The sequence below is a fragment of the Pseudomonas sp. WS 5059 genome (genome assembly GCF_012985525.1).
Lineage (GTDB): Bacteria > Pseudomonadota > Gammaproteobacteria > Pseudomonadales > Pseudomonadaceae > Aquipseudomonas.
The window spans coordinates 917,680-1,031,371 of sequence record NZ_JAAQWO010000001.1; the positions used below are offsets into that span (position 1 = coordinate 917,680).

The following is a 113,692-nucleotide window of genomic DNA, read 5'->3' on the forward strand; positions in this document are numbered from 1 at the left end:
GTCTTCAGGCTGCTGGCATCGGACCCGGCCTGGGGCTCGGTGAGGGCAAACGCACCGAGCATCGCGCCGCTGGCCAGGGGCTTGAGGAATTGCTCTTTCTGCTGGTCATTGCCGAACTTGAGGATGGGCACGCAGCCCACCGAATTGTGCACGCTCATGATGGTCGAGCAGGCGCCATCACCGGCCGCTACTTCTTCCAGGGCCATGGCATAGGCCAGGTACCCAGTGTCGCAGCCGCCCCACTGTTCCGGCACGAGCATGCCGAAAAAGCCCAGCTCGGCCATCTCAGCGATAGCCTCCCTGGGGAAGCGATGCTCGCGGTCCCACTCGGCAGCGAAAGGTTTGAGCCGCTCCTGGGCGAATTGCCGGGCCGCGTCGCTGATTTGCAGTTGTTCGTCATTGGGCAACATATAGCTTCCTTAATCCAGGCACTCGACGGCCATGGCCGTGGCTTCACCGCCGCCGATGCAGATGGCGGCAACGCCGCGCTTGAGGCCCCGCTGGCGCAGCGCCGAAAGCAGGGTCACGAGGATCCGCGCACCGGATGCGCCAATCGGATGCCCCAGGGCGCACGCGCCACCGTGGACGTTGACCTTGTCGTGGGGGATTTCCAGCTTGCTCATGGTCACCAGGCTGACCACGGCAAAGGCCTCGTTGATCTCGAACAGGTCGACGTCACCCAGGCTCCAGCCGGTCTTGCTCATCAGCTTGCGAATCGCCCCCACCGGTGCCACCGGAAACAGCCCCGGTTCATCGGCAAAGGCCGCGTGGCCGTGGATCACTGCCAGGGGCTTGAGCCCGCGCTTTTGCGCTTCGGACTGGCGCATCAAAAGCAAAGCCGCCGCACCGTCGGAGATCGAGCTGGAGTTGGCCGCCGTCACCGTGCCGCCTTCGCGGAACGCCGGCTTCAAGGTGGCGATCTTGTCCAGGCGCGCCTTGGGCGGCTGCTCGTCGTCAGTGATGGTCTTTTGTTCCTTGCCCACGGTGACCTGCACCGGGACGATCTCGGCGCTGAAGCGCCCGGCACTGATCGCCTGCTGCGCGCGGGTCAGCGAGGCAATGGCAAAGGCATCCTGGGCTTCGCGAGTAAAGCCATTGGCTTCGGCACAATCCTCGGCAAAGGTGCCCATCAGGCGGCCCTTGTCATAGGCGTCTTCGAGGCCATCGAGGAACATATGGTCCAGGACCCGGCCATGGCCCATGCGGTAGCCGCTGCGCGCACGGTCCAGCAGGTAAGGCGCGTTGGACATGCTCTCCATGCCGCCTGCAATCACCACCTGCACGCTGCCGGCCAGCAGCGAGTCATGGGCGAGAATCGTCGCTTGCATGCCCGAACCGCACATCTTGTTGAGGGTGGTACAACGTGTCGATTTATCCAGGCCGGCCCCCAGCGCTGCCTGGCGTGCCGGCGCCTGGCCGAGACCTGCGGGCAGCACGCAACCGAACAGCACTTCATCCACGGCGTCGTGGGCGATACCGGCGCGCTCGACGGCGGCGCGAATCGCGGCGGCGCCCAGTTGCGGCGCGGTCAGGCCCTTGAGTTCGCCCTGGAAGCCGCCCATGGGCGTGCGTACGGCGCTGACAATAACAATCGGGTCGTGGAGCTGAATCATGACAAATCCTCCTTACTTGGCCGCCATGCGCAAGGCACCGTCAAGACGGATCACCTCGCCATTGAGCATGCTGTTTTCAATGATGTGCCGGACCAGCGCGGCGTACTCGGCCGGCTTGCCCAGGCGTGGCGGGAACGGCACACCGGCCGCCAGGGCATCGCGAACTTCCGGGGTCATGCCGGCCATCATCGGCGTTTCAAAGATGCCCGGGGCGATGGTCATCACGCGGATGCCGAAGCGCGCCAGTTCACGGGCGGCCGGCAGGGTCAGGCTGGCAATCGCGCCCTTGGACGCCGCATACGCAGCCTGGCCGATCTGCCCGTCGAAGGCCGCCACCGAAGCGGTGTTGATGATCACGCCGCGCTCACCGTCGGCGTCGGCCGGGGTTTCGGCAATCGCCGCTGCCGCCAGGCGCAGAAGGTTGAAACTGCCGACCAGGTTGACGTTGATCACCTGGGCAAAGCTGGCCAACCCATGCGGGCCGTTCTTGCCGAGGATTTTCTCGCCACGCACCACGCCTGCGCAGTTGATCAGCCCATGCAGGCCGCCAAACGCTGCAACCGTTGCTTGTACTGCCGCTTCGGCGGCGGCTTCCTGGCTGATATCCGCCACCACGCTGCGCGCCTGCGCGCCCAGCTTTGCAGCCTGGGCCGCCACGGCGTCGGCGTTCAGGTCCACCAGCATCACCTTGGCGCCCGCCGCCACCAGCATCTGGGCAGTGGCCGCGCCGAGGCCCGAAGCGCCACCGCTGACCATAAACACCTTGTTTTCAATCTGCATCATTGTTTCCTTGAAGAGGGATCAAGCCGTGGTCGCTGCCTGGACCTTGGCGATTTCCTGGTTACGCAAAATAAACCGTTGCAGCTTGCCGCTCGGGGTCTTGGGCAAGTCGCTGACAAATTCGATTTCCCGTGGGTAGGCGTGGGCCGCCAGGCGCTTGCGCACATGCTGGCGCAGTTCCTCGGCCAACTCGGCGTCGGCGCGGTACTGGCTGTTGATCACCACGAAGGCCTTGACCAGCTCGGTGCGCTCGGCGTCCGGCTTGCCGACCACCGCGGCTTCGATCACTGCCGGGTGCTCGACCAAGGCGCTTTCCACATCGAACGGCCCCACGCGGTAGCCGGAAGTGGTGATCACATCGTCACTGCGCCCGACAAAACTGATGCTGCCATCGGGGTTCAACTCCACGGTGTCGCCGCTCAAGTAGTACTTGCCGACGAAGGCCTTGGTCTTGACCCCGTCGTAGCCTTCGAACCAGCACATGGGTGACTGCTCGCGGTCGATGGCGAGGATGCCCGGCTGGCCGGCGGGCAATTCCTGGTGGTTGTCGTCCAGCACCACGATGCGGTGCCCCGGCGAGGCAAAGCCGGCCGAGCCGACATGCACCGGGTGTTCCAGGCCGTGGTGGTTGCACAGGACCATGCCCAGTTCGGTCTGGCCGTAGTGGTCGTGGATAGTCACACCCAGGTTATCGGCAAACCAGCGGATCACTTCCGGGTTCAACGGCTCGCCAGCGCTGCTGACAATGCGCAACCGGCCCTTGATCGAGCGCGCGAACTGCTCGCCACCGGCGATCAGCAGGCGGTAGGCCGTGGGCGAGCCGGTCAGGTTGGTGATCCCGTATTTGTTGATGACCCGGCAGGTGCTTTCCAGGGTGAACGGGCCATCGTAGAAGGTGATCGGATGCCCCATGGACAGCGGCCCGGTCACGCCGAAGTAGATGCCATAGGCCCAGCCCGGATCGGCGACGTTCCAGAACGCATCTTCGGGGCGCAGGTCCACCGCGTCACGGGTGTAGCTCTGGAACGCGACCAGGGCCTTGAGCGGCACGGCCAGGGCCTTCGACGGGCCGGTGGTGCCAGAGGTGAACATCAGCAGGAACGGATCGTCTGCGCCCAGTAACACCGGTTCGCACACATTCGAATAGTTGGGCAACTCGGCCCAGAAGCTGAAATCGCCGCGCACAATGCCTTCGCCCTTGGCGCCGGCCACGGTGACGATGGTCGGGCAGTCGGTGACTTCGGCCAGCTTGCTGCGGTTGACCGCGTCGGTCACCACCAGCGCCGCGCCGGAGCTGTTCAAGCGGTGTTCGATGGCCTTGGGGCCGAACGCGGTGAACAGCGGCTGGTAGACCGCGCCGACGCGCCAGGTGGCAAGCACCGTCACCAGCAATTCAGCAGTGCGCGGCAATAGGCCGGCCACCTTGTCGCCACGCTTGACGCCCTGGGCCAGGAGGAAGTTGGCCAAACGCGCGGCCTGATCCTGCAACTCGCTGAAGGTGACGGTGGCGCTGCGACCATCCTTGCCCTCCCAGAACAAGGCAATGCGCCCCGGCAGCACGTGCCGGTCACAGCATTCGACGCAGGCATTGAGCCCTTGCAGGTGGCCGGCCAGTGCGGCCTCGACGGTTTGCTGGTAGTTGAACTGGGTGGTCGCAGCCAAATAATCGCGCATCGTGGCAAATCCCTGTGTCTTTTGTTGTTTTGGGGGGCGTGCTTTTGCGGGGTGAAGCTGCGCAAATAGTGGCGCCAGAGCGGCGCATGGACAATGGTCAAAGCTTTCAATGTGGCTGACTGGTTTGGCCAATGGCGCCGTGGAGCAAACCGTTGCGTCATAGAGGCCAACAATCAGCCGGTCAACCCAAGCGATTGGACGCCCCGCCCACCAGCTTCTAATCTGAGGGCCTGCGCCACCGAAGAAGCCCCCTCGATGATTGTTCGCCCCAAACCCAACCTGTTCGGCATCCTGTTCTCCCTCAAGGGCTCGATTGCCAAGCGCATTGCCCTGCGCAGCCTGCTGGTCACGCTGCTGGCCTCGGTGATCGTGTTGGTGGAAACCCTGCACCCAGCCTATTTCTCCAAGGTCAACGCCACGCCGTTCACCCTGCTGGGGCTGTCGCTGTCGATCTTCATGAGTTTTCGCAACAACGCCTGCTACGACCGCTGGTGGGAAGGCCGCAAGCAATTGGGGCAGATGGTCATTGAAATCCGCTCGCTGATCCGTGAGAGCCAGGTTTTTACCCTGCCCGGCGAGCGCGAAGGCCTGTTGCGCGGCCTGTGCGGCTTTGCCCACGGCCTGGTGGCGCGCCTGCGCCTGGAAGACGAAGCCAGTGCCATCAAACCGTGGATCAACGTGGAACCCCGCCACCCGAACCCGCCCGACCGCATCCTGCAAACCCTCGGGGCCCACTGCTCGGACGCCGCGCAACAGGGGCGGATCAGCGACTGGCGCTACACCCAGCTGGAAACCCGCCTGGTCGGCCTGAGCCAGGTACAGGCTGCCTGCGAGCGGATCAAGAGCACGCCGCTGCCCTTTCCCTACACCTTGCTGCTGCACCGCACCATCTATCTGTTCTGCATCCTCCTGCCGTTTGCCATGGCCGAGCCCCTGGGCTGGCTAACGCCGATTTTCACCGCCATTGTCAGCTACACCTTCTTTGGCCTGGATGAGATCGGCGACGATCTCGAAGACCCTTTTGGCTTCGATGAAAACGACCTGCCGTGCAATGCCATCGTGCGTACCCTGGAGCGGGAGATCCTCGCGGCTCTCGGCGAAACCACCCTGCCGGCGCCCCTGGAGCCCGTGGACTACGTGCTGACGTGACACAGGTTTGACACTCGTCGGTGTCTGACCGAAGCTGACCACTTTGCACTAGCTGCCCAGCTTTCGGACGCCTGCATGTCAAAGTCACGCCGTTACGCGATCATCGGCCTGAGCGCCCTGTTGTTTGTCGTACTGATCTTTTCGTATTTCTCCCGCACCCCCAGCGTGTCCGTCCCGCCGGCTGTTGCCCACGGTTACTCCAAGGCCCTGAAACAGGCACATAACGGCGAGCCTGGCGCCGCGCGCGTGTTGTATCAGCAACTGGGCCGGCCGGACCTCTCCGACATCCGCCGCGCCGCCCTGCACGGCGAATTGCACAACTACCCAAGCCCCCAGGCCTTGAAGCTGGCGGACAAGGACCTGAGCCACGAATCCCCCCTGGTGCGCCAGGCGGCCATCGCCAGCATCGTCGGCCTGGTGCCCAGCGGCCAGCGCACCCTGTTGCTCGGCCCATTGCTCGATGATGACGAACAAAGCGTACGGTTTGCCGCCGCCAATGCCCTGCTGGGCCTGTCGCCCGACACCCTGGGCCTGTACTTCGGCCCCTTGCAGCTGGTGCTGGATGAATATGTGAAGTACCTCAAGACCCAGCCTGAAAGCCCCGAAGGCTGGATCCAGCTGGCACGCCTGTACATTCACAGCGCCCTGCTGCCCGAGGCGCAACATGCGCTGGAACAGGCATTGCGCCTGGATCCGCAGAACCTGCCGGCAGTGGTCGCGCGCATCGAGCTGCTGGACAGACAGGGCAAGGTCGATGACTCGCGCCAGGTGCTCGCCACCCAGTTGCAAGCCCACCCCGAGTCAGCCTACCTGCAACATGCCCTGGGCATGTGGCTGCTGCACCATGGCGAGCGCGAGTACGCGCTGCTGGGCCTGTCCAAGGCGGTGGAGCTGGAACCCGACAACCAGGATTACCGCTACGACCTGGCCACCACCCTGCACGACCAGGAGGAACTGGAAGCCGCCCAGCGCCAGTTGGAAGAAATCGTCCAGCGCCACCCGGCCAACCGCAAGGCGCGGGTGCTGTTGATCAACTATTGGAAAGAAAGCGGCCAGTTGCAGAACGTGCAGGTGCTGTTGGCCCAGCTGGAGCAGCAAAACCCGGACGATCCGGCCCTGCAACAAGGCCTGTGACGCGCGCCAGGCATTGAAATCTGTGGACTGCCTTGCACAAAAACAAGAAAACGTTGAACCGCCCCACAGCCCAACGGTCAAGTGAATATGGCGCGCCTTGACCGGCGCGCCCCTCAACTTATACGTGACCCGAGGGCACTTCTTGTCTACATCCAAAGAGCTGTTCACAGCAAAGGCGGCCACCGGCATCGAAGGTCTTGATGACATTCTTGCCGGGGGGCTATCGCGTAGCCATCTGTTCCTGCTCGAAGGTGAGCCCGGCACCGGCAAGACCACCGTGGCCCTGCAGTTTCTCCAGGCCGGCGCCAAGGCCGGGGAACGATCGCTGTATATCACCCTGTCGGAAACCGAGCGCGAGCTGCGCCAGGGCGCCAAGTCCCACGGCTGGGACCTGGATGAGCACATCCATATCTTTGAACTGACCCCACCTGAAAGCCTGCTCAATGCCGAGCATCAGCAAAGCCTGCTGTACTCCTCCGACCTCGAGCTGGGCGAGGCCACCCGGCAGATCTTCGAGGTGGTAGAACGGGTCAAGCCCACCCGCGTGGTGATCGACAGCCTCTCGGAAATCCGCCTGCTGGCCCAAAGCTCGTTGCGCTATCGAAGGCAGATCCTGGCGATCAAGCACTACTTCGTGCGTTACGAAGCGACCGTGCTGCTGCTGGACGACCTGACCACCGAATCCCTGGATAAAACCGTACACAGCGTGGCCCACGGGGTAATCCGCCTGGAAGAACTGACCCCCAACTACGGCGCGGAACGACGCCGGGTACGGGTGGTGAAGTACCGTGGCCAGAAGTACCGTGGGGGCTTTCACGACTTCACCATTATGGAAGATGGCGTGCATGTGTTCCCCCGCCTGGTGGCGGCCGAGCACCGCAGCGGTTACAGCCGCCAGACCCTGACCAGCGGCATTCGCGAGATGGATGCGCTGCTCGGCGGCGGGATCGAGACCGGCTCCAGCACCCTGATCCTCGGCCCTGCCGGTACCGGCAAATCCTTGATCTCGATGATCTTCGCCGCAGCAGCAGTGGCCCGTGGCGAAAAGGCCGCGCTGTTTATCTTCGATGAAGAGCTGGGCCTGCTGTTCGACCGCATGAAAAACATGGGCATTGACCTGGCCGCCCTGCAAGCCACCGGCAACCTGCTGATCGAGCAGGTGGATGCCGCCGAGCTGTCGCCCGGCGAGTTTTCCCACCGGGTGCGGCGTTGCGTGGATGAGCGCCAGATCAAGACCGTGGTCATCGACAGCATCAACGGTTACCAGGCAGCGATGCCTGAGGAAAACGCCCTGGTGCTGCACATGCACGAGCTGTTGCTGTACCTCAACCGCCGTGGCGCAGCGACCTTCATGACCGTGGCCCAGCACGGCCTGGTCGGCGACATGCAAGCGCCGGTGGATATCACCTACCTGGCAGACACGGTGATCCTATTGCGCTACTTCGAAGCACTGGGCAAGGTACGACGGGCAATTTCCATCATCAAGAAACGCACCGGCAGCCATGAATCGACCATCCGTGAATACCGCATCGCCAGCCGTGGCATGACCATCGGCGAACCCCTCGAAGCCTTCCAGGGCGTGCTGCGCGGAGTGCCCACCTACATGGGTGCCGGCAAGCCGCTGCTCAAGGATGAGAGCTTGTGAGTAGCCTGCCGGCCGTTTCCGAGCGCGCGATCATTCTCGCGCCCTTGGGACGGGACAGCTCGCTGGCGCTGATGATGCTCAACGAGGCAGGTTTCAGCGGTATCGCCGCCCCCAACCTGCCCATGCTCTGCGACGAACTGGAACAGGGCGCGGGCCTGCTGATCATCGCCGCCGAAGCCTTGCACGGGGTCGGGCTGGAACCGCTGCTGGACTATCTGCACCAGCAGCCAGCCTGGTCGGACCTGCCCATCGTCCTGATGACCCACCATGGCGGCACCGAACAGAACGCCTCATCCCACTTGAGCGCCAGCCTGGGCAACATCACCTTACTGGAGCGGCCATTTCACCCGGTGACGCTGATCAGCCTGGTGACCACCGCCCTGCGCGGGCGCCGACGGCAATACGAAGCCCGCGACCGCCTGATCGACCTGAGCCAGAGCGAACTGCGCCTGCAACGCACTCTCGAAACCCTCGAACAGCAAGTCGAAGAACGCACTGCGCAACTGCGCAGTAACGAAGAAGCCTTGCGCCAGTCACAAAAAATGGAAGCCGTGGGTCAGTTGACCGGCGGTATCGCCCACGACTTCAACAACATGCTTACCGGGATTATCGGCAGCCTCGAACTGCTGCGCCGGCGCCTGGCCCGGGGCCGCCTGGACGACCTCGACAGCCTGATCGACCTGGGCGTGACCTCGGCCAACCGCGCCGCCGGCCTGACCCACCGCCTGCTGGCGTTTTCCCGCCGCCAGTCGCTGGACTCCAAGCCGGTGGAGATCAACCAGTTGGTGACGTCCATGGGCGAATTGCTGCAACGCAGCCTCAACGAAAGCATCGTGCTGGAGATGCAATTGAGCGGGCAGCTGTGGACCGCCGAAGCCGACCCCAATCAGCTGGAAAGCGCCCTGCTCAACCTGGCGCTCAATGCCCGCGACGCCATGCCTGACGGCGGTCGACTGGTGGTCGAAACGCGCAATCGCCACCTCGATAACGTGTTCACCGCCGCCTACGGCACCCTGACCCCGGGCGACTACGTGGAGCTGAACGTCAGCGACACCGGCTGCGGCATGCCGGAAAACGTGATCAGCCGCGCCTTCGACCCGTTCTTCACCACCAAACCCATCGGCCAGGGCACCGGCCTGGGCCTGTCGATGATCTACGGGTTCGCCCGCCAGTCCCGTGGCCATGTGATCATCCACAGTGAGGTCGGCAAAGGCACCACGGTGAGCCTGTTCCTGCCCAGGTTTGTCGGTGAAGTCACTGCCGATTCCCCGCAGGACCCGGCATTGCTGCCGTTTGCCAACGCCGGCGAGTGTGTGCTGATTGTCGAGGATGACCCGGCGGTACGGGTGTTGGTGAGCCAGGTACTGAGTGAGCTGGGCTATGCCTTTGTCGAGGCGGGAGATGCCGACAGTGCGCTACCGATTATCGAATCCAGCCAGCGCATTGACCTGATCATCAGCGATGTGGGCTTGCCGGGCATGAACGGCCGCCAATTGGCGGAGATCGGCCGGCAGATCCGTCCGGACCTGAGGGTGTTGTTCATTACCGGCTATGCCGAGCACGCGGCGGTGCGCGGCGGGTTCCTGGACCCGGGCATGCAGTTGATCACCAAGCCCTTTACCTTCGACCTGTTGACGGCGAAGGTGCGGGAGATGATTCAGGCCTGACATGCGGGGGCATTTGCAAAAAACGCTCCCGCGTCGCTGCACGGTCAGGACCTGCCAGCACGCGCCTGAAGCTTCAGGCCAGCAGCCGCTGGATATGCTCATGCAGCGTATCCAGATCAAACGGCTTGGCCAGGATCGGCGCGTTACGGGTGATCGGGCTGTTGCAGTCGAGGATCTCCTGCGGGTAACCGCTGATAAAGATCACCTTCAATTCCGGCCGCAGCTTGATCGCAGGCTCAGCGATCTGCACCCCGGAAATCCCGCCAGGCAGTCGATAGTCAGTCACCATCAGGTCCAGGTGCGGCTTGGAAGCGAGGATTTCGAAAGCCTGCTCGCCGTCGATGGCCTTGAGAACCCGGTACCCAAGGCCCGCGAGGTACTCGCCCAGCACGAACATGATCGACTCGTCATCCTCGACGATCAGTACAACATCTTGCGCATCTTCACTCATGGGAAGCCTTTGTCCGGTCAATTGCTGCTGATACGACCATAGGGTCACGCAGAGGTTGCGTCGGGGTGACGATTGATTTCACGCCCCGGCCCCCAGGGGCAGGCACACACGGAACAATGCGCCCTCTCCTATCTGGCTCTCGACTTCAATCGTGCCGCCGTGGGCCGCAACGATCTGTTCGGAGATAAACAGCCCAAGGCCAAGCCCGGCCACCGCATGGTTGGCCGATACGCGCTCGAACTGCTGGAAAATCCGCTTCTGGTTGTCTTCGCTGATACCGATCCCGCGGTCCCGGACTTCCACCCTGGCCTCGCCATGTTCGGCATACACCCGTACCGCCACCGGGCTCTTGGCGCCGTAGCGCAGGGCGTTGGTCAACAGGTTGGACACCACCTGCTCGATGCGAAACTCATCCCACTTGCCCTCCACCGGCTGCGGCGCATCCAGTTGCACCGACGACTCGGCCGCCGCCACTTGCGGGGCAAAGTTCTCCAGCAGGTTACGCACCAACTGCGCCAGGTCGAACTGCCCCGGGCGGATCGACAGCTTGCCGGTGCGGATCCGCGACACATCGAGCATGTCTTCGATCAAGCGGATCAGGCTCTGGATCTGCCGTTCATCGCGATCGACCATGGCGTGCATCTTGTCCAGGGTAAAGGCAGCGGCGTTGTCCCGAGCCAGGTGCATCTTGCGCAACTGGGTCTCCAGGATCAGGCCGTTGAGGGGCGTACGCACCTCATGGGCGACGATGGACATGAAGTCATCGCGCATGCGCACCGCCTGCTCCAGCTCGGCCTGGGTCGCCTGCAGGCGGTTGAGCAACAACTCCTGCTCGCGCCGGCTTTGCTCCAGGGCTTCGACCTGCTGCTTCATGGCCTTGCTCTGGCGGTGCAGGTCGACGAATACATTGACCTTGCTCTTGACCGCGTGGATGTCCAGGGGCTTGTGCAGGAAATCCACCGCGCCACTCTCGTAGCCCTTGAAGGCGTAATTGAGCTCACGACCGGCGGCACTCACAAACACGATGGGAATGTTCTTGGTCTTTTCGGTACCACGCATCATCTCGGCCAGTTCGAAGCCGTTCATGCCGGGCATCTGCACGTCGAGAATAGCCATGGCGAACTCATGCTCGAGCAGCAGCGACAAGGCTTCGTCCGCGCTCAATGCCTTGTAGACCTGGCGGTCCTCGCGCTTGATCAGTGCCTCAAGGGCCAGCAGGTTTTCCGGCAGATCGTCGACGATCAGCAGTTTGGCCTGGATAGTACTTAACATGGGGAAGATTCCAGGGAAGCCAGCAAAGCGCCAATCCGGCTCAAGGTAAGAATTTGGTCAGGTGCATGCAGCGCCAACGCCGCCTTGGGCATCACCGCCACCCGGGCCTCGGCAGGGTCCTGGACCACGGTGGTGCCGCCACGCAGCTTGACGTGGGCCAGGCCACGCGCGCCGTCCTGGTTGGCGCCGGTCAAAAGGATCGCCAGCAGATGCGGGCCATAGGCATCGGCGGCCGACTCGAACAGATAGTCAATGGCCGGGCGTGAGTGATGCACGCGCTCTTCCTGGCTCAAGGACAGGCTGCGGTCCTGCTCCACCGACAGGTGGTAGCCGGGGCCGGCAAAATACAGGGTGCCGGGCTGGATCATCTCCTTGTCCCGCGCCTCCACCACATGCATTGCCACGCGCCGGTCAAACACCTCGGCCAACTGGCTGCGCCGCTCATCCGGCAGGTGCAGTACGGCAATGATCGGCAGGTCGAACCCAGGCGCCAAGGCCCCGAAAATACTCAGCAACGCCTCGACCCCACCGGCGGATGCGCCAACGACAATGGCTTGGACACCCGACACACGGGCCGGGCTGGCAGTTGCTTGGTTCATGATTTGCGGTAGATCCGTTCTTGCTTGACCAAGGGTTCGAATTGCTTGCTGTAGGCGGAGAAATCCAGGGTTTCCTTACTGCCCAGCACCAGGAAGCCGCGATGACACAGCGACTCATGAAACAACCCAAACGCCCGATCCTGCAATTTTTTATTGAAATAAATCAGCACGTTACGACATGAAATTAATTGAGTTTCCGAAAATACGCTATCGGTCGCCAGGCTGTGGTCGGCGAACGTTACGTTCTCGCGCAGGGTCTTGTCGAAGATCGCGTAATCGTAGGCTGCCGTGTAGTAGTCGGCAAACGAACGCTGCCCTCCGGCCTGCTGGTAGTTGTGGGTGTAGGCACGCACGTTTTCCAGGGAAAAGATCCCCTGCTTGGCCTTCTCCAGGGAATTGGGGTTGATATCGGTGGCGTAAATGATAGTGCGTTCCAGCAAGCCTTCCTCGCGCAGCAGGATGGCCATCGAGTACACCTCCTCCCCGGTGCTGCAGCCGGCGATCCAGATCTTGATCGACGGGTAGGTCCTGAGCAGCGGCACCACTTCCTGGCGAATCGCCAAAAAGTGCGACGGGTCGCGAAACATCTCGCTGACCGGGATGGTCAGGAACTGCAGCAACTGCATGAACGCAGTGGGGTCGTGTAGCACCCGCTCCTGCAAGGCCGAGATGGTCTTGCAGTCGAACTGGCGCAAGGCATGGGCCACACGGCGCTTGACCGAAGCCCCGGAATAGTCGCGAAAGTCATAGCTGTACTTGAGGTAGATCGCCTCGATCAGCAAGCGCAGTTCAATATCAGTACTTCGATCCACTTAGTGTATTTCCACTTAAATGCGTTCCATCTTGGGCAACCACACCCGGATCAGCGAAAACAGCCGGTCCAGGTCAATCGGCTTGGCCAGGTAGTCGTTGGAGCCCGCCGCGAGGCAGCGCTCCTGATCGTCCTTCATGGCCTTGGCCGTCACCGCGATGATCGGCAGCTTGCGCCAGCGCGGGTCCTGGCGGATCAAGGCGGTGGCCTCGTAGCCATCCATCTCCGGCATCATCACGTCCATCAATACCAGGTCGATGTCCTCGACCTCATTGAGCCTCTCGATCGCCTCACGGCCGTTGCGGCCAATGACCACAATCGCGCCCTTGTGCTCCAGGGCGCTGGTGAGGGCGAAGATATTGCGCACATCGTCGTCCACCAGCAGCACCTTGCGCCCCTCGAAGACCTTGTCGCGGCTGCGGGCGGTCTTGAGCATCTTCTGTCGTTCCTGGGACAGCTGGGATTCGACTTTGTGCAGAAAGAGTGTCACTTCATCCAGCAACCGTTCCGGCGAACGGGCGCCCTTGATGATGATCGAGCGTGAATACTTGCGCAGTTCTGCCTCTTCGTCGCGGGTCAGGTTGCGCCCGGTGTAGACAATCACCGGCGGGAACGAGCAGATATCCTCGGTGGCCATGCGCTTGAGCAACTCGTTGCCGAGCATGTCCGGCAGCTTGAGGTCGATGATCATGCAGTCGTACACCGTGCTGCGCAGCAGGTCCAAGGCCTCCTGGGCGAAGCCAACGGCGGTGATTTCGATGTCGTCATCACCGATCAGGCGCGCGATGCTGTCGCGCTGCAAATCATCGTCTTCCACCAGCAGGATGCGCTTGACCTTCTGCGTCAGCTTGGCCTCCAGGCGCGCAAATACGTCCTTGAGCTCTTCGCGGGTGGTGGGCTTGACCGCATAGCCGATGGCGCCCATGTGCATGGCGGCTTCCACGCGATCCTCCACGGAAATCACATGCACCGGGATATGCCGGGTCTCGGCGTGTTCCTTGAGGCGTTGCAGCACGGTAAGCCCGGAGTGGTCGGGCAGGCGCATGTCCAAGAGGATCGCGTCGGGCAGGTACTGTTCGGCGAGGCTATAGCCCTCGTCCGCACCATGGGCCACCAGGCAGTGGTAACCCAGCTCATGGGCCAGGTCGAAGAGGATGCGCGCAAAGTTCGGCTCATCTTCCACCACCAGGATGCAACGGGTAACGAACGGTGCCTGCTCGCGGTCGTCGGCAAAGCGCGGGATCAACGCTTCATCCGCCACCGGCAACGGTGAAACCCGTACCGGCGCCACAGGGGCCGGGGCGGCCACCATGGCCCGCGGCTGCTCGATAAGCGGCGCGTCTTCGTCGCGCTCCACGTACTGCTCTGGCAGCACCAGGGTAAAAATGCTGCCCTGGCCCGGCTCGCTGGTGACGTTGATGTAGCCGCCGAGCAAGGTCGCCAGGTCGCGGGAAATCGACAGCCCCAGGCCGGTGCCGCCATAGCGGCGGTTGGTGGTGCCGTCGGCCTGGCGGAAGGCTTCGAAGATGCTTTGCTGCTGGTCGGGCGCGATGCCAATGCCGGAATCGCGCACGGTAAAGGCAATGCCCTCCCCCGGCTGGCGGGAAATGGTCAGGCTGACCTGGCCCTTCTCGGTGAACTTGACCGCGTTGGACAGCAGGTTCTTGAGGATCTGTTCCAGGCGCTGGCGGTCGGTGAACAGCATCAGCGGCGCGCCGGCCTGCACTTCCACCTGGAAACCCAGCTTGCGGTCGCGGGCCAAAGGCTCGAACATCCCGCGCAGGCCCTCGACCAGGCGTGCCACGCTGGTGTTCTCGGGACGCATATCGAGCTTGCCGGCCTCGACCTTGGCAATGTCCAGGATGTCATTGATCAGGTTAAGCAGGTCGTTGCCCGCCGAGTAAATCGACTCGGCAAACTTGACCTGTTCGGCACTGAGGTTTTCCTCGGAGTTTTCCGCCAGCAGCTTGGCCAGGATCAGCGAACTGTTGAGCGGCGTGCGCAGCTCATGGGACATGTTGGCGAGGAACTCGGACTTGTACTTGCTGGAGCGCTGCAACTCGTCGGCGCGGTCCTCCAGCTCGACCTGCACGCGATTGAGCTCGACGTTCTTGCGGTCCATGGCGTCGCGCTGGTCGGCAAGGATCTGGGTCTGCTCGGCCAATTGCTCGTTGGTCTGCTCCAGCTCCGCCTGCTGGGTTTCCAGGTGCGCCTGGGATTCCTTGAGAATGCGCGACTGCTCTTCGAGTTCCTCGTTGGCGGTCTTGAGCTCTTCTTGCTGCACTTGCAACTCTTCGTTGAGCTGCTGGGTCTCGGCCAGCACTTCCTGCAAGCGCTGGCGATAGCGCGCCGCCTCGATGGAGGTGCCGATATTGCCCGCGATCAGCTCCAGCAGCTCCACATCGCGGTCGTCCAGGGGGCGCAAGAAGCCCAGTTCGATCACCCCATTGACCCGGTCATCATCGCTGGTCGGCACCACCAGCACGCTACGCGGCGCGCCATCACCCAGGCCCGAGCTGACCTTGAAGTAATCCACCGGCACATCGTCCAGGCGAATCAAACGGTGCTGCTGTGCCGCCTGGCCGACGATCCCCTCATCGCGGTGGATCGCCTGCTCCTGCTGCTCCTGCTCCCGGGAAAAGCCATACGCGGCCACGCGCTTGAGGCCGCCGTGTTCTTCGCGCACATACAGCGCAGCCACCACCGAGCCCATGTACTGGGCACAGAATTGCAAAATATTGCGCCCCAGCAGGTTCAGGGTCAGTTGGCCAAGCACCTGTTCGGCCAGCTCGGTCTGCCCGTTGCGCAGCCAGGCCTGCTGTTCCAGGCGCTTGGCGATCTTCATCTGCGAGGCCAAGTTGGCGCTGTAACTGTCGGAAAGCACCAGCAGATTCTTTCTGCCGACGTAGGCCAGGAAACCACTCAGGCCCAGCACAAACAGCAGGTAGAAGGTCACGCTCAGGACTGTGGTGCGAGTCACGTCCTCATTGCGGTCGATGCGAAACTGCTGCTCCATGGCAACCGCGGCGTCGTATTCCTTGCGAATTTCGTCGGTCAGGCGCTTACCCCTCCCGGCTTTCACCGCGCCACGGTAATCACCGTTCTGCCGTTGCAGGTCAATCATCGTCTGGGCGTAGTTGTTCCACTCCAGTTGCAGCGATTCCAGGCGCTTGAGTCGGTCCACTTGCTGGGGGTTATCCGCCACCAGCGCCTGCAAATTGCGCAGGTCGGAAATGATCCGTGGCTTGGCCACTTCGTAGGGGTCGAGAAAATGCTCATCCCCGGTAATCAGGAAACCGCGCATGCCGGTTTCCTGGTCGACGGTCAGTTTCGCGGTTTCATTGAGGTTATTGATCACCCGATCGGTGTGCTCCACCCACTGGATCACCGATAGCAGGTAGGTGATCAGGCACACGAAAAACACCGCGCTGAGCACACCCACGCCCAATGGCAAGGCCACGTTACGGCTCAGGAGTTTGCGGAAACTGTTTTCATCGACGGACGATGCGGGAGTCATGGGCGTGCCTTGGCCAAGAGCGGAAAAACCGGGAGTTTGCCCCAAAATCGTCGGTAAGGGCTACGTTTATGACGTATTTCAACGACACACTCAGGACATTGCGCCGGATTATCGGCACAATACCCACCCCGCTTGGGGAACTTGCCGGGATCGACGCAACTCACTAGAGGATGGTCTCGTTAACACCATCATCTGGGAACCCTCATTATGTACGCTGCCTCCACCATCCTTGTCGTCGAAGACGATGCCATCGTGCGCATGTTGATCGTCGATGTGCTCGAAGAACTGGAGTTCAAGGTGCTCGAGGCTGAACACGCCGAAGCCGCCCTGGTATTCATAGAAGACAACACCCGTGTGATCGACCTGATGATGACCGACTGGGGCCTGCCGGGCATGAATGGCAAGGAGCTGGCGCAGCGAACACGCACATTGCGCCCAAGCCTGCCCATCCTGCTTGCCAGTGGCTATGCCGAAAACATTGAGCTGCCCGCAGGTGTGCAGATGATTGCCAAGCCATTCTCCATCGATCAACTGCGCGATAAAGTCAAAAGCATGCTGGGTTGACTCACCCCCCCCTGTATCCCCGCAAACAAACCGTGATTGCCCCCACACAAAGTCATTAATTCGTTCGAGTGACTAGCGAGTCTGAATTTAACTGCTAGCTTCAAACGACATGTCCTACCAGGTTTTCGAATAAGGACTACCGGCAGCCCTACGAAAGCGCTATCGGGTCAGTGACCAAGGAACTGGGGAATCATCATGTTCACAGCACCGCGACTTCCAGCATGTATGTTGGCCGCTTTACTGTTGCCCGCGTGTTCTGCCCAGGCCGATAACGCCGAAACCGCCAACAAGAGCAACAACCCGCTCAACATGGCACCCGGCGCCAACTTGCAGGACTACTACACCCCCAGGCTGTACGACACCAATGCCCATACCAATGACGTGTTGCTGCGCGGCACCCTGCCCATTGCCCCCTCGGACTTTATCGGCGTGCCCCAACTGCTGCGCGCCACCCTGCCCCTGAGCACTCGCCCCGATCCCCATAGCGGCTACAGCACCGGCATCGGTGACCTGAACCTGTTCGATATCTTCCTGCTCAAGACCGAAGGTGTGCAGTTGGGCATCGGCCCGCAGCTCACCGCGCCGACTGCCGAGCACGATGAACTGGGCACCGGCAAATGGCAGGCCGGCCTGGCAGCCGTGGCCATCGACGCCTCGCCCCGTGGCCTGCTGGGCGCGCTGGTGCAGTACCAGAGCTCGTTCGCCGGCGACCGCGACCGGGCCCACGTGGAAAGCGCGACCTTCCAGCCCTTCATCATCCATAACCTGCCCAAGGGCTGGTACCTGCGCTCCACGGGCACCTGGACCTTCGACCTGAAGAACGACACCCACTACATCCCCATCGGCTTTGGTGCGGGCAAGGCCTGGAAAGCCGGCGGCAATATTCTCAACGCCTACGTCGAGCCGCAGTGGACGGTGGCGCGCAAGGGCGATGGCCTGCCGCAGTTCACCCTGTTCGCCGGGATCAACGTGACTTTCGGGAAATAAGGACGATTTATGCAGGCCCTGATGCGCAATGCCGGCTTCACCCTCCTGGCTCTGTCCGCCAGTTGTGGCGTGGGCGTGCATGCCCAGACCCTCGACACCCGCATCGGCCCGATCACCATGGAGGGCGAATTGCCCGCCCACAGTGAAATCGCCAAGCTGTACGGCGAGCTGGATTTCCAACAGGCCACCCAGAGTTTTCTCTGGGCTCTGCCGCTGGTGTCCTACGCCCAATGGCAGGACGAATTCAGTACCAAGCTCGGCGCGCGCAGTGGCGACCTGATGGTGCTCACCACCTACGAAGACAAGCTCGGGGTGATCACGGCCAATGCCACCACCCCGTATATCCTGGGGTTTGTCGACCTCAACGAGACCGGCCCGCTGGTGATCGAGTTGCCACCGGGGCCTACCGCCGGCGGCATTGGCGACTTCTGGCAGCGCGCAATCATCGATATGGGCCAGACCGGCCCGGACCAAGGCAAGGGCGGCAAGTACCTGGTGCTGCCACCGGGCCACGAACCGCCCGCCGATGCGGGCAAGTATTACCTGGCCAAGTCGCAAACGATGAACGTGCTGGTGGGCTTTCGCGTGCTCGACCCCGACCCGGCCAAGGGCAAGGCCCTGGTCGAGCAATTTCGCATGTACCCCTACGCCCAGCGCGCCAACCCTGGCAAAACGCGCTTGCTGTCACCCGCTGGCAAGCCGTGGTCCGGCACCCAGCCGCGCGGCATGGCGTACTGGGAGCGCCTGCACGGGATCATCCAGAAGGAGCCAGTCAACGAGCGCGACCGTTTCTACATGGCCATGCTCGCCAGCCTGGGCATTGAGAAAGACCGGCCGTTCAACCCCAACGAGCACCAGCGCCAGGCCCTGGAGCAAGGTGCGCAGATGGGCGAGTTGATCGCCAAGGCCAACGCCTTCGCCAAGCGCTTCCCCCAGGCCCAGTACTGGCCGGACCGCCAGTGGGATACGGTGCTGAACATCGCCGACCCCTCCCAGCGCGTGACCTTCTACGACCAATTATGGGAGCGCAGCGCCTGGTTCTATGAAGCGGTGACCAACACCAAGGGCATGGTCTCCAAGACTCCGGGCCTGGGCCAGACCTATCTCGGCGCCTACACCGACCAGAAGGGCCAATGGCTCGATGGCGCCAAGCACTACAAACTGCACGTGGGCGCCAACCCACCGGCCAAGCAGTTCTGGTCGATGACGGTGTACGACATCGACAGCCGCTGCCTGATCGACAACCCGCAACGCAAGGCCGACCTGTCTTCTCGCCAGGACCTGAAGAAAAATCCCGACGGTTCGGTGGATTTGTACTTTGGCCCCACCGCGCCAAAAGACTTCGAGAACAACTGGGTGCAAACTCTGCCGGGCAAACACTGGTTCAGCTACTTCCGCTTGTATGCCCCTACCGAGGCCTACTTCGACAAGCGCTGGAAGCTCGACGACATCACCCCTGTTCCCTGACGGTTTGAAGGAAGGACGCACCAACATGATTGGAAAACCGACGCGCCTGCTGCTGGCGAGCCTCTCGATACTGCTGAGTACCGGCGCCTGGGCGGACTTTACCGCCTCCCCCGGCGAAGCCCGGGCCATTGCCAAGGAAGCGTACCTGTATGGCTTCCCGGTAGTGGAAATGTACAAGACCCTCTACACCCAGGCGGTGGACAAGGGCGGCGCCAACTTCAAGGCGCCGTTCAACCACATCGGCAACACCGCCAAGGTTTTCACCCCCAAGGACACGGCCTTCGTCACCCCCAATTCGGACACCCCCTACTCCTTTGTCTGGCTGGACCTGCGCCGCGAGCCGATGGTGCTGACCCTGCCGAAAATCGAGGACAACCGCTATTACTCCGTGCAGTTGATCGACCTCTATACGCAGAACTTCGCCTACCTGGGCACCCGCAGCACCGGCAACAATGGCGGGCACTACATGGTCGCCGGGCCCGACTGGAAGGGCCAGCAACCGGTGGATGTGGACCGTGTGGTCTACAGCGAAAGCAATATCGCCTACGCCCTGTATCGCACCCAGTTGTTCGATGACAAGGACCTGGCCAAGGTCAAGCAGATCCAGGCCGGCTACAAGGTCCAGCCCCTGAGCGGCTACGTCAAACAGGCAGCGCCGGCCAAGGTGGCGAAGATCGAGTGGCCCAAGCCGGTCGCCGAGATGAGCGACAGCCCGCAATTGTTCCGCTACCTGAACTTCATGCTGGCCTTCGCCGCGCCCCAGGACAGTGAAAAAGAGCTGCTGGCGCGTTTTGCCAAGATCGGGATCGCCCCTGGCGCGCCGTTCAAGGTTGCCCAGTTGAGCGCCGAACAACGCAAGGCCCTGGAAGACGGGATCGCCGATGGCAAGGCCGAGTTCGCCACCTTCAAGAAAGACAAGGTCGACACCCATCAAGTGGCCAGCGGTGACCTGTTCGGCAGCCGCGACCACCTGCAAAACAATTACCTGTACCGCTACGCCGGTGCCGACATGGGGATTTTCGGCAACTCCACCGATGAGGCCGCCTACATGGGCTACTTCGTCGACAGCGAGGGCAAGCCGGCCAACGGCGCCAAGCACAGCTACACCCTGCACTTTGCCAAGGGTCAACTGCCGCCCGCCGACGCGTTCTGGTCACTGACCATGTACAACGGCAAAAACAAGCTGTTGGTGGCAAACCACAAGAAACGCTACCTGATCAACTCGCGGATGTTGCCCCAGCTCAAGCTCGATGCCGATGGCGGCCTGACGCTCAAGGTCCAGCATCACGAACCGCCCAAAGCCGAACAAAGCAACTGGCTGCCAGCACCACCCGGTCCGTTCTACGCCGTACTGCGCATTTACCTGCCCAAGCCTGAGGTGGGTAACGGCCAGTGGAAACTACCGGCGCTGACCCCGGTGAAATAACCGCCCCGACACCCCTGACATCAGGCCCAGACAAGGAGTAGCGCCATGGTTTCACACAGTCGACTGAGTGCATTCGCCGCCGCCACGCTGGCGCTGGTGCCAGGGATAAGTGTTGCGGACAACGCCAGGGATTGGCAGAACACCCCTACCGACCTGAATATGCTGTTCGGCTACTACAACCGGGTGGACACCAACACCCCCATCGACACCACGCTGCCCATCGATGGCCTGTCGCTCAACGCCGATGTGTATCTGTTGCGCTACGCGCGCTCGTTTGGCATCGACGGGCGTAACAGTGCCATCCAGTTTATCCAGCCCTATGCCGATGTTTCGGCGTCCTTCGATAACGCGCGCTTCTTCGATGGCACCAAGCACAACGGCGGCATGGGCGATGCCCAGGTGGTGTTCGCCCATAACATCTTCGGCGGCCCGGCCCTCACGGCGGCGGAGTTCGCCAGCTGGAAACCCGAGACCTTCCTGACCGGTGCCCTGTGGGTCACCGTGCCCACCGGTGACTATGACAAGGACCGCGTGATCAACATCGGCGCCAACCGCTGGGTGGTCAAGCCAGAACTGGGCTTCGGCACGCCGTTGGGCCCCACTTGGCTTGAGATCAATACCTGGGTCTCGCTGTTTGGCGACAACGACGAGTACCACGGCGACAGCAAGCTGGAGCAAAAGCCGCTGTACGCCATCGAGGGTCACTACAGCTACACCATCAATCGCGCGCTCTGGGCCTCGCTGGATGCCACCTACAGCCGGGGTGGTGAAAGCAAGATCGACGGCATCTGGCAGGACAACAAGCAGGAAAACGGCCTGTTGGGGGCAAGCCTGGGCTTTATGCTCACGCCGCAATTCGGCGGGTTGCTGGCCTATTCCGACACCATTGCCGAGCGACGCGGCTCGCCCGACGTGAACACCTGGACCTTGCGCATGCAGTACGTCTGGTAATCGCATTCGTGAGGTACGCCATGTCGCGCTTTCATCGTATGTTGCTGGGCCTGCTGCTCGTCAGCGGCGGTGCGGTGGCCGGCGAACTGGAGCCCAAGGCCCTGGCCGCCCTGGAGCAGATGGGCAGCTATCTGCGCAGCGTGCAGCAGCTACGGCTCGATACCGACAGCCGCACCGACCAGGTCCTGGAGGACGGCCAGGTCATCGAGTTCAATCACCAGACTCACCTGCAGGCCAGGCAGCCCGACAAGCTGCGGGTGCAGGTGGAACGCAATGGCGAGCGCCGCAGCCTGTTCTATAACGGCCAGCGCTTCACCCTCTACGACAGCCGCAGCGGCTACTTCACCGAGCAGGCCGCTCCCACGGATATCGCCAGCCTGCTCGCCCAATTGAGTGAACGGTACGGCATCGAACTGCCCCTGGCCGACCTGTTCCGTTGGGACGCCACTACCGCCAAGGCCGCCGGGCTGAGCGACGCACTATGGATCGACAGCCAGCCCCTCAATGGCCAGGTATGCGATCACTACGCCTACCGCCAACCGGACATCGACTGGCAACTGTGGGTGCGCCAGGGCCCGCAGCCGCTGCCGTGCCGCCTGGTGATCAGCCGCCGCGACAGCGCCGGGCAGCCGCGCCACAGCGTCGATTATCGCTGGCAGCTGGACGCCCCGAGCAACGACCGCGACTTTGAATTCACCCCGCCAGCCGGTGCCCGGGCAATCCCCCTGGCCCCCGCAGGAGCACAACCATGAAGCCCGTGGCGGGGGTGCTCACTGCCAGTTTGCTGCTGACCCTGTTCGACCCGCTGACCGCCCACGCCTGGCAGATGCGCGGCGGCGGTGGCGCACGGACCTTCGTCGTGCCCCATGGCGGTGGCGGTTTCCATCCACCGCCGCCGCACCCGATGCCGGCGCCCCGGCCCATGCCGCCTCATCCCGAGCCACACCCGCAGCCGGGGCCGCATCCGTATCCAGGGCCGCCGCCCGGCCCGCATCCGCCGCCGTATCCAGGGCCGGGACCAGGGCCTGGGCCGCATCCTTACCCGATGCCGCCACCACCGCCACCACCGCCGCCGGATGATTGGTATCACCCCTGGGCCACGGCCGCCGTGATCGGCGCCACCACCGCGACGATCCTGGCCATCGGCACGCGGGTCAACACGGTGCCGGTCGATTGCATGTCGGTCATCGCCAATGGCGTGGCCTACCAGCATTGCGGGCCGACCTGGTACCAACCGCAGTACGTCGGCAGTTCCGTGCAGTACATCGTGGTCGCCGCACCCTGGTGATCCAATGCTTCAAGGATGATTGTGATGACAGCGCTCAACGATCTTAACGCCCTGCAAGCCAGCATCGCCGAAAGCGTGCTGGGCCAGGACCAGGTTATCCGGCAGATCCTCCTGGGCCTGCTGGCCAACGGTCACCTGCTGCTGGAAAGCCTGCCGGGGCTGGCCAAGACCCGCACGGTCAAGGCCCTGGCCAGGCACCTCGACGCGCAGATGAGCCGGATCCAGTTCACCCCCGACCTGCTGCCTTCGGACATCACCGGCGCCGAGGTGCTGCACCAGGTGGACGGGCAGAACCAGATCCGTTTCCAGCCCGGCCCCTTGTTCGGCAACCTGATCCTGGCTGATGAAATCAACCGCGCCCCGGCCAAGGTCCAGGCCGCCCTGCTCGAAGCCATGGAAGAGCGGCAAATCACCGTGGCCGGCGCCAGCCACGCGCTGCCCGAACTGTTTATCGTGGTCGCCACCCAGAACCCCATCGAACAGGAAGGCACCTACCCACTGCCGGAAGCGCAGATGGACCGCTTCTTGCTGAAAATCCTCCTCGACTACCCCAGCGCCGACGATGAGAGCCAGGTGCTGCGCTTGCTGCGGGCCGAAGAACAGGCAGGCGACGCCCCTGTCACTCAGGGCTTCAACCTGGCACAAGAGGTGATCTTCGCCGCCCGCCGGGAAGTCAGCGCCGTGCAGGTCGCGCCGGCCATCGACCGCTACCTGATCGACCTGATCAACGCCACCCGCCATCCCGGCGACTACGACCCGGACCTGGCACGCTGGATCAGCCTCGGCGCCAGCCCCCGTGGCGGCATCGGCCTGGACCGCTGCGCACGCGCCGATGCCTGGTTGCAGGGCCAGGCATTCGTCACCCCGGCCAACGTGCAAGCGGTGGTGCATCCAGTACTGCGCCATCGCCTGCAACTGAGCTACGACGCGGTGGCCGATGGGGTCAGTGCCGATCAGGTGCTCGACCGCCTGCTGGCCAAAGTGGCGATCCCGGCATGAACGCCGACGGTCAGGTCTACGTGTCCCTCGGGCAGTTGATGGCCCTGCAGTTCCAGGCACGAGGCTTGAGTTTTGTGGCACGCCAGCCCCAGGGCAGCATCCTGGCGGGCAACCATGCGTCACGCCTGCGCGGGCGCGGCCTGAACTTCGATGAACTGCGGCGCTACCAGCCCGGTGACGACCTGCGCCACCTCGACTGGCGCGCCTCGCTGCGCACCGGCAAGCCGGTGGTGCGCGCCTTTACCGAAGAGCGCGACCGCCCGGCCTTGATCGTGGTCGACCAGCGCATGTCGATGTTCTTTGGCTCGGTGCGCAGCTTCAAATCAGCCGTCGCCGCCGAACTGGCGGCCCTCGCCGCGTGGATGGTATTCAACGCAGGCGACCGGGTCGGCGGCGTGGTGTTCAACGATGAGCGCATCGACGCCGTGGCCCCGTTGCGCAGCCGCAAGCGGGTCGAGGCCCTGTGCAGCCGTATCGTGCAGCACAACCAGGCGCTCAATGCGCGCAATCCGGACCATGAGGGCGACGGGCAACTGGACAAGGTCTTGCAGCATTGCCTGGCGTTGGCCGGGCATGACCATTTGATCTGCATCGTCAGCGACTTTGCCGGCGCCGGGCCGCGCACCCTGCAACTGCTGCGCCAGCTGTCGGCCCATAACGATGTGCTCGCCTTGCAGGTCTACGATCCCCTGGCCCTCAACGTGCCCAAAAGTGGCCAACTGCGCGTGACCCAGGGCCAGTTGCAGGTGGAGTTGGCCGTGCAAAAACAGCAGGTGCGCCAACCCCTGGGGGATTTTCTCGGCGGCCGCCTCAAGGATGTCGCCAACCTGTTGCGGCGCAGCCAGGTGCCCGTGCTGATGTTCAGCAGCGCCCTGCCCGCCGCCGAGCAATTGCGAGACGAACTGGGCAGGCGCCGTTGAACGCCCAGGTGCCGAGCATCGAACAGCTGCAAGAGCTGGGCTTACCCGCGCCCGTCAGCTACTGGCCGCAGACCTGGGGTTGGTGGCTGCTGCTCGGCCTGCTGATCCTCGGCCTGCTGGTGTGGGCGGCCAGGGCCTGGCTTGCGTGGCGCCGCAATGCCTATCGCCGTGAGGCCCTGGCCCGCCTGGATGCGCTGGAGGATCTACGGGAACTGCCGGTGTTACTCAAGCGCGTGGCGCTGTCGATGCCCCTGGCCCCCGAAGAGCTGCAACGCGTGCCGACCTTGAGTGGCGCCGACTGGCAAGCCTTCCTGCAACGCCATGGCGCTGGGCAGGTGCCGGCAGACCTCAGCCGGCAACTGGCCGAACTGGCTTACGCGCCGCCCGAGGCGCTGGGCGCCGAACAGCGTGCACGCCTGCTGGCCCAGTGCCGAACCTGGGTGGAGGGGCATCATGTGGCAGCTTGATTACCCCTGGTTGTTGCTCCTGCTGCCAGCGCCCTGGCTGGCCTGGCGTTACCTGCCCGCCTACCACGAGGCGCGCAGCGCGGTGCGGGTGCCGTTTTTCGCCGGGATGAGCCGCGCGGTGGGGCAAGCCCCGGCAGCCAGCGGCAGCCGCAGCAATCGCGGGCAACTGCTGCTCAACCTGCTGGTCTGGGCCCTTCTGGTGCTGGCCGTGGCGCGCCCGGTCTGGGTAGAAAAACCTATCGAACGCCAACAGCCGGTGCGCGACCTGATGCTGGCCATCGATATTTCCCAGTCCATGCAGACCCAGGACTTCACCGACGCCAGCGGCCAGAAGATTGACCGCCTGGCCGCAGTCAAACAGGTGGTGCAGGGGTTTATCCAGCGGCGCAAGGATGACCGCCTGGGCCTGATCCTGTTTGGCAGCGGCGCCTACCCCCAGGCACCGCTGACCCTGGACCATGCCAGCCTGGCGCTGCTGCTCGATGACAGCGGCATCGGCATGGCCGGGCCCAACACGGCCATTGGCGATGCCATCGGCCTGAGCCTGAAGCTGCTGGACGCGGCCCACGAGCAGGAGAAAGTGCTGATCCTGCTCACCGACGGCAACGACACCAGCAGCGCAATCACCCCGGACCACGCCGCCAGCATGGCTGCGGCCAAAGGCGTGGTAATCCATACCATCGGCATTGGCGACCCCGGCGCGTCGGGCGAGGCCAAGGTCAACCTGGGCGCCTTGCAACAGATTGCCGACGCCACCGGCGGGCGCTATTTCCGTGCAGAAAACCGCGACACCCTGGACCAGATCTACAGCACCCTCGACCAGCTCACCCCCCATCAGGTCCAGACCCTCAGCCACCAACCCAAGCGCGATCTGTTCTGGCTGCCCCTGGGCGCAGCCTTGAGTGTGTTCGCCGTATACCACCTGATCGCTGCAGCATGGCCGTACCGCACCAGACGGGAGGTGCCGGATGGCGTTCAACCTCAGTGACTTGCACTTCCTGCGCCCCGCCTGGCTGCTACTGGCCTTGATCGGCGTGCTGCTGCCCCTGCTCTGGCGGCGTAACCGCGACCTGCAACGCCGCCTGCGCGGCAATATCGCCCCGCACCTGTTGCCGCATCTGTTGCTCACGCCCAGCGATACCCATCGCCTGCGCCCGGTGCACCTGGCCAGTGCGTTGCTGGTGCTCGGCGCCCTCGCCGCTGCCGGGCCGACCTGGGAGCAGGACCGACCGGCTTTCCTGGAGAATCGCGCACCGTTGATCATTGCCCTCGACCTGTCCCCGTCCATGGACAACATCGACGTGCCGCCCACCCGCCTGGAAGCGGCCAAACACAAGGTGCATGACCTGGTTGCGCGGCGCAAAGGCGCAAGAACCGCACTGATCGTCTACGCCGGCAGCGCGCACCTGGTGTTGCCGCCCACCGATGACCCGGCGCTGCTGGACAGCTTTATCCAGGCCCTCGCCAGCGAACTGATCACACGGCCGGGCAAGGACGTGGCTGCGGTCATCGAGCAAGCCAGGCGCCTGCTCGACGCAGAAAAATCCCCCGGCACCCTGCTGCTGCTCAGCGACGGGGCCGACGTCGCCCAACTGCCGCGGCTCAAGCCCCTGTTGGCCGACAGCCCGCTGCAAGTGTTGGTCCTGGCGGTGGGCAGCAACCCCGGCAGTTTCGACGCCCCGGCCTTGAAGCAACTGGCCGCCGCCACCGATGCGCCGCTGGGCAGCTTGACCCTCAATGACGACGACCTGGACTGGGTGGAGCTGCACGCGCAGCAGCACTTCCAGGCGGCCGATGAACAACAGCGCGCCCTGCAATGGAAAGACGAAGGCTACTGGCTGTGTTGGCCGCTGTTGCTGGTGGCACTGTTCGGCGTGCGCCGGGGCTGGAGCCTGAATTGGGCCGCCGTGGTGATGCTGGGCCTGTTCCTGCAACCCGCGCCGGCCCAGGCCAACGGGCTGGCCGATGCTTTTCTGACAGCCGATCAACAAGGGCGCTGGGCCTTCGAGCACCACCACTACCCCGCCGCCGCCCGCCTGTTTGTCGACCCCTACTGGAAAGGCATCGCGGCCTATAACGCCGCCGACTACGATCTGGCCCAGGCCACCTTCGCCCAACTCGACAGCGCGCAGGCGGCGTTCTACCTGGGCAATATCCATGTGCGCCGCTTCAAGTTCGACCAGGCCATCAGCGCCTACCAGCAAGCCTTGCAGCGCCAGCCACAGTTCCCCGAGGCCAGTGCCAACCTGGCATTGGCCATGGCCCTGAAAAAAGACACCGAAAGCGCCGCCGACAACGCCCCCGAGGTCAAGCCCGACGCGATCAAGTTCGACAAGACGCCCGGCAAGGGCCAAACCAAGGCGGTGCAGACCGAACAAGCCAGCAGTGACGCCCTGTGGTTGCAGAACCTGACCACCTCGCCGGCCAACTTCCTGCGGCGCAAATTCAGCCTGCAAGACCAGGGCGGCGCCCATGAATAAGCCTGCCCTGCTCGGCCTGCTGTTCTGCACACAGCTCATGGCCGGCGAGCCGCAACTCAAGGTGCACGTGCAACTGCTGCCCGGCCCGGCAGTGATGGTGGGCGAGCAAGCGCAGTTGCAGGTGGACGTGCTGACCGACACCTGGTTCACCACTGCCGCCAGCCTGCCCGCCCTGCAATTGCCGGGCGCCCGGGTCGAGGCACCGGGGGGCGAGGCCGAGCACCTGACCCAGGTGATCGACGGCCAGAACTTCTATGGCATGCGCTATCGCTACCGCATCACTCCCAACGTGGCACAGCAGTTCAACGTGCCGTCCCTGGCCGTCAGCGCCCAACCCGGTCAGGCCAGCGCCCCTCTGACTGCGCACAGCGCGCCACTGGCGTTCAAGGCCACGCTGCCACCCGGATTCAACCCCGGCGAGAACCTGCTGGTGGCCGAAGGGGTGCGCCTGAGCCAACACCTCAGCACCTCGGCCACACCGCTGAAGGTGGGCGACAGCCTGACCCGCACCCTCACCCTGCAAGCCGACAACACCCCGGCGCTGTCCTTGCCGGCGCCGCCTCAAGCCTCGATCGAAGGCCTGCGCGCTTACCCGCAGGCGCCGTTGATCAGCAACCTGGACGACGGGCGCGGTACTGTCAGCGGCGGCCAACGCGTGGACCGTTGGGTATACCGGGTCGAACAGGGCGGCCATTACCAGTTACCGGCCATCAGCGTGAAATGGTGGGACAGCCGCAACCATCGCCTGCAAGTGGCGCAGTTGCCCGCCATCAGCGTCGAAGCCCTGGCTGGCAGCGACTACCGCCCGACCTTTTCGATCGCCCAGGACCTCAAGGACTTGGGCCAACACACGCGCTGGCAACTGTCGCGCCACGGCCTGGCCTGGAGCGCGGCGCTGGTGCTGCTGCTATTGGCCGGCTACCTCGGCCACTCGCTCTGGCCACGGCTGCCAGCACTGTGGCGCCGCGCCTGGGCGACATTGCGCCGGGTCTGCCGTCGACTACGCTTGCTACCACTGAACCCCCGTCGCGAAAAGGATTTCCCATGACGTCTCTGCGCCGCTCCCTGCCCCTGCTGCTGTGCCTGAGCTTTCCCGCATGGGCCAGCGACCCGCTGCCATCATGGAATGAAGGACCGAGCAAACAGCACATCATCGAATTCGTCCAGGCCGTGACCGCCGAAGGTTCGACGGACTACGTCAAGCCCGCCGAGCGCATCGCCGTGTTCGACAACGACGGTACCCTGTGGACCGAGCAGCCGGCGTACTTCCAGGTGCTGTTCGCGTTCGATGAAATCAAGCGCCTGGCGCCCCAGCACCCGGACTGGAAAACCACCCAACCGTTCAAGGCCGTGCTGGAAAACGACCACCAGGCCCTGGCCCAGAGCGGCATGGACGGCCTGCTGAAAATCATCGGTGCGACCCATACCGGGATCAGCACCGAGACCTTTATCGCCAATGCCAAGGCCTGGCTGACCCAGGCCCGCCATCCGAAAACCGGCAAGCCCTACACCGAGATGATCTACCAGCCGATGCTGGAAATGCTCGACTACCTGCGCAGCCAGCAATTTAAGACATACATCGTGTCCGGCGGCGACACCGCCTTCATGCGCGCCTTTGCCGACGTGGTCTATGGCGTACCGCCGGAACAGGTGATCGGCAGCAGCTTCGTCACGCAGTTCCAGATCAACGACGGCAAGCCGCAGATCCTGCGTACCGCCAAGCTGGCCCATAACGACGATGGCCCGGGTAAGCCGGAAAGCATCGATGCGGTGATTGGCCGGCGACCGATCCTCGCCTTCGGCAACTCCGACGGCGACTTGCAGATGCTGCAATGGACGGCGGCAGGCGCGGGGAAACGTTTCATGGGGCTGGTGCACCACACCGACGCTGCGCGGGAGTGGGCGTATGACCGCAACTCTTCGGTGGGGCGCCTGGACAAGGCCCTGGACGAGGCCAATACAAAGGGTTGGACCGTGGTCGATATGGCCGCCGACTGGCGGCGTATCTACCCGTTCGAACCGGTTGTGCAAAAGCAGGTGCAATAAGCAAAGACGTCGCGATGGACTGTAGTAAACGTTGGTCGCAGCAGTGCGACTCAAGCCGATAAAGGAGCAGGTCTCATGACTCGCATATGCAAGTGGCTACCGAAACTGGCCCTGGTGGCGGTTTCAGTGATGGGGGTCGGGGCGACAGCCCTGGCCGCCGAAAAGCCGAATATCCTGGTGATATTCGGCGATGACATCGGGCAAACCAATATCAGCGCCTATTCCATGGGCGTCGTGGGCTACAAGACCCCGAACATCGACCGTATCGCCAAGGAAGGCATGATGTTCACCGACTATTACGCGGAGAACAGTTGCACCGCCGGGCGCTCGTCCTTTATTACCGGCCAGACGCCGTTGCGCACTGGCTTGTCCAAGGTCGGCATTCCCGGTGCACCGGTGGGCCTGCAAAAGCGCGATATCACCATCGCCCAGGCGCTCAAGTCCCAGGGCTACGCCACCGGGCAATTCGGCAAGAACCACTTGGGCGACCGCGATGAGTACCTGCCCACCAACCATGGTTTCGATGAGTTCTTCGGCAACCTGTACCACCTCAATGCCGAAGAAGAGCCGGAACGCCCTTACTGGCCCAAGGACGACGCGGCCTTCGTCAAGGCCAACACTCCACGTGGGGTGATTCACAGCTTTGCCGACGGCAAGATCGAAGACACCGGCGCCTTGACCACCAAGCGCATGGAAACCATCGACGACGAAACCACCGCCGCCGCCCAGGCGTTCATCAAGAAACAGGCCGAGGCCGACAAGCCGTTCTTTGTCTGGATGAACACCACGCGCATGCACGTGTTCACCCACGTGCGCGACTCGATGAAGGGCCAGAGCGGCATGCCCGGCAACGAGTACGCCGATGGCATGCTGGAGCACGACGGTGACGTCGGCAAACTCCTGCAGACCCTCGACGACCTGAAAATCGCCGACAACACCATCGTGGTCTACACCACCGATAACGGGCCCAACCAGTTCTCCTGGCCGGACGCGGCAACCACGCCGTTTCGCAACGAGAAGAACTCCAACTGGGAAGGCGCCTACCGGGTGCCGGCGATCATTCGCTGGCCGGGCAAGATCAAGGGCGGCGAAGTCTCCAACGAAATGCTCTCGGGCATGGACTGGTTCCCGACCCTGCTCGCGGCGGCCGGCGATACCGAGGTCAAGGACAAGCTGCTCAAAGGCTGGGCCCCGGTCGCGGGCGGCGCCAACTTCAAAGTGCACCTGGACGGCTTCAACCAACTGCCGTACCTGACCGGCCAGCAACCTAAAGGCGCACGCAACGAGTTCTACTACTTCAACGACGACGGGGTGCTGGTATCGATGCGCTTCGACAACTGGAAAGTGGTGTTCTGCGAACAACGCCAGCCTGGCGGTTTCCGGGTCTGGAGCGAGCCGTTCGTGTGCCTGCGGGTGCCGAAGATCCTCAACTTGCGCATGGACCCGTACGAGCGGGCGGACGTGGTGTCTGACCAGTATTACGACTGGAGCACCAAGAACGTGTACCTGGCGGGCGTCGCGGTGACCAAATCGGCGGCCTTCCTCGAAACCTTCATCGAGTACCCACCCAGCCAGAAACCGGCGAGCTTCAGCATCGACCAGATTCGCGCGGCGGTGGATGCGAAAATCGCCGAGAAAATGAAGGCAGCGCCGGCGCAGTAAAAGGTCGGAGCGGGCTTGTGTGGGAGCGGGCTTGCCCGCGATAGCGGTGGATCAGTCACCTAATGCATTGATTGACACTGCACTATCGCGGGCAAGCCCGCTCCCACACTAAACCCGGTTTGCACCGGGCATCTTCGCCAGTTTTGAAATATTTGTTCCCTTTGAACAAGGCAATCTGCAATGTCTTCACGCACTGCCAGCCAACCCCTGGCCCGTCTCCAGACCTCCACCCTGCTGATCCCCGCCCTGCTGCTGTTCATCTCCGGCAGCGCCGCTCTGGTGTACCAGGTGCTCTGGATCAAGCAGCTGTCACTGGTGGTTGGGGTCGAGGTCTATGCCATCACCACCGGGATCAGTGCCTTCTTTGCCGGGCTGGCCCTGGGTAGCTGGCTGTTTGGCCGCTGGGCCGATCGGCTCGCACGGCCGCTGGTGCTTTACGCCGCTCTGGAAATTCTCGTCGCCGTGCTCGGAGTCAGCGCCACGCTGGCCCTGGGCATGGCCGCCAGCCCGTTTGCCTGGCTGGAACAGCGCATCGGCCTGTTGGCCTGGGTCCTGCCTTTCGCCCTGGTGGGCCTGCCTGCGCTGTTGATGGGCGGCACGCTGCCGGTGCTGGTGCGCGCCCTCAACGTCGATGCCAAGGACCTGGGCCAGGCCGGTGGCCGGCTGTATGCGGCCAACACCGCCGGGGCCATCGTTGGCACCTTGCTCACGGCCTTTGTGCTGATCGCCACCTTTGGCGTGCGCGGCAGTGCCCTGGTGGCCGCCTTGCTCAACCTGCTCGCCGCCGTCGGCGCCTTGTTGTACGTGCGCCATCGCGCAACGTCGGTCAATGCCCCGTCCAAGACCCAACCGGCGCGCCTGGCGCTGGTGCTGTATGCCATCGCCGGCGGCGTGGCCCTGGGTTATGAAGTGGTCTGGTCGCAGTCCATCGTGCAATTCATGAGTACCCGCACCTATGCCTTTGCCGTGGTGCTGGCCACCTACCTGGCCGGGCTGTTTATCGGCAGCCAACTGATGGCGCGCCGGGTCGCACGCATTCGCGATCCGTGGGGCGTCTTCGGTCTGCTGATTGCCGGTGCCGGGTTGGTGGCCCTGCTGGAAATCGCCCTGCTGGGCCGTTGGCTGGTGCTCCTGCAAACCCAGGCTGAAGCGCTGGTACTGAGCTTCGGTGGCAGCGAATTGCCAGGCATGAGCGCACGCTTTGCAATGGCCGCCTTGTGCATTGTGTTTGTGCCCACCTTGTTGCTCGGCGCGGCGTTTCCCCTGGCGCTGCGCCTGAGTGTGGGCGGCGCGCAGGTAGGCCGGGACGTGGGCGCGGTGGTGGCGTTCAACACCCTGGGCGGGATTGTCGGGGTGATGCTCTGCGGCTTTGTGCTGATCCCCTGGCTCGGCCTGGTGCGCACCCTGGGCCTGCTGGCGGTGATTGCCGGCGTGGTGGGCTACATCGCGGTGCGCCGTGGCCATGGGGTTAAAAAAGGTCGCCGCCAGGCCGTGGCGGCCATCGGCCTGCTGTCATTGGCCGTGGCCCTGCTGACCCCGGTGGACCGCCTGGCCAACCTGCTGCCCGGCGCACGCAATGCCAGCCTGGCGTTTTACCAGGAAGGCCGTGGCGCGACCGTCGCGGTGGTCACCCAGGGCAAGGGCACTCGGGCCTTTCAGCGCCTGTACATCCAGGGCGTGTCCAACACCGGCGACGCCATGCCGTCCCTGCGCTATATGCGCATCCAGGCCCTGCTGCCGTTACTGATCCATAACGCCGAGCCCCGTGCGGCGCTGGTGATCGGCTTTGGCACCGGCATCACTGCCGGCGCACTGTTGCGTTATCCGGGGCTGGAGCAACGGGTCGTCGCAGAACTGCTGCCTGCTGTGGTGCAAGCGGCGCCGCTGTTCAAGGGCAACTACAACGCTGCCAGCGATTCCGGCGTGCAGGTGCGCTTGCGCGACGGTCGCCAGGAACTGCTGCGCAGCCCCCAGGCCTATGACTTGATCACCCTGGAACCACCACCGCCCTCCGCCGCCGGCGTGGTCAACCTGTACTCGCGCGACTTCTACCAACTGGCCGCGCGGCGCCTGGAAAAACACGGCCTGCTGGCCCAGTGGCTACCGCTGCCGACGCAGAACATCGAAGACTCGCAATCATTGGTGCGCAGCTTCCTCGACGTGTTCCCCTACGCCACGCTGTGGACCAGCGAGTTCCACGAGATGCTGTTGGTGGGCTCCATGGAGCCAATCGAGCTGGACGCCGCGCGTATTCGCCAGCGCTTCGAGCAAGCCCCGGTGCGCAGCGCCCTGGCCGAGGTTGGCATTGATTCGGCCGCGACCCTGCTGGCGACCTGGGTTACCGATCGCAACGGGCTGGAGCGCTTTGCCGGGCAGGCCCTGGCCGTCACCGATGACCAGCCGCGTATCGAATATGCCCCGTGGGTGCGCAGCCAGGAGATCAAGCGGGTGTTGCCGGCCTTGCTCGACTTGCGAGTGCCTGCGCCCTTGCTGAATGCCGATGGGGCATTGCTGCGCACCCTGGATGCCGAACAACAACGCCTGATGCAGTTCTACCGCGCCAGCCTGCACGCCTATGACGGTGATCGTGCGGCCTGGGGCCGGGATATCCGCCAGGTGTTGCAGGAGGATGGGGCCAATCCGTATTACCGGTGGTTTGTCGGGGATTGATGGGTGGGGCTGGCTTGCCGCCCATGAGCATGAGTATCTACACAACTGTGTAGTGGTTCTTGGGCTTGTGCACATATCCATTGCTGCGATAACGGCCACTCATGGCCGTGTCGCGGCTACCCCGGTATCCATGCCGGGGCGCCCAAGATCAGGATCAAAAGCAGAGCTGGAGCGCGAAGCCCCATTCCCTGTAGGCGTTGGGTGGGTTACTTGGCCTTGAGCTTGAGGTAGGACTGGTGCAGATCCGCCGCCCAGCCATCCATCACCGCCTTCACATCCGCCGCTTTCATCACCTGGGTATCGTTGTCCAAAGGCTTGCCCGTGCCTTTGCGCACGACCTGGGCGATCACCCGGCCACTGTCGCCATCGAGAAACTGCGCCTCGGTGCCCAGGGTGGTTTCCTGGTCACGAATCCCGGTGCCGGTGCTCACCGCTGCTGCCACCAGGGCGACTGGAATGTACTCGTACGGCTTGAGGCTTTCGGTCTTGCGGCTGACCGCTGTGATCGCCGCCCGCACCACAATCACCCCAGGTCCCGGGGCGTTGGCCAATGGCAAGGACTTGACCAGCTCACGCTTGAGCGCCTGGTTGTAGTACTCGTTGATGCTGCGCAAGGTGTCTTCGGGGATTTGCGCGGTGGCCTGGGGCTTGGGGAAAAATTGAGTCGGCTCGATATACACCGAGGTGTAGCGGTTCAGATTGAGCTTGGGATCGACCCAGCGCATCACCTCTGCGCCCGACGGCGACTTGGCTTCGCGCAACTGGCTGTAGTCGGACAGAAATCCCGAATACTCATCCGGCTGCGGGACTTTACTTGCACACCCGGTCACCCCGAGTGAGGCAATACACAGCGTACTGATCATGAGCCCTAGCTTCATGGCGCAACTCCTTGGCGTTTATCGTCGAAACGTGAAGTAACAGGTATAGCCAACTCTGGAAAAATATCCTACTACTGGCACATAAGTGCGGCTTATTTCACACCCCTGATTTGACAGGGCCCTGACCTGCGTCAAAGCTGCACACAGCTTAAGCACGCCATAGAGCGTCAATGCATCGGACATCGGAAGTCGCATGCCCAAGGTCAACCACCGTGATTCATCCCGTCGTTATCTCTACCCACTGTTGATTGCCGTTTTGCTACTGGCGATGGCCGCGATCTGGCTGTTCCTCCAGGCCAGTACGCCCAAGCTGCCGCTGCCGGCGCCCACACCAGTGGCTGTTGTGGCTAAACCGCCGACGCCGCCTGCGCACATGGTGGACGAGCAGCAATGCCAGGGCTGCCATCAACCCCAGGCCAAGGACTGGCAAGGTTCTCACCATCAACTGGCAATGCAGCAGGCAACCCCCCAGACGGTACCGGCCGATTTCAACAATGCCTCGTTCCAGGGCGAAGGCGAAACCACTCGCTTCCTGCGCCGGGGCGATGAGTTCTGGGTCAACACCCCGGGGGTCGATGGCAAGCCTGCCGACTTCAAGGTCGCCTACACCTTCGGCATCGCCCCTTTGCAGCAGTACCTGATCGAGGTCGGCGACGGACGCTTGCAGGCCTTGGGCGTGGCCTGGGATACCGAAAAAAACCGCTGGTTCCACCTCTATCCCGGCCAGGGCGTGAACTTCAAGAACCCGTTGCACTGGAGCAAGCCGAGTCAAAACGCCAACTTCATGTGCGTGGAATGCCACACCACCGGCTACCAGCGCAATTTCGATGCGCCCAACAACCGCTTCGACAGCCAGTGGAACAGCCTCGGTGTCGGCTGCCAGGCCTGCCATGGCCCGGCCTCGAACCATGTGCAATGGGCAGCGAAGAAAGGCGACCTGTTGCATGCAGGCTTTGCCGTGGACTTGAAGGACAAGGACGCCACCGTCGAGCTTGAAACCTGCGCCCGCTGCCATGCACGCCGCGCCCCACTGGGTGACGGCTATACCGTGGGCAAGCGCCTGATGGATGATTACCTGCCCAGCGTGCTGACCCGCGAGTTGTATGCCCTGGACGGCAAGATCAAGGACGAAGTGTTTGAGCACGGCTCCTTCGCCCAGAGCAAGATGGCCGACAAGGGCGTGCGCTGCACCGACTGCCATAACCCCCATAGCAACCAGTTGAAGGCCCCCGGCAACGGTGTGTGCCTGCAATGTCACAACACGGCGGGCAAGACTGCGGTTGCCTCGGTAGATGGTCGCGGGTTACAGGCCAGGAATTACGAAGCGCCGGAACACACGCGCCATGTCGCCGGGCAGCCCGGCTCGTTTTGCGTCGATTGTCATATGCCCGGCAAGTTCTACATGGGCAACGACTTTCGCCATGACCACAGCTTCAGCATCCCCAACCCCGAGCGCGCCGCCAGGCTCGGCACCCCGGACGCCTGCCTGAGCTGCCACCAGGGCAAGGCCGGCGACAAGATCAGCGCACAATTCAAACTGTGGGACCACAGCCAGACACTCCAGGCCCCACGCTACGACGAAAGCCTGGCGCTGATTCGCGGCGGCCAGCCGGGTGCGGCACACGCGTTGTATGAGCAATTGGCGCGCAGCAACCTGCCGGCGATCCAACGCGCCACGCTGCTGGCCGAGTTGCCCAACTACCCCAGTGAGCAGGCGTTGAAGCTGGCGACCAAAGACCTGGGCCACCCTGCCCCACAGGTGCGCGAGAGTGCGCTTCGGGCGGCCGGCGCCTTGCTGCCGCCTGCCGAGCGCGTGGCGCTGTATCGCCCCTTGCTCAAGGACCCGGTGCGGGCGGTGCGCATTCTCGCCGCGCGGGATCTGCTCAGCGTCGCAGCTCAAGGCCTGGGCCCGGCCTGGGAACAGGCCATCGGTGAATACGAGAACGTGCAACGGAGCCTGCAAGAGCGCGCCGAAGCCAACCTCAACCTGGCCATGCTGTACCAGGCCAGCGGGCGCGCCGGCCTGGTCGAAGCCCAACTGCGCACGGCGCTGCTGCGCGACCCGGACTTCTACCCGGCGCTGGTGACCCTCGCACAGTGGCTGGAGGCCAATGGCCGGGGCGAAGAAGCCCGCCGCCTGGTTGCCGAAAACCTCAAGCAACATCCCGAGGCCGCGCTGCTGCAACATACCCAAGGGTTGATGCTGATTCGCCAGGGCCATACGCCGTCGGCGCTGACGCACTTGCGCGAAGCCGCCCGCCTGGAACCGGGCAACGGGCAGTACAGCTTTGTGCTGGCGGTGGCGTTGCACGACGGTGGTCAGGTCGACAAGGCCTGCCAGCAGTTGGAAGCACTGCTCCAGCGCCAACCGTATAACCGTAACGCGCGGCTGTCGCTGATCCAGTACTACCTGGAGAACAATCAGGAACCCAAGGCGCAAGTGGTGATGCAGGGCTGGAAAAAACTCAATCCTGGCGACCCGGCATTGAAGTAAGCACCTGCCGCCGCCGAAACAGCGGCCGCGGCTCAATCACCGAGCGGCCATAGCTCACGCTCATGCCCGCCAGGCCCTTGAGTGCGTCGACGGCCGACTTGTCCTCGCGCACGGCGAACCCGTCGAATCCACACTGGCGCATATGGCTCAGTTGGTCGCGCAGCACATCCCCCACCGCCCGCAACTCGCCCTGCCAGCCCATGCGCGTGCGCAGCAGATAGGCCTGGCTGTAGGCCCGGCCATCGCGAAAGCTGGGGAAGTCCAGGGCAATCAGCGGCAACACCTCCAACCACGGCTGCAGGTGTTCGACTTCATCGTCCGGGCCGAGCCACACCGCGTCCTGCGGCGGCTCTGGCGCAATACGCCGGCTCAGCCACAGAGCCAGCGGCAGGATCAACGGGCCATCGGGCAGCGGTTCGGCGGCGTCGCGCACCAGGGTCCAGGGGTCATCCTGCTTGATAAGGGCCACGCCCTGTTCCAGGCTCAACAGATTGTTCATACCGGTTGCACCACGCTGCCATACACCCGCTCCTTGAACGGCTCCAGGCCGATGCGTTGCACGGTGTCGATAAAGGGTTCGTCGCTCTCCCGGTAGCGGACGTAGGTGGCGATCAGGCGTGAGATCACATCCGGGATCTGTGCGGCGCTGAACGAAGGGCCAATCACCTTGCCCAGCGCACTGGCCTTGCCCTGGGCGCCGCCCAGGGTGATCTGGTACCACTCGCTGCCATTTTTATCGACGCCCAGGATGCCGATATTGCCGATGTGGTGATGCCCACAGGCATTGATGCAGCCGGAGATATTCAGGCTGATATCACCCAGGTCATGCAGGTAGTCGAGGTTGTCGAAACGCTGCTGGATCGCCTGGGCGATGGGGATCGACTTGGCGTTGGCCAGGGCACAGAAGTCGCCGCCGGGGCAGGCGATGATGTCGGTCAGCAAGCCGACATTGGCGCTGCCCAGGCCCTGCTCACAGGCCAGGGACCACAACGCATGCAGCCGCGCCTTGGGCACATCCGGCAGTACGATGTTCTGTTCATGGGCGATGCGGATTTCGCCAAAGCCGAACTGCTCGGCCCACTGCGCCACGGCGTCCATCTGCTCGGCCGTCACGTCGCCCGGCGGCGCGGCAATCCCCGGCTTGGTGGACAGCACCACACTGCTGTAGCCCGGCACTTTATGGGGCTGCACGTTACGTGTCACCCAGCGCGCGAACGCCGGGCTGTCGGCCATGTGTGTGCCAAAGTCCAGGTCGGTGTCGGGCAGCGCCTGATAATGCGGTGGTACAAAGGCCGAGGCCACGCGCTGGTACTCATCCTCGGTCAATTGCGCCGGGCCGTCGCGCAGGTGTTGCCACTCCTCCTCCACCTCCCGGGAAAACGCCTCGATGCCCAGGGCCTTGACCAGGATCTTGATTCGCGCCTTGTACTTGTTATCGCGCCGGCCATGGCGGTTGTACACGCGCAGCACCGCCTCGACGTACGACAGCAGGTGCTGCCAGGGCAAGCCGTCGCGAATCTGCAAGCCGAGGATCGGCGTGCGCCCAAGGCCGCCGCCTACCAGCACGCGCAACAGCATGTGGCCGCCGGCGTCCTGGTAAAGATAGAGGCCGATGTCATGCATCATGATCGCCGCCCGATCCTGGCGCGCCGAGCAGATGGCGATCTTGAACTTGCGCGGCAAGAACAGGAATTCGGGGTTGATGGTCGACCATTGCCGCAGGATTTCCGCGAGCGGGCGCGGGTCCAGCAACTCGTCGGCGGCCACCCCGGCAAAGGCTTCGGTGGTGATGTTGCGCACGCAGTTGCCGGAGGTCTGGATCGCATGCATGTCGACTTCGGCCAGGCGCTGGAGGATGTCAGGCACCTGCTGCAACTCGATCCAGTTGAACTGCATGTTCTGGCGCGTGGTGAAGTGGCCGTAGCCGCGATCGTAATCCCGGGCAATGCTCGCCAGGGTGCGCAACTGCTGCGCACCGAGGGTGCCGTAGGGGATCGCCACCCGCAGCATATAGGCATGTTTTTGCAGGTACAGGCCGTTTTGCAGGCGCAGCGGCAGGAATTCTTCTTCGCTCAGGTCGCCAGCGACAAACCGTTCGACCTGATCACGAAACTGCGCCACACGCTCGAAGACCAGGGCCCGGTCGTACTCATCGTACCGATACATCTCGCTACCTCATCATGGCTGACCGCGCTCGACGGCAGCGGTTTCTATGGGAGCGACTATGCACTTACAGCTCAATGCGTCACAGATTCAGCTAAAAACTAAAAAACCATATCAGCTGTGCAATACCCCATGTTTTAAGGGATAAATTCTGATCCGTATTAATGTAGTTTTTCTGAGCCTGTTTTGTTTTTCATGGATTTCCTACAGTGCCCGGGACTTGAAACCGTGGAAGACTGACCATGAGCACAGCATCAACCGGGCAGGCCTATAACTATAAGGTTGTCCGTCAATTCGTCATCGCCACCGTGGTATGGGGCGTTATCGGCATGGCCATGGGCGTATGGATCGCCTCCCAACTGGTGTGGCCGGACATGAACCTGGACCTGCCCTGGACCACCTTTGGCCGGTTGCGGCCACTGCACACCAGCCTGGTGATTTTCGGCTTTGCCGGCAGCGCGCAATTTGCCGCCAGCTACTACGCGGTGCAACGTACCTGCCAGGTGCGCCTGTATAGCGACTGGCTCGCCGCCTTTACGTTCTGGGGTTGGCAGTCGGTAATTGTGATCATGCTGATCACTCTGCCCCTGGGCTACACCACCACCAAGGAATACGCCGAGATCGAATTCTCCGGCGCGGTGTGGATGACCGTGGTGTGGGTGGCCTACGCCATTGTGTTCTTCACCACCGTGGTGCAGCGCAAGACCCAGCACATCTACGTCGGCAACTGGTTCTTCGGCGCGTTTATCGTGGTGATCGCCATGCTGCATGTGGTCAACCACCTGTCGATCCCGGTGGACTGGTTCAAGTCCTACCCGGTGTATTCCGGCGCCACCGACGCCATGGTGCAGTGGTGGTACGGGCACAACGCGGTGGGGTTCTTCCTGACCACCGGGTTCCTGGGAATGATGTATTACTTCGTGCCCAAGCAGGTCGGGCGGCCGGTGTATTCCTATCGCCTGTCCATCGTGCACTTCTGGGCGCTGATCACCCTGTATATCTGGGCGGGGCCCCACCACCTGCACTACACCGCGCTGCCGGACTGGGCGCAGTCGTTGGGCATGGCCATGTCGCTGATCCTGCTGGCACCCAGCTGGGGCGGGATGATCAACGGCATGATGACCCTGTCGGGCGCCTGGCATAAATTGCGCACCGACCCGATCCTGCGCTTTCTGGTGTTGTCGTTGGCGTTCTACGGCATGTCGACCTTTGAGGGGCCGATGATGGCGATCAAGACGGTCAACGCCCTGTCCCACTACACCGACTGGACCATCGGCCACGTCCACGCGGGTGCCCTGGGCTGGGTGGCGATGATCACCTTTGGCTCGCTGTACCACATGATCCCGAAAATCTTCGGTCGCGAGCAGATGTACAGCGTGCCGCTGATCAACCTGCACTTCTGGCTGGCAACCATCGGCACGGTGCTGTACATCGCCTCGATGTGGGTCAACGGCATCACCCAGGGCCTGATGTGGCGGGCGGTCAACGACGACGGCACCCTCACCTACTCGTTCGTAGAGGCCTTGCAGGCCAGCCACCCGGGGTTTGTGGTGCGGTTTGCCGGTGGGGTGTTCTTCCTTGGCGGCATGTTGCTGATGGCCTACAACACCTGGCGCACCGTACGGGTGGCCGACCTGAAGGTGGCGCACAATGATGCGCAGATCGCCTGATGTGGGAGGTCATTTTCAACCTGGCGGCGGTGATCTGCCTGTATGGCGCCGTGGAGTACTGCCTGCGCGGGCAATCGGGGGAAACCTTGGATGACGCGAGCTTGATTCCGTTTGCCGACGACCCGGAAGTGGCGCGGCGGGTGGAGCTGGCGACAGGCAAACAGGTCAAGGCGGTGGCACCTGAGGAGGCCAAGCCGGGCTGGGGTAATGTCGAGCTCTAAAGCTCGGTGTTGGGCTTTTTGTGGGAGCGGGCTTGTGTGGGAGCGGGCTTGCCCGCGATGGCCATAGGTGTCTACACAACTCGCTCTTTTTTTGTAGTTGGGTGTGAGTACATATCCGTTGCTGCGGTCATGGCCACTATGGGTTCCGCCCTTACGGCGGGTCACTTTTGGAAAAGAGCCCCAAAAGTAACCAAAAGGGCTCCTGCCCCACCACTCGGCACCTCGCCTAGGCTCGGTGTGCCCGTCATCCGACATTGATTTGGGGGGCCGCCGCGATGGGCCATCCATGGCCCAGCGCGGCTAACCCGGCGTCCTGCCGGGTTACCCCCCAAATCAATATCGGATGACGGCCAGCGTGGTTTAACGGGGCGCTGAGATCAAAATCACAAGCAACGCGAGGCGGCCTGACAGCCGACCTGATCGTCGAAGCGTGCGCGTACCCCTGTAGGAGCTGGCTTGCCTGCGATGGCGGTGTATCAGTCGATGAATCTGTTGGCAGACCTACCGTCATCGCAGGCAAGCCAGCTCCTACAGGGGAATGCAGCTTCGCGCTCTGGTTCTGCTGTTGCTGTTGCTCTGCTGTTGCTCTGCTGTTGCTCTGCTGTTGCTCTGCTTTTGATCTTAGGCGCCCCGTTAACCACGATGGCCGCAGGCAGGTATTGCGCAGTGGGCACCCCGGCAGGATGCCGGGGTAGCCGCGACACGGCCATGGATGGCCGATCGCGGCGGGCCCACGGAGCAATGCCTGACTGCGGGCATGCCGAGCCTAGGCGAGGTACCGAGTGGTGGGGCAAGAGCGTTTTGGTTACTTTTGCGCTCTTCAAAAGTGACCCGCCGTAAGGGCGGAACCAATAGCCGCCGTGACCGCAGCAACGGATATGTACACAAACCCAGAAAAGAGTGGTCTAAATACTCATGCTGCGATGGCGGTATATCAGGTTAGGAATACTTGCCTGACACACCGCTATCGCGGGCAAGCCCGCTCCCACACAAACCCACACAAGCCTGCCCCCACATTTGCCCGGGAATCAGCCGCGCTCGCGGGGGATCAGGCTCTGCAACTGCAAGGCCAGGAAGTTGGCATCGAAGGCAAAGGTGTCCGGGTCTTTCAGGCCATTGGTTTTCTTCCACAACCAATCATTGGACCCCGGCAGCAGCACGAGGGATATGCTGCCGTAACGGGCCGCGGTCAGCCCCATGACCGACAACGAAATCAACCCACCCGCCCCCATCACATCCGGCACAAATTCCACCGGTTTGCCCGCGATATGAATGGTCAGTTTCTCAGTCTTGAAGGTCGAAGTCTCCACCGGCACGCTTGGGCCAGACGCCACATAAGCCTCACGCTGCACCTCCAGCAAACCATCACTCTTGACCGGCGCCAACCACTGCTCGATCTCGCCGTACAGCTCAGTGATTTTCTGGGTCCAGCGGGCTGACTGCACCTCGAACTGCTGGCGCTTGTGCGCTTCGCTGTCGGCGTAATGACGAAGCATCTCGCCCAATTGCTGTACATCGTCCATTGCGGTGTTCCTCGGGGGCTGCAAACAACGATCATGGCAGATGCTGCACCGGCGCGTATGACTAACGCTCGCGTGTTGGGTAAGGTGTGGCTTTCGCCCAACAGCTTGAGGAGCTTTGCATGCGCACCATCGGCCTTATCGGCGGCATGAGCTGGGAGTCCAGCGCCGAGTATTACCGGATCATCAACCAGCAGGTACGCGACCGGTTGGGGCCGCTGCGCTCGGCACAAATCCTGCTGTACAGCGTCGACTTCGGCCCGGTGGAACAAGCCCAGCACGCCGGGCGCTGGGATGACGCGGCGCTGATCCTGCAAGACGCCGCACGCCGCCTGCAGGCCGGTGGCGCGGACTGCATCGTGCTGTGTACCAACACCATGCATCTGGTGGCGCCGCAGATCGAAGCTGGCGTGTCGGTGCCGTTCCTGCACATTGCCGATGCGGCGGGCGCGGCGGCGGTCAAGGCCCAGACCCTGACCGTTGGCCTGCTGGGCACGGCGTTTACCATGGAACAGGATTTTCTCAAGGCGCGCCTGGCAGCCCAGGGCTTGCACGTGCTGGTGCCCGACGCAGCAGAACGCCACGCCGTGCACCGGATCATTTATGAAGAGTTGTGCGTCGGAGTAATCAGCGAAGCCTCACGCCAGGTTTACCAGCAGGCCATCGCCAACCTCGCGGCCCGTGGCGCCCAGGCGATTATCCTGGGGTGTACCGAGATCGGCCTGCTGATCAAGCCCGAGCACAGCGAGCTGCCGCTGCTGGACACCACCTTGCTGCATGCGCAGGCTGCGGTGGCGTTTGCCCTGGGCGATCAGGCGGTCTGACGCAGGCGGGCCATGCTCAGGGCATCGACAAATACGCCGTCGCGCACGGCGTAATCGCGCAGCCGGCCTTCAGTCTCGAAACCGAACTTGCGGTACAACGCCTGGGCCGGCTCGTTGTCGACATACACCGTCAGTTCCACCCGGTGCAGGTTCATCCAGTTGTCGGCCACCTCCAGCGCCGCGCCCAGCAACTGGGTGCCCACCCCCTTGCCCTGCCAGGCCACCGCCACACCCATGCCGATGCTGCCGACATGGCTTTGCCGACTGCGCGCGTACTGCTCCAGGGTGCAACTGCCAAGCACCTCACCCGCCTGCACCGCCACCAGCCTGAGCAGTCGCTCATTGGTATCGGCCAGGCGCTTGCGCCACACCTCCAGCGACTGGAACGGCATCTGCAGCACCTGACGGCACACGGCCGGATCGTTGTAGAGCGCATGCATGCCTTGAAGATGGCTTTCGGCAAAGCGCTGGATCACGATATTGGTGTCAGGTGTAGGCATTGTGTTTCATCCTTTGAAAGACAAGTGGCCGATCAGTGTAGGCGGCGATAGCAAGCGCTGTCATCCGCCACTGCGCTGCGCGCCCAAGCGCCACACTCGCGCAATGTCCGCCGCCCGCTCACGCAGCAACCGCGGCGCTTCGCTGCAGGCCTGCTCCAGGCTCATCGGCCCGCCAGGCAAGGCAAACGCGGCGTCGACGCCATGGGCATACATCTGCTCGTAGCCCTCGCCCAGCGTGCCGGCGATAACGATCACCGCAACACCGTGCTGCTTGGCCACCCGCGCCACGCCAAACGGGGTTTTACCGCGCAGGGTCTGGGCGTCGAAGCGGCCTTCGCCGGTGATCACCAGGTCGGCGCCGCGCATGGCGTGTTCCAGGCCCACCAGGTCGGCGACCACCTCCACGCCCGCACGAAACCTAGCGCCGAGGAAGGCCTTGGCGGCAAAGCCCAGGCCACCGGCCGCGCCGCTGCCCGGCTCGTCGCGCACGTCCCGGGGCAAGACTTCGGCGCAGTGGTCGGCGAAGTGTCCGAGGGCCTGGTCCAGCTGCTCGACCTGGTGTGGGTTGGCGCCTTTTTGCGGGCCGAAAATCGCCGAGGCACCGTGGGGGCCGCACAGGGGGTTGTTGACGTCGGCGGCGATATCGAAACGCACCTGGGCCAGGCGCGGGTCCAGCTGCTCAAGATTGATCCGTGCCAGGTGCGCCAGGGCCAGGCCGCCACGCGCCAGGCTGTGGCCTTGGGCGTCGAGCAGTTGCACGCCAAGGGCCTGCATGGCACCGGCGCCGCCGTCATTGGTGGCACTGCCGCCAATCGCCAGGATGATCCGCCGGGCCCCGGCATCCAGGGCGGCGCGGATCAGCTCACCGGTGCCAAAGGTGCTGCTGGAACAGGCATCGCGCTGCTCCCGCGGGACCAGTTGCAGGCCGCTGGCTTCGGCCATTTCGATGATTGCCGTGGCACTTTCGGCCAACCAGCCCCAGCGCGCCTCAACGGCGCCGCCCAACGGGCCTTGCACGGTGCAACTGCGCAACTGGCCATGGCAGGCCGCGAGCACCGACTCCACCGTGCCTTCACCGCCGTCCGCCATCGGGCACTGGATCAATTCGGCCTGCGGCCAAACCTCAGCCAGGCCTTCGGCAATGGCCTGGGCCACGCCTTCGGCACTCAGGCTGTCCTTGAACGAGTCGGGGGCGATGATGACTTTCATGGGCTTTCTCCGGTTTTTATGACGCCCATGCTGCCAGTTGGCACCGGCAATGACGCCTGTCCGATGCACAAGCGCGGCTGGGGTTTGTTGTTCATTTCTACAAAAGCGCCTCCTAAGGGGTTTGGGGCAGCAGTTGCACGCCCAGGTACAGCGCGAGCATGCCATCTAAGGTCAACGGGTCGACACCGCTCAATTCGGCGATGCGCTCCATGCGGTAGCGCAGGCTGTTGCGGTGAATGCCCAATGCATCGGCACAGGCCTGGCTTTGCCCGTCGTGCTCACACCAACTGCGCAGCGTCGCCTGCAGTTGGCCGTTGGCGTCCTTGGCCAGGACCTTGCGCAATGGGTTAAGCAGTTCGTCGAGGGCATCGTCATTGCGATGGCGCCAGAGCATCACCGGCAACCGGTAGCGATTGAGGGTCAGCAGGCGCGACTGCGGCAGCACATCGCGGCCATAGGCGAGCAAGTCCGCCACCCGCCGATAACAGCGGCGCAAGCCTGCCAATCCGTCGGCCTGGCCACCGACGGCCACCCGCAGGATGTTCCAGCCCGAGGCCTCGAGTTTTTCCAGCAGGCGCGGGTTGTCCATCGGCACCGCCGCCGGGCGACACCACAGCAACGAAAACTGTGCGCTGCTGACGCACCAGCTGTCCGGATAACGCGAAGCCAGCCAGGCAGCCAGGGCTTCGGCGGTCTGGCCCGGGCCCAGCTCAAACAGATAGGGGGTTCGCGGCAACTGCGGCTTGAGCCCCAGTTGCTGGGCCTCGTCCACCAGGCGCGGCGACTCGCCGCTGTCGGCCAGCAGCAACGCCAGCAGATCATCACAGCGTTGGCGCCGCCACTGCTGCTCCGCCTGCTGATGGCGCTGGCTGACCAGCATCTCGGCAGTCATGCGCACCAGTTCGGCATAAGTGCGCAGCAACTGCGGTTCACCGCTGATGCCCAGCACCCCGATCAGGCGCTGGTCATGCAGCAGCGGCAGGTTGATCCCCGGCGCCACGCCCTTGAGGTGCTTGGCGGTCTGGCTGTCGATTTCCACCACGCGACCGTTGGCCAACACCAATTGCGCGCCTTCATGACGGGTATTGATGCGCTCCGGCTCGCCGCTGCCGAGGATCAGGCCCTGGCTGTCCATGACGTTAACGTTGTAGGGCAAAATGGCCATCGTGCGATTGACGATATCCTGCGCCAGGTCATGATCGAGTTCGAACATGGGGCTAAATTCCTTGAAAGCGCTGCAATAAGCGATTGTTCAAAGGCACAGCGCAATGGATGGATCGCTGTGCGGGGGCACAAAGACACGACACCGTCCCGTGACCGAGACTCTTGGGGCAATCAACGTTACCCTCGCATCGCGAAAAATCATAATAAAGAGAGAACGCCATGTCACAGAGCGCCGCCGCTACCCTGGCCAACGATGACGACAAAAACGCCGTCTACAAGCGCATCACCCTGCGCCTGATCCCCTTCATTTTCATCTGCTACCTGTTCAACTACCTGGACCGCGTCAACGTCGGCTTTGCCAAGCTGCAGATGCTCGACGCCTTGAAGTTCAGCGAGACCGTGTACGGCCTCGGCGCCGGGATTTTCTTTATCGGCTACGTGCTGTGTGGCGTGCCGAGCAACCTGGCGCTGACCAAGTTCGGTCCCAGGCGCTGGATTGCGCTGATGATGATCACCTGGGGCACCCTGTCTACCTGCCTGCTGTTTGTGACCACACCGACGCACTTCTACACCTTGCGCCTGTTTACCGGTGCCGCTGAAGCGGGCTTCTTCCCGGGCGTGGTGCTGTACCTCTCGCAGTGGTTCCCGACCTTCCGCCGTGGGCGGATCATGGCGCTGTTCATGTCCGCGATCCCGGTGTCGGGCCTGCTCGGCAGCCCGTTCTCCGGCTGGATCCTCAACCACTTCGCGGCGGGCCAGGGCGGTCTCGCGGGCTGGCAGTGGATGTTCCTGCTGCAAGGTGTGCCGACGGTGATCCTCGGTGCCCTCGCCTACTTCCTGCTCAGCGACAGCTTCGCCAACGCCAAGTGGCTGACCGCCCATGAGCGCGCAGTGCTCGAGGCCGACCAGGCCACCGACCTGGCCAACAAGCCCAAGACCACCACTGATTCGCTGCTGGAAGTATTCAAGAACCCGGCGATCTGGGCGTTCGGCCTGATCTACTTCTGCATCCAGAGCGGCGTGTACGCCATCAACTTCTGGCTGCCGTCGATCATCAAGAACATGGGCTTTAGCGATAACCTGGTGATCGGCTGGCTCAGTGCGATCCCCTATTTGCTGGCGGCGGTATTCATGCTGCTGGTGGGCCGCTCTGCCGACCTGCGCAAAGAGCGCCGCTGGCACCTGGTGGTGCCGATGCTGATGGGCGCTGTCGGCCTGATCATCGCGGTGAACTTCGCCACCACCCCGGCCATTGCCATCCTTGGCCTGACCATCGCCACCATGGGCGCCCTCACCGGCCTGCCGATGTTCTGGCCGGTGCCTACCGCCATGCTCAGCGCCGGCGCGGCCGCGGGCGGCCTGGCATTGATCAACTCCATGGGCCAGATGGCGGGCTTTTTAAGCCCGTATGTGGTGGGGTTTGTGAAGGATGCGACCGGCTCCACCGACCTGGCGCTGTACCTGCTGGCGGCGGTGATCGTCGCGGGTAGTGTGCTGGCGCTGCGCATGACCCGTACCCTGAAGGCCTGACACGGCACAAAAAATGTGGGAGCGGGCTTGCCCGCGATAGCGGTGGATCAGTCAGCCTATGTATTGACTGACACGCCGCCATCGCGGGCAAGCCCGCTCCCACATTGGGTTCGGTGTTTACAGCAATCCACCGCCGTCGATATCGATCACGCTGCCAGTGATAAAGCCATTCTCCATGGCCATCAAATAACCCGCCGCCACTTCCTCCGCCTGCCCCACCCGCCCTACCGGCAACGCCCCGCCCACCTTGGCGAACATGCCCTGACGCTGTTCCTCAGGCATCCCCGCGTATGCCGGCGTGTCGATCACCCCAGGGCTGACCACGTTGACCCGCCGTGGCGCCAGTTCCTTGGCCAACTGCTTGCCCAACGCTTCGGTCGCGGCATTGATGCCAACCTTGATAAATTGCCCCGGCACCAGCTTGCGCCCCAACTGCCCCGAGGTCAGGACGATGCTGCCGCGCTCGTCGAGAAAAGGCAGCGCCTGCTGGATTGCGCGCAAGGCGCCCCAGAGTTTCACATTGAAGTTGTCCTGGGCCAGTGGCAGGTCGGTGTCCTGCAGGTGTTTGGCCTGGACCGCAGGGCCCGAGGTGAACACCAGGTGGTCAAAACGCCCCACCGCTTCGAACAGACGTTGCAGGGAGGCGCTGTCGGTGACGTCCACCGGCTCGCTGCGCACGCCGTTGTCGACCGTCGACGCCAGGCGTCGCCCGGCCAGTACCACCTGCGCGCCACGGGATGCCGCCTGTTGGGCGACTTCGGCGCCAATGCCGCTGCTACCGCCAATCACCACCACGGTTTTGCCCTTGAGGGGAGATGTCATGGGAACTGCCTCGTGCGGAAAAAATGAGCGTTCATCTTCCCAGCTTGGCAATCGCGGAAAAATCCCGGTAAAACGACAGGATCTTTAAGGGATTTTTACAAATGAGCTCAATCCTCGACCTGGAAGTGTTTGTACGCACCGCCGACAGTGGCAGCCTCTCGGCGGCCGCCCGCAGCCTTAGCCTGACCCCGGCCGCCGCCAGCATTGCCCTCAAACGCCTGGAAACCCGCCTGGGCATGCGCCTGCTGGCCCGCTCCACACGCAGCATGCGCCTCACCGAAGAAGGCCGGCGCTACCTGGACAGCGTGCGGGTGGCCCTGGAAGCCCTGGCGGAAGGCGAACAGGCGATCAAGCAACACGGCCAGAGCCTCAGCGGCTTGCTGCAACTGTCCGCGCCCTCGGATTTCGGGCGCAATGTACTGCTCGGTTGGCTGGATCAGTTCAAGCGCGAGCACCCGAATATCCGCCTGCAATTGCTGCTTAACGACAGCAACGCCGACCTGTTCCGCGAAACCGTGGACATCGCCCTGCGCTTTGGCGTGCCAAGGGATTCAAGCCTGGTGGCGCTGCCGGTGGTCGCCGATCACCGCCGTATCGCCTGCGCCAGCCCCGCGTACCTGGCGCGCCACGGCACACCCCAGGTGCCGGCCGATCTGGCGCAGCACAGCACCCTGCGCTACATGCGCCAGGGCCGGGCCAACAGCACCTGGTATTTTCGCCAGGGCACGCTGCTTGAGGAGGTCGAAGTGGGCGGCGATTACCTCAGTGATGACGGGGAAATCGTGCGGCGCTGGGCCCTGGCCGGCCACGGTATTGCCTACAAGGCGAACCTGGACGTGGCCGGCGATATCAAGGCCGGGCGCCTGGTGCCGTTGTTCGGCGAATGGCAAGGCGAACCCACGCCCTTCAACCTGATGTGCCCCCATCGCCTGCAAGTGTCGGAGCGGGTCAAAGTCCTGCATCGCTTCTTGCAGGCGCGCGCTGGCGAATTGCTCGCCGAATCAGCGCAACACAGGGCAAAAACGCTCTAGCGCGGGCCCCTCGGCACTGTTCAAAATCCAACAGCAGTTCAACACAGGTGTGGTTTTTTGGCATAAGAGACCCGCTGATTAAAACCAAATACCCCGCAAAAACCCGCTTTGGCGCTTGGCATGCTTTCTGCTCTATCCCTGCCAGAGATTGACTATACGAATAGAAACTCGCCTCCACTCGTAGCCAATCACAGGGAATGCACAATTGAAGTTGATCTCAAGGCCTCTGCCGCCACTCGCCTCCAGTTCGTTTAAAACCGTCAGCGCCCTAACCTTGATCCTCGCCGCCCAATGGGCCCACGCCGAAGATTCGCGCCTGCAGACCGTAACGGTGCAGGCCAGCAAGGTCACCGCCAGCGAAGAAGCCCAGCTTAAGCTCGACGAGGTGGCCGGCGGCGTCAGCCTGGTCAAGGCCGCTGACGTCGAACGCGGCCGCTCGGCAACACTGGAAGACACCCTCGCCTATCAGCCCGGCGTGTATGCGCAGTCGGCGGGTGGCAACGATGCAATCAAGATTTCCATCCGCGGCTCCGGGGCCAATACCTCGCCGGGGTATTTTCGCGAAGGCACCAAGTTCCTGTTCGACGGCCTGGCCCTGACCGGCTCCGGCGGCACACCGTATGAGCTGCTGGAAACCCAGGGCCTGGACTACACCGAAGTGCTGCGCGGGGCCAATGCCTTCCAGTACGGCGCGCTGTCGTTGGGTGGCGCGATCAATATGGTGACCAACTCCGGCCTGACTGCGCCGGGCAATCACGCGCGCTTGGAGGCCGGCAGCTTTGGCTGGCGCAAGCAACAACTGAGCACCGGCGGCGTGGTGGACAACGGCGACTACTACGTCAGCCTGAGCAACTCCGAACGCGACGGTTACCAGGACTGGACCTTCACCAAGGCCAAGGGCGTGGTCACCAACTTCGGCTACCGCTTCAACCCCAAGTTGGAGACCCGCCTGTTCGTACGCTACCGCGAGGAGTATCACGAAAGCTCCGGCACCCTGACCAAGGCCCAGCTCAAGCACGACTCGTCGCAAACCAACCCGGTGGCCCTGGCCAGCCGCGATGATTCGACCAAGCGTGGCTCGACCTGGGTCGGCAGCAAGACCACCTATACCTTCGACGATGACGCCACCCTGGATTTTGGCCTGGTCTATCACAACTATCCCCAGGTGCTGTACCGCAAGAGCACGGTCAACCCCAACTACTGGGACTGGCGCGACCTGAACCTGTCGCTGACCTACAACCGCAGCGACCAGATCCAGGGGCACACCAGCAACACCTCCCTGAGCCTGACCAGCACCCAGCACCTGCAGGCCGGGGTCAAGACCTACAACGGCAACCCAGCCTCCAGCACCTACGGCGCCTTGCAGAAACAGGCACGCTACACCGGCTCGTTCGACCGCGTGTTTGCCGCCGGCAATGACCTGCAACTGACCGACCGCCTGTGGCTGTCCACCGGCCTGTCGTTGAGCCAGATCAAGCGCGATATCGAGGTGCGCTACTCGGACCGCGCCAATACCTCGCCCTACCCGGACCACTACGACTACGACAGCTGGAACGTCGCGCCGCGCCTGGGCCTGCGCTACGAGATCACGCCGGACTTCCAGGTGTTCGGCAACGTCAGCCGCTCCATCGACCCGCCCAGCAGTTGGTCGTCGTCGGGCTCCGGGGTGACCAGCAACTACGCCAAGACCCTCACCGAGCAGAAGGCCAATACCGTTGAGTTCGGCGTGCGCGGCAAAGCCGGGATTTTCGATGGCAGCCTGGCGGTGTACCGCTCGTGGATCAAGGATGAACTGCTCACCGTCGAAGTGATTCCGGCCACCCGTACCACGGCGGCGGTCAACTCCACGTCCAACGCCAGCCCGACCATCCACCAGGGCATCGAAGCCGGCCTGGATACCGCGCTGTGGCAAAGCGCGCGCGGCGAAACCGTCAGCCTGCGCCAGGCCTACACCCTCAACGATTTCTACTACCGCAACGACGCGCGCTTTGGCTCCAACGAGCTGCCGGGGCTGCCCAAGCACGTGTACCAGGCCGAGCTGCAATACCGCCATCCGGACGGGTTCTACGCCGGGGTCAATGTGCGCTCGGTATCGAGTACCGCCGTGGACTACGCCAACACCCTGTATGCGCCCTCCTACACGATTTTCGGCGCCAAGCTGGGGTATGAAGCCCCGAGCAAGAAATGGCAGGTGTACCTGGACGTGAAAAACCTCACCGACCAGAACTACGTCACCGCCATCCAGCCGATCTACGACGCCCAGGGCAAGGACGTTGCCGCGCTGTATCCGGGGGACGGCTTTGGCGCATTCACCGGCGTGGCGTTCAACTTCTAAGGTGGGAGCCTTGACGATGCCGATCAATCACTGGAGCAGGTACGCCCTGCTCCTGGGGTTGCTGCTGGTGGGCGCCTGCTCGCCGGACGCCCCACCGCCCAGCTCGGTGCAGCGGGTGGACGGCCACCTGGACGCCCAGGGCCTGCTCAGCTACGACCCCAGCGACTACCACGAAACCCGCCAGGGCACGCCGGGCGGCACCTTGCGCGTGTCGGCCGCGCTGGATACCGGCACCTTCGATGTGCATTCCAGCTACCACGGCAACGTGCAATGGCTGGCGCGCATCGTCTACGACTGCCTGTTGTACCAGGACGAAAACGGCAAGCTCTCGCCCTGGCTGGCCAAGTCCTGGGACGTCTCAGAGGATGGCAAGACCTACACCTTCCATTTGCGCGACGACGTGACCTTCAGCGACGGCGAAAAATTCAACGCCCAGGCGCTGCGGGCCAACCTGGAACATATGCGCGACCCGGCCACCAAATCACCGCTGGCGGCGGCGTACATCGCGCCCTACGTCGATGGCCGGATCATCGACGACTACACCTTTGAGGCGCACCTGCGCGAGCCTTACTCGCCGTTTTTGTATGTGCTGGCGCAGTCGTGGCTGAGCATGGTCTCGCCCAAACAGATCCGCGAAGCGCCCAAGAGCATCGCCGAACGCCCCATCGGATCCGGGCCGTTCGTACTGCAAAGCTATACCCGCGAACAAGGCGCGACCTTTATCAAGCGCGCCGATTACCACTGGGCACCGCCGGTGACCCGGCACATCGGCCCGGCCTACCTGGACCGTATCGAGCTGAGCATCGTCCCCGAGGCCATGACCCGCTACAGCACCCTGCAATCCAAACGCTCGGACTTCACCCTGGATGCACCGGCGCAAAATACCGCGGCGATGCGTGCTTCGCAGAACCTGGTGGTGCGCAACCGGATCCGCATGGCCAGCCCTTACCGCAGCCTCACGTTCAATACCCTGCGCTTTCCATTCGACGATGTACGGGTGCGCAAGGCCATCGCCCAGGCCATCGACCGTGACGGCCTGGCCTGGATTGCCGGGTTCGGTGAGTTCTTGCCCAAGAGCGATTACCTGGCGGTGAACACGCCGTTCTATGACCCGGCCTACCGCGACGTATTGAAATACGACGTCGACGCCGCCAACCGCCAACTGGACGAAGCCGGCTGGACCCAACGCGATGCCCAGGGCTATCGGGTCAAGGACGGCCGGCGCCTGTCGGCGCACTTGCTGGGTTTTGAAAGCCCGCCGTTCCCCAGCAGCGTCGCGGTGGCGGTGCAGGCGGATGCCAAGAAAGTCGGCATGCAGTTCATTATCGAAATGATGCCCCTGGCCCAGCTCACCGACCGCCGCACGGCGGGCAACTACGACGCCATCGGCGGCGGCTATTGGCACACCAACACCCCCGACGGCCTGTACATCCTGTACCACAGCGACTCGCGCGCCTCGCCAAGCAAAAGCGGCAACAACCTCAGCAACCTCAGCGACCCGCGCCTGGACCAGTTGCTCAGCGACGCCCGCCGCTCCCATGACCCGGTGCAACTGCAAGCCCTGTACAGCGCCGCGCAACAACGCCTGACCGAAGTGGTGCCGGCGGTGCCGGACTTCGAGAGCCAGGTGCTGATTGCCTATCGCACGGCGGTCAAGGGCTTGATTTTCGACACCGTGCACAACACCCCATTTTTTACCAGCGTCTGGCTGGACCAGGAGGCACCATGAAACGGCTTGCCGCTCGACTACTGGCCGGTGTGGGCGTGCTGTGGGGCGCGGCCACCCTGACCTTCGTTGCCATCCATTTCAGTGCCGGCGACCCGGTGCTGGCGATTCTCGGCGGACCGGACGCCATCCCCACCCCGCAGCAACTGGCCCAGGTCCGTGAGGAATACGGCTTTGACCAACCGTTGTGGGTGCAATACGGGCGCTATATGGGGCGGATCGCCCACGGTGATTTCGGCGAGTCGTACCGCTTGCGCATTCCCGTCACCGAGGCCATCGGCAAGCAGATTGGCGCGACGCTGCAACTGGCCCTGAGTGCCGCCCTGCTGGCTATCGGCCTGGCGCTGGCCAGCGCCGTGCTTACCGCCAAGCGCAACCCCTGGGTGCGTCGCGTGGCTTCGGCCAGCGAGCTGGTGCTGTCGTCATCGCCGTCATTCGTGCTGGGGATTTTGCTGTTGCTGGTGTTTTCGTTCCAGTGGCCGGTGTTGCCGCCAGCCGGCTCCAACGGCTGGCAAACCCTGATCCTGCCGACCCTGGCCCTGGCCCTGCCGATTGCCGGGATGCTTAGCCAGGTGCTGCGCCAGGAACTGGAAGACATCCTCGAACAACCCTTTATCGCCATGGCCCGTGCCCGCGGCCTGTCGCAGACCGCCGTGCGCCTGCGCCACGCATTGCGCCATGCGCTGGTGCCGCTGGTGACCTTGTCCGGGTTCATCTTCGCCAGCCTGCTGGGGGGTGCGGTGGTCACGGAAATGCTGTTCGCCCGCCAGGGTATCGGGCGAATGATGCTTGATGCAGCCGTGGCCAAGGATGCGCCGGTGGTGCTGGGGATCACCTTGTTGGCGGCACTGGTTTATGTGGTGGTGAACCTGTTGGTGGATGTACTCAACGGGTTGATTGATCCACGGGTTAAACCGCGATGACGGCTGATTCACACAGGCTGCTTTATGTGGGAGCGGGCTTGTGTAGGAGCGGGCTTGCCCGCGATGACGGTGTATCAGTCAACTATTTATCAACTGACCCTCCGCTATCGCGGGCAAGCCCGCTCCTACAGTGGATCACCGACAGCTTCAGATACTGTATTCAAGTAAGGAACCGAACATGAGCGACACCCCACTGCACGAACGCTTCGCCCCGGTTTTCCAGCGTATTGCCCAGGGCGCGGTGCAACGCGAGCAAGAACGCACCCTGGCCTTCGACGCCGTCGATTGGCTGAAAACCGCAGGTTTCGGTGCCCTGCGCGTGCCGCGCAGCCAGGGCGGCCTGGGCGCCAGCCTGCCGGAGCTGTTCGCCCTGCTGATCGAGTTGGGCAGCGCCGACTCGAACCTGCCACAAATCGTGCGCGCGCATTTTGGCTTCGTCGAGGGCCGGCTGGTGAGCCAGGACCCCGAGTCCCAGGCGTACTGGTTCCCCAAGGTGGTCGCCGGGCAATTGTGGGGCGCAGCCATGGCCGAGCGCAGTGACACCACCACCAACTCGGTGACGCTCAAACCCACCGCCGAAGGCTGGCAACTGGACGGCCAGAAGTACTACTGCACCGGCACCTTGTATGCCGACTGGATCGCCGTGGCCGCCGCCGACGGGCCCGACTTTATCAGCGTGGTGGTGCCCACCGATGCGCCCGGCGTGACCCGCGTGGATGACTGGGACGGTTTTGGCCAGCGCCTGAGCGGTAGCGGCACCACGCGCTTTGAGCAGGTGGCCGTGCCCGAGCATCAGGTACTGCGGCGCTTCAAGCCCGGCGAGCTGCGCGCCGAATCGTATATCTCGGCGTTTTACCAGCTGTTCCACCTCGCGACCCTGGCCGGGATCGCCCGCGCCGCGTTGCGCGACGCCGTCGATTTTGTCCAGGGCCGCACCCGCGCGTTTGGCATCCCCGGGCAATCCAGCCCGCGCCTGGACCCGCTGGTGCAGCGGGTGATCGGCAAGCTGTCGAGCCTGTCCTATGCCGCCGACAGCCTGGTACAGGCCACCGCGCAGGTGCTGCAAAGCACCCATGAGGCGGTGCTCGACGGCTCCATCAGCGAGGCGCAATACGTCGATGCGGATGTGCGCACCTACCAGGCACAGCAAGTGATCCTGCCGCTGGTGCAGGAGGCCACCAGCCTGCTGTTCGAAGTCGGCGGCGCCTCGGCCACCAGCCAGGTGCGCCGCCTTGACCGGCATTGGCGCAATGCCCGCACCCTGGCCTCGCACAACCCGGCGATCTACCGCGAGCGGGCCCTGGGTGACTTCTACCTCAACGATGTCAGCCCCGCTGCCGCCTGGCGCGCCGCCCAGGAACAGGCCGTGGCCGACCACCCCGAGCATGCCAGCGCCCGCGATGAAGCCAGCGCCGTCTAACCCCAGGAACCTGCATGAAAAAGCACATGAGCATTGGCATGAACATCCTCGGTTTCGGCGCCCACGCGGCGGCCTGGCGCGTCGGCGAAGTGCCGGCCGATGCCTACCTGGATGTGGAGTACTACCGCACTATCGCGCGCATCTCGGAACGTGGCTGCCTGGATGCGATCTTCCTCGCCGACGGCCCGGCCCTGGCGGGCGATGTGGCCACGCAACCGGTAGGCCGCCTGGAACCGACCCTCCTGCTGACCGCCGTGGCCCTGGCCACGCAGCACATCGGGGTGATCGCCACCGCCTCCAGCACCTACAACGACCCCTACAACCTGGCGCGGCGCTTCGCCTCCCTGGACCATATCAGCGGCGGCCGCGCAGCCTGGAACGTGGTGACCAACGCCACTGACGCCGCCGCGCAGAATTTCGGCCTGGCCAACCAGTTGCAACACGGGGAGCGCTACGCCCGCGCCGAAGAATTCATCGACATCGCGTGCAAGCTCTGGGACAGCTGGGAAGACGACGCGATCATCGGCGATGCCGGCAACGGCCGCTACGCACATCCCGACAAGATCCACAGCCAGGACTTTGTCGGCCGGCATTTTTCCATCAAGGGCCCGCTGAACCTGCCCCGCTCGCCCCAGGGCCGGCCGGTGCTGGTGCAGGCGGGCTCATCGGAGGGTGGCAAGGCCCTGGGTTCGCGGTATGCCGATGCGATTTTCACCACCCAGACCAGCCTGGAAGATGGCCAGTACTTCTACCGCGACATGAAGCAGCGCGCGCGCCAATGGGGGCGCAACCCCGAGCACCTGAAAATCATGCCGGGCCTGTCCACGGTGATCGGCAGCAGCGAGGCCGAAGCCCATGCGCGCTTTGATCAACTCAATGCCTACCACGGCGAACATGGCCTGATTCAGCAAGTGGCCGCGCGGATCGGCATCCCCGCCGAGGAACTGCAGTTGGATGCGCCGCTGCCGTGGGCGCGGATCGGTGAAGTGGGCACCTATGAGAAAGGCTCCCAGGGGTTTCTCGAAGCCCAACTCAACCTGGCCCGCCGCGAAGGCCTGACGGTGCGCGAACTGTCGCGGCGCATCCTGGTCGGCCATCGCCTGCTGGTGGGCACCCCGGAACAGGTGGCCGACACCCTCGAACACTGGTTCCTCGCGGGCGCCGCCGATGGCTTCAACATCATGCCGGACATGTTTCCCTCGGGGGTCGAGGTGTTTGTCGATGAAGTGGTGCCGCTGCTGCGCAAGCGCGGGGTGTTCCGCCATGAGTACAGTGGCAGCACGCTGCGTGAGCACTTGGGGTTGCCGTACCCACAGAGTCAGTATGCGAGGGGCCTGGCATGAGCACCTATACCCTGCCCTGGCGCTTGCCCTTGGCGCTGCCGAGCACCTTTCGCCCCGGCCTGTCACTGGCCTGGCTGTTTGTGATTGGCTTGTTGATCGCGGCGCTCGTGCCGCATTGGCTGACCGGCGTCGACCCCCTGGCCGCCGCCGCCCGCAACGCCTACCTGCCACCCAGCGCCAGCCACTGGCTGGGCACCGATGAAAACGGGCGCGATGTACTTGCCCGCTTGATCCACGGGGTGCGCCCTTCACTGTTGATGGGCCTGGTGTCCACGGCCATCGGCCTGGGCGCCGGGATCATCCTCGGCTTGGCGGCCGGCCTCGGCCCGCGCCTGGTGGATGGTGCGATCATGCGCCTGATCGACGTTTTGCTGGCCTTTCCCGACCTGCTGTTGGCCCTGGTGATCATCACGTTCTGGGGCCAGGGCCTGTGGATCACCCTGATTGCAGTGGGCGTGGCGAGCATCCCGCGCTTTGCGCGGATGGTGCGCGCGCAGACCCTGGTGGTGCGCGATGCACCCTACGTCGAAGCCGCCACCACCCTCGGCCGGCATCGCGCAGCCGTGGTGTTGCGGCATGTGCTACCCAATGCGATCAAGCCGATCCTGATCCTCGCCACCATTGGCATCGGCCACAACATCATCACCGGCGCGGCGCTGAGCTTCCTCGGCTTTGGCGCCTCGCCGCCCGCGCCGGAATGGGGTTCGATGCTCGCCATGGGCCGCAACTACCTGGCCAATGCCTGGTGGCTGGTGGCCTGGCCGAGTGTGGCGATCATCCTGACGGTGGTGTCGATCACCGCCCTTGGCCGGGACTGGCTGGCGCGCAGCGAGGGTAAATCCCGATGAGTACGTTAGTGGATGTACAAGACCTGCGGGTACAGTTTGGCCACACGCCGATTATCAAGGGCATATCGTTCAGCCTGGCCGCCGGTGAACGCCTGGCGCTGGTGGGCGAGTCCGGCTCGGGCAAGACTGTCACCTCGCGCACCCTCAGCGGCCTGAGCGGCGAAGGCTCACGGGTACAGGCCGCGCGCCTGGCGTTTGCCGGCACCGACCTGCGCCAGTTGGACGACCGCGCCTGGCAAACCCTGCGCGGTGCGCAGATCGGCTTTGTGATGCAGGACGCCCTCGGCTCCCTCGACCCGCTGCGCCCGGTAGGCAAGGAAATTGCCGAACCGCTGCGCCTGCACACGCCACTGGGTCGCGATGAGCGCCAGGCACGGGTCATCGAACTGCTGCGCGCGGTCGGCGTGCCGCAGCCCGAGTTGCGCGCCTTGCAGTACCCCCATCAACTGTCGGGCGGCCTGCGCCAACGGGCGCTGATCGCTTCGGCGATTGCCGCCGGCCCGCGCCTGTTGATTGCCGATGAACCGACCACGGCGCTGGACGCCACGGTGCAGGCCCAGGTCCTGGCGCTGTTGGAGTCCCTGCGTTCCCAGGCCATGGCGATGCTGGTGGTCAGCCACGACCTGGCGGTGGTGTCGCGCCTGGCGGACCGGGTGGCGGTGATGCATCACGGGGTGATTGTCGAGCAAGGCCCGGTGGAGGCGATCCTGCATGACCCGCAGCATCCCTACACCCAGTCGCTACTGCGGGCCGGGCGTGCGGTGCATTTCCAGCGCCCGGCCCTGGCGGCGCCGAAAGTGGCCAGCGCCGAGCGCTTCGACCTGCCGTTGATCGAGGCGCGCAACCTGCAAAAAACCTTTATCGGCCCCGACGGCCAGCCCCATGTTGCAGTGCACAACGCCAGCTTCAGCCTGCGCGCCGGGGAAACCCTGGGAATTGTCGGCGAGTCCGGCAGCGGCAAGACCACCCTCACCCGCATGCTGTTGGGCCTGGAGCGCCCGGACGCCGGCGATGTGTGGCTCAACGGCCGGCCCTGGAGCGCCCTGAACGATCAACAACGGCGCCAACTGCGCCAACGCATCCAGGTGGTGTTCCAGGACCCGCAAAGCTCGTTCGACCCGCGCTACACCGTGGCCCGCGTGCTTAACGAGGCGTTGCAGGTAGCCGGTCTGCCCCGCCGCGAATGGCCGGCGCGCACCCTGGAGCTGCTGCAACTGGTGCGCCTGGATGCCAGCGTGCTCGAGCGCCGCCCCCTGGAGCTTTCCGGCGGCCAGCGCCAACGTATCGCCATTGCCCGCGCCTTGGCGCCCAACCCCCAGGTGCTGGTATGCGACGAGCCGGTGTCGGCCCTGGATGTGTCGGTGCAGGCGCAGATCCTCGCGTTGCTGGCTGACCTCAAGTCACGCCTGAAACTGGCCTGCCTGTTCATCTCCCACGACCTGGGGGTGATCAACCAGGTCAGCGAACGGGTGCTGGTGATGAAGGACGGCGAGGTGGTCGAAAGCGGCCCTGTGCGCGATGTGTTTGACCACCCGCAGCATGCCTACACCCGCGCCCTGCTCGATGCCATCCCGCAGATCGACCGGCCCGCCCCGGTGCCCGAGCACCACTTCATTACCTACGCCATTGCCATATAAGGATTGTCATGAGCTTTTTGTCCGTGCCAGAGCTGTTGCAGCGTGCCGCTGTGTTATTGCCGCAGATCGCCGAGGGCGCCGCCGAACGCGAGCGCACCCGGCAACTGCCCCATGAGCAGATCCGCCAACTGGCCGCAGCGCGCCTGCTGACCCTGCGTATTCCCCAGCGCTACGGCGGCAGCGAGTCCAGCGTGCGCGAGGTGGTGCAGTTCGTCATCGACCTGGCGGCGGTGGACTCCAATATCGCCCAGTCCCTGCGCCCCAGCTTTGCCTTTATCGAAAGCCTGCTGGTGCAGCAGTCCGAAGCCGAGCGCCAGCTGTGGTTTGCCCACTACTTGCAGGGCGAGGTGTTCGGCAACGCCGGCTGGGAAATCGGTGGCGCCAACGGCCAGGTCAGCGCGCGGATTGTGCCCCAGGGCGAGCACTTTCGCGCCAATGGCAGCAAGTACTACAGCACGGGCGCGCTGTATGCCGACTGGGTCAGCGCGGTGGCGCTGGATGAAAACGAGGAGCCAGTGTCGTTCGTGGTGCCCCGCGACCGCGAAGGCCTGGAGCTGGTGGATGATTTCGACGCCATGGGCCAGCGCCTGACCGCCAGCGGCACCACGCGCCTGAACAACGTGCTGGTGCGCCGCGAGGAAATCCGCACGCGGGTGGTGGAGGAAGGCCAGCGTTCGATCATCACGCCGTTCCTGCAACTGTTCCTCGGCGCGGTGCAGGCCGGGATTGCGCGCAATGCCTTGAACGATGCGGTGGCCTTTGCAAGGGACCATGCGCGGCCGATCAAGCACAGCAGCGCCAGCCGCTCGGTGGATGACCCCTATGTGGAGTTTTCCGTGGGTGAGATCTCGGCCCGCGCGTTTGCCGCCGAAGCAGTGGTATTGCGCGCCGCCGACACCCTCGACGCGGCCTGGGCCGAGGAGTTGAGCCATGAGGCCGTGACCCGCGCAGCCATCGATGTGGCCCAGGCCCAATACATCGCCGCCGAGTCGGCACTCAAGGCTGGCGAGCTGCTGTTCGACGTCGGCGGCGCCTCCACCACCGGGCGCAGCCATAACCTCGACCGGCACTGGCGCAATGCGCGCACCGTGGCCAACCACAATCCCCGGCACTGGAAAGCCGCGGTGGTCGGCGCCTATCGGCTCAAGGGCACCGAGCCACCGACGTCGGGCTTGTTCTAGAGCCTTGCTCTCTGGTATTGCATAGCAACTGTCTGCGCTTTTGAGGAGTTCACCATGATTTACCGCACACTGGGCCAGTCCGGGCTCAAGGTCAGCGCACTGACCCTGGGCACCATGATGTTTGGCGAACAGACCAACACCGAAGACTCGCTGCGTATCATCGACAAGGCCTGGGACCAGGGCATCAACTTCATCGATACCGCCGACGTCTACACCGGCGGGCGCTCCGAGGAAATCGTCGGTGAAGCCATCAGCCGCCATCGCGCCGACTGGGTCGTCGCCTCCAAAGTCGGCTTTGGCCCGCCGGACGGCCTGCCCAACCGCAGCGGCCTGAACCGCAAGCGCATTTTCAACGCGCTGGAAGCCAGCCTCACCCGGCTCGACACCGATTACCTGGACATCTACTACCTGCACCGCGAAGACCACGACACCCCACTGGAAGTCACCATTTCGGCGATCGGCGACCTGATCCGCCAGGGCAAGATCCGTTACTGGGGGCTGTCCAACTATCGCGGCTGGCGCATCGCCGAAGTGGTGCGCGTGGCCGAGCGCCTGGGGGTCGACCGGCCGATCATCAGCCAGCCGCTGTACAACATCGTCAACCGCCAGGCCGAGGTGGAGCAGATCACCGCGGCGGCGGCCTACGGCCTAGGCGTGGTGCCCTACAGCCCACTGGCCCGTGGCGTGCTCAGTGGCAAGTACGCACCGGATATCAGCCCCGAAGCCGGCAGCCGCGCCGCACGCCAGGACAAACGCATCCTGGAAACCGAATGGCGCGTGGAGTCATTGCGCATTGCCCAACAGATCCAGCAATACACCCAGGGCCGTGGCGTGGGGATTGTCGAGTTTGCGATTGCCTGGGTCTTGAACAACCAGGCGGTCAGCTCGGCGATTGTCGGGCCGCGCACCGAGGCGCAGTGGGATGCCTATACCGGGGCGCTCGATGTGAAGATCAGTGCCGAGGATGAGGCGTTTATTGACTCACTGGTGACGCCGGGGCATGCGTCGACACCGGGGTTCAATGATGTAGGGCACTTTGTCTCGGGGCGCATTCACCGCCCCTGACCCCCTGTGGGAGCTGGCTTGCCTGCTCCCACATCAACCCAGCGGCACATCCAGGCTGACCTTGACCCGGTCCATCACCACGATGCTGCGAAACCATTTGATATTGCGGTTCTCGTAGAACAGCGTGCGGGCCAGGGTTTCGTAGGCCTTCATGGTTTCCACCACGATCACCAGCATGAAGTCGGCATCGCCGGTGACGTAATAGCACTGCTGCACCTCGGGGATCGACATCTGCACCTTGAGCACATCGAGGTCTTCGATATGGGTGCGCTCGGCGTGCACCTCCACCAGGATCGTGATCGGCTTGCCCACTGCATCCTGATTGATCACCGCCGTATTCGCGATGATCGCCCCACTCTGCTCCATGCGTTTGATGCGCCGCTGTACCGCTGCGGTCGACAGGTTGACCTGCTCGCCAATCACCCGCAGTGCGGTGGTGTTGTCGCGTTGCAGGTGCTTGAGAATCGCGCGGTCGAAATCATCCAGGGGCGGCTGGGGGCTGACGGGCATGCTGGCGAACCTTGGGCGTGAGAAAATTTCCCATAAGATGCCGCAAAACAGAGCAAACGTCTCACCTCAAAAGCAATATATTCCCACCTGAAATTCCCCCTCTTTTGTTTGAATCGGTTTGGCGAGGACTGCGTGTCTAAAGGCGTTGTTTTATCGGTAGCGGCCTCGGTGTTGTTTGCCGTGATGTATTACTTCACATCACTGCTCACGCCATTGAGTGGCCTGGAGATTTTCGGTTGGCGCATGTTGCTGACCGTGCCGTGCATGACCGTGTTCATGGTGGTCAGCGGTGAGTGGCGCCAAGTGTGGGAATTGCTGCGATTGCTCGCGGGCAAGCCACGACTGATCGGTGGGATTGTGCTGTCGTCGGTGCTACTGGGCGTGCAACTGTGGCTGTTTATGTGGGCGCCGCTTAACGGCCGCAGCCTGGATGTGTCCCTGGGCTACTTCCTGCTGCCGCTGACCATGGTCCTGACCGGGCGCCTGGTGTATGGCGAAAAGCTCTCGCGGCTGCAACTGATCGCGGTGGTGTTCGCGGCGATTGGCGTGCTCAACGAGCTGTACCAGGTGGGCGGCTTCTCCTGGGCCACGCTGCTGGTGATCATCGGTTACCCCATCTACTTCGTGCTGCGCAAACGCCTGGCGACCGACCACCTGGGCGGCCTGTGGCTGGACATGGCGCTGATGCTGCCGGTGGCGCTGTGGTTTGTCCAAAGTGGCGAACAGGGCTTCGCCGTGCTGGATGCACACAAAGGGCTATATGGGTTGATCCCGATGCTCGGGCTGATCAGTGCTTCGGCGTTGGTGTGCTACATCATCGCCAGCCGCTTGTTGGCGTTCAGCCTGTTTGGCCTGCTCAGCTATGTGGAGCCGGTGCTGTTGCTGGGGGTGGCGTTGCTGCTGGGGGAAAGCATCGGGCCGGGTGAATGGCTGACCTACATCCCGATCTGGCTGGCGGTGATGGTGCTGGTGTTCGAGGGTTTCAAGCACCTGATGCGCCAGCGTAGAGCCTGACCCGATAACTGCAGGAGCGAGCTTGCTCGCGAAGGACTCAAAGACACCGCGCCACCTCAGGCAGTACGCGTTATCGTTGACGTCCATCGCGAGCAAGCTCGCTCCTACAAAAAGCCATGTCAGTCGGTGGTCAACACACCACGACGGACCTGGTCACGCTCGATGGATTCGAACAGGGCCTTGAAGTTGCCTTCGCCGAAGCCGTCATCACCCTTGCGCTGGATGAACTCGAAGAACACCGGGCCCATCAGGGTTTCCGAGAAGATCTGCAGCAGCAGGCGCTTGTCGCCGGCCACGGACGAGCCGTCCAGCAAGATACCCCGCGACTGCAACTGCTCCACCGGTTCGCCGTGGTTTGGCAGGCGGCCTTCGAGCATTTCGTAGTAGGTGTCTGGCGGCGCAGTCATAAAGCGCATGCCGATCTTCTTCAACGCGTCCCAGGTCTTGATCAGGTCATCGGTGAGGAACGCCACGTGCTGGATGCCTTCGCCGTTGAACTGCATCAGGAACTCTTCGATCTGGCCTGCGCCCTTGGACGACTCCTCGTTCAACGGGATGCGGATCATGCCATCCGGGGCGCTCATGGCCTTGGAGGTCAGGCCGGTGTATTCGCCCTTGATGTCGAAGTAGCGCGCTTCACGGAAGTTGAACAGCTTCTCGTAGAAGTTGGCCCAGTAGACCATGCGCCCGCGATAGACGTTGTGGGTCAGGTGGTCGATGACCTTGAGGCCGGCGCCCACCGGGTTGCGGTCCACGCCTTCGATAAACACGAAGTCGATATCGTAGATCGAGTTGCCTTCACCGAAACGGTCGATCAGGTACAACGGCGAGCCGCCGATGCCCTTGATGGCCGGCAGGTTCAGTTCCATCGGGCCGGTTTCGATATGGATCGGCTGGGCACCCAGCTCCAGGGCGCGGGTGTAGGCCTGTTGCGAATCCTTGACGCGAAACGCCATGCCACACACCGACGGACCGTGCTCGGCGGCAAAGTACGAAGCGATGCTGTGGGGTTCGTTGTTGAGGATCAGGTTGATCGCGCCCTGGCGGTACAGGTGCACGTTTTTCGAGCGGTGGGTTGCCACCTTGGTGAAGCCCATGATCTCGAAGATCGGCTCCAGGGTGCCCGGGGTCGGCGATGCGAATTCGATAAATTCAAAGCCCATCAGGCCCATTGGGTTTTCGTATAGATCTGCCATGATTTGGCGCCTCATCATCTTTTTTAGAATTAAGTAAATTAATTGCCAGCAAGGATGAGGTGGGCAGGTGGCGCACAGGAAATGCCCCGCACGCTGCGGGCGAGGAAGTCACCGTAGATGAGTTGGAACCCGAGTAGCTTCATGGTTGAGTCATTCTCTTACGGGCGTCTCTGACGGACGAGGCCTGCATGGAAACAGGCGCTTATTCTTGTATGCGTAAACGGATTCTACACAGCGTAAACAGCTTTGTCCGTATTCCTTATCAAATCCTTATGCCCGTACGGACGCAAGGGGTTTATTGCACAGTGTGCGCTACATGAGTGCGGGTGTTGCCATGGTCGTCCAGGGTGGTGAAGTGCACCAGCGCCGCAACCGACGCCTGCCCTGGCGCGCCATGCAAGGTAACGATTGCACTGGATCGGGGGGCAAGCATCGGCGGGTCATCGTTGCGGTACTGGCGCCCCTCGCTCCCCAGCACAATGCTGGTCAAGCTCACATGGTAGGCACTGGCGTTGTGCACATGCAGGGTGCCCGCCTTGGGCAAGCGCCACTCCAGGCCTTCGGCGGCCTCCTCCGCTCGCCCTGGCAACAGTGGCGGGCGCAGGAACAGTTTGATGCGGCTGCGCAAGGCGAACTGCACGCTGTGGGCCGCATCCGTCTGCGGCGGGATACCCAGTACGTTGAGCCAATACACCTGCTCCACGCCCCCCTGCGCCGGCTCGCCATCATAGGCCACGCGCAACGCCTGGGCCTGGCCGGCGTCCATGCGCAGGATCGGCGGGGTCACGGTGAACGGTACGTCACTGTATTCAGGGCGCACCAGGGGGTCGCCTGCGTCAATCCAGACCTGTACCAGCCGTGGGTTATCCGCCTCATTGCTCAGGTTGAGCGTGACCTGGCCCACGGCTGCCGGGTAAATCAGGCGGGTGCGGTCAAGCACGATTTCCCCATGGGCACTCCAGGCCAGCAGCCAACCCAGTACGCCCGCTGCCAGACGTGCCCAGGCCCCGCTCATCGGTAGCTCAAGGTAAAGGTGGCCAGTCCCTTGGCCGTGCCGGGATGCACGGTAGGCTCGGTTTGCAGGTACCGCGCCGTCAGCGGTATGCGAACCGTGCCATTGCCCGTACTGCCGGCCGACCATTGGTTGGGGTTGCCAATACCACTGGCGTCCGGCCCGTAGCTGACGACGGCGTTGCCGTGCAGCAGTTGCAGGGCGAGGCCACGGGCGGTGGAATCTTGCGTCAGCGTCAGGCGCTCGCCACGGTTGGCCGGTTGAGTTTGGTCGGTGAGTGTCACCCACACATCCAGCCTGCCCCCTGTGCCGCCCGCGCACTGCAACTCAATCTCGCGGCTAGCACCACCGGCGACGCTGCCCACGCCGGTGAACGCGGTGGCTGCCACGCTGCCCAGATCGATCGGCACCGAGGGTGTGGATACCGAACAGGTAGGTTTCAACGGCGGCCCCACCACCACGGTGGCAAAGGTGAACAAATGGACCGCGTGAAAATCAGGATGGACCCTGAACTCTGCAAAGGGCTGCGCGAATACCACCCCACCCTGGATCGCACCGGTGACAAAAAACACCACGCGCACGCGCACGCCCCAGGAGGCCAGGCCGGGACGTAGCGGCCCGCGCAGGATCGACACGCCTTGATTGATGCTTTTCCATTCACCGCCATCGCGGTCCTGTGCCATCAAGCCATAGCCCACACCTTGCAGGCCGGTGGTAAAGATCGGCAGCGATAACCCGGAGTGGCCAAAATACTTGCCGGTAAAGCGCATGTTCCTTGCCACGCTGATATACGACCAATGATCCACGCTCACGCCCACGCCATAGGTGCAATCCTGCGCGTCTGGGGATTGCAGCGCATAGCCCTGGGGGTCGCCCAGCACTTGGCCCACCCGGGGGTTAGCCGGCACGCTGATGGAGGCAATCGAAAGCGCCACGGGAGGCGCGGGCGTGCAACTGGCATTGGCGTGCACCTCGGCGGCGGCCAGCAGCGCGAGCAGGCCAAGAAGGCATGCCTTGGCGCTCATCGTGCGGTCACCTCGCGCCCGGCCGCCACGCCTACGCATTGCCCTTGCAACAGGTCGGCGTGGGCTTGGCGCCGCGTTGCCTGGGGTTGCAGGCGATAGTGGATGTAGCAACGGTCAGCGGCGGTCTCGCTCCACTTCACAGTGAGCGTGCCCTGCTCGGCAATGCCCCTGACAAAGGCCTTGCTGGCCTGGCCAATCACCCCAACTTCGCTGCCGTGCTCATCAAACACCTGGGCGGCGAATGGCAACGGCTTGCCGTTCTCGCGCAGGGCCTTGACCACCACTGCCCGCCCGACCACCGTGGCAAAGCTCAAGCGGGCGATGGCCCCGGCGGTGGGCACGATGCGTTGGCTGGTCTCTTGCAGTTCCACGTCATAGGCGCTGCCCTCGGGGTCGATACCCACGGTATTGGCCTGGAACGCCCGCAGCGACGGCACCACGGCGTAGCCGTTGCGGTCGACCCGCAGGTGATTGCCATTGCTCAACCGTGCACCCTGGGCAGCGGGCACATGGACCAGGGCGGCCGCCTCGCCGAGGTAGTGCGAGAACGTCAGGCCGTCTGCATGGGCCACCAGGCCGCCGTCGGCGCTCAATGAAAGCTGGCTGCTGTCGCGGTTCTGCCCATACCCCAGCCGCAGGGCGGCCGTGCTGGCGTTGTACCCGGCATAGGCATTGAAACTGCCCTGGCTCGCCCCCTCGGCCGAGGCGCGGGTGCCGGCGATGCCGTAGTTGAGCGTGGCGTCATCATCGAGCATGCCGTTGATGCCCAGTTGTTGCTGGCTGCCGCGACTGCCTCCGGTACTGCGAATCAAGGTGCTGGTCAGGCTCGGTGCGCGCGGGCTGCTGCCCAGGGGCAGGGACACTGTCAGCATCACGCGATTATCGACGTGGCCGGCGTTATCCGAACGGGCCAGCAATACCGGCGCGTGTTCGTCTTGATGATTGCTCCGGTCTGGGGCTTGGACCCGCGAACGCTGGGCGCTGAGGTTCCAGTTGAGGCGGCGCCAACTGGCGCCATAACTCAGGTGATACGCGGTTTCGCGCCCCAGGCGCGGGCCCCAGTATTGGGTCGAACTGGCATAGAACCCCAGGGTGCCCGCCCCCGCCTGCTGGCTGATGGTCAGGTCCAGGCGCGTCTTTTGCCGGGCGTAGCTGCCAATATCCTGGCCCCGGCGCCCCAGCTCCCGCACATTGACTGCGTCGGTGAGGTTCAGGTAGCCCTCGGTGGAAAAACGATAGGCGCCCAATACCAGGTGCGTACCGGTTTGCGACAGTTGCCGGTCGAAGCCCAGGCCGACGTTCTGCCCCGACAGCACCCCCTGCCCAGGGACATGCGTGCGCGAATCGGTGGCGTCCAGCGAAAATGCACCCAGGGTGGTGTTCAGTGCCACACCCGCTTTGCCCTGGGCGTAACCTTCAGAAAAACTGCTGCCGCCATACAGCGTCAGGTCGTCCAGCAGACCATGCTGGAGTGTCCCTTCAAACGCCAGGGGGGCCCGGCCCTCGACGCCATTCTGGCGGACCTGGCCCAGGGTCATGCCGTACCGGCTGGCGCTGCGCCGCAGCAGGTGCGGTGCCACGGAAAACGGCACGCTGTAACTGTATTGGCGACCGTCGATTTCCTTGACGCTGACGCTCAGGTCGCCGCCACCTGTGGAGTACAGGTCGTTGATCACAAACGGACCGGGGGCCACGGTGGTTTCGTAGAGCGTATAGCCGTTCTGACTGACGGTGACGGTGGCGTTGCTGTCGGCCATTCCTCGCACCACTGGCGCATAACCCTGTTGCGAAGGCGCCAGCATTTGCTCGTCGGTGCCCAGGCTGAGGCCACGCATGCGGGTACTCTCCAGGATCTGCCCGCTGCTGAAGCTGTCGCCCAGGGTCAGGCGCGATTGCCAGGCCGCGAGGCTGCGTTGCACATAGATCGCGCTGCTCTGGTAGCGCTCGGCACCGCTTCGCGAGTCCCAGGCCTGCGCGCCCTGGTGGCGCAAACGCCAACTGCCGAGGTTGAGGCCGGTGTTGAGCCCCAGGTAGGCCCGGTCTTCGCCACTGCCGGCGGTCATGGTCGAGGCGCTGAAGTTGTAGCTGAGCAAGCCGGCATTGATGCCTTCGTCCCATTGGCGGGGGTCGATGGCATCACGGGCCGTCGGGGTCAGGTAGAGCTGGGGCACGCTAAGGGCCAGCTGCAGCGCACCGCTATCGACGCTGCTGGAGGCCATGGGGATCCATTGGCCAAGATCCCCGCACAATGGGCCTGGGGAGACGGGCTGGTTTGGCGCCACGCCCAGTCGGGTCAACAGCGGCCAGTCCAGGCACGGCACGACGTCGTCCTGCACCGCAATAAAGTCCAACGCATGGCGCCCGGCAGGCGCGCCGTTGAGCGTTACATCGACCCGGTACTTGCCGGGCGCCAGGGTGTCGTGGCGGCTGAAGCGGGAAATATCCACGCCCGCTGCAAGGCCACTGGAAAACGCCTCAAGGTCGAAGGTGACCGAAGCTGCCAGGACCTCGGGGCAGATCAAGGCCACCACCATTGCGGGAAAGTACAGGGCACACAGGGCAATACACCCCCGCGTCCACCGTTGCAGGTAAAAAAACATAAGTCAGGCTTCGCGTTACTAAAGAGGCGCCCAGCGCGGCACGGAGAAACCACCGAAATCGTCGATGTACTGGAATTGCACCCGGGCGTCGGCGGGCACCGTCTGCACCAGAGGAGGCAGGGCAAGGTCGAGGCTGGCATAGGGCGCGACCATGCCTTGCTGTTCGGTGGGCACCGCTTGGCCGCCCATCACCAGCGCGACCTCATGGAATGTCACATGGAAGGGCGACGGGTTGGTTACCCGCAGCACCGCCGGCTTGCCGGTATGCAAGGTCCAGGTCAGTTGCCCCGGCGCATCATGGGCGTTGCCCGCCAGGCCCCGGGGCCGGAAAAACACCTTGGTGCGAATGCGAAAGGCAAACCGCAGCTGGTTCTGGCGCTCCTCCTCGGCCTCGGTTTGCGCCGGTCGGGTCTGGGGCGGCACCTCCAGCACGTTGAGCCAGAACAGCGACTCCCTGTCCCCGGCCAGCGGCTCCCGGGTATAGGCCAGGCGTATGGACTGGCTCTTGCCCGGGTCCAGGCGAAACACCGGCGGGCTGATACTGAACGGTACCTCACTGTGTTCCGCCAACTGCCGTGCATCACCGTCGTCCATCCACACCTGCACCAGGCGTGCGGCCTGTTGATCATCGTTGCGCACCTGTACGGTGATTTCCCTGCGCACCTCGGCGTAGACCTGGCGTGTACCACTTAGGATCACCCCGGCCTGTGCCTGCGCGAAGGCCAGGCACAGGCACAGCGCAACCTTTAGGCGTGATAGGCAACCCATGCTGCGTACCCTCGGTTTTTTCAGGCGATCAGGGAAAGATCACCGAGTACTGCACCGCCGTAGTCACCAGCCCGACTCCCGCCGCGCCGCCGGTGGCGATGTAACGTGCCGCAAAGGGCATGGTCGCCAGCCCGCCGGTGACCGTGGCCGTGGTCGAGGCGTGGCCGCTGCGCAAATCCATGGGCCTTTGGGTTGCACCGTCGACAATTTGCACTTCCACTTTGGCCGCCGCAGTCTTGGGCGCGGTATTGCGCAAGTTGCCCGTGGCCGGGTTGATGGCCGGGCTGGTGCTCTCATACAGCACCGCCACTTTGGTCGCATCTGCGCAACTGGCGCCGCCGCCCACGTAGATAAAGAACGGTTTGGAGCTGGCGGTTGCCCCCGCCGTGGACAGGGCGCTGGCCTGGACCTTGTCGAGGACTACCGGGAAGTTCGCCCCGGAGCCTGGGGCACCGCCGGTTCCACCACTGATGGTGCAGGTGGTGCCGGTGATTTCGCCGGTCAGGGTGATGGTGCCGTCGGCAGCAGAGGCCGCAGGTATGACGAAACCACAAGCAAGCAGCAGGGCAATGGCCAGGACATTGTTTTTCATTACGCACGTGTTCCTATGTGTTAGATCGAGCCCCGCTCAAACGCCACGCAGGCATAAGCCCGCCCGCGCAATTTGGGCTTGATGACGCGAAAGAGTTGGTTTTTGAACGCAGCGTCTATATGGGGCGCTGTTTTTTTGACAAGCATTGATCCAGGCAATAACGCAATAGACCAATCAGCTTTTCCTCGTCAAAATATGTTGCAAAGTTTGGCAAGGTTGAAAAACACGCACAATTGGCCAAGTAGCTAGGTCAACGCGTTTAAAGTGCTTATTTCCATAGGGCAACTATCATTTCATTCGTGTATCTGACGCCTCGCCTGTAGCCGTTGCCAGGCCCCTTCCTCATTCTGCTACAGGCCGCGTAAATGCCACTCACCATCAAAGGCCCGCGCAAGCGCGCCGCCCGCTACTTGATCACGGTCCTGTGCGGCATGCTGCCGATTCTGCTAGGGGTGGTGATCCTGTACCTGCAGGCCCAGCGCACCCTGGAAAACAGCACCGCGCAGACGGCTATCGAGGCCGTGCGCCAATTCGACCTGATGCTCGACAACACCGCCCTCGCCGCCCAGGACCTACTGCCGCTGGCGGGCCAGGACTGTGACAATGCGGCAAAACTGGCGCTGCGCGAGCAAGTCACCCGGCGCCCCTTTGTCCGCGCAACCACCCTGTCGTTTAAAAAGTCCATTTATTGCAGCTCGTTGTTTGGCGGCGACTATGTGTCACCGGTCAACCCGGACGATTACGTCAATGGTCGCCTGTGGCTGATGAAGGGCAACCCGGTCACCCCCGATACCGCCTTGTTGGTTTATCGGCTGGTGGACGGCGACAAAGCGGCGTTTGCCTCGATTGACGGTTACCACCTGACAAACGCCCTGCGCCTGATCAGCCGTTATGCCGACCTGGTATTGCAGGTCGGGCCCAATTGGCTGGGTAGCGACGGCAAAGTGCGCGACACTGCGCTACCGGTGTTTGCCGTGGCCCATCACCACCTCGACTCCCAGCGTTACGCCTACAGCGTGGAAGCCGGTATGCCCGAAGGGGAAGTCTGGCGTTACATGCAAGCCCGGTACCCGCCACTGTTCAGCCTGCTGGTGTTTTTCGGCGTATTGGCCGGCGTGCTCGCGCACTGGCTGCAAAAGCGCTCCAGCGCACCGACCCATGAACTGCAGCGGGCGCTGGGCGCCAATGAATTCGTGCCCTATTACCAACCGGTGGTGCGCGGTGACAACCTGCAATGGGCCGGCTGTGAAGTGCTGATGCGCTGGAAGCATCCAAAAGAAGGCCTGGTTCGCCCGGACCTGTTTATTCCCCTGGCCGAGCATTCAGGGCTGATTGTGCCCATGACCCGGGCATTGATGCGCCAGGTGGCCACACAGCTTGCACCCCATGCCGATCGCCTGGGCGGTAATTTCCATGTGGGGATCAATATCACCGCCCGGCACTGCCAGGACCTGGAGTTGGTGCAGGACTGTCGGGAATTTCTCGCGGCCTTCCAGCCCGGGCAAGTCCTGTTGACCCTGGAGCTGACCGAACGCGAACTGATCGAGCCCACCGACGTGACCCGCCAGCTGTTCCAGGCCCTGCACGAACTGGGGGTGATGATCGCCATTGATGACTTCGGCACCGGCCACTCCAGCCTGGGTTATTTGCGCAACTTCAATGTTGACTACTTGAAGATTGATCAAAGCTTTGTGGCAATGATCGGGGCCGATGCTTTATCGCGGCATATACTCGATAGCATCATCGAGTTATCGGGCAAGCTTGACTTGGGCATCGTCGCCGAAGGCGTGGAAACCCAAGAGCAATGCGATTATCTGGCAGCGCAAGGCGTGGACTTTTTGCAAGGTTACCTGTTTGGCCGCCCAGTGCCTTTTGACGCATTCATTAAGTCTTTGCGTGGTGCTTGAATATCGATCTAGCATCATCATGAAATATTGTTATTTATACAAAGGACATGATTTACTCGTGGCTCATTAACTACTACAATTTTTCCTGCCTGTGCTGAATCGGCAGGAGAGCCACTTTTACCGAGTCATGCTGAGGCTCTTGGCTTATAGCTTTGTTTACAGTTGGTATCAGCCAAATACACTATTGGAGTAAATATTTTGTCCAGACTCGCCGAATTTCGTGCCGCAGAAAAAGCCCTTCAAGAGCAGCTCGCCCAGCTGGAATCCCTGAAGAACGATGCTGGCTTGAAGAAAGAAATCGAATTTGAAGAAAAGCTTCAAGGGCTGATGAAAACCTACGGCAAGAGCCTGCGTGACATCATCTCCATCCTTGATCCAAACCCGGGCAAATCGGGAATCCAAGCGGCAGCCGCACCTAAAACCCGCCGCGCACGCGTGGTCAAGGTGTATCACAACCCACACACTGGCGAACTGATTGAAACCAAGGGCGGCAACCACCGCGGCCTGAAGGCCTGGAAAGAACAGTATGGCGCAGCCACTGTAGATTCCTGGTTGCGCGGCTAATACCGGCGCACTAATAAAAAGCCTCGCAGATGCGGGGCTTTTTTGTTTGTGCACTGCGATTTCGCGGCCCGTGGCTTTGGAACGTGGACTTCTAAACACATTCCACTTGGTACAAATTCACCGACCAGTGGCTGTACGCTGCGCCCTTATAGTTATGTGTTTTTTTGTAACTGCGCCATGTCAGGCATCTAGCCATCGCCCATCAAAGTTTCAGGCTTGCACGTACCTCACTGACTTCTTCCTTGCTCGACTCATAGGCTTGAGCTTGCCCGGCGTATGAAAAAACATAGGCCTTATTCGCATCAACAGCGCCTATCAGTGTTTGCGAGAGCACATGCCGACCATTCTCGGTAATCACGCAGGTAGTTTCCAGGGCCTCAAGATGACTCAAGGTAGTCGGGTGCATCTTGTTGCAGACACTTTGATAACCACTGCGGGCAAAGTCCTTCTGGATGGACTTGCGCATTTCCAGCAGCACACCTTGCAGATTGACCACATGCCCAGGCTCGATCGGGGTGCCCGTCAGCTCCATGACCATCTGTGTCTCGCCGTTTTCGTTGTTCTTTATCGCACGTTGGCGAGATACCGGCGACGGCGTGGCCGGTGCATCGGCATCCGCCACCACTTCCTCCACCTGCCAGCCGCTGGGCCAGTGAATCTCGGGATCTGCCGCCAATACAGCAGTGCTGGCCAAGATCAGGCACACGGTGCTCAACAGCGGTTTGTTCAGTCGGCTCATTGCAAAAAACACTCGGAGTTCAAGCCGCAAAGTTTGAGCCTGCACGTAGGATAGTCGCAAGGCCCGTGTCAGCTTTTTCATTTGGCGTGGCTGGCGCGGCTTGCGTATCATGGCCCGGCTGCACGGATGCCTGTCAGCCGCAAGCCAAAGGACCGCTCAAGTCACGAGCCGCGTCTGCCCCATTTTTTCTGGAGGGCCCATGAGCCTGCACGAATTGAACACCTTCCCGGGCGTCACCGCCCAACCCGACACCGCTACTGCGAACTTCGTGTTCAACCACACCATGCTGCGGGTCAAGGACATCACCAAATCGTTGGACTTCTACACCCGCGTCCTGGGTTTTTCCCTGGTTGAGAAGCGCGACTTCCCGGAAGCCGAATTCAGCCTGTACTTCCTCGCCCTGGTCGACAAGGCGCAGATCCCAGCCGATGCCGCCGCACGTACCCAGTGGATGAAGTCGATCCCGGGCATCCTGGAACTGACCCACAACCACGGCACCGAGAAAGATGCCGACTTTGCCTACCACAATGGCAACACCGACCCGCGCGGGTTTGGCCATATCTGCATTTCGGTGCCGGATATCGTGGCGGCCTGCGAGCGGTTTGAAGCGTTGGGCTGTGACTTCCAGAAGCGCCTGACGGATGGGCGCATGAAAAGCCTGGCGTTTATCAAGGACCCGGACGCGTACTGGGTTGAGATCATCCAGCCAGCACCGCTGTAAACCGGCTTGATGCCCCAGCAGGAGGGTATCACCGTGGTGTTTGCCTGCACCGCAGGCAAACCAGCGCCCACAAAAGCAACGGCCACAAAAAACCCATGATCTCTCATGGGTTTTTTAGTTTCAGGCCTTACGCTCGGATCAGGTGATCAAAAGCACTCAAGGAAGCCTTGGCGCCCTCGCCCACCGCAATCACGATCTGCTTGTACGGCACCGTAGTCACGTCACCTGCGGCAAACACGCCTGGCAGTGACGTCTCGCCACGGGCATCGACAATGATCTCGCCACGGGGCGACAACTCCACCGTGCCCTTGAGCCAATCGGTATTGGGCAGCAAACCGATCTGCACAAAGATGCCTTCCAGGTCGATGGTCTTGAACTCGCCAGTATCGCGGTCCTTGTAGGCCAGGCCGGTGACTTTCTGGCCATCACCCTTGACCTCGCTGGTCAGCGCACTGGTGATCACATCAACGTTCGGCAGGCTGTAGAGCTTGCGTTGCAATACCGCGTCGGCGCGCAACTTGCTGTCGAACTCGAGCAACGTGACATGGCTGACAATACCGGCCAGGTCGATGGCCGCTTCAACACCGGAGTTACCGCCGCCGATCACCGCCACGCGCTTACCCTTGAACAGCGGGCCATCGCAGTGTGGGCAGAAACACACACCCTTGGCCTTGTACTCCTGCTCGCCCGGCACGCCCATTTCGCGCCAGCGCGCACCGGTGGCCAGGATCACGGTCTTGGACTTGAGGGTCGCCCCGCTCTCGAAGCGAATTTCGTGCAGCTCACCGGGATTTTTCGCCGGGATCAGGCTGCTGGCGCGCTGTAGGTTCATGATGTCCACGTCGTACTGACGCACGTGGGCTTCCAGGGCGCTGGCCAGTTTCGGGCCTTCGGTTTCCTGTACCGAGATAAAGTTCTCGATGGACATGGTGTCCAGCACTTGCCCACCAAAACGCTCGGCGGCCACCCCCGTGCGGATACCTTTACGCGCGGCGTAGATAGCCGCGGCAGAACCTGCCGGGCCACCACCGACGACGAGTACATCAAAGGCGTCCTTGGCGCTGATTTTCTCGGCCGCTTTTTCGATACCGCTGGTGTCGAGCTTGGCGAGAATTTCTTCCAGGCCCATGCGGCCCTGGCCGAAGTTCACACCGTTGAGGTAGACGCTGGGCACTGCCATGACCTGGCGCTCGTCGACTTCAGCCTGGAACAGTGCGCCGTCGATAGCGACGTGGCGGATGTTCGGGTTGAGCACAGCCATCAGGTTCAGCGCCTGGACTACGTCCGGGCAGTTCTGGCAGGACAGCGAGAAGTAAGTCTCGAAGCTGAACTCGCCCTTCAGGCTGCGAATCTGCTCAATCACTTCGACACTGGCCTTCGACGGGTGGCCACCGACTTGCAGCAGGGCCAGCACCAACGAAGTGAATTCATGACCCATGGGGATGCCGGCAAAACGCAGGCTGATATCGGCACCCGGGCGGTTGATGGAGAACGATGGCTTGCGCGCGTCATTGCCATCGGTTTTCAGGCTAATCAACGTGGTGAGGCTGGTTACGTCCTGCAAAAGGGCAAGCATTTCCTGGGATTTCGCACCGTCGTCGAGGGAGGCGACGATCTCGATCGGCTGGGTGACCCGTTCCAGGTATGACTTCAACTGAGCTTTAAGATTGGCGTCCAACATACGGGCGATTTCCTATTTCAAATCAATTCGGTAAAAAAAAACGCCCGAGCGAATCTCGCCCGGGCGTTTTTGAGGGCGGTGCGGCTTACTTAAGGTGCGGCAATCCGCCCTTGATACTTCACAGACTTAGATCTTGCCGACCAGGTCCAGGGACGGAGCCAGGGTAGCCTCGCCTTCTTTCCACTTGGCCGGGCACACTTCGCCTGGGTGGGCAGCAACGTACTGGGCCGCCTTGATTTTGCGCAGCAGTTCGGAAGCGTCACGACCAACACCGCCGTCGTTCAGCTCAACGATCTTGATCTGGCCTTCAGGGTTGATCACGAAGGTGCCACGGTCTGCCAGGCCAGCTTCTTCGATCAGCACGTCGAAGTTGCGGGAGATGGTCAGGGTCGGGTCGCCAATCATGGTGTACTGGATCTTGCCGATGGCTGGCGAGGTGTTGTGCCAGGCAGCGTGGGCAAAGTGGGTGTCGGTGGACACGCTGTAGATCTCGACGCCCAGTTTCTGGAATTCGGCGTAGTTGTCAGCCAGGTCTTCCAGTTCGGTTGGGCAGACGAAAGTGAAGTCGGCTGGGTAGAAGAACACGACAGACCACTTGCCTTTCAGGTCAGCGTCCGACACGTCTACGAAGTTGCCGTTTTTGTAAGCGGTGGCTTTGAACGGTTTTACTTGGCTGTTGATGATAGGCATCGTTGACTCTCCGTCAGGGGTTAGTAAGTTGATGGGTGAATCCTACCCAGTCTCATCGCCGATGGCTCATTGGCAAACCTGATGCTTGCGATTGGTTTTGGCTATCAACCAGCTGTATTAATAGAAGAAATCTTAAAGCAGCGGTTCGCGGGCCTGAGTCATGCCAAGAAAGGGCGTCGCTTCAACATAGCGCATGGCTGACTTCATGTCCTTCCAGCCGACATACGTCATCAGCGACTTCAAATCCCAGCCGCTGCGATGGGCCCAGGTGGCAAAGCCACGGCGCAGGGAGTGGCTGGTGTATTGCTCGGCGGCAATGCCGGCCCGCCCGAGGGCCTGGCGCAGCAGCGGGATCACGCTGTTGGCATGCAACCCCTCCTCACCCAGGTTGCCCCAGCGATCGATCCCGCGAAACAGCGGGCCGCGCACCAGGGCCGAGGCACTCAGCCATTCGCTATAGGCCTGTACCGGGCACAGCCGCAGCAGCGCCGGGGTTTGATAGGTCTGGCCGAGGTTCTCGCGGTCGCTCTTGCTGCGCGGCAGGTACAGGGTGATGCCCGCGCCTGGTACCGCCTGGACATGCTCGATCTGCAAACGGCACAGCTCATCACTGCGAAAGCCGCGCCAAAAGCCCAGCAGGATCAAGGCCGTGTCGCGCTTGGCACGCAGCCAGCGCGGTCGATCGCCCTCTGCCCGCGCCTGCTCGGCATCACGCTCAAGCCAGCCGACCACCTGCTCCAGATGCTGGAGCTGCAAGGGTTCGGCCTGTTTTTCCTGGGCCGGGTGCAAGGCGCGGATGCCCTTGAGCACCTTGCGCACCACCGGCGCCTTGGTCGGATCGGGAAAACCCTGGCTGGTGTGCCATTGCGCCAGCGCCGAGAGCCGCAGTTTCAGCGTATTGACCGCGAGCATCCCGGCATAGGCCACCAGGTATCGCGCCACGCTGTCGCTGGTGGCGGGCAGGAAGCCGCCCCAACTCACCTCAAAGTGCTCGATGGCAGCGCGATAGCTGCGACGGGTGTTATCGCGGGTGGCGGCGTTCAGGTATCGATCTAGTTCACTCATGCCGCGATCGCCGGCAAGCCGGCTCCTACAGAGGTTGGTGTACGGGAACTGCGCCCGGAGAGAGTCCGGCAAGTCATGACACGGGATAATACGCCAATATCCCATCTGTTAAATGGTGAATTTCAACGTGTTTTAATTCGTGATATAGTATGTATATACATAATACATACCACAGTATTAAATCGACGGAGACCCTATGGCTCGCGGTGGCATCAACAAAGCAGTAGTTCAGACGGCACGCCTGGCAATTCTCGCCCGCGGCGAAAACCCCAGCATTGATGCGGTGCGCATCGAAATGGGTAATACCGGCTCGAAAACCACCATTCACCGCTATTTAAAAGAGCTCGACGAGAGCGAAACCCGCCTCACCATCACCGAAGCCCCCATCGACGACGAGCTCGGCGAACTGGTCACACGCCTGGCCCAGCGCCTGAAAGAGAAAGCCCAGGAGCCCATCGACCTGGCCCTGGCCCAGTTCGAACAGCAAAAAAGCGCCCTGCTCGCCCAGGTAGAAGCGCTTGAAGCCGCACACAGCCAACTCCAGCAGCAATTTGATATCCAGGGCACCGCCCTCGCCGAAGAAAGCGCCGCGCTGCAAACCGCCAGCACCAGCCTGCAGACCGAGCAAACCCGTAACGCCGGGCTTAGCCAGGCGTGCAGCGACTACGAGCTACGGCTCTCGGACAAGGACGAACAGATTCGGTCGCTGGAAGAAAAGCACCTGCACGCCCGCGATGCCCTTGAGCACTACCGCAATGCCATCAAGGACCAGCGCGAACAGGAGCAGCGCCGCCACGAAGGCCAGCTGCAACAACTGCAGGCTGAATTGCGCCAGGCACAGCAGAGCGCCCTGGTGCGCCAGGACGAGATCACCCAACTGCATCGCGACAATGAGCGGCTATTGATTGAACACCGGGTTACGGCGAAGGAATTGACTGCCCTGCAGGAGCAAAGCCGCAAGGCTCAGGCCCAGCAACTCAAGCTGAGCGAACAGGTGAGCGTGATCGACAGCGAACGCACCCTGCTCCAGGAGCGCCTGCGGGTAGCGGTGCTGGACAGCCAGTCACGCCAGGAGGCACTGGCCGAGCAACAGCACAGCTACAAAGCCGTGGAACTGGACCTGATCAAGGCCCAGGCCACCATCGAGGCGCTGCGCCTGGCTGCCGTCGTTGCAACGACGCCAGAGGCAGCGGCCCAGGCCTGATCAGCCAGCCACTGGCGTGCGCATGGTGACGAATTCTTCCGCCGCCGTAGGATGCACGCCGATGGTCTCGTCGAAATGCTGCTTGGTCGCCCCCGCCTTGAGGGCGATCGCCAGGCCCTGGACGATCTCGCCCGCCTCCGGCCCGACCATGTGGCAACCCAACACCTTGTCGGTGTCGGCATCGACCACCAGCTTCATCAGGGTGCGCTCCTGGCACTCGGTCAGGGTCAACTTCATCGGCCGGAAGCGGCTTTCGAAGATCTGCACATTATGCCCATCGGCCCTAGCCTGCTCTTCGCTCAAGCCTACGGTGCCGATGTTCGGCAGGCTGAACACCGCCGTCGGGATCATCGCGTAGTCTACCGGGCGGTATTGCTCCGGCTTGAACAGGCGACGCGCCACGGCCATGCCTTCGGCCAATGCCACAGGCGTCAACTGCACGCGACCGATCACGTCGCCAATGGCCAGGATCGAAGGCTCGGCGGTCTGGTACAGGTCGTCGACCGCGACAAAACCACGCTCGTCCAGCTTGACCCCGGTGTGCTCCAGGCCCAGGTTATCCAACATCGGGCGCCGCCCAGTGGCGTAGAACACGCAATCGGCCTCCAACACACGACCGTCCTTCAGGGTGGCCTTGAGGCTGCCATCGGCCTGTTTGTCGATACGCGCGATATCGGCGTTGAATTGCAGGTCCAGGCCGCGCTTGGTCAGCTCTTCCTGCAAATGCTTGCGCACCGCGCCATCGAAGCCACGCAGGAACAGATCGCCGCGATACAGCAGCGATGTCTGTGCGCCCAGGCCATGGAAAATCCCGGCAAACTCCACCGCAATATAACCACCGCCCACCACCAGCACACGCTTGGGCAGCTCTTTAAGGAAGAACGCCTCATTGGAGCCAATAGCGTGCTCGTGCCCCGGAATCTCGGGAATCTGCGGCCAGCCGCCAGTGGCGATCAAGATATTCTTGGCGGTGAAGCGCTCTCCATTGATCTCGACCTCGTGCGCCCCGGTCAGGCGCGCGTGGCCTTCGTGAAGGGTCACGCCACTGTTGACCAGCAGGTTGCGGTAGATGCCATTGAGGCGATTGATCTCGCGGTCCTTGTTGGCGATCAGCGTCGCCCAATCAAAGTCCGCCTCGCCCAGGGACCAGCCAAAACCGCTGGCCTGCTCGAAGTCTTCGGCAAAGTGCGCGCCATAGACCAGCAGCTTTTTCGGCACACAGCCCACATTCACACACGTCCCGCCCAGGTAGCGGCTTTCCGCCACGGCGACCTTCGCGCCAAACCCTGCGGCAAAGCGTGCCGCCCGAACGCCACCGGAACCGGCGCCAATTACATAAAGATCAAAATCGTAGGCCATTTCACTCTCCTCGGCAGGGCATCAGGATACCCGCTTGTACCCAAAAAACCAGAAAGCCACCCGAAGGTGGCTTTCTTGAGACTCAACAGGCCATGCTTAATCAGTAAGCCTTGCCAGTCTTGTAGAAGTGCTCGTAGCAGAAGTTGGTCGCCTCGATGTAGCCTTCGGCGCCACCGCAGTCAAAACGACGACCCTTGAACTTGTAGGCAATGACGCAACCGTCCTTGGCCTGCTTCAACAATGCGTCGGTGATCTGGATTTCGCCGCCCTTGCCGGGCTCGGTTTCTTCGATCAGCTTGAAGATATCCGGGGTCAGGATGTAGCGACCGATGATCGCCAGGTTCGACGGGGCATCTTCCGGCGCTGGCTTCTCGACCATGTCGCGCACACGGATCAGGCCATCGCCAATGTCGTCGCCAGCGATCACGCCGTACTTGTTGGTTTCCGAAGGATCGACTTCCTGCACTGCAACGATGGTGCAGCGGTATTTCTGGTACAGCTTGACCATCTGGGTCAAGACGCCGTCGCCTTCCAGGTTCACGCACAGGTCGTCCGCCAGGACCACGGCAAATGGTTCGTCACCGATCAGCGGGCGACCGGTAAGGATGGCATGGCCAAGGCCTTTCATCTGGGTCTGACGGGTGTAGGAGAACGAGCACTCGTCGAGCAGCTTGCGGATACCGACCAGGTATTTTTCCTTGTCGGTGCCCTTGATCTGGTTTTCCAGTTCATAGCTGATGTCAAAGTGGTCTTCCAGGGCGCGCTTGCCACGACCGGTGACGATGGAGATTTCGTTCAGGCCGGCATCCAGTGCCTCTTCGACGCCGTACTGGATCAGTGGCTTGTTTACCACCGGCAGCATTTCTTTAGGCATGGCCTTGGTCGCTGGCAGGAAGCGAGTGCCGTAACCGGCTGCTGGGAACAAGCATTTCTTGATCATATAAGTCCTTAATAAGGGCTGTGCGTACGAAATTCGGCGCAGTCTAATCAGGCCGCAGCCACCTTACAATGGGCGCTGCTGGCGTTGCGATGTCAACATAGAGAAAAAATGTCGGCGTTAGTTCCGCCCATGTTCAAACAAGCGGCCCCAACGGCACCGGAGAAAACCCAGCATCCCCTGATTTCAAAGGGCCATATCCTTTTTAGCACGCTTTATGGGGTTCGGCACTGACCTGCAACAACTTACGCGCCCCCATGGCATTTGGCGCTATCATTGCCAGCTTGAACACCAGACCACGAGATTGTTAATAGATGTCAGAACCCAAAGGCGTAAACGGCTACCTGATCACCAAGCGAGCAGACGGCTGGCACCTGATCAACTTTCACGGCGACAGCGTTGCCGGCGTATTCGCCACCGAAAGCCAGGCGATTGCGGTAGCCGAAGTATTTGTGGATGAAGCCGGCCACGCGTCGAGCAAGCGACCAAAGGGCAAGTAAGCCTCTGCGGTTGCGCATGAAGCCCCGGTGAACGGGGCTTTTTTGTGATTGTCTGTACCTTGATGGCCGTTCGCTATAATCTCGCTGAAACGCCCCACAACAGTGTCAGCGCGCCCCTTAACACTTCTCAACGACGAACCTTACATGAACAAGATCCTGGCACTGACCTCGGTACTGGCGCTCGCCGGCTGCACCACCACTTCCGACATTTACCTGAAAAACGGCGAACAAGGCCTGACCATTGACTGTTCGGGCGAGGCCAATTCCTGGGCCAGTTGCTACGAAAAGGCCGATGCCTCCTGCGCCGGCACCGGTTACCGCATCGTCGGCACCGAAGGCACGCCAGCCTTGAAGGAAAGCGACAAGACCCTGGGCGCCGATGTGGGCAACTTCAAGGGTCGCAGTGTAGTGGTGGTCTGCAAGTAAGCTGGGCGGCTACATGTGAATCTCGGCGAACTTGATGCCGAGGCTGCGAATGGTGTCGATCAGGTCATCGAGTTTTTCAAAGGATTCGACCTCGTCCTGGTCATCCACCAGGAAAAAGCTGCGCCCGCCGCTTTTCTTGAAAAACACGATCCACTCCCCCGAATTGGCCGGATTTTGAATCACATGGGTCGCAGAGATATGACCCTCTGCATGCCGCTCTTTGACGCGCTCACGTTTCATAATTGCTTTTCCAGAATGACAATGCCGCTCAAACCCCGGGGCTTGAGCGGCATTTTTTGTGTTCAGACAACAGTTTAACGGATGCCTTGGCCAATCAGCACGCCGTCTACCGTTTGCCCGTACAGGTTCACCCCATCATTGGCATGGAACTTCACGCGGGTTTTCTCCACCGAGCCATCTACCAGGCGCGGATCCTGCGGGCGCTCATGGCGATTGACATAGGCCGCTACGTCCCAGGCCTGCTGGTCGCTCAAGCTGCCGCCCTTGCCCAGCGGCATGTTGTGCTTGATGAAGGACGCTGCGGTGTTGACCCGATGCATACCGGCGCCCCAGTTGTAGGAATCCTTACCCCACAACGGTGGCATCACGTAGCTGTCGCCCACCTTCTGCCCCTGCCCTTCGGCGCCATGGCACACCGCACATTGCGCCTTGTACACCTCGGCACCCTGCGCGAGGTTGTAGCCTTTGGCCGGTTGTGGCACCTCCGGGTAGCCACGCCCCGGCAACTCCACGCCCAAGGGTGCCTTGCTCGCCAGCCAGTAGGCATAGGTCGACAGCGCAGCAATCTCATGGCTGTCCGCTGCCGGTGGCGTGCCGCCATCCATGCTGAACTGGAAACAGCCCTGCAGGCGCTCGGCAAAGGAGTTGACCTTGTCATTCTTCTTACGGTACGCCGGGTACATAGGGTACGCCCCCCACAGGGGCGTGGAGTTGGCCAGGCGCCCCTGATCCAGGTGACAGTTGCTGCAATTGAGGCCGTTGCCGACAAACTGCGGCGCCAGGCGCTTGGTATCGACGAACAACGCATAGCCCTGCATCACCAGCTTGCCGTAGGCGTTGTCAGGCAGTTCGCTTTCCTGGGGCGGCTGGAACGCCTTGGCGGCGGGCACCGCAGCCGGCACCTGCAGTTGCGACTGATCTTCCATGGCAATCGGTGCGGCCAACGCCGGGACACTGATCAACGCGGCCAACACGGGTGCAAATGACAGATTCTTCATGGCTTGACCTCCTGGCCAGGCAAGGAGGCGAAGTAATTGGCGATACCCTGCACTTCGTCATCCGTCAGGGATTTGGCCACGTGCCCCATCAGGTCATTGGGGTCGTTGTGCCGAGTGCCACCGCGCCAGGCATTGAGCTGGGCAGCCAGGTAGGCCGCGGACTGCCCGGACAGCGGCGGGAACGCCTCGCCAACCCCCACGCCCGAGGGGCCATGACAGCTGACGCACGCCGGAATCTGCCGTTCCCAGGCGCCTTGCAGCGCCAGTTTTGCAGCGGGACTGTTCGGCGTAGCACTACGATGGACGACGGCCACGGCAGGTGCCGGCATCGCCGCCAGTGTCTGGGTCACCGCCGCGATTTCTTCCTCGGTAAGTGCCTTGGCCAGCGACGTCATCACCGGGTTGCTGCGCGTGCCACTCTTGAAATCATGCAGTTGCTTGCTCAAATAAGCCGCCGGCAACCCCGCAAGCCTCGGAAAACCCGCAGCAGCCAACCCCAGGCCATCCGCCCCGTGGCATGCCATGCACGCCGCCGCGCCAGGCTGCGCGCCACCTTCACTGAATATCTTGTTGCCCTCCAGCGCCTGCGCGCTGCCGAGCATGAGTAGCAAGGCGCCACCCATCAACACTCTCTCCACAGACATCATCACGACTCCATTTTTATAGTTATATGCTTAGACCTACAATGCATAAGCCTACAAATGGTAGGGTAATGAGCCGACAGTCACAACCGCCATGTAAGAAATTGCCGACAATAAAAAGCCCGGCACTGCAACCGCAGGCCGGGCTTTTTGATCGGAGTTGATCGCGTATGAGCGGCGTCGTGGACTCAGCCGGAAATACAGTCTTCCGCAGCTTTTTTCACGTCACCCGGACGAATCGGCACATTGGACATGCTCTCGTAGAGCTTGATGCTGCTACCGCTGGAGCGGTCTTCAATCTCGAAAATGGCCGATGGGTCAGCCGAAAACTTCTGCGGCACAATCACCCGCACACCTTCCTTGTGAGGCTCGATCTGCGGCGGACGACGGGTCGACGCCAGTTTCTGCACCACACACGCCGCGTATTCCTGCGGTTTTTTCCCGGAGATAACCGCCAGGGTTGGCGGTGTCTGCTTGATGTCTGAAACCGAAGCACATCCACCTATTGCCAGGGCCAGAACCAATACACTCCACTTCATACAAAACCTCCGATAAAGACCCTACGACAGCGGAGATGGTATTTTTCTCCCGCCCACGTAGGATTTATCCCTGATATATCGGTAAATAACTGTTTTAAATTGTCGAAGACGTCGACGACGACCCGATAATAAACGTGCTGGGGCTGATAAACTCCATCTTAACCTACGTATCGTTCTGATTTTTCAGAAAAAGCCCTTCTGGAGACACCCCCCCATGAAATTCATCCACCAGCGCGAACACTTGAACGAAGGGGATATTGTCGTCATTGAATGCTCCCAGACCTGCAATATCCGCCTGATGAGCGATGCGAATTTTCGCAGCTTCAAAAATGGCGGTCGCCACACTTATCACGGTGGCGCCTTCGACAAGTTCCCGGCCAAGATCACCGCGCCAAGCACCGGGTTCTGGAACATCACCCTGGATGTGGTGACGCGCCGTGCCATCAGCGTTACCCGCAAGCCAGCGTTGTCCCATAAGATCCGCATTGTTCGCCGCACCAGCACCAAACTCAGCTGATTGCCACCCAAGCCACAGGAATCACCGTGACTCAAACCACCAAATACGTCATCAAGTACAAACTCAACGGCGAACGCCGCTTCGAATTTGCCCAACTGCACGCGGCGAGCATCGAAGAGGCCCAGGAGGCCTTGGCGAAAATTCACGATGCCAGTGACGAAATCACTGAGATCACCGTGAGCAAGGCCCTGTAAAACCACGACCAGCAGCGGAGTGATTGTGCAACCTGATTCCACGGGTGACCTGTTCAGCGACGAGGCCTTGCAACAACCGGCCCGTCGCGAGCAAATCGGCGAACAATCCTACGTCCTCAGGGGCTATGCCCTGCCCTGGCTTGAGCGTGTATTGCCCGAGCTTCGTGCCGTCCTCGCCCAGTCACCGTTCCGGCAGATGGTCACCCCCGGTGGCTTTACCATGTCGGCGGCCCTGAGCAGTTGCGGCGAACTGGGCTGGACCACCGACCGCCAGGGCTATCGCTACAGCCCTCTGGACCCCGAGTGCCAACAACCCTGGCCGAGCATGCCGGCCGTGCTGCGCGAACTGGCGATCGACGCGGCCAGGGCTGCCGGCTTCGACGGCTTTGCACCCGACGCCTGCCTGATCAACCGCTATGTACCCGGCGCCAGAATGTCCCTGCATCAAGACAAGAACGAGCGCGACTACAGCGCCCCGGTGGTCTCGTTGTCCCTGGGGCTGGCGGCGGTGTTTCTGTTTGGCGGCCATCAGCGCAGTGACAAGACACAAAAGATCTCGCTGTTCCATGGCGACGTAGCGGTCTGGGGCGGCGTCGATCGCCTGCGCTTTCATGGGGTGCTGCCGATCAAGGAAGGCGTGCACCCGCGCATGGGGCCGCAACGGATCAACCTGACGTTTCGCAGGGCCGGCTGACCCCGGTGAATTCCACCGCAAGCAACGGAGTGCCCGGGCGCCCCCGGTTTATTATCCTGGCCACTGATCCATTGCCGAGCTATTGCCATGAGCACTGAAGATGATCTGCGCTGGGCAGCCATTGTCGCCCGCGACGCCACGGCCGACCTGACCTTCGTCTACGGGGTCAAGACCACCGGCGTGTATTGCCGCCCCAGCAGCAGCGCACGTCAGCCACTGCGCAAGAATGTCGAGTTTTTCGACACACCGCAGCAAGCCGAAGCCGCCGGGTACCGCCCCAACAAACGCACCTCGGCCGACCAGACCCAGGTTGCGCAACGCCATGCGCACCTGATTGCCGCCGCCTGCCGTCATATCGAACAGGCCCAGACCCTGCCCGCCCTGGAAGACCTGGCCAACGGCGCCGGCTTGAGCCCGTTCCACTTCCACCGCGTGTTCAAGACCCTGACCGGGCTGACACCCCGGGGCTATGCCCGCGCCCATCGCTCACGCAAGGTCAGGGCGCACCTGCAGGACAGCCAGTCGGTGACCGATGCGCTGTACGACGCGGGTTTCAACTCCAACAGCCGCTTCTACGCGTCAGCCGACCAGTTGCTCGGCATGAAGCCCAGCGACTACAAAGCCGGTGGCATCCATAACGATATTCACTTTGCCGTCGGCGAGTGTTCCCTGGGGGCGATTCTGGTGGCGCAGAGCAATCGCGGGGTCTGCGCGATCCTCCTGGGTGACGACCCGGACCAACTGGCGCGCGACCTGCAAGACCAGTTCCCGCAGGCCAATGTGATCGGTGCCGACCCCGGCTTTGAACAGTTGATTGCCCAGGTGGTGGGGTTTATCGAGGCGCCTGCCCTGGGCCTGAACCTGCCCCTGGACCTGCGCGGCACCGCCTTCCAGGAGCGGGTCTGGCAGGCACTGCGGGAAATCCCGGTGGGCAGCACCGCCAGCTACGCCGAGATTGCCAAGCGCATCGGCGCACCCAGCGCCTTTCGCGCCGTTGCCCAGGCGTGCGGCGCCAACAGCCTGGCCGTGGCGATTCCCTGCCACCGCGTGGTACGCAGCGATGGCCATCTATCGGGTTACCGTTGGGGCGTGGAGCGCAAACAGCTGTTGCTCCAGCGCGAACGCCACACCCCGCATGAACCACAGCCGGCGTCCAGTGAATAATACAGACTGGCCTTGCCCCGGCCGGCCCTGTTAAAAGGGCCGGGCAGCCCTTCCTGAGCGTTCCATCATTGGAGAAGCGATCCATGAGCACCTGGCCAGACACCCGCATTCTCGACCTGCTGGGCATTGAATTGCCGATCATCCAGGCGCCCATGGCCGGCAGCACCAGCCCCGAGATGGTGATCGCCGCGAGCCAGGCCGGGGCGCTGGGCTCGATGCCCACGGCCACACTCAGCATCGAGCAATTGCGCCAGGCGTTGACCACCATTGCCCAGGCCAGCGCCCGCCCCTTGAACGTCAACTTCTTCTGCCACCGGCCACCGGCCCCCAACCCCGAGCGGGATCGCCAGTGGAAGGATTTGCTGGAGCCCTACTACCGTGAGCTGGGCGCAGATTTTGACGCGCCCACCCCGCTCTCCAACCGCGCACCGTTCGACAATGCCAGCTGCGAGGTGGTGGAAGAATTCCGCCCGGAAGTCGTCAGCTTCCACTTTGGCCTGCCGGAAAAAGCGCTGCTGGACCGGGTCAAGGCCACCGGGGCAAAAGTGCTGTCGTCCGCCACCACCGTCGAGGAGGCGATCTGGCTGGAGCAGCACGGCTGCGATGCAATCATCGCCATGGGGTATGAGGCCGGGGGGCATCGCGGGATGTTTCTCAGCGACCGCCTCAGCAGCCAGATCGGCACAATGGCCCTGGTGCCGCAGATCGTCGATGCAGTCAGCGTGCCGGTAATCGCCGCCGGCGGGATTGGCGATGCGCGGGGCATGGTTGCCGCGTTCGCCCTCGGCGCCTCGGCGGTGCAGATCGGCACGGCCTATCTGTTCACGCCCGAAGCCACTATCACCCCCGCCCACCATCAGGCATTGCACAGCGCCCAGGCCAGCGAAACGGCACTGACCAACCTGTTCACCGGCCGCCCGGCGCGGGGGATCATCAATCGCGTGATGCGCGAGCTTGGGCCAATCAATCCCACCGCCCCGGCGTTTCCCTTGGCCGGTGGTGCATTGCTGCCGTTGCGCGCCCTGGATGCAGCCGACTTCAGCAGCCTGTGGGCCGGCCAGGCGCTGCGCCTGGGGCAAGACCTGTCCACCCGCGAGCTGACCCTGAGCCTGGCCCGCCAGGCGCTGGCGCAACTCAACAAGGGCTAGACCCCTGAGACAACTTTGCACTGTACCGACGATGGCGAACCGCTATATATTCCCATACATAGCGATTAACTATAACAAGCCGCCACGTCGGCACCCCAAGGAGCTGCTTCATGATGATTCGCGCCCAACGCCTGGCCCCCACCGGCCTGGCCACCCTGATCGCCCTCTTTACCTTGGGCACAGCCCACGCCGATGAAGTACAAGTGGCCGTCGCCGCCAACTTCACCGCGCCGATCCAGGCGATCGCCGCCGACTTCGAAAAAGACACCGGGCACACACTGGTCGCCGCCTACGGGGCCACCGGGCAGTTCTATACCCAGATCAAGAATGGCGCGCCGTTTGAAGTGTTCCTCAGCGCCGACGACACCACCCCGCAAAAGCTCGAAAGCGAAGGCGACACCGTCAAGGGCTCGCGCTTCACCTATGCCGTGGGCACCCTGGCGCTGTGGTCGGCCAAGGAAGGTTATGTGGATGCCAAGGGCGCGGTGCTGCAAAAAAATGAATACCAGCACCTGTCCATCGCCAACCCGAAAGCCGCACCCTACGGCCTCGCGGCTACCCAGGTCCTGGCCAAGCTGGGCCTGACCGACAAGGTCAAGAGCAAGCTGGTCGAAGGCCAGAACATCACCCAGGCCTATCAGTTTGTGTCCACCGGCAATGCCGAGTTGGGCTTTGTCGCCTTGTCGCAAATCTATAAAGACGGCAACGTCAGCAGCGGCTCGGCGTGGATCGTGCCGGGCGAGATGCATGACCCAATCAAACAGGACGCGGTGATCCTCAACAAAGGCAAGGACAACCCGGCCGCCAAGGCACTGGTTGACTACCTCAAGGGGCCGAAAGCCGCTGCCGTTATCAAATCCTACGGTTATCAACTGTAAATGCCACTATCGAGTGCCGATTTTTCCGCGATCTGGCTGACCCTGAAACTGGCGTCGCTGACCACCGTGATTCTGCTGATTATCGGCACTCCCATCGCTCTGTGGCTGTCGCACACCCGTTCCTGGTGGCGCGGGCCGATTGGCGCGGTGGTCGCCCTGCCCCTGGTGCTGCCGCCGACGGTGATTGGCTTCTACCTGCTGCTGACCATGGGTCCCCATGGCTACCTCGGGCAGTTCACCCAATGGCTGGGCCTGGGCACCCTGACGTTCAGCTTCGCCGGCCTGGTGATTGGCTCGGTGATCTATTCCATGCCGTTTGTAGTGCAACCGTTGCAAAACGCGTTCTCGGCCATCGGCAGCCGTCCCCTGGAAGTTGCCGCGACGTTGCGGGCCAATCCCTGGGATACATTTTTCACGGTGATCCTGCCGCTGGCCCGCCCCGGCTTTATCACCGCGTCGATCCTCGGCTTCGCCCATACCGTGGGCGAGTTTGGCGTGGTGCTGATGATCGGCGGCAATATCCCCGACAAGACCCGCGTGGTCTCGGTGCAGATCTACGACCACGTCGAAGCCATGGAATACGCCCAAGCCCACTGGCTGGCCGGGGCCATGGTGGTGTTTTCTTTCCTGGTGTTGCTGGCGCTCTACTCCAGCCGTAAAACCAAAGCGGGTTGGAGCTGATGTCGATGATCGAGGTGCGCCTGCAACTGCACTACTCCGGATTTGCCCTGGACGTGGACCTCAAGCTGCCAGGGCGCGGCGTCACCGCGCTCTACGGGCATTCGGGCTCGGGCAAGACCACGTGCCTGCGCTGCATTGCCGGGCTGGAACGGGCCGGCGACGGATTTGTGCAAATCAACGATCAGGTCTGGCAAGACAGCCGCAACGGCGTGTTTGTGCCGCCGCACAAGCGCGCCCTGGGTTATGTGTTTCAAGAAGCCAGCCTGTTTCCCCACCTGTCGGTGCTGGCCAACCTGGAGTTCGGCCTCAAGCGGATCCCCAAGGCCCAGCGTCGCGTGGACATGGCCCACGCCACGCACTTGCTGGGGATCGGCCACCTGTTGGATCGCCACCCCCAGCATTTGTCCGGCGGTGAGCGCCAACGCGTAGGCATCGCCCGCGCCCTACTCACCAGCCCGCAGCTATTGCTGATGGACGAACCCCTGGCCGCCCTCGACAGCCAGCGCAAAAGCGAGATCCTGCCCTACCTGGAACGCCTGCACGATCAACTGGAAATCCCGGTGCTGTACGTCAGCCATGCCCAGGATGAAGTGGCGCGCCTGGCCGATCACATTGTCCTGCTCAGTGAGGGCAAGGCCCTGGCCAGCGGGCCGATTGGCGAGACCCTGGCGCGGCTCGACCTGCCGCTGGCCCTGGGCGACGATGCCGGCGTGGTGATCAACGGCACGGTCAGCGAGCATGACGCCCATTACCAACTGCTGACCCTGCAATTGCCCGACAGCCCACTGCAAATGCGCGTGGCCCACGCGCCGCTGGAGCTGGGCAAACACTTGCGGTTCAAGGTGCAGGCCCGGGACGTGAGCCTCAGCCTGCAACCTGGGGAGCACAGCAGTATCCTCAATTGCTTGCCCGTGACCGTGACCCAGGAGATCCCTGCCGATAACAGTGCGCATGTGCTGGTACGGCTCGACGCGGCGGGTACGCCGCTGCTGGCGCGCATCACCCGTTATTCGCGGGACCAGTTGCAAGTGCATCCCGGCCAGGCGTTATGGGCACAGATCAAGGCGGTCGCCGTACTGGCTTGAACGCACGGCCCGGTGCTGCGGTCAATCAGGCATACCGGCCTGATTTGTTGCCAAGGACTCTGCCATGCCCGACTCCACCCTGCCCGTCGACCTGCCCCGTGACCTGCACTACGTTGACGACAGTCAGCCGGGCCTGAGCCGCCGTAAACTGCGGGGCAAGTTCCAGTACTTCCAGAGCGACGGCCAACGCATCAGCGACGCCGACGAAATCCAGCGCATCAACGCCCTGGCCATCCCGCCGGCCTATACCGATGTGTGGATCTGCGCCGACCCCAAGGGCCATCTACAGGCCACCGGCCGCGATGCCCGCGGCCGCAAGCAATACCGTTATCACCCACGCTGGCGTGAAGTGCGCGACAGCGACAAGTATTCGCGCCTGCAGCAGTTCGGCAACGCGCTGCCCAAATTGCGCAAGCAGCTACAAGCGCAAATCGATGCGCCGGGTTTCAACCGCGAGAAGGTCCTGGCCACCGTCGTGCTGTTGCTCGATGCCACGCTGATCCGCGTCGGCAACAGCCAATACGCCCGCGATAACCGCTCCTATGGCCTGACCACCCTGCGTACCCGCCACGTGGATATCAAGGGCAGCGAAATCCAGTTCCAGTTCCGTGGCAAGAGCGGCGTCGAGCACCAGGTCAGTATCAAGGACCGGCGCCTGGCCACCGTGCTCAAGCGCTGCCTGGAGTTGCCGGGGCAGAACCTGTTCCAGTACCTGGACGAGAACGGCGAGCGGCATACCGTCAGCTCCACCGACGTCAACGCCTACCTGCACAGCCTCACCGGCGCCGACTTTACCGCCAAGGACTACCGCACCTGGGCCGGCAGTGCCCTGGCCCTGGCCGTGTTGCGCGAACTGGCATGGCAACCGGAGTCGGATGCAAAACGGCATGTGGTGGAGATGGTCAAGAATGTCGCCCGGCAACTGGGCAATACCCCGGCGGTGTGCCGCAAATGCTACATCCACCCGGCCGTGCTGGAGCACTTCAGCCTGGGCGGCCTGGCGAAACTGCCCAGGCCCAGGGTGCGCAAGGGCTTGAAAGCCGAAGAAGTGGGGTTGGCGATGTTTCTTGAGCAACTGTAGGCACTGACGCCACCGATGTAGGAAAAATGACTGAACTGCGCTAGGCTACCAATCCCTCCCGACTGCAGGACGACCGCCGACGTGAACAACTAAGCCTTCCAACATGTAAACGCAACGAGCCGCCTGGCGCGCTTGTTGGCTTGTGCCACATTGTTCTGGAGGTGCTGATGACTGACGTCAACCGGCTGCCTGTACTTGTTTCCTTGCATCATCTGGGTTTTCAGTTCGCCGATGGCGAGACTTTGCTGGAAGACCTCAACCTGTCCATCGATTGCACCCCGACCGGGATTGTCGGCCGTAATGGCATGGGCAAGAGTGTGTTGGCGCGCCTGCTGGCCGGCGTGCTTGAGCCATCCCACGGGGTTATCAAATCCTCGGCGCGTGTCGCCTATGTCCCACAAAGCATTGAGCTGTTACCGGGGCAGACTGTGGCCCAGGTCTGCGGTTGCGCGCCTATTCTGGCGGCACTTGAGCGCCTGGCCGCGGGACGCGCGCAGGCCGACGACCTGGAACTGATCGATGATCGCTGGGACCTGGCCGAACGCCTGCGCCAGGCCCTGGATGGCGCCGGTCTGGCCGAGATCGACCCCGATCAGCCCGCCGGCCAACTCAGCGGTGGGCAACTGGCCAGGATCGCCCTGATTGGTGGCCTGCTGGGCGCGCCGCAGTTGCTGATTCTCGACGAACCCACCAACCACCTCGACAGTGCCGGCCGCGATTGGCTGCTGGCGACCCTTGGCGCCTGGCGCGGCGGCCTGGTGGTGGTCAGCCACGACCGACGCCTGCTCAATACCCTGGGGCGGATCATCGAACTGTCGCCCCTCGGGGCCCGGCTCTATGGCGGCAACTACGATGACTATCGGGCGCAGCGTGATGCCGAGCAACACGCCGCCCAGGCCGCCCTGGAACATGCCCGGCTGGATCGGCGGCGCGAGCACCAGCGCCTGAAAAAGGCTATCGACAGTTTCCAGCGCCACGCCGCCAGTGCCCGTAAACATGCAGAGACCGCCAATGTCGATGCCTTCACCAAATCCCGCTGGAAAGGCGCCGCCAATGAAATTGTCAGCAACGTGCGCAGCGCCCATGTGCAGCACAAGCAGGCCTTGAACGAACGCGTGCGCACGGCCCACGAACTGGTGGTGGACGAAACGCCGACCTTCCTTGCCTTGCCCGGCACACCCCTGCCGGCTGGCCGCCAAGTGCTAACCCTGATCGACTGCCAGTTGCCCTGGCTCGATCCCCGCGCGCCGAGCACCCTGATCAACGCGAGCCTGTGCGGGCCGGTCCGGGTTGCGGTCCACGGGCCCAATGGCTGCGGCAAGTCCACCCTGCTCAAGCTGCTGGCGGGGCATTGGCAACCTGTCAGCGGCGCATGCACGGTTCATGTACCCAGCGCCTATCTCGACCAGCACTTGACCCTGCTCGATGACCAGCAGTCGATCGTCGAGCAACTGAAATTGATGGACACGCCACTGGCCGAAGCCGAACTGCGCACCCGTCTGGCGCTGTTGCAACTGGATGCATGGCGCGTCACCCAGCCCATCGGCCAGCTCAGCGGTGGCGAGCGCTTGAAGGCTGCCATGGCGATTGCCTTGTGGCGCAAGGTTCCCGCGCAATTGCTGCTCCTGGATGAGCCGACCAACCATCTGGACCTGGAGTCGGTGATGGCCTTCGAACAGGCTTTACAGGGATTTACCGGGGCGCTGATTGCGGTCTCCCATGACGCAGCGTTTCTCAAGGCACTGGCGCCGACTCACGTTCTGAGCTGGGACGTCATGGGCTGGCGCTTGGAAGTGAACTGAAGGATGTGCCAAGTCATTGCAGTCAACCGGAAAGCGCCCTACGGTAGTGGCCGGATAATCTCATAGAGGAACCTCTCGCCGTGCTGCCCTCTTCCCCTAAGCCCATGGTCAATACTGCCTTGCAGCACCAGCACAAATGGCGGGGGCGCATCGGCCTGACGCTGGTGGCCAGCCTTTCGGTGCTGGCCGGCATGACCGACGCCATCGGTTTCATGGCCAGTGGCGATTTTGTCTCGTTCATGAGCGGCAATACCACGCGGCTGGCGGTGGCAATCAGTGAGGGTGCCCTGGGGCTGACCGGGCGCCTCACCCTGTTGGTGGCAACCTTCATCCTGGGCAACGCGCTGGGGGTGATCATCAGCCGCGTGAGCAAGCGCCATGCGCTGCCGTTGTTGCTGTGTATTGCCACGCTATTATGCGGCGCCGCGGCGTGGCCGATGGCCGAGCAGTTGCCGGCAGTGCTGGCTGCGATCATTGCCATGGGCATGCTCAATGCGGCGGTGGAACAGGTCAATGGCTTGCCCGTGGGGCTGACTTACGTGACCGGCGCGTTGTCGCGTTTCGGTCGCGGCCTGGGGCGCTGGATGCTGGGGGAGCGCCGCAATGGCTGGCGCGTGCAGTTGATTCCCTGGGCCGGGATGTTTGTCGGCGCGGTGATCGGTGCTGTGCTGGAGCACCAGATGGGGATCCGGGCACTGTTGGTCAGCGGCCTGCTGTCGGCGCTGCTGGGCCTGGTGTCGCTGAAGATTCCGCGGCGCTGGCACCTGGGCTATATGCCACGTTGAAAAGGTGCCTGCCCGACATTTAGGCCTCGACATCCATGCACTGGTAAAGAGCCATCATGTCGGGCAAGCGCTGGCATTTTAAGACAAAGCCGGCGCAGTGTCCGCTGGGCATTTCTGAAGATTTCTAAAGAAACAACCTACAGGCAGGTCGCCAAGGCGGCCAGACGGCGCTTGGCGGCCCAATTGTCCTGCACCGCGTAGTAACTGACCGTGGTGCTGGTACCGGCGCTGCGCACATCGACAAAGTAGTCACCGCCCGTGGTGTACACCGTATGGCCACCGCCTTGCGCAGGCTCCATGAAGCCGCCGGCGTCGACGCCGAATACCGCCTCGTCCTGCCAGCCAAACTGGATGCATTGGGCTACGACCAGGGCCGCCTTATCAGACGCCAGGGTTTTATAGGGCGCGCCAGCGCGTGCGTCTTTCATCTTCGAACCTGCGCAACCGGCCAGCGCCGCCAGGACCAACGCACCTATCACCACCTTTCGCATGCCATCGCTTCCTTGAAAAAAACGCGACTGTACCACTGCCTACAACAACCAGCGCAACAGATAGAACAGCGCCATGCTCAACAGCACCGTGGTCAACACGCTGCGGGTCCAGAACATCAGGGCCACCGCACAGATCCCGGCCAGCAGGTAGGGGTTGGTGGGGCTCAGGTTGAGCTTGTGCTCGGCGAGGAAAATGATCGGCCCGCAAATCGCCGTCAACATGCCGGGTACCGCGAACCCGAGAAACTCCCGGGCGCCACGGTTCAGGCGCACCGGCAAGCGCGGTTCAAGAAACAGATAACGGTTGAAAAACACCGCCAGGCCCATGCCGATAATCATCACAAAAATCATCGCTGCCCCACTCCCAAGCGTTTGCAGGCATACCCTGCGCTCATCCCCAACAACCCCGACACCACCACCGCCGACTCCCAGTGCCAGTAGCTGAGCAGCACCGAAAACAGCAGGGCCACTGCCACGCACACCACCGTCGGCACATCACGCACAACCGGGGTGATCAAGGCGATGAAGGTCGCGGCGATGGAGAACTCCAGGCCCAGTTGATCGAGGTTGGGGATGCTCTTGCCGAGCACGATGCCGGCCAGGGTGAACAGGTTCCAGGCCACGTAGAACGTCAGGCCCACGCCCAGGGCATACCAGCGGTTGAAGGTCTGGCGGTCGTATTGGCTGACCAGGGCGAAGAATTCGTCGGTCAGCAAAAAGCCCAGGCTCATGCGCCAGCGCGCCGGCAAGGGCGACAGGGTGCTACGCATATGCATGCCATACAGCAAGTGCTGGGAGGTCAGCAGCAAGGTGGTGAGCAAAATGGCGATCAGGCTCGCGCCGCTCTTGACCATGCCAATCGCCACCAACTGTGCGGCACCGGCAAACACAATGGCCGACAGGCCCTGGCTTTCCAGCGGGGTGAATTGGGCGTCAATCGCCAGGGAACCGGCGAGCAGGCCCCACGGGGCGCAGGCCAACGACAGGGGAATAATCGCAATCGCGCCACGGGCGAAGGCGTAATGCGGCAAGGCAGTAGGCATGGACAACAGGCTCATCGACAGACAGTCGGCAAGCATGGCAGCGCCAAACAGGATTGTCTTGAACGATCTTGCAGGCAACACCCCGACGCCAGGAAGGAATGTTGCCTGCCTGATTTATGGCTGCAGGGCCGTGGCGGCCTTGTCGATAAATGCCGCCACTTCGCCAGCCCTGGAGGCCAGCGAGGCGTGACTGGCGTCCAGCGTGAGAATCTCCCGGGGCTTGATGCGCTCGGCCATGCGTACCTGGTTATCGGGGTGAATCATGTGGTCCTGGGTGGACACCTGATACCACGACGGCTTGTTCTTCCAGGCCGGATTGCTCACTTCATCGCCAAAGGTACTGGCCAGGGGCGCCTTCTGCGTAATTCCCAGCACGTCGCCCTCTGACTGCGGCAAGTCCTGGCAGAAGCTCTCATGGAACAACTCGGGCTTGACCCACAGGTAGCCATCGCTGTCCGGCACCAGGTTGGCGGCGGCCTCGGGCAGGTGTTGCTGGGTGATTGCGCCCGGACTTTCCCCCGCATCCGGGGCAAACGCGGCAATAAACACCAGGCCCTGGACGTTGGGCTCGTTGCCTGCCTGGGAAATGACCGCGCCCCCATAGGAATGCCCGACCAACAACACCGGCCCCTTGACCTGGGCCACCATCTTGCGTGTGCGTTCGGCGTCGTCGGCCAATGAAGTCAGGGGAATTTCCACCGCGTGCAAGTCGCGATAGCCCTTTTTCTGCAGTTCGACGATCACTCGGCTCCAATGGGCTGCGCCGCCCCAAAAGCCGTGTACCAGGACAATTGCCGGTTTTTCACTCATTCGATGACTTCCTGTGGATTGAGCATGGGGTCTTGCGGACAGCCGCGACCATGCCCAGTGTCAGCGCAGCCGGCTCGATCGTCACCCCCCAATCGCCGAACGGCTACGTGCCATTATCAGGCCAGCTTGACCGACACCCGCTCTACCGCATCCCGGGCCTCACGCAGTTCATGGGCATCCTGGTTAAGGCGGTGAATGGTGTTGAGCAGGCGCTGACGCAGCACTTCATCGCTGAGTTTTTCGACGGCGCGCATCAAGTCAAAAGCCGCGGTTTCGTTGTTGTCCGCGACAGAATCGAGGGTCTTGCGCAGGTTGCGAGTGGCACGGGTCACACCGTTACTTCCTTTATCACCAATGGCGGGCACTTTAGGACAGTTGTGTTTCATTTTAATTTCAACCACTTGGCACAGAACCTCGGTACCTTGTCACAGGTCAATCAAACGTCGAATCCCCCCCCACAGAGAATGCCTTGATGCTTGCTGCCCTCGCCATCTTCCTGTTCACCATTGTCCTGGTCATCTGGCAACCCAAGGGTCTTGGCGTAGGCTGGAGTGCAACCATGGGCGCGATCCTCGCCCTGGCCTGTGGCGTGATCAGCCTGGCGGATATCCCGGTGGTGTGGCAGATCATCTGGAACGCCACCGGCACCTTCGTCGCCCTGATCATCATCAGCCTGATCCTCGACGAGGCCGGCTTTTTTGCCTGGGCCGCGTTGCATGTGGCGCGCTGGGGACGGGGCCGGGGCCGCCGGCTGTTTGCTTATATGGTGCTGCTGGGGGCGCTGGTCTCGGCGCTGTTCGCCAATGACGGGGCGGCCCTGATCCTCACGCCGATTGTCATGTCGATGCTCCTGGCCCTGCGCTTCTCACCCGCTGCTACCCTGGCCTTCGTGATGGGTGCAGGGTTTATCGCCGACACCGCCAGCCTGCCGCTGGTCGTCTCCAACCTGGTGAATATCGTTTCGGCAGACTATTTCAACATCGGCTTCAACCAGTACGCAGCGGTGATGGTGCCGGTCAACCTGGTCAGCGTCGCCGCGACCCTGGCGGTGCTGCTGTGGTTCTTCCGGCGCGATATCCCGCACAGTTATGACCCCGCCGACCTGCCCGAGCCGGCCAGCGCGATTCATGACCCGGCAACCTTCCACGCTGCCTGGTGGGTGCTGGGCATTCTGCTGGTCGGCTGCTTTGCCCTCGAGCCCCTGGGCATTCCCATCAGTGCCATCTCGGCCGCCTGCGCCCTGCTCCTGCTGGTGATCGCCGCCAAAGGCCACAAGATCTCCACGCGCAAGGTACTCAAGGAAGCGCCCTGGCAGATCGTGATTTTTTCCCTGGGCATGTACCTGGTGGTGTACGGCCTGCGCAATGCCGGGCTGACCACGTACCTGGCCACCTGGCTCGACGCCTTCGCCAATTACGGCGTGTGGGGCGCCGCCCTGGGCACCGGCTTGCTGACGGCGCTGCTGTCTTCGGTGATGAACAACCTGCCGACGGTGCTGATCGGCGCGCTGTCGATCGAGGCCAGCCATGCCGTGGGCGTGGTCAAGGAGGCAATGATCTACGCCAATGTGATCGGCAGCGACCTGGGGCCTAAAATCACGCCCATTGGGAGCCTGGCAACCTTGCTCTGGCTGCATATCCTGGCGCGCAAGGGCATCCGGATCACCTGGGGCTATTACTTCAAGGTCGGCATCGTGCTGACGCTGCCGGTGCTGCTGATCACCCTGGCCGCGCTGGCCCTGCGCCTGAGTATCTAAACAGGTATGCTTTGCCGCACCCGCCGCCACTGAGCCCACCCCATGAGTTCCCCGCACCACGCCTGGCTGGGCCATTACGAAATCAGCAGCACCACCTGCAGCGGCCTGACGTTTGCCCGCCATAGCCACGACGAATGCGTGATTGGCGTCAACCTGGTGGGCACCGAACAGGTGTGGCTGGAGCGCCGCACTTTCGAGGCCGGGCCCGGCAGCATCACCCTGTACAACCCTGGCCAGATCCAGGGCGGCGGTGCTGCCGAGGGGGCGCCCTGGCACTTTGTCAGCCTGTACGCCGGCGCCGATCGCCTGGCCGACGACCTGGGGCTGGCCCACCTGGAGTTTGATTGCGCGCTGTGTTTTGCCCCTGCCCTGGCGGCGCAACTGGCGCACGCCGCCAAGGGCGCGCTGAGCGCCGACCCGCTGCTGCGGGGGCTGAACGAAGATGCCCTGGTGGTGCTGCTGGGCGAGGTGGTCAAGCTCAGTGGTGTGCGCCTGCCGGATGGCGCCAGCGCCGGGTCACGGCTAGTCGCCCAGGCCCAGGAGTTACTCGCCGCGCAGTTGCATCAGGGTGTGGCACTGGACGCCCTGGGTGACGAGTTGGGCCTGTCGAAATTCCACGTATTGCGCACCTTCCAGAAAGAAACCGGCCTGAGCCCCCGCCAGTGGGCCATGCAACTGCGTACCCGCCGCGCGAAAGGCTTGCTGCGCAGCGGCCTGAGCGCCGCCGAGGTTGCCCATGACCTGGGCTTTGCCGACCAGAGCCATCTCAACCGGCACTTTCGTGCGGCGTACGGGATTACCCCTGGCCGCTATCAGAGCGCAATCTGGTCCAAGACCCCTGCGTGCCCCCAGCCTCAGACTGACCTGTAGGAGCCGGCTTGCCGGCGATGGCATTTATGGGGATGGCGATGTTGACGATCTTTTTTTACGCACTGGTATTCGGCTTTGTGTTTTGCCTGTCCCCTGGCGCGGTGCTGGCGGAAACCCTGCGCCGCGGCCTGTTGCATGGGTTCACCCCAGCGTTGCTGGTGCAAATAGGCTCGCTGGTGGGCGATGCGACCTGGGCGGTAATCGGCCTGACCGGCATGGCCCTGCTGATCCAGCACGAAGCGGTACGTGTGCCGCTGACCGCCGTTTGCGCGCTGTACCTGGCCTGGCTCGGCCTGCGCAGCCTGCAAGATGCCTGGCAGTTGCCGCGACCCGACAGCGCACCGCCCAGCACCGGGCGCAATGCGCTGATGGTGGGGGCCGCCATCTCGTTGGCCAACCCCAAGAACATCGTGTATTGGGGCGCCCTGGGCAGTGCCTTGTCAGGCATCGTCGGCGCCACGCCGAGTCATGGTCAGACCCTGGTGTTCTTCGCCGGTTTTATGCTGGCCTCGATCCTGTCGTGTTTTTTGATTGCAGGCTTGGTCAATGTCTTGCGAAAGAACGCCTCGGCAACTTGGCAGCGGGTCAGTCATGGTGCCTGCGGCTTAGTACTGATTTATCTCGCATTATTGGCCGCATACAGTCTATGAACTTATATAGCCAATCAGGCGAATCTGAATAAAGTCTGAACGGACAACAAACAAGTTCATTACAGATTGACATCCCCTGCCTGCCTGAGTAAATTGCCCGTGCCTGCAACTAGGGCCTTTTTTTCAACCTCACAAAAGAAGCCAATGGACACAGTATCTAGTCGCTGTCCGCTCCCCGTGAATACAGGGGTCGGGCGCCAAACCCAGAGTAATGACGGGACTCGCCTTCCAGGCCGGGTAAGCTGCGCTAGAGCTTGATGCTCCAACGTAACTGCCTTGAGCCGGCGCAGTCCGGTCCCGAGGTGTGTTATGAATTTCCAGACCCTTGTTCTACCTGATGTACGCACGCTGGCCTCAGCCCTGCGTGCCAAGCTGTGCCGTGCTTCCATGGGCGTTGCCCCGGTGCGCCTGGCCTTGGCTTCCCCCTCCCCGCGTATCAATGTGCAACACCTGCAGGCGCACTGGCGCCTGTGCCCCACCACCGGCCATCTGGTCCAGCATTGGGACCATGCCGACCCTCAAGATCCGCAGAGACGGAACGTTTCCAGCCGGCTTGCCCAAGTGCGCCTGAGCCTGAGCACGCGCGCGGCATAAGCCGACTGGAAACAGCAACTTCCTGATTATTGGTCAATTAATTAACTGGCGTTCCTTGCGAACTAAGCCAGCCGTAGTTTTCTGCGCGCCCGTTAATTAACTCGCCTCGTTAAAGTTATTAGACCCGATCGCAAAAACTGCGACTCGGCGTGCCTGTGTTCGCCTGCCTGACGGCAAGTAACGGGTATGTCGACAGGAGTAAAAATCATGAGCGCCGTAAAAACCACGCAACTTGCAAACAAAAACAGCACCGCCCACGACAGCAAACTGTCGATGCGTGCCGCCCGCGAAGCGCAAAACGGCCTGGCAGCGACCCTGGCCAATGTCCGGGCGACCAAGGACGGCCTGACCGAACTGGATGCCAGCGCCCGCCTGCAACGCGAAGGCTATAACGAGGTGGCCCACGACAAGCCGCCCCACGCGGTGGTGCAGTTCCTCCAGGCCCTGAACAACCCGTTTATCTACGTATTGCTGACCCTTGCAGTGATCAGCTTTGTCACCGACTACTGGCTGCCGCTGCGCGCCGGTGAAGAAGTGGACCTGACCAAGGTCATTATCATCATGACCATGGTCGCCCTGAGCAGCCTGCTGCGCTTCTGGCAGGAACACCGCTCGGCAAAATCCGCCGAAGCCCTCAAGGCCATGGTACGCACCACCGCCACCGTGCTGCGCCGCGAGCAGGTCGGCGCCAAGCCCACCCTGCGCGAAGTGCCGATGCGTGAACTGGTGGCCGGCGATATCGTGCAACTGTCGGCCGGCGACATGATCCCGGCCGACATCCGCCTGATCGAGTCCCGCGACCTGTTTATCAGCCAGGCCGTGCTGACCGGCGAAGCCTTGCCGGTAGAAAAGTACGACACCCTGGGCGACGTCACGCAAAAATCCGCCACGCTTCAAGCGCCAGACCAGAGCAACCTGCTGGACCTGCCCAACATCTGCTTCATGGGTACCAACGTGGTCAGCGGCCGCGCCCGGGCGGTGGTCGTGGCGACCGGGCCGCGTACCTATTTCGGTTCGCTGGCCAAGGCCATCGTCGGCTCCCGGGTGCAAACCGCCTTTGACCGTGGGGTGAACAGCGTCAGCTGGCTGCTGATCCGCTTCATGCTGGTGATGGTGCCCATCGTGTTTTTCCTCAACGGCTTTACCAAGGGCGATTGGGGCGACGCGTTCCTGTTTGCCCTGGCGGTGGCCGTGGGGCTGACCCCGGAAATGCTGCCGATGATCGTCAGCGCCAACCTGGCCAAGGGTGCGAATGCCATGGCCAAGCGCAAAGTGGTGGTCAAGCGCCTCAACGCGATCCAGAACTTCGGTTCGATGGACGTGCTGTGCACCGACAAGACCGGCACCCTGACCCAGGACAAAATCATCCTCGAGCACCACGTCAACGCCTTCGGCCAGCGGGACGACCAGGTGCTGTCCCTGGCCTGGCTCAACAGCCATCACCAAAGCGGCATGAAGAACCTGATGGATCAGGCGGTGCTCGCGTTCTCCCAGCACAACCCCAAGTTCCAGGTGCCGTTTGCCTACAGCAAGGTCGATGAGCTGCCCTTCGACTTTGTGCGCCGGCGCCTGTCGATAGTGGTCAAGGACAGCCACGGCGATCACCTGCTGGTGTGCAAGGGCGCCGTGGAAGAAATGCTCGGCATTGCCACCCATGTGATGGAAGGCGCTAGCGCCGTGGCCCTGGACGAGGGTCGTCGCCAGGAATTGCTGCGCACCGTCAACGAGTTCAACGAGGACGGTTTCCGCGTGCTGGTGGTGGCCACCCGCAATATTCCCAAGGCCCTGGCGCGCCAGCAGTACACTCCCGCCGATGAACGCAACCTGGTGATCCACGGTTTCCTGACCTTCCTCGATCCGCCGAAGGAAACCGCCGGCCCGGCGATTGCCGCGCTGCAAGAGATCGGGGTCGCGGTCAAAGTGCTGACCGGCGATAACGCCGTGGTCACCCGCACCATCTGCCGCCAGGTCGGCCTGGAACCCGGCGAACCACTGCTGGGTGTGGACATCGAAGCCATGGACGATGCCACCCTCAAGCAGCAGGTCGAACAACGCACGGTGTTCGCCAAGCTGACCCCGCTGCAAAAGTCCCGGGTGCTCAAGGCCTTGCAGTCCAATGGTCACACCGTGGGCTTCCTCGGCGACGGCATCAACGATGCACCCGCCCTGCGCGATGCCGACGTCGGCATCTCGGTGGACAGCGCGACCGATATTGCCAAGGAATCGGCCGATATCATCCTCCTGGAAAAGAGCCTGATGGTCCTCGAAGAAGGTGTGCTTAAAGGCCGCGAGACCTTCGGCAATATCATGAAGTACCTGAACATGACGGCCAGCTCCAACTTCGGCAACGTGTTCTCGGTGCTGGTGGCGAGTGCGTTCATTCCTTTCATGCCGATGCTGGCGATCCACCTGCTCCTGCAAAACCTGATGTACGACATCTCCCAACTGGCCCTGCCGTGGGACAAGATGGACAAGGAATACCTGGCCAAGCCACGCAAGTGGGACGCGCAGAACATCGGGCGCTTCATGATCTGGATCGGGCCGACCTCGTCGATCTTCGACATCACCACCTTTGCCCTGATGTGGTACGTGTTCTCGGCCAATAGTGTGGAAATGCAGACCCTGTTCCAGTCCGGTTGGTTCGTCGAAGGGCTGCTCTCCCAGACCCTGGTGGTGCACATGCTGCGCACCCGCAAGATCCCGTTCTTCCAGAGCACCGCCGCCTGGCCGGTGTTGCTGATGACCAGCCTGGTCATCGCCCTGGGGATCTATGTGCCCTTCTCGCCCCTGGGCACGATCGTGGGTCTGCAACCGTTGCCGTGGGCGTACTTCCCTTGGCTGGTCGGCACCTTGCTCGCCTACTGCTGCGTGGCACAACTGATGAAGACGATCTACATCCGCCGCTTCAAGCAGTGGTACTGAGCCGGAGCATAATCCCATGCACAAACACACCTTCCTGGCTGCCTTCGAGTGGCTGCCGGCGTCGCGGCAACGAGCGCTGCGCCGCAACCTGGTCTTTATCGGCGCGACCCTGGCCGTTGGCCTGGTGTCCAAGGCGTTCGCCGCAGGCGGTTCCTACGTGGTCGATGATGGCGCCATCAACGCCCCAGGCGAATGCAATGTCGACGCCGGCTACACCCGTTCAACACAGCGCACCACGCTCTCTACAGCCTGTACGTCGAGGGCGTTGCCCAACCTGCAATGGGGCGCGGCCCTCGAGGATGACCCTGAGCAGCCCCAGCTCAGCCCGCAACTCAAGGGTTCATTGTGGGCCTGGCAGGATGCGGGCGTGGAGATCGCCTGGGCGGCGGCGGCGCATATCGCGCTGGACCGCCGGCATCCGTTCGACGGCGCCGACCTGGGCCTGCCGCTGACCTGGCAAGCGTTCGAGACACTGAGCTTGAACCTCAATGCCGGCTGGGCCCATGCCTATGACAATGGCGAACAAAACCACCGACTGACCTGGGGCACAGGCCTGGAATACCGCTTGGCGGACTCATTGACGCTATTGGCAGAACGCTATGGCCAGCAAGGCGGCGACCAGGCCTGGCAAGCCGGGCCGCGAGTGCATCTGGGTCAGCAAGTGGATGTGGACCTGGTGGTCGGGCACAACCTGACCAGGGATCGCGACCGCTGGCTGACGACGGGGGCTACCCTGCGGTTCTGAAACATGGGAGGGAAATCAATGTAGGAGCTGTCGAGCCCCGGCGAGGCGGCGATGGCGGCGGCATGGCTGGCATTGATGTTGGCTGGGCCACCGCTATCGCCGCCTCGCTAAAGCTCGACAGCTCCTACAGGGTTCATCGGGGTTTGCGGGATCTGCGGATCCTTGACGCTGGCGGCCTACAGCGAACACGTCATGCCAGCTGGGCAAAAATAATGTAGGAGCTGCCGAGCCCCGGCGAGGCGGCGATGGCGGCGGCATGGCTGGCATTGATGTTGGCTGGGCCACCGCTATCGCCGCCTCGCTAAAGCTCGACAGCTCCTACAGGGTTTGTGCTGCACTCAAAATCTACAACCGGGCAGATCCATGGGGGAGCTTGCCTGCGACAGCGGTCTACCAGCCGGCAAAAATGGTAACTGCACCACCGTCATCGCGGGCAAGCCAACGCTTACACTGCCTGGGCTATCGCGCTATAACGGCAAAGGCTCCCGCGAGCGCAGTAACATGCCCTGCGCCGGCACTCGCGCATGCCATTTCACCACGCCCTGCGCTTCGACACGGTACTGGCTGCGAAACCGCTGGCCATCCAGGTCGATGTCCAGTTGCAGCAGGAAGTGGTCACCATTGAGCTGCAGACCTTCGCTCAAACGCTCAAACATCGCGTCATCCATCGCCCCCAGCGCCTGGCGCAGTTCGCCTGCATCGCGATAGCCCCCCGCCGGGCGGGCGCTGACCAGGCGGGTCAGCACCGAACGCGACACTTCGCCCTCGTACAACGCATCCAGCAGCGGCAGCATTTCCAGGTTCAGCGCATTGGCGTTCAGGCGCCAGCCGGCGGTCTCGTCCAGGCTGCATAACTGCGGGTAGCGCAACGCCCGCAGTGGGTCGGGCAGCGCCAGCAGGTTCAGCTCGCTGATATCGCGCATGCGTTGATTGGCCGCCAGGCGCGGTGGCGACTGGCGCAGGTATTCGTTGCTTTCGGCACCTTGCAGGCGGGTCTGCTGGTCGGCGTCGAGCCAGTCGGCCAGGGTCTGGGCCAGGCGTTCGGCGGCCATGTCCGCCCCCAGCAAATGCACCAATTGACGCTGGGCACGCTCGGCTTCAGGGCCGATCAGCGCGTTGACGTTGAAGCAGGTGTGCAGGTCGCGAATCTGAATGCTCGCCTTGCCCCCCTTGAAGTCATAAGCCAGCGGCTGCCCGCGCATGGCCTGCCAGAACAACGGGCTGGCGCGCCACAACGGGTCTTGCAGGGCCTGCTCGGTAAAGGCCAGCGCCGCCCGCTCGATCGCCCGCGCCTGCACGCGCTGCTGCACCAGACGCACGCTGTCGACCTGCTGGCGCCCCTGCTCGACCATCCAGGCCATGCCGCCCGCCAGCATCGCCAGGGCCACCAGCACCATCAACAACGCCGCCCCCTGCTGCCGATTTCTGTCCATTGCCCAGCCACCTTTTATGTAGATCCTGGCGACAGTCAACACAGTGGATGTTTCAACCAGGTGGCAGGCTCACACAATTCCCGCAAAAACGTCACCGCGCCGTCATAAAGCCTCGGCAAACTGCGCCTTCATATTTCAAATCAATGGCTTGGAGTGGCGTTATGGGTGGTATAGGGATTTGGCAACTGGTCATCGTGCTGCTGATCGTGGTGATGCTGTTCGGCACCCGGCGCCTCAAGGGCCTGGGCAGTGATGTGGGTGAGGCCATCAAGGGCTTTCGCTCCTCCATGGGCAACGAACCGGGCGCCCAGGCGGCGCAAAAGACCAGCCTTGAGGTGCAAGGCGAACCTCAGCGACCTGCAGACAGCAAACACTGATGTTCGATATCGGGTTTAGCGAACTGCTGCTGGTGGGCCTGGTGGCTCTGCTGGTGCTGGGCCCCGAACGCCTGCCGATTGCCGCGCGCAATGCCGGGCTGTGGCTGGGCCGGGCCAAGCGGGCGATGAATACGCTCAAGGCCCAGGTCACCCAGGAACTGGACCACGAGCACCTGTTGCAGAGCATCGACCAGCAACCCTTGCGGCAACTGGAGCAGCAACTGCGCGACGGTATCCGCCTGGAGGCCCCGCCGCCGCCAGCCACCATCACCTCCCCAGGACAACCTGCCCCATGAGCGACCTGCCCTTGCCTGCCCCGCGCCTGTCGGTGACCGGCCACCTGACCCGGCTGCGCTCGCGCCTGGTGCGCTGCGTCCTGGCGATCCTCCTGGTGTTTTGCGCGTTGTTCCCCTTTGCGCAGCAGCTCTACAGTTTCGTCTCGCAGCCGTTGCGCGATTTCCTGCCCAGCGGCGCAACCATGATTGCCACCGGGGTGACCTCGCCGTTTCTGGCGCCGCTCAAGCTGACCATGATGATCGCCCTGTTCATCAGCATGCCGCTGTTGCTGCACCAGGCCTGGGGCATGATCGCGCCAGCGGTGTACCGCCAGGAACGCCGCACCGCCGCCTGGCTGCTGGCCGCCAGCGTAGTGCTGTTTTACGCGGGCATGGCGTTTGCGTTTTTCCTGGTGTTCCCGATGATGTTCGGCTTCTTTACCAGCGTGACCCCGGACGGCGTGGCGATGATGACCGATATCGCCCTGTACCTGGACTTCATCCTCGCGCTGTTGCTGGCGTTCGGCTTGGCCTTTGAAATCCCGGTGGCCACCTTCTTGGTGATCTGGGCCGGGATTACCGATGTCCAGACCCTGCAAAAGAGCCGGCCCTATGTGATCGTCGGCTGCTTTGTGGTGGGCATGCTGCTGACCCCGCCCGATGTGTTTTCGCAAACCATGCTGGCGGTGCCGATGTGGATTCTGTTCGAGCTGGGACTGCTGGCCAGCCGGTCGGTGAGCAAGCCGCGCACCGAGGTGACGTAGGGGCCTCACGGCGCATGGGAGCGCCGCACCAATGAGGCGCTACGCCATGATCACAACGGTAGCGGACGGTCCTGGATCACCCGTTTCATCACCAGGGTCGAAGTCAGGCGCTGCACGTTGGGCAGTGTCGACAGGCTCTCATCGTAGAGCCGTTGAAAGGCCGGCAGATCCTGGGTGATCACATGCAGCAGGTAATCCGGCTCGCCGAACAGGCGCTGGGCATCCACTACCTGGGCAATTTCCAGCAACGCCGCTTCAAAGGCCGCCACTGCGGGCCGGTCGCCTTCGCGCAGGGTGACAAAGACCATTGCCGAGAAGTTCAGGCCGACTGCGCCGGGGTCCAGCAAGGCGCGGTAGCCGAGCAGCACCCCGGACTCCTCCAGGGCCTTGACCCGTCGATGGCACGGGGAAAGGCTCAGCCCCACACGGTCGGCAAGCTCGGTGACCGACAGGCGCCCGTCTTTTTGCAGCTCGCAGAGAATCTTTCGATCAATTCGGTCCACTTAGAAGATTCTCCCAATTCAAGGCCTTGTGCCAGGTATCTTTGAAAGAAAATTCTAACTGCATTTCATTATTCTTCCTGCACATTCCTACAGGGAGAACGAAACAATGACGTGGACCGCTGTGCTTGCCTTTTGGGCAGTGTCGATTCTGTTTGTGCTGACGCCCGGCGCCGATTGGGCCTACGCGATTTCGGCGGGCTTGAAGGGGCGCAGGGTCATCCCCGCGGTGGCTGGGCTGCTGTGCGGCCACTTACTTGCCACCCTGGTCGTGGCGGGCGGCGTGGGTAGCCTGGTGACCCGTCACCCTGCTGCGCTGTCAGTGCTGACGGTTGCCGGGGCCGGCTACTTGCTGTGGCTCGGCATCAATATGCTGGCCCACCCTGCCACACCCCATGCGCACGCCAGCCGGGAGGCCAATAGCTGGCAGCGCTGGATGCTCAAGGGGTTGTGCATCAGTGGACTGAACCCCAAGGTTTTCCTGCTGTTCCTCGCGCTGTTGCCCCAGTTCACCGAGCCTGGCGCCACCTGGCCGGTGTCGCTGCAGATGGTGCTGCTAGGGCTGATTCATACCCTCAGCTGTGCGGTGGTCTACCTGCTAGTGGGGTTTGGCGCGCAGGCCGTGTTGCAGGCACGTCCGGTTGCCGCGCGCTATGTCAGCGGCGTTTCGGGCGCGGCAATGATCGTGATTGCCGGGGTGCTGCTCGGCGAAGAACTCCTCGGTTGAGCGCGGTCAGTAGTTGCCGGCCACTGACAATGCTCGCCCAAAAACTGGCATCCGCCTCAAACATACTCACTGTGGTTTTGCACCACAAACCTTGCCGATCGAAGCGCCCTGCCCCGTGCTTGCAACGAAGAATAAACAAAATGTTGACTTAGTAAGGCGCCAAGATAAACTGCGCCTTATGAATATTTTAGAGAACAAACACCACATCATGCTGCGCGAGCTTGACGGGGTGCCAGCCGAGGTCAGGGACAGCGTCAAGCTGTGCTTCGAGCTGCTGTCGGCTGCGGCCGCGATCAATCGTGTGTGTGCCATCCGCCTGGCCCGCTACAACCTGTCGGAGGGCCGCTTCGTCATCATGCTCACCCTCAAGAGCGCCGGCGGGAAACTGTCGCCACTGGAATTGGCGACGCGCCTGTCGATCACCACCGGCACCGTGACCGGCTTGCTCGATGGCCTGCAGGGCGACGGCTTTATCAAGCGCAAGACCGACCCTACCGACCGGCGCAAGCTGATCATCAGCCTGACCGCCGACGGTAAGCGCGTGGTCGATGAGGTGTTTGCCGAACACACCGATTGGATCAGCGGCATCATCCAGGGCCTGAGCCCTGAGCAGCGCCAGGGGTTGTCCGAGTCGCTCTATTGCCTTTCCACCAGTCGTGCACTGTCCCCGTCACTGCCGGATGGGAAGAGGCCTTGCCCGGGGAGCAGCCCATGAACACAGCGGTGGGATCTATATGAGTGAAGAACGCAAAGCCCTGATCGACCAGGGCCGCCTGCCAACCCGCAATCTGGGCGAGTGTCTGGCAGTCGACCAGGTGGCGCTGGCGCAGGCGCTTGCCTCGCAGCTGGAGACTTCCCTGGCCCAGGCACTGCTGAGCGCGGCCCAGGCCGGCCAGGCACTGGGCATTTCGAAGAAAGTAGCGGGGCTGGGCCTTGCGCTGGGCCAGTGGCTTGAAAGCGGCGCCCTGCCCCTGCGCGAACAGAGCTGGCAGTTGCTGCTGGAGCATCCTTCGGACACCGTGCGTAGTTGGGCGGCCTTCGCCAATGCCTTCTGCGCACGCGACACGCCCCTGGAACAGGCGTTGCTGAGCCAGTTCCGGTTCGCCACCGACAGTCACTTTGGCGTGCGCGAATGGGCCTGGATTGCCTTGCGCCCCTTACTGGCCCAGGACCTGACGGCGTCGCTGGAGCTGTTGCGCGGTCATGCCCGCAACGACGACCCGCTGATCCGCCGCTTCTGCGTTGAAATCCTGCGGCCGCGCGGGGTCTGGTGCGAACACATCGCCCCACTCAAGGCCGAGCCGCAAATCGCCGAACCCTTGCTGATTGCCATGCTCGATGAAACCGACAAATACGCCCAGGACTCGGTGGCCAACTGGATCAACGATGCCAGCAAGACCCGGCCGGACTGGGTGCAGGATTTGTTCGAGCGCTACCCACCCAGCGGCAAGGCCGCCACCAGGATTTTTACCCGGGCGACCCGCAACCTTTCTCAAAAAAAGTGAACAGCCGCTGGTGCGGCTCACCCAAGGGCCTTAGAAGTGCCACTCAAGGTGCACGGTGGGGGCGTAGGTTTCGGTGCCGGGTTTATGGATCGCGCCGTACTTGTGCTTCCAGTACTCATACCCCGGACCGATCAGCATGGTGTTTTTGCGGGCAAACGCCAGTTGCCCGACATCGACCATCAATGAGGCGCGAACCAGGCTTTCCTCGGCCGTGTCCTGCTTGAAGTAATCCTTGCCCTTCGCGGTCTTGTAGCTAGCAAAGCCCTGGAACTTGAGGGGCACGCTGCCCACCTGGAACGGAATGCCCCAGACCATGTGCAACACGTAGTACGGGTCGAACTGGATGTTCTCGGTGTGGCACGCGCTCAAGCCGCAATGGTTCCACTCCATGGCATACAGCAGGCTGATATCCAGGTAGCCGGGCACGTCGAACTTGAGCGTCGGGCCGGCCACCAGCATGCGCTTGCGGGTGGCAAACCCGGTGTTCTTGTAGTTGAGTTCAACCCCACTGCTCAGTGCCACTTCCTTGACCGGGCCGAACGCCATCGAGCGCTCGAACACCTGGCTGAGGAACAGTTGATGGCGATAGACCAGGTAGGCCTCGGTCGCGCCTGAGTCGCTGTCTTTCTTCGGGTCGTTGCTGTCGGACTTGAGTACGTCCAGGTTGAAGAAATTGGACCCCGCCTGATTGCCGCTGGCGTGGCCCAGTTGGTAGATCTCCTTCTGCACCTTGCCGCGGATACCGGGTTCGGTGAAGTCGGAGCCGTAGCGAAAACCGATGAAGGTATCGCGCAAGGCCTCGGCCTGCACCGGGCTTGAAGCCAGGCTCATTGCGCCTGCGGTCATCAGAAGGGCCTTGCAATACGTTTTTTGTAATTGTTGTACGTACATATTCAGGATTCCATCAAGTCAAAGTGCCGGCCACGCGCACGCCCTGCCCGGTCAACCACCAGGGCCGGGGTCCAGTTGCCGGTTGTTGAGGGGCTTACCGGGATTCAGCTGTGGGTGTAACGCGTCGATTGCCAGGCAATCATTTGCCAGCCGTTATTGCCGGCCTTCCACACGCTGATGTAGCGCGAGTTGAGGAGCATGGGCTCGCCACGGATCACCACATCCATATCGATCAGCCCGGTGACGAGCACACAGTCCCCGGCCCTGCGCATCTGCTCGTCGCGGCTGGCGAAACTGCGGTAGCGCCAGACCCCCTCTCGCATGCCTTGCAGGTAACTGCGCTTGCTGTCGCTCTTGCCGTCCGAGTGGCTGTAGGTCAAGTCGCGGGGATAGAGGCTTTCCAGGAAGTCCAAGTCGCCGTCGACCATGGCCTGGCGGCGGCGCATTTCCAGGGCCTGGATCTGTTGTTCTACGGTTTGCTGTGACATGTCTTAGAACCCCGATTATCGGGAATCCATGGTTTTCAACGGCATGCCCGCCATACCGGGCAGGTCTGACTCGACCTGGGGCATGAACCACAGGGTGATGGTGGACAGGGCAAAGAACCCGGCGCACACCAACAAGCCCCACGCCAGGCTGTAGTGGGTGGCAATCCCGCTTAACAGCAGCGGCGCAAAGGCCGCCAGGCCGCGACCAAAGTTGAAACAGAACCCCGCGCCGATGGTGCGCACCCGAGTGGGGTACAGCGCACTGAAGTAGGAGGCAAACAGGCTGGCAAAGGCATAAAAGAACGCATAGATCGGCCCCAGCCAGAACAGGATGGCGTTCTGCGTCGTCAGTGCATAAATCGACAACATCACCGCACTGCCGAGCAATGACAGGAGCGTGGCGTTGCGCTTGCCGATACGGTCGGCAATCAAGCCAAAGGCGTTGATACCGATAAAGGCACCGACGTTGAGGATCGCCATGAAGTTGGCCATCGCGCCGATACCCAGGCCACGCTCCTGGATCAAGTAGGTGGGCAACCAGGTGCTCGCGCCCCAGAAGCCAATCACCGCAAAACTTGCCGCCAGGGTGCCCAGCAGGGTCAGGCGCAGCAGTTCGGGGGAAAAGATTTCGCGCACCGAGACGTACTTGCGTACGCCGGGGCGGGCTCTCTGCGCGCTCCACTCCGGCGACTCGGGCATAAACAAAAACACATACGCCAGCGGAATCAGGGTGGAGATCCCGGCCACCATGAACAAGGTCTGCCAGTCCGGCAGATAGTTGGCCGCCACCATGGCCGCGATGGCGGCGCCAATCGGGAATGAACTCAGCACGAATCCGATCGCCCGCGCCCGCTGGTGGGCAGGCCAGGTCTCCGTCACATAGGCCGAGACAATCCCCCACACCCCGCCCAGGCCCAAGCCGGACAGAAACCGCAGGAGCAGGAGCAAGGCCCAGTTGTGTGTGGTGGCGACCAGCGTGGTCAACACGCCAAATACGATCAACGAGATCAGCAGGGCTTTGCGTCGACCGTAGTTGTCGCAGTACCAGCCCGTGGTGATACCGCTCAACCCGATACCCAGCAGGGTCGCCGAGGCGAGCATGCCCGCTTCATTGAAGGTCAGACCCAGGTCCTGGCGGATCACCGGAAGTG

Annotated in this window: 109 protein-coding genes (2 of these 109 running past the window's edge); 65 read left to right on the forward strand and 44 right to left on the reverse strand. The window is 62.7% G+C overall.

The genetic code is table 11. The annotated features are described in order from the left end of the window. The 4 genes in view from HBO12_RS03855 to HBO12_RS03870 are tightly spaced (at most 21 nt apart) and all read right to left on the reverse strand, a layout consistent with a single transcriptional unit that may run on beyond the window. Positions 1-410: the 5' end (the start) of an acyl-CoA dehydrogenase gene (locus tag HBO12_RS03855; RefSeq protein ID WP_170041494.1), read on the reverse strand. The gene continues 718 nt to the left of window position 1, outside the view; only the first 410 of its 1,128 coding nucleotides appear in the window; its start codon is at positions 408-410; the stop codon falls past the left edge of the window. 9 nt (positions 411-419) lie between these two features. Beyond that, the gene (locus HBO12_RS03860; RefSeq protein WP_178123669.1) at positions 420-1,613 is read right to left on the reverse strand and encodes an acetyl-CoA C-acyltransferase; all 1,194 of its coding nucleotides are present in this window, start codon (positions 1,611-1,613) and stop codon (positions 420-422) included. A gap of 12 nt (positions 1,614-1,625) precedes the next feature. Continuing rightward, positions 1,626-2,393: an SDR family NAD(P)-dependent oxidoreductase gene (locus HBO12_RS03865; protein ID WP_170041495.1), complete on the reverse strand. Its 768-nt coding sequence runs from the start codon at positions 2,391-2,393 to the stop codon at positions 1,626-1,628. Positions 2,394-2,414: 21 nt separating this feature from the next. After that, a complete protein-coding gene (locus tag HBO12_RS03870) occupies positions 2,415-4,067 on the reverse strand; it encodes an AMP-binding protein (RefSeq protein WP_170041496.1) in 1,653 nt (550 codons plus the stop codon). A gap of 255 nt (positions 4,068-4,322) precedes the next feature. On the opposite strand from HBO12_RS03870, the gene HBO12_RS03875 reads away from it, so the two are divergent. The 4 genes from HBO12_RS03875 to HBO12_RS03890 all read left to right on the forward strand — a co-directional run bounded on the left by HBO12_RS03875 (position 4,323) and on the right by HBO12_RS03890 (position 9,662). Beyond that, entirely contained in the window at positions 4,323-5,216 is an 894-nt protein-coding gene (locus HBO12_RS03875; RefSeq protein ID WP_170041497.1) for a bestrophin family protein, read from the forward strand. Between the two features lie 75 nt (positions 5,217-5,291). Further along, positions 5,292-6,350, forward strand: a complete 1,059-nt coding sequence (locus tag HBO12_RS03880) for a tetratricopeptide repeat protein (protein WP_170041498.1) — start codon at positions 5,292-5,294, stop codon at positions 6,348-6,350. Between the two features lie 142 nt (positions 6,351-6,492). Further along, entirely contained in the window at positions 6,493-7,995 is a 1,503-nt protein-coding gene (locus HBO12_RS03885) for an ATPase domain-containing protein (RefSeq protein WP_169952490.1), read from the forward strand. Then, positions 7,992-9,662, forward strand: coding sequence for a response regulator (locus HBO12_RS03890; RefSeq protein WP_170041499.1), 1,671 nt, complete (start codon positions 7,992-7,994; stop codon positions 9,660-9,662). Before HBO12_RS03885 ends, HBO12_RS03890 begins: the two co-directional genes overlap by 4 nt. Positions 9,663-9,735: 73 nt before the next feature. Here the strand turns inward: HBO12_RS03890 and HBO12_RS03895 are convergent, their stop codons facing one another. The 5 genes from HBO12_RS03895 to HBO12_RS03915 all read right to left on the reverse strand — a co-directional run bounded on the left by HBO12_RS03895 (position 9,736) and on the right by HBO12_RS03915 (position 16,312). Further along, complete coding sequence (locus tag HBO12_RS03895; RefSeq protein WP_029290496.1) at positions 9,736-10,113, reverse strand: response regulator; 378 nt, start codon at positions 10,111-10,113, stop codon at positions 9,736-9,738. 78 nt (positions 10,114-10,191) lie between these two features. After that, positions 10,192-11,385: a hybrid sensor histidine kinase/response regulator gene (locus HBO12_RS03900; protein ID WP_169952496.1), complete on the reverse strand. Its 1,194-nt coding sequence runs from the start codon at positions 11,383-11,385 to the stop codon at positions 10,192-10,194. After that, complete coding sequence (locus tag HBO12_RS03905) at positions 11,379-11,984, reverse strand: chemotaxis protein CheB (RefSeq protein WP_169952498.1); 606 nt, start codon at positions 11,982-11,984, stop codon at positions 11,379-11,381. Before HBO12_RS03905 ends, HBO12_RS03900 begins: the two co-directional genes overlap by 7 nt. Beyond that, on the reverse strand, positions 11,981-12,796 hold the full coding sequence (locus HBO12_RS03910) for a CheR family methyltransferase (RefSeq protein WP_170041500.1): 816 nt from the start codon (positions 12,794-12,796) through the stop codon (positions 11,981-11,983). The genes HBO12_RS03905 and HBO12_RS03910 overlap by 4 nt, the downstream gene beginning before the upstream one ends. A gap of 15 nt (positions 12,797-12,811) precedes the next feature. Further along, positions 12,812-16,312, reverse strand: a complete 3,501-nt coding sequence (locus tag HBO12_RS03915) for a response regulator (RefSeq protein ID WP_170041501.1) — start codon at positions 16,310-16,312, stop codon at positions 12,812-12,814. 207 nt (positions 16,313-16,519) lie between these two features. On the opposite strand from HBO12_RS03915, the gene HBO12_RS03920 reads away from it, so the two are divergent. The 16 genes from HBO12_RS03920 (at position 16,520) to HBO12_RS03995 (ending at position 34,239) form a co-directional block, all read left to right on the forward strand. Further along, a complete protein-coding gene (locus HBO12_RS03920) occupies positions 16,520-16,876 on the forward strand; it encodes a response regulator (protein WP_170041502.1) in 357 nt (118 codons plus the stop codon). A 225-nt stretch (positions 16,877-17,101) separates the two neighbouring features. Beyond that, positions 17,102-17,863 carry a hypothetical protein gene (locus HBO12_RS03925; protein WP_170041503.1) on the forward strand — a complete coding sequence of 254 codons (762 nt, stop codon included), beginning with the start codon at positions 17,102-17,104 and terminating at the stop codon, positions 17,861-17,863. A 9-nt stretch (positions 17,864-17,872) separates the two neighbouring features. After that, positions 17,873-19,330, forward strand: coding sequence for a DUF1254 domain-containing protein (locus HBO12_RS03930; protein WP_170041504.1), 1,458 nt, complete (start codon positions 17,873-17,875; stop codon positions 19,328-19,330). A gap of 25 nt (positions 19,331-19,355) precedes the next feature. After that, positions 19,356-20,756 carry a DUF1254 domain-containing protein gene (locus HBO12_RS03935; protein WP_169952511.1) on the forward strand — a complete coding sequence of 467 codons (1,401 nt, stop codon included), beginning with the start codon at positions 19,356-19,358 and terminating at the stop codon, positions 20,754-20,756. A gap of 45 nt (positions 20,757-20,801) precedes the next feature. Further along, positions 20,802-21,707, forward strand: a complete 906-nt coding sequence (locus HBO12_RS03940; protein WP_170041505.1) for a transporter — start codon at positions 20,802-20,804, stop codon at positions 21,705-21,707. A 20-nt stretch (positions 21,708-21,727) separates the two neighbouring features. Beyond that, the gene (locus HBO12_RS03945) at positions 21,728-22,459 is read left to right on the forward strand and encodes a DUF2092 domain-containing protein (RefSeq protein ID WP_170041506.1); all 732 of its coding nucleotides are present in this window, start codon (positions 21,728-21,730) and stop codon (positions 22,457-22,459) included. Further along, the gene (locus HBO12_RS28210) at positions 22,456-22,995 is read left to right on the forward strand and encodes a hypothetical protein (protein WP_178123670.1); all 540 of its coding nucleotides are present in this window, start codon (positions 22,456-22,458) and stop codon (positions 22,993-22,995) included. Before HBO12_RS03945 ends, HBO12_RS28210 begins: the two co-directional genes overlap by 4 nt. 24 nt (positions 22,996-23,019) lie before the next feature. Then, positions 23,020-23,994 carry an AAA family ATPase gene (locus HBO12_RS03955; RefSeq protein WP_169952518.1) on the forward strand — a complete coding sequence of 325 codons (975 nt, stop codon included), beginning with the start codon at positions 23,020-23,022 and terminating at the stop codon, positions 23,992-23,994. Then, positions 23,991-24,914: a DUF58 domain-containing protein gene (locus HBO12_RS03960; protein WP_170041507.1), complete on the forward strand. Its 924-nt coding sequence runs from the start codon at positions 23,991-23,993 to the stop codon at positions 24,912-24,914. The genes HBO12_RS03955 and HBO12_RS03960 overlap by 4 nt, the downstream gene beginning before the upstream one ends. Then, positions 24,911-25,381, forward strand: coding sequence for a DUF4381 domain-containing protein (locus tag HBO12_RS03965; RefSeq protein ID WP_169952520.1), 471 nt, complete (start codon positions 24,911-24,913; stop codon positions 25,379-25,381). The genes HBO12_RS03960 and HBO12_RS03965 overlap by 4 nt, the downstream gene beginning before the upstream one ends. Further along, a complete protein-coding gene (locus HBO12_RS03970; protein ID WP_169952521.1) occupies positions 25,368-26,369 on the forward strand; it encodes a vWA domain-containing protein in 1,002 nt (333 codons plus the stop codon). The genes HBO12_RS03965 and HBO12_RS03970 overlap by 14 nt, the downstream gene beginning before the upstream one ends. Continuing rightward, positions 26,350-27,861: a VWA domain-containing protein gene (locus tag HBO12_RS03975; RefSeq protein WP_169952522.1), complete on the forward strand. Its 1,512-nt coding sequence runs from the start codon at positions 26,350-26,352 to the stop codon at positions 27,859-27,861. Before HBO12_RS03970 ends, HBO12_RS03975 begins: the two co-directional genes overlap by 20 nt. Continuing rightward, a complete protein-coding gene (locus HBO12_RS03980) occupies positions 27,854-28,909 on the forward strand; it encodes a BatD family protein (RefSeq protein ID WP_170041508.1) in 1,056 nt (351 codons plus the stop codon). Before HBO12_RS03975 ends, HBO12_RS03980 begins: the two co-directional genes overlap by 8 nt. Beyond that, a complete protein-coding gene (locus HBO12_RS03985) occupies positions 28,906-29,907 on the forward strand; it encodes an HAD family hydrolase (protein WP_169952524.1) in 1,002 nt (333 codons plus the stop codon). Before HBO12_RS03980 ends, HBO12_RS03985 begins: the two co-directional genes overlap by 4 nt. 75 nt (positions 29,908-29,982) lie before the next feature. After that, positions 29,983-31,569: an arylsulfatase gene (locus HBO12_RS03990; protein ID WP_169952525.1), complete on the forward strand. Its 1,587-nt coding sequence runs from the start codon at positions 29,983-29,985 to the stop codon at positions 31,567-31,569. Between the two features lie 180 nt (positions 31,570-31,749). Then, positions 31,750-34,239 carry a fused MFS/spermidine synthase gene (locus tag HBO12_RS03995; protein ID WP_170041509.1) on the forward strand — a complete coding sequence of 830 codons (2,490 nt, stop codon included), beginning with the start codon at positions 31,750-31,752 and terminating at the stop codon, positions 34,237-34,239. Positions 34,240-34,445: 206 nt separating this feature from the next. Here HBO12_RS03995 and HBO12_RS04000 read toward each other — a convergent pair whose 3' ends face one another. Continuing rightward, positions 34,446-35,117, reverse strand: coding sequence for a DUF3313 domain-containing protein (locus tag HBO12_RS04000; RefSeq protein WP_169952527.1), 672 nt, complete (start codon positions 35,115-35,117; stop codon positions 34,446-34,448). A gap of 193 nt (positions 35,118-35,310) precedes the next feature. On the opposite strand from HBO12_RS04000, the gene HBO12_RS04005 reads away from it, so the two are divergent. Beyond that, positions 35,311-37,611, forward strand: a complete 2,301-nt coding sequence (locus tag HBO12_RS04005; RefSeq protein ID WP_170041510.1) for a tetratricopeptide repeat protein — start codon at positions 35,311-35,313, stop codon at positions 37,609-37,611. Here HBO12_RS04005 and HBO12_RS04010 read toward each other — a convergent pair. Further along, positions 37,583-38,110, reverse strand: coding sequence for a DUF934 domain-containing protein (locus HBO12_RS04010; protein ID WP_170041511.1), 528 nt, complete (start codon positions 38,108-38,110; stop codon positions 37,583-37,585). The two genes, HBO12_RS04005 and HBO12_RS04010, sit on opposite strands and share 29 nt — an antisense overlap. Continuing rightward, on the reverse strand, positions 38,107-39,777 hold the full coding sequence (locus tag HBO12_RS04015) for a nitrite/sulfite reductase (RefSeq protein ID WP_170041512.1): 1,671 nt from the start codon (positions 39,775-39,777) through the stop codon (positions 38,107-38,109). Before HBO12_RS04015 ends, HBO12_RS04010 begins: the two co-directional genes overlap by 4 nt. Before the next feature lie 239 nt (positions 39,778-40,016). On the opposite strand from HBO12_RS04015, the gene ccoN reads away from it, so the two are divergent. Continuing rightward, positions 40,017-41,444 (forward strand): cytochrome-c oxidase, cbb3-type subunit I, encoded by a 1,428-nt coding sequence (gene ccoN, locus HBO12_RS04020; RefSeq protein WP_170041513.1) that lies wholly within the window; start codon positions 40,017-40,019, stop codon positions 41,442-41,444. After that, complete coding sequence (locus HBO12_RS04025; RefSeq protein WP_170041514.1) at positions 41,444-41,665, forward strand: cbb3-type cytochrome c oxidase subunit 3; 222 nt, start codon at positions 41,444-41,446, stop codon at positions 41,663-41,665. Before ccoN ends, HBO12_RS04025 begins: the two co-directional genes overlap by 1 nt. 1,028 nt (positions 41,666-42,693) lie before the next feature. On the opposite strand, the gene HBO12_RS04030 is transcribed toward HBO12_RS04025, so the two are convergent. Continuing rightward, positions 42,694-43,188 (reverse strand): hypothetical protein, encoded by a 495-nt coding sequence (locus tag HBO12_RS04030; RefSeq protein WP_169955882.1) that lies wholly within the window; start codon positions 43,186-43,188, stop codon positions 42,694-42,696. A gap of 119 nt (positions 43,189-43,307) precedes the next feature. Here HBO12_RS04030 and HBO12_RS04035 point away from each other — a divergent pair, with 119 nt between their 5' ends. Beyond that, entirely contained in the window at positions 43,308-44,009 is a 702-nt protein-coding gene (locus tag HBO12_RS04035; protein ID WP_170041515.1) for an aspartate/glutamate racemase family protein, read from the forward strand. Here HBO12_RS04035 and HBO12_RS04040 read toward each other — a convergent pair. From HBO12_RS04040 to HBO12_RS04050, 3 genes are all read right to left on the reverse strand, one after another. Further along, on the reverse strand, positions 43,997-44,509 hold the full coding sequence (locus HBO12_RS04040; protein WP_170041516.1) for a GNAT family N-acetyltransferase: 513 nt from the start codon (positions 44,507-44,509) through the stop codon (positions 43,997-43,999). The two genes, HBO12_RS04035 and HBO12_RS04040, sit on opposite strands and share 13 nt — an antisense overlap. Positions 44,510-44,569: 60 nt before the next feature. After that, positions 44,570-45,718, reverse strand: coding sequence for a glycerate kinase (locus HBO12_RS04045; RefSeq protein WP_170041517.1), 1,149 nt, complete (start codon positions 45,716-45,718; stop codon positions 44,570-44,572). Between the two features lie 112 nt (positions 45,719-45,830). Continuing rightward, complete coding sequence (locus HBO12_RS04050; RefSeq protein ID WP_169955874.1) at positions 45,831-46,931, reverse strand: sugar diacid recognition domain-containing protein; 1,101 nt, start codon at positions 46,929-46,931, stop codon at positions 45,831-45,833. A 170-nt stretch (positions 46,932-47,101) separates the two neighbouring features. Between HBO12_RS04050 and HBO12_RS04055 the strand changes: the two genes are divergently transcribed. Then, positions 47,102-48,412, forward strand: a complete 1,311-nt coding sequence (locus HBO12_RS04055; RefSeq protein WP_032860575.1) for an MFS transporter — start codon at positions 47,102-47,104, stop codon at positions 48,410-48,412. A 117-nt stretch (positions 48,413-48,529) separates the two neighbouring features. Here the strand turns inward: HBO12_RS04055 and HBO12_RS04060 are convergent, their stop codons facing one another. Continuing rightward, positions 48,530-49,234 (reverse strand): SDR family oxidoreductase, encoded by a 705-nt coding sequence (locus HBO12_RS04060; protein ID WP_170041518.1) that lies wholly within the window; start codon positions 49,232-49,234, stop codon positions 48,530-48,532. A 101-nt stretch (positions 49,235-49,335) separates the two neighbouring features. On the opposite strand from HBO12_RS04060, the gene HBO12_RS04065 reads away from it, so the two are divergent. The 10 genes from HBO12_RS04065 to HBO12_RS04110 all read left to right on the forward strand — a co-directional run bounded on the left by HBO12_RS04065 (position 49,336) and on the right by HBO12_RS04110 (position 62,743). Further along, entirely contained in the window at positions 49,336-50,265 is a 930-nt protein-coding gene (locus tag HBO12_RS04065) for a LysR family transcriptional regulator (protein ID WP_170041519.1), read from the forward strand. Positions 50,266-50,470: 205 nt separating this feature from the next. Further along, positions 50,471-52,600 (forward strand): TonB-dependent receptor family protein, encoded by a 2,130-nt coding sequence (locus tag HBO12_RS04070; protein WP_262376898.1) that lies wholly within the window; start codon positions 50,471-50,473, stop codon positions 52,598-52,600. 16 nt (positions 52,601-52,616) lie between these two features. Continuing rightward, on the forward strand, positions 52,617-54,329 hold the full coding sequence (locus HBO12_RS04075) for an ABC transporter substrate-binding protein (protein WP_170041520.1): 1,713 nt from the start codon (positions 52,617-52,619) through the stop codon (positions 54,327-54,329). Next, positions 54,326-55,249: an ABC transporter permease gene (locus HBO12_RS04080; RefSeq protein WP_169955864.1), complete on the forward strand. Its 924-nt coding sequence runs from the start codon at positions 54,326-54,328 to the stop codon at positions 55,247-55,249. Before HBO12_RS04075 ends, HBO12_RS04080 begins: the two co-directional genes overlap by 4 nt. Positions 55,250-55,427: 178 nt before the next feature. Beyond that, complete coding sequence (locus HBO12_RS04085) at positions 55,428-56,669, forward strand: acyl-CoA dehydrogenase family protein (protein ID WP_170041521.1); 1,242 nt, start codon at positions 55,428-55,430, stop codon at positions 56,667-56,669. Between the two features lie 14 nt (positions 56,670-56,683). After that, positions 56,684-58,012 (forward strand): LLM class flavin-dependent oxidoreductase, encoded by a 1,329-nt coding sequence (locus HBO12_RS04090; protein ID WP_170041522.1) that lies wholly within the window; start codon positions 56,684-56,686, stop codon positions 58,010-58,012. Beyond that, positions 58,009-58,860: an ABC transporter permease gene (locus HBO12_RS04095; RefSeq protein ID WP_170041523.1), complete on the forward strand. Its 852-nt coding sequence runs from the start codon at positions 58,009-58,011 to the stop codon at positions 58,858-58,860. Before HBO12_RS04090 ends, HBO12_RS04095 begins: the two co-directional genes overlap by 4 nt. After that, positions 58,857-60,497 (forward strand): dipeptide ABC transporter ATP-binding protein, encoded by a 1,641-nt coding sequence (locus tag HBO12_RS04100; RefSeq protein WP_170041524.1) that lies wholly within the window; start codon positions 58,857-58,859, stop codon positions 60,495-60,497. Before HBO12_RS04095 ends, HBO12_RS04100 begins: the two co-directional genes overlap by 4 nt. Before the next feature lie 8 nt (positions 60,498-60,505). Continuing rightward, complete coding sequence (locus tag HBO12_RS04105; protein WP_170041525.1) at positions 60,506-61,678, forward strand: acyl-CoA dehydrogenase family protein; 1,173 nt, start codon at positions 60,506-60,508, stop codon at positions 61,676-61,678. 54 nt (positions 61,679-61,732) lie between these two features. Continuing rightward, a complete protein-coding gene (locus HBO12_RS04110) occupies positions 61,733-62,743 on the forward strand; it encodes an aldo/keto reductase (protein ID WP_170041526.1) in 1,011 nt (336 codons plus the stop codon). Between the two features lie 33 nt (positions 62,744-62,776). Here the strand turns inward: HBO12_RS04110 and HBO12_RS04115 are convergent, their stop codons facing one another. After that, positions 62,777-63,253: an Lrp/AsnC family transcriptional regulator gene (locus HBO12_RS04115; RefSeq protein ID WP_169955850.1), complete on the reverse strand. Its 477-nt coding sequence runs from the start codon at positions 63,251-63,253 to the stop codon at positions 62,777-62,779. Positions 63,254-63,385: 132 nt separating this feature from the next. Between HBO12_RS04115 and rarD the strand changes: the two genes are divergently transcribed. Then, complete coding sequence (gene rarD / locus HBO12_RS04120; RefSeq protein WP_169955848.1) at positions 63,386-64,267, forward strand: EamA family transporter RarD; 882 nt, start codon at positions 63,386-63,388, stop codon at positions 64,265-64,267. A gap of 119 nt (positions 64,268-64,386) precedes the next feature. Here the strand turns inward: rarD and hppD are convergent, their stop codons facing one another. The 6 genes from hppD to HBO12_RS04150 form a co-directional block, all read right to left on the reverse strand. Then, a complete protein-coding gene (gene hppD / locus HBO12_RS04125) occupies positions 64,387-65,463 on the reverse strand; it encodes a 4-hydroxyphenylpyruvate dioxygenase (protein WP_057440066.1) in 1,077 nt (358 codons plus the stop codon). A 295-nt stretch (positions 65,464-65,758) separates the two neighbouring features. Beyond that, the gene (locus HBO12_RS04130; protein ID WP_170041527.1) at positions 65,759-66,478 is read right to left on the reverse strand and encodes a fimbrial biogenesis chaperone; all 720 of its coding nucleotides are present in this window, start codon (positions 66,476-66,478) and stop codon (positions 65,759-65,761) included. Further along, the gene (locus HBO12_RS04135; protein WP_170041528.1) at positions 66,475-67,500 is read right to left on the reverse strand and encodes a fimbrial protein; all 1,026 of its coding nucleotides are present in this window, start codon (positions 67,498-67,500) and stop codon (positions 66,475-66,477) included. The genes HBO12_RS04130 and HBO12_RS04135 overlap by 4 nt, the downstream gene beginning before the upstream one ends. Beyond that, positions 67,497-70,100 carry a fimbria/pilus outer membrane usher protein gene (locus HBO12_RS04140; RefSeq protein WP_170041529.1) on the reverse strand — a complete coding sequence of 868 codons (2,604 nt, stop codon included), beginning with the start codon at positions 70,098-70,100 and terminating at the stop codon, positions 67,497-67,499. Before HBO12_RS04140 ends, HBO12_RS04135 begins: the two co-directional genes overlap by 4 nt. A gap of 18 nt (positions 70,101-70,118) precedes the next feature. Next, positions 70,119-70,868, reverse strand: a complete 750-nt coding sequence (locus HBO12_RS04145; protein ID WP_170041530.1) for a fimbrial biogenesis chaperone — start codon at positions 70,866-70,868, stop codon at positions 70,119-70,121. 28 nt (positions 70,869-70,896) lie between these two features. Next, positions 70,897-71,460, reverse strand: coding sequence for a fimbrial protein (locus HBO12_RS04150; protein WP_170041531.1), 564 nt, complete (start codon positions 71,458-71,460; stop codon positions 70,897-70,899). 365 nt (positions 71,461-71,825) lie between these two features. Between HBO12_RS04150 and HBO12_RS04155 the strand changes: the two genes are divergently transcribed. Beyond that, complete coding sequence (locus HBO12_RS04155) at positions 71,826-73,367, forward strand: EAL domain-containing protein (protein WP_169955839.1); 1,542 nt, start codon at positions 71,826-71,828, stop codon at positions 73,365-73,367. A 198-nt stretch (positions 73,368-73,565) separates the two neighbouring features. Then, positions 73,566-73,931 carry a histone-like nucleoid-structuring protein, MvaT/MvaU family gene (locus tag HBO12_RS04160; protein ID WP_038441053.1) on the forward strand — a complete coding sequence of 122 codons (366 nt, stop codon included), beginning with the start codon at positions 73,566-73,568 and terminating at the stop codon, positions 73,929-73,931. A 202-nt stretch (positions 73,932-74,133) separates the two neighbouring features. Here HBO12_RS04160 and HBO12_RS04165 read toward each other — a convergent pair whose 3' ends face one another. After that, complete coding sequence (locus HBO12_RS04165) at positions 74,134-74,670, reverse strand: DUF4946 domain-containing protein (protein ID WP_262376899.1); 537 nt, start codon at positions 74,668-74,670, stop codon at positions 74,134-74,136. A gap of 199 nt (positions 74,671-74,869) precedes the next feature. On the opposite strand from HBO12_RS04165, the gene gloA reads away from it, so the two are divergent. After that, positions 74,870-75,391, forward strand: a complete 522-nt coding sequence (gloA, locus tag HBO12_RS04170) for a lactoylglutathione lyase (protein ID WP_170041533.1) — start codon at positions 74,870-74,872, stop codon at positions 75,389-75,391. Positions 75,392-75,518: 127 nt separating this feature from the next. Here the strand turns inward: gloA and ahpF are convergent, their stop codons facing one another. From ahpF to HBO12_RS04185, 3 genes are all read right to left on the reverse strand, one after another. Continuing rightward, on the reverse strand, positions 75,519-77,072 hold the full coding sequence (ahpF, locus tag HBO12_RS04175; RefSeq protein ID WP_169955836.1) for an alkyl hydroperoxide reductase subunit F: 1,554 nt from the start codon (positions 77,070-77,072) through the stop codon (positions 75,519-75,521). A gap of 126 nt (positions 77,073-77,198) precedes the next feature. After that, complete coding sequence (gene ahpC, locus HBO12_RS04180; protein WP_010210361.1) at positions 77,199-77,762, reverse strand: alkyl hydroperoxide reductase subunit C; 564 nt, start codon at positions 77,760-77,762, stop codon at positions 77,199-77,201. Between the two features lie 132 nt (positions 77,763-77,894). After that, entirely contained in the window at positions 77,895-78,827 is a 933-nt protein-coding gene (locus tag HBO12_RS04185; RefSeq protein ID WP_170041534.1) for a site-specific integrase, read from the reverse strand. Between the two features lie 196 nt (positions 78,828-79,023). On the opposite strand from HBO12_RS04185, the gene HBO12_RS04190 reads away from it, so the two are divergent. Beyond that, positions 79,024-80,031: a DNA-binding protein gene (locus HBO12_RS04190; protein WP_170041535.1), complete on the forward strand. Its 1,008-nt coding sequence runs from the start codon at positions 79,024-79,026 to the stop codon at positions 80,029-80,031. On the opposite strand, the gene gorA is transcribed toward HBO12_RS04190, so the two are convergent. Then, positions 80,032-81,390 carry a glutathione-disulfide reductase gene (gene gorA, locus HBO12_RS04195; protein ID WP_169955833.1) on the reverse strand — a complete coding sequence of 453 codons (1,359 nt, stop codon included), beginning with the start codon at positions 81,388-81,390 and terminating at the stop codon, positions 80,032-80,034. Between the two features lie 100 nt (positions 81,391-81,490). Beyond that, entirely contained in the window at positions 81,491-82,330 is an 840-nt protein-coding gene (gene galU, locus HBO12_RS04200; RefSeq protein WP_029294645.1) for a UTP--glucose-1-phosphate uridylyltransferase GalU, read from the reverse strand. A gap of 311 nt (positions 82,331-82,641) precedes the next feature. Here galU and HBO12_RS04205 point away from each other — a divergent pair, with 311 nt between their 5' ends. Together HBO12_RS04205 and HBO12_RS04210 are read left to right on the forward strand one after the other, a co-directional pair. After that, on the forward strand, positions 82,642-82,827 hold the full coding sequence (locus HBO12_RS04205) for a hypothetical protein (protein WP_076960784.1): 186 nt from the start codon (positions 82,642-82,644) through the stop codon (positions 82,825-82,827). A gap of 144 nt (positions 82,828-82,971) precedes the next feature. Further along, entirely contained in the window at positions 82,972-83,253 is a 282-nt protein-coding gene (locus HBO12_RS04210; protein ID WP_169955832.1) for a YgdI/YgdR family lipoprotein, read from the forward strand. 9 nt (positions 83,254-83,262) lie between these two features. On the opposite strand, the gene HBO12_RS04215 is transcribed toward HBO12_RS04210, so the two are convergent. From HBO12_RS04215 to HBO12_RS04230, 4 genes are all read right to left on the reverse strand, one after another. Next, positions 83,263-83,493 carry a hypothetical protein gene (locus HBO12_RS04215; RefSeq protein WP_169955831.1) on the reverse strand — a complete coding sequence of 77 codons (231 nt, stop codon included), beginning with the start codon at positions 83,491-83,493 and terminating at the stop codon, positions 83,263-83,265. 74 nt (positions 83,494-83,567) lie between these two features. After that, a complete protein-coding gene (locus HBO12_RS04220) occupies positions 83,568-84,491 on the reverse strand; it encodes a c-type cytochrome (RefSeq protein WP_169955830.1) in 924 nt (307 codons plus the stop codon). Then, positions 84,488-85,138: a c-type cytochrome gene (locus tag HBO12_RS04225; protein WP_170041536.1), complete on the reverse strand. Its 651-nt coding sequence runs from the start codon at positions 85,136-85,138 to the stop codon at positions 84,488-84,490. Before HBO12_RS04225 ends, HBO12_RS04220 begins: the two co-directional genes overlap by 4 nt. Positions 85,139-85,320: 182 nt before the next feature. After that, positions 85,321-85,671 carry a hypothetical protein gene (locus tag HBO12_RS04230; protein WP_170041537.1) on the reverse strand — a complete coding sequence of 117 codons (351 nt, stop codon included), beginning with the start codon at positions 85,669-85,671 and terminating at the stop codon, positions 85,321-85,323. A 214-nt stretch (positions 85,672-85,885) separates the two neighbouring features. Between HBO12_RS04230 and HBO12_RS04235 the strand changes: the two genes are divergently transcribed. The 11 genes from HBO12_RS04235 to HBO12_RS04285 all read left to right on the forward strand — a co-directional run bounded on the left by HBO12_RS04235 (position 85,886) and on the right by HBO12_RS04285 (position 95,700). Further along, positions 85,886-86,188: a DUF1883 domain-containing protein gene (locus HBO12_RS04235; protein WP_003173824.1), complete on the forward strand. Its 303-nt coding sequence runs from the start codon at positions 85,886-85,888 to the stop codon at positions 86,186-86,188. Between the two features lie 26 nt (positions 86,189-86,214). Further along, positions 86,215-86,382 carry a hypothetical protein gene (locus HBO12_RS04240; RefSeq protein ID WP_169955827.1) on the forward strand — a complete coding sequence of 56 codons (168 nt, stop codon included), beginning with the start codon at positions 86,215-86,217 and terminating at the stop codon, positions 86,380-86,382. 25 nt (positions 86,383-86,407) lie between these two features. Continuing rightward, positions 86,408-87,076 carry a DNA oxidative demethylase AlkB gene (alkB, locus tag HBO12_RS04245; RefSeq protein WP_170041538.1) on the forward strand — a complete coding sequence of 223 codons (669 nt, stop codon included), beginning with the start codon at positions 86,408-86,410 and terminating at the stop codon, positions 87,074-87,076. 87 nt (positions 87,077-87,163) lie between these two features. Then, complete coding sequence (gene ada / locus HBO12_RS04250; RefSeq protein WP_169955825.1) at positions 87,164-88,240, forward strand: bifunctional DNA-binding transcriptional regulator/O6-methylguanine-DNA methyltransferase Ada; 1,077 nt, start codon at positions 87,164-87,166, stop codon at positions 88,238-88,240. A gap of 83 nt (positions 88,241-88,323) precedes the next feature. Beyond that, the gene (locus tag HBO12_RS04255) at positions 88,324-89,388 is read left to right on the forward strand and encodes an NAD(P)H-dependent flavin oxidoreductase (protein WP_170041539.1); all 1,065 of its coding nucleotides are present in this window, start codon (positions 88,324-88,326) and stop codon (positions 89,386-89,388) included. A 110-nt stretch (positions 89,389-89,498) separates the two neighbouring features. Continuing rightward, complete coding sequence (gene modA, locus HBO12_RS04260) at positions 89,499-90,266, forward strand: molybdate ABC transporter substrate-binding protein (protein WP_170041540.1); 768 nt, start codon at positions 89,499-89,501, stop codon at positions 90,264-90,266. Next, positions 90,267-90,947: a molybdate ABC transporter permease subunit gene (gene modB / locus HBO12_RS04265; protein ID WP_169955822.1), complete on the forward strand. Its 681-nt coding sequence runs from the start codon at positions 90,267-90,269 to the stop codon at positions 90,945-90,947. It begins immediately after the preceding gene. Next, positions 90,947-92,032, forward strand: a complete 1,086-nt coding sequence (modC, locus tag HBO12_RS04270) for a molybdenum ABC transporter ATP-binding protein (protein WP_170041541.1) — start codon at positions 90,947-90,949, stop codon at positions 92,030-92,032. Before modB ends, modC begins: the two co-directional genes overlap by 1 nt. A 64-nt stretch (positions 92,033-92,096) precedes the next feature. Further along, entirely contained in the window at positions 92,097-93,113 is a 1,017-nt protein-coding gene (locus HBO12_RS04275; RefSeq protein ID WP_169955820.1) for a DNA topoisomerase IB, read from the forward strand. 167 nt (positions 93,114-93,280) lie between these two features. Beyond that, on the forward strand, positions 93,281-94,915 hold the full coding sequence (locus HBO12_RS04280) for an ABC-F family ATP-binding cassette domain-containing protein (RefSeq protein ID WP_170041542.1): 1,635 nt from the start codon (positions 93,281-93,283) through the stop codon (positions 94,913-94,915). 80 nt (positions 94,916-94,995) lie between these two features. Beyond that, entirely contained in the window at positions 94,996-95,700 is a 705-nt protein-coding gene (locus tag HBO12_RS04285) for a DUF1275 family protein (protein ID WP_170041543.1), read from the forward strand. A 137-nt stretch (positions 95,701-95,837) separates the two neighbouring features. On the opposite strand, the gene HBO12_RS04290 is transcribed toward HBO12_RS04285, so the two are convergent. From HBO12_RS04290 to HBO12_RS04310, 5 genes are all read right to left on the reverse strand, one after another. After that, positions 95,838-96,191, reverse strand: a complete 354-nt coding sequence (locus tag HBO12_RS04290; RefSeq protein WP_170041544.1) for a hypothetical protein — start codon at positions 96,189-96,191, stop codon at positions 95,838-95,840. Between the two features lie 39 nt (positions 96,192-96,230). Further along, the gene (locus tag HBO12_RS04295) at positions 96,231-96,542 is read right to left on the reverse strand and encodes an AzlD domain-containing protein (protein ID WP_170041545.1); all 312 of its coding nucleotides are present in this window, start codon (positions 96,540-96,542) and stop codon (positions 96,231-96,233) included. Next, the gene (locus HBO12_RS04300) at positions 96,539-97,234 is read right to left on the reverse strand and encodes an AzlC family ABC transporter permease (protein WP_057440118.1); all 696 of its coding nucleotides are present in this window, start codon (positions 97,232-97,234) and stop codon (positions 96,539-96,541) included. Before HBO12_RS04300 ends, HBO12_RS04295 begins: the two co-directional genes overlap by 4 nt. 114 nt (positions 97,235-97,348) lie before the next feature. Next, on the reverse strand, positions 97,349-98,044 hold the full coding sequence (locus tag HBO12_RS04305; RefSeq protein WP_169955815.1) for an alpha/beta hydrolase: 696 nt from the start codon (positions 98,042-98,044) through the stop codon (positions 97,349-97,351). 116 nt (positions 98,045-98,160) lie between these two features. After that, a complete protein-coding gene (locus HBO12_RS04310) occupies positions 98,161-98,376 on the reverse strand; it encodes a hypothetical protein (protein ID WP_003212603.1) in 216 nt (71 codons plus the stop codon). A 140-nt stretch (positions 98,377-98,516) separates the two neighbouring features. Between HBO12_RS04310 and HBO12_RS04315 the strand changes: the two genes are divergently transcribed. The 6 genes from HBO12_RS04315 to HBO12_RS04340 all read left to right on the forward strand — a co-directional run bounded on the left by HBO12_RS04315 (position 98,517) and on the right by HBO12_RS04340 (position 105,581). Then, positions 98,517-99,800 carry an arsenic transporter gene (locus HBO12_RS04315; RefSeq protein ID WP_169955814.1) on the forward strand — a complete coding sequence of 428 codons (1,284 nt, stop codon included), beginning with the start codon at positions 98,517-98,519 and terminating at the stop codon, positions 99,798-99,800. Between the two features lie 42 nt (positions 99,801-99,842). Further along, positions 99,843-100,670: an AraC family transcriptional regulator gene (locus HBO12_RS04320; RefSeq protein WP_170041546.1), complete on the forward strand. Its 828-nt coding sequence runs from the start codon at positions 99,843-99,845 to the stop codon at positions 100,668-100,670. Between the two features lie 38 nt (positions 100,671-100,708). Continuing rightward, entirely contained in the window at positions 100,709-101,320 is a 612-nt protein-coding gene (locus HBO12_RS04325) for a LysE family transporter (RefSeq protein ID WP_170041547.1), read from the forward strand. A 309-nt stretch (positions 101,321-101,629) separates the two neighbouring features. Next, positions 101,630-101,914 carry a hypothetical protein gene (locus HBO12_RS04330; protein ID WP_170041548.1) on the forward strand — a complete coding sequence of 95 codons (285 nt, stop codon included), beginning with the start codon at positions 101,630-101,632 and terminating at the stop codon, positions 101,912-101,914. Between the two features lie 207 nt (positions 101,915-102,121). After that, a complete protein-coding gene (gene mgtA / locus HBO12_RS04335; RefSeq protein WP_170041549.1) occupies positions 102,122-104,836 on the forward strand; it encodes a magnesium-translocating P-type ATPase in 2,715 nt (904 codons plus the stop codon). A gap of 16 nt (positions 104,837-104,852) precedes the next feature. Beyond that, entirely contained in the window at positions 104,853-105,581 is a 729-nt protein-coding gene (locus HBO12_RS04340; RefSeq protein WP_170041550.1) for a hypothetical protein, read from the forward strand. 467 nt (positions 105,582-106,048) lie between these two features. Here HBO12_RS04340 and gspK read toward each other — a convergent pair whose 3' ends face one another. Continuing rightward, positions 106,049-107,014 carry a type II secretion system minor pseudopilin GspK gene (gene gspK, locus HBO12_RS04345; RefSeq protein WP_169955808.1) on the reverse strand — a complete coding sequence of 322 codons (966 nt, stop codon included), beginning with the start codon at positions 107,012-107,014 and terminating at the stop codon, positions 106,049-106,051. Between the two features lie 161 nt (positions 107,015-107,175). Between gspK and tatA the strand changes: the two genes are divergently transcribed. The 3 genes from tatA to tatC are packed head-to-tail and all read left to right on the forward strand — an operon-like array spanning position 107,176 to position 108,430. Further along, positions 107,176-107,391 carry a twin-arginine translocase TatA/TatE family subunit gene (tatA, locus tag HBO12_RS28605; protein ID WP_346266504.1) on the forward strand — a complete coding sequence of 72 codons (216 nt, stop codon included), beginning with the start codon at positions 107,176-107,178 and terminating at the stop codon, positions 107,389-107,391. Continuing rightward, the gene (gene tatB, locus HBO12_RS04355) at positions 107,391-107,687 is read left to right on the forward strand and encodes a Sec-independent protein translocase protein TatB (protein ID WP_169955807.1); all 297 of its coding nucleotides are present in this window, start codon (positions 107,391-107,393) and stop codon (positions 107,685-107,687) included. Before tatA ends, tatB begins: the two co-directional genes overlap by 1 nt. Continuing rightward, complete coding sequence (tatC, locus tag HBO12_RS04360; protein WP_169955806.1) at positions 107,684-108,430, forward strand: twin-arginine translocase subunit TatC; 747 nt, start codon at positions 107,684-107,686, stop codon at positions 108,428-108,430. The genes tatB and tatC overlap by 4 nt, the downstream gene beginning before the upstream one ends. Positions 108,431-108,480: 50 nt before the next feature. Here the strand turns inward: tatC and HBO12_RS04365 are convergent, their stop codons facing one another. Next, on the reverse strand, positions 108,481-108,933 hold the full coding sequence (locus HBO12_RS04365) for a winged helix-turn-helix transcriptional regulator (RefSeq protein ID WP_169955805.1): 453 nt from the start codon (positions 108,931-108,933) through the stop codon (positions 108,481-108,483). A gap of 106 nt (positions 108,934-109,039) precedes the next feature. Between HBO12_RS04365 and HBO12_RS04370 the strand changes: the two genes are divergently transcribed. The 3 genes from HBO12_RS04370 to HBO12_RS04380 all read left to right on the forward strand — a co-directional run bounded on the left by HBO12_RS04370 (position 109,040) and on the right by HBO12_RS04380 (position 111,162). Next, positions 109,040-109,657, forward strand: a complete 618-nt coding sequence (locus tag HBO12_RS04370; RefSeq protein WP_169955804.1) for a LysE family translocator — start codon at positions 109,040-109,042, stop codon at positions 109,655-109,657. 178 nt (positions 109,658-109,835) lie between these two features. Next, a complete protein-coding gene (locus HBO12_RS04375; RefSeq protein ID WP_170041551.1) occupies positions 109,836-110,372 on the forward strand; it encodes a MarR family winged helix-turn-helix transcriptional regulator in 537 nt (178 codons plus the stop codon). Between the two features lie 19 nt (positions 110,373-110,391). After that, the gene (locus HBO12_RS04380) at positions 110,392-111,162 is read left to right on the forward strand and encodes a hypothetical protein (RefSeq protein WP_170041552.1); all 771 of its coding nucleotides are present in this window, start codon (positions 110,392-110,394) and stop codon (positions 111,160-111,162) included. Positions 111,163-111,192: 30 nt separating this feature from the next. On the opposite strand, the gene HBO12_RS04385 is transcribed toward HBO12_RS04380, so the two are convergent. The 3 genes from HBO12_RS04385 to HBO12_RS04395 all read right to left on the reverse strand — a co-directional run. Further along, positions 111,193-112,008: a hypothetical protein gene (locus HBO12_RS04385; protein WP_262376901.1), complete on the reverse strand. Its 816-nt coding sequence runs from the start codon at positions 112,006-112,008 to the stop codon at positions 111,193-111,195. Between the two features lie 149 nt (positions 112,009-112,157). Next, entirely contained in the window at positions 112,158-112,541 is a 384-nt protein-coding gene (locus HBO12_RS04390) for a nuclear transport factor 2 family protein (protein ID WP_170041554.1), read from the reverse strand. Positions 112,542-112,556: 15 nt separating this feature from the next. After that, on the reverse strand, positions 112,557-113,692 hold the 3' portion of the coding sequence (locus tag HBO12_RS04395; RefSeq protein ID WP_170041555.1) for an MFS transporter. Its footprint extends 88 nt past the window's final position; the window shows 1,136 of its 1,224 coding nt (coding positions 89-1,224); the start codon falls outside the window, past its right edge; its stop codon occupies positions 112,557-112,559.

Bases quoted from the DNA above. Each gene is read 5' to 3' on its own strand.
- HBO12_RS04325 (WP_170041547.1), top strand. From the start codon at position 100,709: ATGTTGACGATCTTTTTTTACGCACTGGTATTCGGCTTTGTGTTTTGC.
- HBO12_RS04295 (WP_170041545.1), bottom strand. From the start codon at position 96,542: ATGATTTTTGTGATGATTATCGGCATGGGCCTGGCGGTGTTTTTCAAC.
- HBO12_RS03860 (WP_178123669.1), bottom strand. From the start codon at position 1,613: ATGATTCAGCTCCACGACCCGATTGTTATTGTCAGCGCCGTACGCACG.
- HBO12_RS04110 (WP_170041526.1), top strand. From the start codon at position 61,733: ATGATTTACCGCACACTGGGCCAGTCCGGGCTCAAGGTCAGCGCACTG.
- modB (WP_169955822.1), top strand. From the start codon at position 90,267: ATGCCACTATCGAGTGCCGATTTTTCCGCGATCTGGCTGACCCTGAAA.
- HBO12_RS04330 (WP_170041548.1), top strand. From the start codon at position 101,630: ATGAATTTCCAGACCCTTGTTCTACCTGATGTACGCACGCTGGCCTCA.
- HBO12_RS03980 (WP_170041508.1), top strand. From the start codon at position 27,854: ATGAATAAGCCTGCCCTGCTCGGCCTGCTGTTCTGCACACAGCTCATG.
- tatA (WP_346266504.1), top strand. From the start codon at position 107,176: ATGGGTGGTATAGGGATTTGGCAACTGGTCATCGTGCTGCTGATCGTG.
- HBO12_RS04280 (WP_170041542.1), top strand. From the start codon at position 93,281: ATGACTGACGTCAACCGGCTGCCTGTACTTGTTTCCTTGCATCATCTG.
- HBO12_RS03880 (WP_170041498.1), top strand. From the start codon at position 5,292: ATGTCAAAGTCACGCCGTTACGCGATCATCGGCCTGAGCGCCCTGTTG.
- HBO12_RS04080 (WP_169955864.1), top strand. From the start codon at position 54,326: ATGAAACGGCTTGCCGCTCGACTACTGGCCGGTGTGGGCGTGCTGTGG.
- HBO12_RS03995 (WP_170041509.1), top strand. From the start codon at position 31,750: ATGTCTTCACGCACTGCCAGCCAACCCCTGGCCCGTCTCCAGACCTCC.
- HBO12_RS04235 (WP_003173824.1), top strand. From the start codon at position 85,886: ATGAAATTCATCCACCAGCGCGAACACTTGAACGAAGGGGATATTGTC.
- galU (WP_029294645.1), bottom strand. From the start codon at position 82,330: ATGATCAAGAAATGCTTGTTCCCAGCAGCCGGTTACGGCACTCGCTTC.
- HBO12_RS03945 (WP_170041506.1), top strand. From the start codon at position 21,728: ATGTCGCGCTTTCATCGTATGTTGCTGGGCCTGCTGCTCGTCAGCGGC.
- HBO12_RS04165 (WP_262376899.1), bottom strand. From the start codon at position 74,670: ATGAGCCGACTGAACAAACCGCTGTTGAGCACCGTGTGCCTGATCTTG.
- HBO12_RS03955 (WP_169952518.1), top strand. From the start codon at position 23,020: ATGACAGCGCTCAACGATCTTAACGCCCTGCAAGCCAGCATCGCCGAA.
- HBO12_RS04150 (WP_170041531.1), bottom strand. From the start codon at position 71,460: ATGAAAAACAATGTCCTGGCCATTGCCCTGCTGCTTGCTTGTGGTTTC.
- HBO12_RS04005 (WP_170041510.1), top strand. From the start codon at position 35,311: ATGCCCAAGGTCAACCACCGTGATTCATCCCGTCGTTATCTCTACCCA.
- HBO12_RS03960 (WP_170041507.1), top strand. From the start codon at position 23,991: ATGAACGCCGACGGTCAGGTCTACGTGTCCCTCGGGCAGTTGATGGCC.
- ahpF (WP_169955836.1), bottom strand. From the start codon at position 77,072: ATGTTGGACGCCAATCTTAAAGCTCAGTTGAAGTCATACCTGGAACGG.
- HBO12_RS03975 (WP_169952522.1), top strand. From the start codon at position 26,350: ATGGCGTTCAACCTCAGTGACTTGCACTTCCTGCGCCCCGCCTGGCTG.
- HBO12_RS04390 (WP_170041554.1), bottom strand. From the start codon at position 112,541: ATGTCACAGCAAACCGTAGAACAACAGATCCAGGCCCTGGAAATGCGC.
- HBO12_RS04140 (WP_170041529.1), bottom strand. From the start codon at position 70,100: ATGTTTTTTTACCTGCAACGGTGGACGCGGGGGTGTATTGCCCTGTGT.
- HBO12_RS04385 (WP_262376901.1), bottom strand. From the start codon at position 112,008: ATGACCGCAGGCGCAATGAGCCTGGCTTCAAGCCCGGTGCAGGCCGAG.
- HBO12_RS04190 (WP_170041535.1), top strand. From the start codon at position 79,024: ATGGCTCGCGGTGGCATCAACAAAGCAGTAGTTCAGACGGCACGCCTG.
- HBO12_RS04225 (WP_170041536.1), bottom strand. From the start codon at position 85,138: ATGATGTCTGTGGAGAGAGTGTTGATGGGTGGCGCCTTGCTACTCATG.
- HBO12_RS04210 (WP_169955832.1), top strand. From the start codon at position 82,972: ATGAACAAGATCCTGGCACTGACCTCGGTACTGGCGCTCGCCGGCTGC.
- HBO12_RS04145 (WP_170041530.1), bottom strand. From the start codon at position 70,868: ATGGGTTGCCTATCACGCCTAAAGGTTGCGCTGTGCCTGTGCCTGGCC.
- gspK (WP_169955808.1), bottom strand. From the start codon at position 107,014: ATGGACAGAAATCGGCAGCAGGGGGCGGCGTTGTTGATGGTGCTGGTG.
- HBO12_RS04040 (WP_170041516.1), bottom strand. From the start codon at position 44,509: ATGCCTACACCTGACACCAATATCGTGATCCAGCGCTTTGCCGAAAGC.
- HBO12_RS04290 (WP_170041544.1), bottom strand. From the start codon at position 96,191: ATGCGAAAGGTGGTGATAGGTGCGTTGGTCCTGGCGGCGCTGGCCGGT.
- HBO12_RS04060 (WP_170041518.1), bottom strand. From the start codon at position 49,234: ATGACATCTCCCCTCAAGGGCAAAACCGTGGTGGTGATTGGCGGTAGC.
- HBO12_RS28210 (WP_178123670.1), top strand. From the start codon at position 22,456: ATGAAGCCCGTGGCGGGGGTGCTCACTGCCAGTTTGCTGCTGACCCTG.
- gloA (WP_170041533.1), top strand. From the start codon at position 74,870: ATGAGCCTGCACGAATTGAACACCTTCCCGGGCGTCACCGCCCAACCC.
- hppD (WP_057440066.1), bottom strand. From the start codon at position 65,463: ATGGCAGATCTATACGAAAACCCAATGGGCCTGATGGGCTTTGAATTT.
- ada (WP_169955825.1), top strand. From the start codon at position 87,164: ATGAGCACTGAAGATGATCTGCGCTGGGCAGCCATTGTCGCCCGCGAC.
- HBO12_RS04115 (WP_169955850.1), bottom strand. From the start codon at position 63,253: ATGCCCGTCAGCCCCCAGCCGCCCCTGGATGATTTCGACCGCGCGATT.
- mgtA (WP_170041549.1), top strand. From the start codon at position 102,122: ATGAGCGCCGTAAAAACCACGCAACTTGCAAACAAAAACAGCACCGCC.
- HBO12_RS04015 (WP_170041512.1), bottom strand. From the start codon at position 39,777: ATGTATCGGTACGATGAGTACGACCGGGCCCTGGTCTTCGAGCGTGTG.
- HBO12_RS04155 (WP_169955839.1), top strand. From the start codon at position 71,826: ATGCCACTCACCATCAAAGGCCCGCGCAAGCGCGCCGCCCGCTACTTG.
- HBO12_RS03865 (WP_170041495.1), bottom strand. From the start codon at position 2,393: ATGCAGATTGAAAACAAGGTGTTTATGGTCAGCGGTGGCGCTTCGGGC.
- HBO12_RS04135 (WP_170041528.1), bottom strand. From the start codon at position 67,500: ATGAGCGCCAAGGCATGCCTTCTTGGCCTGCTCGCGCTGCTGGCCGCC.
- HBO12_RS04205 (WP_076960784.1), top strand. From the start codon at position 82,642: ATGTCAGAACCCAAAGGCGTAAACGGCTACCTGATCACCAAGCGAGCA.
- HBO12_RS03915 (WP_170041501.1), bottom strand. From the start codon at position 16,312: ATGACTCCCGCATCGTCCGTCGATGAAAACAGTTTCCGCAAACTCCTG.
- HBO12_RS04050 (WP_169955874.1), bottom strand. From the start codon at position 46,931: ATGTTCGAACTCGATCATGACCTGGCGCAGGATATCGTCAATCGCACG.
- HBO12_RS03930 (WP_170041504.1), top strand. From the start codon at position 17,873: ATGCAGGCCCTGATGCGCAATGCCGGCTTCACCCTCCTGGCTCTGTCC.
- HBO12_RS03875 (WP_170041497.1), top strand. From the start codon at position 4,323: ATGATTGTTCGCCCCAAACCCAACCTGTTCGGCATCCTGTTCTCCCTC.
- HBO12_RS04010 (WP_170041511.1), bottom strand. From the start codon at position 38,110: ATGAACAATCTGTTGAGCCTGGAACAGGGCGTGGCCCTTATCAAGCAG.
- HBO12_RS04095 (WP_170041523.1), top strand. From the start codon at position 58,009: ATGAGCACCTATACCCTGCCCTGGCGCTTGCCCTTGGCGCTGCCGAGC.
- HBO12_RS04055 (WP_032860575.1), top strand. From the start codon at position 47,102: ATGTCACAGAGCGCCGCCGCTACCCTGGCCAACGATGACGACAAAAAC.
- tatC (WP_169955806.1), top strand. From the start codon at position 107,684: ATGAGCGACCTGCCCTTGCCTGCCCCGCGCCTGTCGGTGACCGGCCAC.
- HBO12_RS03905 (WP_169952498.1), bottom strand. From the start codon at position 11,984: ATGAACCAAGCAACTGCCAGCCCGGCCCGTGTGTCGGGTGTCCAAGCC.
- HBO12_RS03985 (WP_169952524.1), top strand. From the start codon at position 28,906: ATGACGTCTCTGCGCCGCTCCCTGCCCCTGCTGCTGTGCCTGAGCTTT.
- HBO12_RS04000 (WP_169952527.1), bottom strand. From the start codon at position 35,117: ATGAAGCTAGGGCTCATGATCAGTACGCTGTGTATTGCCTCACTCGGG.
- modA (WP_170041540.1), top strand. From the start codon at position 89,499: ATGATGATTCGCGCCCAACGCCTGGCCCCCACCGGCCTGGCCACCCTG.
- HBO12_RS04100 (WP_170041524.1), top strand. From the start codon at position 58,857: ATGAGTACGTTAGTGGATGTACAAGACCTGCGGGTACAGTTTGGCCAC.
- HBO12_RS03870 (WP_170041496.1), bottom strand. From the start codon at position 4,067: ATGCGCGATTATTTGGCTGCGACCACCCAGTTCAACTACCAGCAAACC.
- HBO12_RS04030 (WP_169955882.1), bottom strand. From the start codon at position 43,188: ATGGACGATGTACAGCAATTGGGCGAGATGCTTCGTCATTACGCCGAC.
- HBO12_RS04380 (WP_170041552.1), top strand. From the start codon at position 110,392: ATGAGTGAAGAACGCAAAGCCCTGATCGACCAGGGCCGCCTGCCAACC.
- HBO12_RS03920 (WP_170041502.1), top strand. From the start codon at position 16,520: ATGTACGCTGCCTCCACCATCCTTGTCGTCGAAGACGATGCCATCGTG.
- HBO12_RS03940 (WP_170041505.1), top strand. From the start codon at position 20,802: ATGGTTTCACACAGTCGACTGAGTGCATTCGCCGCCGCCACGCTGGCG.
- tatB (WP_169955807.1), top strand. From the start codon at position 107,391: ATGTTCGATATCGGGTTTAGCGAACTGCTGCTGGTGGGCCTGGTGGCT.
- HBO12_RS04045 (WP_170041517.1), bottom strand. From the start codon at position 45,718: ATGAAAGTCATCATCGCCCCCGACTCGTTCAAGGACAGCCTGAGTGCC.
- HBO12_RS04255 (WP_170041539.1), top strand. From the start codon at position 88,324: ATGAGCACCTGGCCAGACACCCGCATTCTCGACCTGCTGGGCATTGAA.
- HBO12_RS04130 (WP_170041527.1), bottom strand. From the start codon at position 66,478: ATGAGCGGGGCCTGGGCACGTCTGGCAGCGGGCGTACTGGGTTGGCTG.
- HBO12_RS04105 (WP_170041525.1), top strand. From the start codon at position 60,506: ATGAGCTTTTTGTCCGTGCCAGAGCTGTTGCAGCGTGCCGCTGTGTTA.
- HBO12_RS03935 (WP_169952511.1), top strand. From the start codon at position 19,356: ATGATTGGAAAACCGACGCGCCTGCTGCTGGCGAGCCTCTCGATACTG.
- HBO12_RS04320 (WP_170041546.1), top strand. From the start codon at position 99,843: ATGAGTTCCCCGCACCACGCCTGGCTGGGCCATTACGAAATCAGCAGC.
- HBO12_RS03900 (WP_169952496.1), bottom strand. From the start codon at position 11,385: ATGTTAAGTACTATCCAGGCCAAACTGCTGATCGTCGACGATCTGCCG.
- HBO12_RS04340 (WP_170041550.1), top strand. From the start codon at position 104,853: ATGCACAAACACACCTTCCTGGCTGCCTTCGAGTGGCTGCCGGCGTCG.
- HBO12_RS04025 (WP_170041514.1), top strand. From the start codon at position 41,444: ATGTGGGAGGTCATTTTCAACCTGGCGGCGGTGATCTGCCTGTATGGC.
- HBO12_RS04375 (WP_170041551.1), top strand. From the start codon at position 109,836: ATGAATATTTTAGAGAACAAACACCACATCATGCTGCGCGAGCTTGAC.
- HBO12_RS04085 (WP_170041521.1), top strand. From the start codon at position 55,428: ATGAGCGACACCCCACTGCACGAACGCTTCGCCCCGGTTTTCCAGCGT.
- HBO12_RS04090 (WP_170041522.1), top strand. From the start codon at position 56,684: ATGAAAAAGCACATGAGCATTGGCATGAACATCCTCGGTTTCGGCGCC.
- HBO12_RS04065 (WP_170041519.1), top strand. From the start codon at position 49,336: ATGAGCTCAATCCTCGACCTGGAAGTGTTTGTACGCACCGCCGACAGT.
- HBO12_RS04315 (WP_169955814.1), top strand. From the start codon at position 98,517: ATGCTTGCTGCCCTCGCCATCTTCCTGTTCACCATTGTCCTGGTCATC.
- gorA (WP_169955833.1), bottom strand. From the start codon at position 81,390: ATGGCCTACGATTTTGATCTTTATGTAATTGGCGCCGGTTCCGGTGGC.
- modC (WP_170041541.1), top strand. From the start codon at position 90,947: ATGTCGATGATCGAGGTGCGCCTGCAACTGCACTACTCCGGATTTGCC.
- HBO12_RS04185 (WP_170041534.1), bottom strand. From the start codon at position 78,827: ATGAGTGAACTAGATCGATACCTGAACGCCGCCACCCGCGATAACACC.
- HBO12_RS03925 (WP_170041503.1), top strand. From the start codon at position 17,102: ATGTTGGCCGCTTTACTGTTGCCCGCGTGTTCTGCCCAGGCCGATAAC.
- HBO12_RS03990 (WP_169952525.1), top strand. From the start codon at position 29,983: ATGACTCGCATATGCAAGTGGCTACCGAAACTGGCCCTGGTGGCGGTT.
- HBO12_RS04305 (WP_169955815.1), bottom strand. From the start codon at position 98,044: ATGAGTGAAAAACCGGCAATTGTCCTGGTACACGGCTTTTGGGGCGGC.
- HBO12_RS03895 (WP_029290496.1), bottom strand. From the start codon at position 10,113: ATGAGTGAAGATGCGCAAGATGTTGTACTGATCGTCGAGGATGACGAG.
- ahpC (WP_010210361.1), bottom strand. From the start codon at position 77,762: ATGCCTATCATCAACAGCCAAGTAAAACCGTTCAAAGCCACCGCTTAC.
- HBO12_RS04035 (WP_170041515.1), top strand. From the start codon at position 43,308: ATGCGCACCATCGGCCTTATCGGCGGCATGAGCTGGGAGTCCAGCGCC.
- HBO12_RS03970 (WP_169952521.1), top strand. From the start codon at position 25,368: ATGTGGCAGCTTGATTACCCCTGGTTGTTGCTCCTGCTGCCAGCGCCC.
- HBO12_RS04215 (WP_169955831.1), bottom strand. From the start codon at position 83,493: ATGAAACGTGAGCGCGTCAAAGAGCGGCATGCAGAGGGTCATATCTCT.
- HBO12_RS04230 (WP_170041537.1), bottom strand. From the start codon at position 85,671: ATGAAGTGGAGTGTATTGGTTCTGGCCCTGGCAATAGGTGGATGTGCT.
- HBO12_RS04370 (WP_169955804.1), top strand. From the start codon at position 109,040: ATGACGTGGACCGCTGTGCTTGCCTTTTGGGCAGTGTCGATTCTGTTT.
- HBO12_RS04300 (WP_057440118.1), bottom strand. From the start codon at position 97,234: ATGCCTACTGCCTTGCCGCATTACGCCTTCGCCCGTGGCGCGATTGCG.
- HBO12_RS04275 (WP_169955820.1), top strand. From the start codon at position 92,097: ATGCCCGACTCCACCCTGCCCGTCGACCTGCCCCGTGACCTGCACTAC.
- ccoN (WP_170041513.1), top strand. From the start codon at position 40,017: ATGAGCACAGCATCAACCGGGCAGGCCTATAACTATAAGGTTGTCCGT.
- HBO12_RS04075 (WP_170041520.1), top strand. From the start codon at position 52,617: ATGCCGATCAATCACTGGAGCAGGTACGCCCTGCTCCTGGGGTTGCTG.
- HBO12_RS04220 (WP_169955830.1), bottom strand. From the start codon at position 84,491: ATGAAGAATCTGTCATTTGCACCCGTGTTGGCCGCGTTGATCAGTGTC.